General features: G+C 72.3%; 81 protein-coding genes. 39 read left to right on the top strand and 42 right to left on the bottom strand.

Translation table 11 applies throughout. The annotated features are described in order from the left end of the window. Positions 1-250: 250 nt before the first annotated feature. Positions 251-2,776, top strand: a complete 2,526-nt coding sequence (locus N542_RS23290) for a beta-glucosidase family protein (RefSeq protein WP_081795006.1) — start codon at positions 251-253, stop codon at positions 2,774-2,776. A gap of 3 nt (positions 2,777-2,779) precedes the next feature. On the opposite strand, the gene N542_RS23285 is transcribed toward N542_RS23290, so the two are convergent. The 8 genes from N542_RS23285 to N542_RS0103900 all read right to left on the bottom strand — a co-directional run bounded on the left by N542_RS23285 (position 2,780) and on the right by N542_RS0103900 (position 9,400). Further along, entirely contained in the window at positions 2,780-3,664 is an 885-nt protein-coding gene (locus N542_RS23285) for a fumarylacetoacetate hydrolase family protein (protein ID WP_036506305.1), read from the bottom strand. A 10-nt stretch (positions 3,665-3,674) separates the two neighbouring features. Further along, positions 3,675-4,406, bottom strand: a complete 732-nt coding sequence (locus N542_RS0103930) for an SDR family NAD(P)-dependent oxidoreductase (RefSeq protein WP_028642818.1) — start codon at positions 4,404-4,406, stop codon at positions 3,675-3,677. Positions 4,407-4,564: 158 nt separating this feature from the next. Continuing rightward, positions 4,565-5,512, bottom strand: coding sequence for a VOC family protein (locus N542_RS0103925; RefSeq protein WP_028642817.1), 948 nt, complete (start codon positions 5,510-5,512; stop codon positions 4,565-4,567). Positions 5,513-5,539: 27 nt separating this feature from the next. Continuing rightward, entirely contained in the window at positions 5,540-6,313 is a 774-nt protein-coding gene (locus tag N542_RS0103920; RefSeq protein ID WP_028642816.1) for an SDR family NAD(P)-dependent oxidoreductase, read from the bottom strand. Then, positions 6,310-6,744, bottom strand: coding sequence for a VOC family protein (locus N542_RS0103915; RefSeq protein WP_036506302.1), 435 nt, complete (start codon positions 6,742-6,744; stop codon positions 6,310-6,312). The genes N542_RS0103920 and N542_RS0103915 overlap by 4 nt, the downstream gene beginning before the upstream one ends. Continuing rightward, positions 6,744-8,120, bottom strand: coding sequence for an NAD-dependent succinate-semialdehyde dehydrogenase (locus N542_RS0103910; RefSeq protein WP_028642814.1), 1,377 nt, complete (start codon positions 8,118-8,120; stop codon positions 6,744-6,746). Before N542_RS0103910 ends, N542_RS0103915 begins: the two co-directional genes overlap by 1 nt. Further along, complete coding sequence (locus N542_RS0103905; protein WP_028642813.1) at positions 8,117-9,103, bottom strand: fumarylacetoacetate hydrolase family protein; 987 nt, start codon at positions 9,101-9,103, stop codon at positions 8,117-8,119. Before N542_RS0103905 ends, N542_RS0103910 begins: the two co-directional genes overlap by 4 nt. 3 nt (positions 9,104-9,106) lie before the next feature. Continuing rightward, a complete protein-coding gene (locus N542_RS0103900) occupies positions 9,107-9,400 on the bottom strand; it encodes a putative quinol monooxygenase (RefSeq protein WP_028642812.1) in 294 nt (97 codons plus the stop codon). A gap of 190 nt (positions 9,401-9,590) precedes the next feature. On the opposite strand from N542_RS0103900, the gene N542_RS0103895 reads away from it, so the two are divergent. The 5 genes from N542_RS0103895 to N542_RS0103875 all read left to right on the top strand — a co-directional run bounded on the left by N542_RS0103895 (position 9,591) and on the right by N542_RS0103875 (position 15,428). Continuing rightward, positions 9,591-10,583 carry a sugar ABC transporter substrate-binding protein gene (locus N542_RS0103895; protein WP_028642811.1) on the top strand — a complete coding sequence of 331 codons (993 nt, stop codon included), beginning with the start codon at positions 9,591-9,593 and terminating at the stop codon, positions 10,581-10,583. Between the two features lie 5 nt (positions 10,584-10,588). Next, positions 10,589-11,683 (top strand): ABC transporter permease, encoded by a 1,095-nt coding sequence (locus N542_RS0103890; protein ID WP_028642810.1) that lies wholly within the window; start codon positions 10,589-10,591, stop codon positions 11,681-11,683. Between the two features lies 1 nt (position 11,684). Beyond that, positions 11,685-12,473, top strand: a complete 789-nt coding sequence (locus tag N542_RS23280) for an ATP-binding cassette domain-containing protein (RefSeq protein WP_036506295.1) — start codon at positions 11,685-11,687, stop codon at positions 12,471-12,473. A gap of 11 nt (positions 12,474-12,484) precedes the next feature. Next, complete coding sequence (locus N542_RS0103880; protein ID WP_028642809.1) at positions 12,485-13,633, top strand: FAD-dependent monooxygenase; 1,149 nt, start codon at positions 12,485-12,487, stop codon at positions 13,631-13,633. Between the two features lie 445 nt (positions 13,634-14,078). Further along, complete coding sequence (locus N542_RS0103875; RefSeq protein ID WP_028642808.1) at positions 14,079-15,428, top strand: FAD-binding oxidoreductase; 1,350 nt, start codon at positions 14,079-14,081, stop codon at positions 15,426-15,428. 4 nt (positions 15,429-15,432) lie between these two features. Here N542_RS0103875 and N542_RS0103870 read toward each other — a convergent pair whose 3' ends face one another. Together N542_RS0103870 and N542_RS0103865 are read right to left on the bottom strand one after the other, a co-directional pair. Beyond that, positions 15,433-16,269: an FHA domain-containing protein gene (locus tag N542_RS0103870; RefSeq protein WP_051551375.1), complete on the bottom strand. Its 837-nt coding sequence runs from the start codon at positions 16,267-16,269 to the stop codon at positions 15,433-15,435. A gap of 7 nt (positions 16,270-16,276) precedes the next feature. Beyond that, on the bottom strand, positions 16,277-16,531 hold the full coding sequence (locus N542_RS0103865; protein ID WP_028642806.1) for a hypothetical protein: 255 nt from the start codon (positions 16,529-16,531) through the stop codon (positions 16,277-16,279). A 63-nt stretch (positions 16,532-16,594) separates the two neighbouring features. Here N542_RS0103865 and N542_RS0103860 point away from each other — a divergent pair, with 63 nt between their 5' ends. Both N542_RS0103860 and heR read left to right on the top strand, forming a co-directional pair. Next, a complete protein-coding gene (locus tag N542_RS0103860) occupies positions 16,595-17,494 on the top strand; it encodes a DICT sensory domain-containing protein (RefSeq protein ID WP_197025845.1) in 900 nt (299 codons plus the stop codon). Continuing rightward, positions 17,491-18,258, top strand: a complete 768-nt coding sequence (gene heR / locus N542_RS0103855) for a heliorhodopsin HeR (RefSeq protein WP_028642804.1) — start codon at positions 17,491-17,493, stop codon at positions 18,256-18,258. The genes N542_RS0103860 and heR overlap by 4 nt, the downstream gene beginning before the upstream one ends. Before the next feature lie 4 nt (positions 18,259-18,262). On the opposite strand, the gene N542_RS0103850 is transcribed toward heR, so the two are convergent. From N542_RS0103850 to N542_RS0103840, 3 genes are all read right to left on the bottom strand, one after another. Beyond that, the gene (locus N542_RS0103850; protein WP_028642803.1) at positions 18,263-18,988 is read right to left on the bottom strand and encodes a VOC family protein; all 726 of its coding nucleotides are present in this window, start codon (positions 18,986-18,988) and stop codon (positions 18,263-18,265) included. 130 nt (positions 18,989-19,118) lie between these two features. Next, positions 19,119-19,415 (bottom strand): HU family DNA-binding protein, encoded by a 297-nt coding sequence (locus N542_RS0103845; protein ID WP_197025852.1) that lies wholly within the window; start codon positions 19,413-19,415, stop codon positions 19,119-19,121. 61 nt (positions 19,416-19,476) lie between these two features. Then, on the bottom strand, positions 19,477-20,562 hold the full coding sequence (locus N542_RS0103840; protein ID WP_036506292.1) for a WD40/YVTN/BNR-like repeat-containing protein: 1,086 nt from the start codon (positions 20,560-20,562) through the stop codon (positions 19,477-19,479). An 82-nt stretch (positions 20,563-20,644) separates the two neighbouring features. Here N542_RS0103840 and N542_RS0103835 point away from each other — a divergent pair, with 82 nt between their 5' ends. After that, positions 20,645-21,532 carry an NAD-dependent epimerase/dehydratase family protein gene (locus tag N542_RS0103835; RefSeq protein WP_028642800.1) on the top strand — a complete coding sequence of 296 codons (888 nt, stop codon included), beginning with the start codon at positions 20,645-20,647 and terminating at the stop codon, positions 21,530-21,532. Positions 21,533-21,620: 88 nt separating this feature from the next. On the opposite strand, the gene N542_RS0103830 is transcribed toward N542_RS0103835, so the two are convergent. Beyond that, positions 21,621-22,445, bottom strand: coding sequence for an alpha/beta fold hydrolase (locus N542_RS0103830; protein ID WP_028642799.1), 825 nt, complete (start codon positions 22,443-22,445; stop codon positions 21,621-21,623). Positions 22,446-22,565: 120 nt separating this feature from the next. Between N542_RS0103830 and N542_RS0103825 the strand changes: the two genes are divergently transcribed. After that, a complete protein-coding gene (locus N542_RS0103825) occupies positions 22,566-23,270 on the top strand; it encodes a hemerythrin domain-containing protein (protein WP_028642798.1) in 705 nt (234 codons plus the stop codon). Between the two features lie 97 nt (positions 23,271-23,367). Here N542_RS0103825 and N542_RS27375 read toward each other — a convergent pair whose 3' ends face one another. From N542_RS27375 to N542_RS0103810, 3 genes are all read right to left on the bottom strand, one after another. Continuing rightward, positions 23,368-23,535 carry a hypothetical protein gene (locus tag N542_RS27375; protein WP_155992846.1) on the bottom strand — a complete coding sequence of 56 codons (168 nt, stop codon included), beginning with the start codon at positions 23,533-23,535 and terminating at the stop codon, positions 23,368-23,370. 146 nt (positions 23,536-23,681) lie between these two features. Further along, positions 23,682-24,272, bottom strand: coding sequence for a DUF2231 domain-containing protein (locus N542_RS0103815; protein ID WP_028642797.1), 591 nt, complete (start codon positions 24,270-24,272; stop codon positions 23,682-23,684). Next, positions 24,269-24,454, bottom strand: coding sequence for a hypothetical protein (locus tag N542_RS0103810; RefSeq protein WP_028642796.1), 186 nt, complete (start codon positions 24,452-24,454; stop codon positions 24,269-24,271). Before N542_RS0103810 ends, N542_RS0103815 begins: the two co-directional genes overlap by 4 nt. Before the next feature lie 144 nt (positions 24,455-24,598). On the opposite strand from N542_RS0103810, the gene N542_RS0103805 reads away from it, so the two are divergent. From N542_RS0103805 to N542_RS0103795, 3 genes are read left to right on the top strand one after another with little or no spacing between them, the layout of a single operon-like run. Then, entirely contained in the window at positions 24,599-25,747 is a 1,149-nt protein-coding gene (locus N542_RS0103805; protein WP_028642795.1) for a zinc-dependent alcohol dehydrogenase, read from the top strand. A gap of 15 nt (positions 25,748-25,762) precedes the next feature. Further along, positions 25,763-26,350, top strand: coding sequence for a hypothetical protein (locus tag N542_RS0103800; RefSeq protein ID WP_036506289.1), 588 nt, complete (start codon positions 25,763-25,765; stop codon positions 26,348-26,350). Next, positions 26,347-26,631, top strand: coding sequence for a hypothetical protein (locus tag N542_RS0103795; protein ID WP_028642793.1), 285 nt, complete (start codon positions 26,347-26,349; stop codon positions 26,629-26,631). The genes N542_RS0103800 and N542_RS0103795 overlap by 4 nt, the downstream gene beginning before the upstream one ends. An 18-nt stretch (positions 26,632-26,649) precedes the next feature. Here the strand turns inward: N542_RS0103795 and N542_RS0103790 are convergent, their stop codons facing one another. Next, the gene (locus N542_RS0103790; protein WP_051551374.1) at positions 26,650-27,066 is read right to left on the bottom strand and encodes a BLUF domain-containing protein; all 417 of its coding nucleotides are present in this window, start codon (positions 27,064-27,066) and stop codon (positions 26,650-26,652) included. A gap of 106 nt (positions 27,067-27,172) precedes the next feature. On the opposite strand from N542_RS0103790, the gene arr reads away from it, so the two are divergent. Further along, on the top strand, positions 27,173-27,610 hold the full coding sequence (arr, locus tag N542_RS0103785) for an NAD(+)--rifampin ADP-ribosyltransferase (protein WP_028642791.1): 438 nt from the start codon (positions 27,173-27,175) through the stop codon (positions 27,608-27,610). Here the strand turns inward: arr and N542_RS23275 are convergent. Further along, on the bottom strand, positions 27,607-28,551 hold the full coding sequence (locus tag N542_RS23275) for a LysR family transcriptional regulator (protein ID WP_051551373.1): 945 nt from the start codon (positions 28,549-28,551) through the stop codon (positions 27,607-27,609). The genes arr and N542_RS23275 overlap by 4 nt on opposite strands. Before the next feature lie 142 nt (positions 28,552-28,693). Between N542_RS23275 and N542_RS23270 the strand changes: the two genes are divergently transcribed. The 3 genes from N542_RS23270 (at position 28,694) to N542_RS23265 (ending at position 32,107) form a co-directional block, all read left to right on the top strand. After that, positions 28,694-29,641 (top strand): LysR family transcriptional regulator, encoded by a 948-nt coding sequence (locus N542_RS23270; RefSeq protein ID WP_051551372.1) that lies wholly within the window; start codon positions 28,694-28,696, stop codon positions 29,639-29,641. A 174-nt stretch (positions 29,642-29,815) separates the two neighbouring features. Further along, the gene (locus N542_RS0103770) at positions 29,816-30,745 is read left to right on the top strand and encodes an MBL fold metallo-hydrolase (protein ID WP_028642790.1); all 930 of its coding nucleotides are present in this window, start codon (positions 29,816-29,818) and stop codon (positions 30,743-30,745) included. Between the two features lie 81 nt (positions 30,746-30,826). Continuing rightward, positions 30,827-32,107 carry a lactate racemase domain-containing protein gene (locus N542_RS23265; RefSeq protein ID WP_051551371.1) on the top strand — a complete coding sequence of 427 codons (1,281 nt, stop codon included), beginning with the start codon at positions 30,827-30,829 and terminating at the stop codon, positions 32,105-32,107. On the opposite strand, the gene N542_RS23260 is transcribed toward N542_RS23265, so the two are convergent. Both N542_RS23260 and uidA read right to left on the bottom strand, forming a co-directional pair. After that, entirely contained in the window at positions 32,020-33,018 is a 999-nt protein-coding gene (locus tag N542_RS23260) for a LacI family DNA-binding transcriptional regulator (RefSeq protein ID WP_036506287.1), read from the bottom strand. The genes N542_RS23265 and N542_RS23260 overlap by 88 nt on opposite strands. Before the next feature lie 65 nt (positions 33,019-33,083). Then, entirely contained in the window at positions 33,084-34,859 is a 1,776-nt protein-coding gene (uidA, locus tag N542_RS0103755; protein WP_028642789.1) for a beta-glucuronidase, read from the bottom strand. A gap of 128 nt (positions 34,860-34,987) precedes the next feature. Between uidA and uxaC the strand changes: the two genes are divergently transcribed. The 4 genes from uxaC to N542_RS0103735 all read left to right on the top strand — a co-directional run bounded on the left by uxaC (position 34,988) and on the right by N542_RS0103735 (position 39,318). Beyond that, positions 34,988-36,394 carry a glucuronate isomerase gene (gene uxaC / locus N542_RS0103750; protein WP_028642788.1) on the top strand — a complete coding sequence of 469 codons (1,407 nt, stop codon included), beginning with the start codon at positions 34,988-34,990 and terminating at the stop codon, positions 36,392-36,394. A gap of 5 nt (positions 36,395-36,399) precedes the next feature. After that, positions 36,400-37,569 (top strand): mannitol dehydrogenase family protein, encoded by a 1,170-nt coding sequence (locus tag N542_RS23255; RefSeq protein ID WP_036506285.1) that lies wholly within the window; start codon positions 36,400-36,402, stop codon positions 37,567-37,569. Positions 37,570-37,625: 56 nt separating this feature from the next. Then, positions 37,626-38,159, top strand: a complete 534-nt coding sequence (locus N542_RS23250; protein ID WP_051551368.1) for a cupin domain-containing protein — start codon at positions 37,626-37,628, stop codon at positions 38,157-38,159. 94 nt (positions 38,160-38,253) lie between these two features. Further along, on the top strand, positions 38,254-39,318 hold the full coding sequence (locus tag N542_RS0103735) for a M36 family metallopeptidase (RefSeq protein ID WP_028642787.1): 1,065 nt from the start codon (positions 38,254-38,256) through the stop codon (positions 39,316-39,318). 11 nt (positions 39,319-39,329) lie between these two features. Here N542_RS0103735 and N542_RS0103730 read toward each other — a convergent pair whose 3' ends face one another. The 3 genes from N542_RS0103730 to N542_RS0103720 form a co-directional block, all read right to left on the bottom strand. Beyond that, positions 39,330-41,903, bottom strand: a complete 2,574-nt coding sequence (locus N542_RS0103730; protein WP_028642786.1) for a family 78 glycoside hydrolase catalytic domain — start codon at positions 41,901-41,903, stop codon at positions 39,330-39,332. Between the two features lie 70 nt (positions 41,904-41,973). After that, a complete protein-coding gene (locus tag N542_RS0103725; RefSeq protein WP_028642785.1) occupies positions 41,974-42,405 on the bottom strand; it encodes a nucleoside deaminase in 432 nt (143 codons plus the stop codon). A gap of 23 nt (positions 42,406-42,428) precedes the next feature. Then, complete coding sequence (locus N542_RS0103720) at positions 42,429-42,914, bottom strand: tRNA adenosine deaminase-associated protein (RefSeq protein ID WP_028642784.1); 486 nt, start codon at positions 42,912-42,914, stop codon at positions 42,429-42,431. A gap of 102 nt (positions 42,915-43,016) precedes the next feature. On the opposite strand from N542_RS0103720, the gene upp reads away from it, so the two are divergent. Further along, a complete protein-coding gene (gene upp / locus N542_RS0103715; protein ID WP_028642783.1) occupies positions 43,017-43,658 on the top strand; it encodes a uracil phosphoribosyltransferase in 642 nt (213 codons plus the stop codon). A 122-nt stretch (positions 43,659-43,780) separates the two neighbouring features. On the opposite strand, the gene N542_RS27370 is transcribed toward upp, so the two are convergent. Then, entirely contained in the window at positions 43,781-43,957 is a 177-nt protein-coding gene (locus N542_RS27370; protein WP_155992845.1) for a hypothetical protein, read from the bottom strand. A gap of 147 nt (positions 43,958-44,104) precedes the next feature. Between N542_RS27370 and N542_RS23245 the strand changes: the two genes are divergently transcribed. Both N542_RS23245 and N542_RS23240 read left to right on the top strand, forming a co-directional pair. Then, positions 44,105-46,567 (top strand): DUF7507 domain-containing protein, encoded by a 2,463-nt coding sequence (locus N542_RS23245; protein ID WP_051551367.1) that lies wholly within the window; start codon positions 44,105-44,107, stop codon positions 46,565-46,567. Between the two features lie 29 nt (positions 46,568-46,596). Then, the gene (locus N542_RS23240; protein WP_231482441.1) at positions 46,597-47,352 is read left to right on the top strand and encodes a GTP pyrophosphokinase; all 756 of its coding nucleotides are present in this window, start codon (positions 46,597-46,599) and stop codon (positions 47,350-47,352) included. Here the strand turns inward: N542_RS23240 and thpR are convergent. From thpR to N542_RS23235, 3 genes are read right to left on the bottom strand one after another with little or no spacing between them, the layout of a single operon-like run. Further along, positions 47,319-47,882, bottom strand: a complete 564-nt coding sequence (thpR, locus tag N542_RS0103695; RefSeq protein WP_028642782.1) for an RNA 2',3'-cyclic phosphodiesterase — start codon at positions 47,880-47,882, stop codon at positions 47,319-47,321. The genes N542_RS23240 and thpR overlap by 34 nt on opposite strands. Next, positions 47,882-48,625: a VIT1/CCC1 transporter family protein gene (locus tag N542_RS0103690; RefSeq protein ID WP_051551365.1), complete on the bottom strand. Its 744-nt coding sequence runs from the start codon at positions 48,623-48,625 to the stop codon at positions 47,882-47,884. The genes thpR and N542_RS0103690 overlap by 1 nt, the downstream gene beginning before the upstream one ends. A gap of 16 nt (positions 48,626-48,641) precedes the next feature. Next, positions 48,642-49,919, bottom strand: a complete 1,278-nt coding sequence (locus N542_RS23235; RefSeq protein WP_231482434.1) for an MFS transporter — start codon at positions 49,917-49,919, stop codon at positions 48,642-48,644. A gap of 93 nt (positions 49,920-50,012) precedes the next feature. On the opposite strand from N542_RS23235, the gene N542_RS0103680 reads away from it, so the two are divergent. Then, complete coding sequence (locus tag N542_RS0103680) at positions 50,013-50,321, top strand: ArsR/SmtB family transcription factor (protein ID WP_028642780.1); 309 nt, start codon at positions 50,013-50,015, stop codon at positions 50,319-50,321. Here N542_RS0103680 and N542_RS0103675 read toward each other — a convergent pair. Continuing rightward, positions 50,287-51,744 (bottom strand): MDR family MFS transporter, encoded by a 1,458-nt coding sequence (locus N542_RS0103675; protein WP_028642779.1) that lies wholly within the window; start codon positions 51,742-51,744, stop codon positions 50,287-50,289. The two genes, N542_RS0103680 and N542_RS0103675, sit on opposite strands and share 35 nt — an antisense overlap. A 143-nt stretch (positions 51,745-51,887) precedes the next feature. On the opposite strand from N542_RS0103675, the gene glgX reads away from it, so the two are divergent. The 4 genes from glgX to N542_RS26355 all read left to right on the top strand — a co-directional run bounded on the left by glgX (position 51,888) and on the right by N542_RS26355 (position 59,858). Further along, positions 51,888-54,056: a glycogen debranching protein GlgX gene (glgX, locus tag N542_RS0103670; protein WP_028642778.1), complete on the top strand. Its 2,169-nt coding sequence runs from the start codon at positions 51,888-51,890 to the stop codon at positions 54,054-54,056. A 5-nt stretch (positions 54,057-54,061) separates the two neighbouring features. Further along, positions 54,062-56,323, top strand: a complete 2,262-nt coding sequence (treY, locus tag N542_RS0103665) for a malto-oligosyltrehalose synthase (protein WP_028642777.1) — start codon at positions 54,062-54,064, stop codon at positions 56,321-56,323. After that, the gene (gene treZ / locus N542_RS0103660) at positions 56,320-58,068 is read left to right on the top strand and encodes a malto-oligosyltrehalose trehalohydrolase (RefSeq protein WP_028642776.1); all 1,749 of its coding nucleotides are present in this window, start codon (positions 56,320-56,322) and stop codon (positions 58,066-58,068) included. The genes treY and treZ overlap by 4 nt, the downstream gene beginning before the upstream one ends. A gap of 542 nt (positions 58,069-58,610) precedes the next feature. Continuing rightward, on the top strand, positions 58,611-59,858 hold the full coding sequence (locus tag N542_RS26355) for an HNH endonuclease signature motif containing protein (RefSeq protein ID WP_028642775.1): 1,248 nt from the start codon (positions 58,611-58,613) through the stop codon (positions 59,856-59,858). Positions 59,859-59,947: 89 nt separating this feature from the next. Here N542_RS26355 and N542_RS0103650 read toward each other — a convergent pair whose 3' ends face one another. From N542_RS0103650 to N542_RS0103635, 4 genes are read right to left on the bottom strand one after another with little or no spacing between them, the layout of a single operon-like run. After that, a complete protein-coding gene (locus tag N542_RS0103650; RefSeq protein ID WP_028642774.1) occupies positions 59,948-60,256 on the bottom strand; it encodes an antibiotic biosynthesis monooxygenase family protein in 309 nt (102 codons plus the stop codon). A 40-nt stretch (positions 60,257-60,296) separates the two neighbouring features. Then, positions 60,297-61,001 carry a hypothetical protein gene (locus N542_RS0103645; RefSeq protein ID WP_155992844.1) on the bottom strand — a complete coding sequence of 235 codons (705 nt, stop codon included), beginning with the start codon at positions 60,999-61,001 and terminating at the stop codon, positions 60,297-60,299. Between the two features lie 33 nt (positions 61,002-61,034). After that, positions 61,035-61,682, bottom strand: a complete 648-nt coding sequence (locus N542_RS0103640; protein WP_051551363.1) for a class I SAM-dependent methyltransferase — start codon at positions 61,680-61,682, stop codon at positions 61,035-61,037. Continuing rightward, the gene (locus N542_RS0103635) at positions 61,679-62,809 is read right to left on the bottom strand and encodes a GTPase family protein (RefSeq protein WP_028642771.1); all 1,131 of its coding nucleotides are present in this window, start codon (positions 62,807-62,809) and stop codon (positions 61,679-61,681) included. The genes N542_RS0103640 and N542_RS0103635 overlap by 4 nt, the downstream gene beginning before the upstream one ends. Positions 62,810-62,881: 72 nt before the next feature. On the opposite strand from N542_RS0103635, the gene N542_RS0103630 reads away from it, so the two are divergent. Continuing rightward, positions 62,882-63,565, top strand: a complete 684-nt coding sequence (locus N542_RS0103630) for a dihydrofolate reductase family protein (RefSeq protein WP_197025844.1) — start codon at positions 62,882-62,884, stop codon at positions 63,563-63,565. Positions 63,566-63,655: 90 nt separating this feature from the next. Here N542_RS0103630 and N542_RS23225 read toward each other — a convergent pair whose 3' ends face one another. Both N542_RS23225 and N542_RS0103620 read right to left on the bottom strand, forming a co-directional pair. Then, the gene (locus N542_RS23225; protein WP_051551362.1) at positions 63,656-64,732 is read right to left on the bottom strand and encodes a PP2C family protein-serine/threonine phosphatase; all 1,077 of its coding nucleotides are present in this window, start codon (positions 64,730-64,732) and stop codon (positions 63,656-63,658) included. Between the two features lie 213 nt (positions 64,733-64,945). Beyond that, positions 64,946-65,650 (bottom strand): TetR/AcrR family transcriptional regulator, encoded by a 705-nt coding sequence (locus N542_RS0103620; protein WP_028642769.1) that lies wholly within the window; start codon positions 65,648-65,650, stop codon positions 64,946-64,948. Between the two features lie 118 nt (positions 65,651-65,768). Here N542_RS0103620 and N542_RS23220 point away from each other — a divergent pair, with 118 nt between their 5' ends. The 5 genes from N542_RS23220 (at position 65,769) to N542_RS28235 (ending at position 76,789) form a co-directional block, all read left to right on the top strand. Further along, positions 65,769-67,904, top strand: coding sequence for an MMPL family transporter (locus N542_RS23220; RefSeq protein ID WP_051551361.1), 2,136 nt, complete (start codon positions 65,769-65,771; stop codon positions 67,902-67,904). Between the two features lie 90 nt (positions 67,905-67,994). Then, positions 67,995-69,425 carry a DHA2 family efflux MFS transporter permease subunit gene (locus tag N542_RS0103610; RefSeq protein WP_028642768.1) on the top strand — a complete coding sequence of 477 codons (1,431 nt, stop codon included), beginning with the start codon at positions 67,995-67,997 and terminating at the stop codon, positions 69,423-69,425. Positions 69,426-69,495: 70 nt separating this feature from the next. Continuing rightward, on the top strand, positions 69,496-69,867 hold the full coding sequence (locus N542_RS0103605; RefSeq protein ID WP_051551360.1) for a hypothetical protein: 372 nt from the start codon (positions 69,496-69,498) through the stop codon (positions 69,865-69,867). Between the two features lie 444 nt (positions 69,868-70,311). Then, on the top strand, positions 70,312-72,405 hold the full coding sequence (locus tag N542_RS0103600) for an Ig-like domain repeat protein (RefSeq protein ID WP_155992843.1): 2,094 nt from the start codon (positions 70,312-70,314) through the stop codon (positions 72,403-72,405). A 199-nt stretch (positions 72,406-72,604) separates the two neighbouring features. Next, positions 72,605-76,789: a S8 family serine peptidase gene (locus tag N542_RS28235; protein ID WP_051551359.1), complete on the top strand. Its 4,185-nt coding sequence runs from the start codon at positions 72,605-72,607 to the stop codon at positions 76,787-76,789. 177 nt (positions 76,790-76,966) lie between these two features. Here the strand turns inward: N542_RS28235 and N542_RS0103590 are convergent, their stop codons facing one another. Continuing rightward, positions 76,967-77,884, bottom strand: coding sequence for a 1,4-dihydroxy-2-naphthoyl-CoA synthase (locus tag N542_RS0103590; RefSeq protein WP_028642765.1), 918 nt, complete (start codon positions 77,882-77,884; stop codon positions 76,967-76,969). 69 nt (positions 77,885-77,953) lie between these two features. Here N542_RS0103590 and N542_RS0103585 point away from each other — a divergent pair, with 69 nt between their 5' ends. Next, a complete protein-coding gene (locus N542_RS0103585; RefSeq protein WP_028642764.1) occupies positions 77,954-78,397 on the top strand; it encodes a nitroreductase family deazaflavin-dependent oxidoreductase in 444 nt (147 codons plus the stop codon). A 19-nt stretch (positions 78,398-78,416) separates the two neighbouring features. Next, positions 78,417-79,736 (top strand): MFS transporter, encoded by a 1,320-nt coding sequence (locus N542_RS0103580; protein ID WP_231482432.1) that lies wholly within the window; start codon positions 78,417-78,419, stop codon positions 79,734-79,736. A gap of 7 nt (positions 79,737-79,743) precedes the next feature. On the opposite strand, the gene N542_RS0103575 is transcribed toward N542_RS0103580, so the two are convergent. From N542_RS0103575 to recC, 4 genes are all read right to left on the bottom strand, one after another. Then, a complete protein-coding gene (locus tag N542_RS0103575; RefSeq protein ID WP_028642762.1) occupies positions 79,744-80,364 on the bottom strand; it encodes an ACT domain-containing protein in 621 nt (206 codons plus the stop codon). Between the two features lie 66 nt (positions 80,365-80,430). After that, complete coding sequence (gene recD / locus N542_RS0103570; protein WP_036506280.1) at positions 80,431-82,209, bottom strand: exodeoxyribonuclease V subunit alpha; 1,779 nt, start codon at positions 82,207-82,209, stop codon at positions 80,431-80,433. Next, positions 82,206-85,511, bottom strand: a complete 3,306-nt coding sequence (locus N542_RS0103565; protein WP_028642760.1) for a UvrD-helicase domain-containing protein — start codon at positions 85,509-85,511, stop codon at positions 82,206-82,208. Before N542_RS0103565 ends, recD begins: the two co-directional genes overlap by 4 nt. After that, a complete protein-coding gene (gene recC / locus N542_RS0103560) occupies positions 85,511-88,810 on the bottom strand; it encodes an exodeoxyribonuclease V subunit gamma (protein ID WP_028642759.1) in 3,300 nt (1,099 codons plus the stop codon). Before recC ends, N542_RS0103565 begins: the two co-directional genes overlap by 1 nt. A 115-nt stretch (positions 88,811-88,925) precedes the next feature. Here recC and N542_RS0103555 point away from each other — a divergent pair, with 115 nt between their 5' ends. Beyond that, positions 88,926-89,414: a cupin domain-containing protein gene (locus N542_RS0103555; RefSeq protein WP_028642758.1), complete on the top strand. Its 489-nt coding sequence runs from the start codon at positions 88,926-88,928 to the stop codon at positions 89,412-89,414. A gap of 41 nt (positions 89,415-89,455) precedes the next feature. After that, entirely contained in the window at positions 89,456-90,391 is a 936-nt protein-coding gene (locus N542_RS23210) for a Dyp-type peroxidase (protein ID WP_051551358.1), read from the top strand. Between the two features lie 101 nt (positions 90,392-90,492). Here the strand turns inward: N542_RS23210 and N542_RS23205 are convergent, their stop codons facing one another. Together N542_RS23205 and N542_RS27365 are read right to left on the bottom strand one after the other, a co-directional pair. Next, a complete protein-coding gene (locus N542_RS23205) occupies positions 90,493-91,827 on the bottom strand; it encodes a bifunctional PIG-L family deacetylase/class I SAM-dependent methyltransferase (protein WP_051551357.1) in 1,335 nt (444 codons plus the stop codon). Then, complete coding sequence (locus N542_RS27365; protein ID WP_155992842.1) at positions 91,821-91,964, bottom strand: hypothetical protein; 144 nt, start codon at positions 91,962-91,964, stop codon at positions 91,821-91,823. Before N542_RS27365 ends, N542_RS23205 begins: the two co-directional genes overlap by 7 nt. Positions 91,965-92,365: the final 401 nt, after the last annotated feature.

The following is a 92,365-nucleotide window of genomic DNA, read 5'->3' as shown; positions in this document are numbered from 1 at the left end:
GGTCGAGGAAGGACGAAGTCCTGTCTCGAGACCCCCGCAGCCTCCACAGCGCGCTCACGCCCGGGGGTCTCGACGACGCTCGGCCCTGGCGGGCCTCCCTGCTCGACCACCGACACCCCCGCAGCCTCCACGGCGCGCTCACCCCAGAGGGTCTGTCCGACGCTCGGCCCCGGCGGGCCTCGCTGCTCGACCACCGATTCGCCCCACTTGGTGACGAGTTTCGGCGCCTCGGGCTGGCAAGGTGAGTCACATGGACGACGCAACCCTCGACCAGCGGCTGGCCCGACTGCCGCTCGACCGCAAGGTCCGACTGCTGACCGGCGCCACGATGTTCACCCTCCGCGGGGAGGACGAGATCGGGCTCGCACCGATGGCCTTCAGCGACGGGCCGACCGGGGTGCGCGGGCTGGACTTCACCGGGGGACCGCTGACCTCGCTCTTCCCGAACGCGACGCTGCTCGCGTCGTCGTGGCGCACCGAGACGGCCGAGGAGGTCGGCCGGCTGCTCGCCGAGGAGGCCGAGCGCCAGCACATCCACGTGGTGCTCGGGCCAACCGTCAACCTGCACCGCAGCCCGCTGGGCGGCCGACTCTTCGAGGCCTACTCCGAGGACCCGCTGCTGACCGGCCGCCTGGCGGCGGCGTACGTCTCCGGGCTGCAGTCGCAGGGCATCGGCGCGTGCGTGAAGCACCTGGTCGCCAACGAGGCGGAGACCGAGCGGCACGGCGTCGACAGCGTCGTGGACGAGCGGACCCTGCGGGAGCTCTACCTACTGCCGTTCGAGATCGCGATCGACGATGCCGACCCCTGGTCGGTGATGGCGGCCTACAACGACGTCAACGGCATCCCGGCCACCGAGCAGGGACCGGTCAACAACGGGATCCTCAAGGGCGAGTGGGGCTGGCGCGGGCTCCTGATGTCGGACTGGTTCGCGACCCGGTCGGCCGCTCCGGCAGCCAACGGCGGCCTCGACCTGGTGATGCCCGGTCCGACCGGTCCCTGGGGGCCGGCGCTGGTCGCCGCCGTCGAGGCGGGCGACGTCGAGGAGTCGGTGATCGACGACCACCTGCGCCGCCTGCTGCTGCTGGCGGCGCGCGTCGGCGCAATCGACGAGACCCGCACCTGGCGCACGGACCTGCCCGAGCCCGGCGGCGCCGTACGCCGTGAGCAGCTGACCCGCCTGGCCGCCGAGGGCATGACGGTGCTGGCCAACGACGGCGTGCTCCCGCTGACCCGGGGCGCGTCGGTCGCCCTGATCGGTCGCCCGGCACTGGAGACCACGTGCATGGGCGGCGGCTCGGCCGCGGTCCGGGCGCCGCACGAGGTGAGCATCGCCGACGGCCTGGTCGGCGCCACCGACGACGTCACGGTCGTCGACGGGGTCGCCGTGCGCGCGCGGGCCCGGGCGGGCGACTTCAGCATGCGGGTCCGGCTGTACGGCGACTCGGGTGCGCTGCTGTCCGACGCCATCTCGGCCGAGGCCAAGACGGTCGGGTTCATGCCCGACCAGGAGCTGCCGGAGCCGGTGACCCGCGTGGTGCTGTCCGCGCTCGTGCCCGCAGGCGCCATGCGCGTCGGCGTGCTCGGCGTGGGGACCGCGACCGTGACCATCGACGGGGCGACCCACGAGGTCACGCTCGACTCCGAGTCCAGCGACATCGGCGGCGACTTCCTGCGCCCGCCGGGCTGGCAGACCGACGTGGTGCTGTCGGAGCCGCGCGAGCTGGTCGCCGACCTCACCCTGGGCGGGTGGGCCCGGCTCGGCCTGGTCGCCGAGCCGACCCCGCCCACCGACGACGAGGCGATCGCGAACGCCGTGGCCGCCGCCTCCGCCGCCGACGTCGCCGTGGTGGTCGTCGGCCTCACCGAGGAGCAGGAGACCGAGGCCTTCGACAAGTCGACGCTCGCGCTGCCCGGCCGCCAGGACGAGCTCGTGTCGGCGGTGGCGGCCGCGGCGCGCCGTACGGTCGTCGTGGTCAACGCCGCCACCCCGGTGCTGATGCCGTGGGCCGACGAGGTGGACGCGATCCTCTGGGCCGGGCTGCCCGGGCAGGAGGGCGGGCACGCGGTGGCCGCCGCGCTGCTGGGCGACATCGAGCCGGCGGGCCGGCTGGTCACCTCCTTCCCCGCCGCCGACGGCGCGTCCCCGGCGTGGGACGTCGTGCCGACCGACGGCCGGCTGGCCTACGAGGAGGGCGTCTACGTCGGCTACCGCGGGTACGCCGCGCGGCGAGCCCCGGCGCCGGCGTACTGGTTCGGGCAGGGCCTGGGCTACGGCGACTGGGAGTACGGCGAGGCCACGCTGTCCGGCTCGACGCTGAGCGTGGACCTGACGAACGTCTCGGCCCGCGACTCCCGTGAGGTCGTCCAGGTCTACCTGGACCCGGCCGAGGACGACCAGCCGATCCGGCTGGTCGGCTGGACCACCGTCGACCTCGCCGCCGGCGAGACCCGCCAGATCGAGGTCACCCTCGACCCGCGCGCCGGCCGCACGTGGGACGGCGGAGCCTGGCGGGCGCTGACGACGGGACGGCTGCTGGTCGCCCGCGGGCTCGGCGACCTCCGCGGCGAGGTGCCGCTGCCGCCCGACGAGCTCGAGGAGATCCTGGCCGACCTGGCCGGGCGTCCGCTCGACGAGGCCACCGAGGTGGTGTCGGGCGCCGGCTGGGAGGTGCGCGCCTACTCCCCCGGCTCGCCGTTGACGATGGACTACCGCGACGACCGGATGAACCTCGAGCACCAGGACGGGGTCGTGCTGCGGGCCTGGGTCGGCTGACGCCTACTCGGCGACCGACCCCGTCAGCACCCCGATCCCCTCGACCTCCATGCGTACGACGTCGCCGGGTTCGAGCGGCGGGGGCGTCCGCTCCCCGCGCCGACCCCACAGCTCGGCCAGGCAGCCACCGCCTCCGGTGGTGCCGGAGGCCAGCAGGTCGCCGGGCAGCACGACGGAGTCGCGCGACGCGTAGGCGATCATCTCGGCGAAGGTCCAGTGCATGTGGGAGAGCCGGTCGCCACCGACGTGCACGTCGTTGACCGAGACCCGGCAGTCCAGGTCGAGCGAGGTCAGCTCGTCGGCGGTCACGATCCACGGGCCGACGGACGTCGCGAAGTCCTTGCCCTTGGCCGGGCCCAGGCCGACCTGCATCTCGCGGGACTGCAGGTCGCGCGCGGACCAGTCGTTGACGATCGTATAGCCGAAGACCGCGTCGGCCGCCGCGGCCTCGCTCAGCGACGAGCCGCCACGTCCGAGCACCACCCCGACCTCCAGCTCGAAGTCGAGCGCGCGGGAGGTGGCCGGCCGCGGGATCGCGGCCCCGGGCCCGTACAGCGCATGGGGGTTGGTGAAGTAGAAGGTGGGCGCGTCGTACCAAGCCTCCGGTACGCCGCTGGCGTTGTCGACGCTGCGGCGCACTCCCTCGACGTGGCTCTCGAAGGTCACGAAGTCGCGCACGCTCGCCGGTCGGTACGGCAGCTCCAGAGCGGCCGGGTCGAGCGGCACCCCGGACCCGCCGCGTGCGGTGGCGCCGATCTCGAGCGCGCGCTCGAGGCCGAGCTGGACGAGGTCGCCGACGGAGCGGCCGTCGGGCAGGAGGTACGCCGTGTCGTCCTCGACCACGGCGCCGACGGTGCGGCCGCCGTGGCGCAGGCTCGCGAGTCTCATGACAGGGCCCTCACGCCGGCGGCCTGGTCGCGTCGGCGATGCCCTTGTGGGACCCGTGGGCGACGAGACCACCGTCGATGACGAGCTCGGCGCCGTTGTAGTACGCCGAGTCGTCGGACATCAGGAAGACGACCGTGGGGGCGATGTCGGCCACCTCGCCGACCCGGCCCAGCGGGATCTCGGCGAGCGCCGCGTCGGTGAACGCCGGCGAGGCCGAGGCCATCAGCGGGGTGTCGACCAGTCCCGGCATCACGGCGTTGACCCGGATCCCGCGCGTCGACCCGAGCTCGAGCGAGGCCGAGCGGGTGAGGCCGCGCAGTGCCCACTTCGACGCGGTGTACGCCGCCGCCGCGTGGCCCGACACCGCTGCGACGGAGCAGATGTTGACGATGCTCGCGCCCGGGCGCATCAGCGGGACCAGCGCCTGGATCCCGAGCATCGGACCGGTCACGTTGATGGCGAAGGTCCGGTCCCAGGTCTCGAGGGTCACGTCGGGCAGCCGCTCGCGCGCGGCGACTCCGGCGTTGTTGACCAGGCCGTGGACCTCGCCGTGCTCGGTCTCGATCCAGTCCGCCAGCGACGCCCACGCGCCCGGGTCGGTGACGTCGAGCTGCCTTCCCGCCAGCGGGAGCACGTCGGTCGCGACCACCGTCGCGCCGGCCTCGGTCAGGGCGGCGACCTCGGCCGCGCCCTGACCGCGGGCCGCGCCGGTGACGACGACGACCTTGCCTTCGAGCTTCATGGGTTCCTGTCTGCGTCGGGGTGGTTTCGAGGCTCAGGCCTGGCGGCCTTCGCACCTCAACCACCGGGGTTGGGCACGGCGGTCGGGGTTGGGCACGGCGGTCGGGGTTGGGCACGGTGGTCGGGGTTGGGCACGGCGGTCGGGCCGCCGTGGCCGGGTCAGACCGGCGGGGCGACGAAGACGCCCTTGTCGGGGGCGTTGAAGGAGTCGCGCGCGATGATCTCCGACATCGGGTCCGCCGTGCCCCACTGGTCCTGGGTCATCGGGTCGGCGATGTCGTACACGCTCGGGTGCCACGGGTCGGTCTCGATCTTCTCGAGCTCGGTCGTGTACTCCATCGTGTTGCCGCTCGGGTCGAGGAAGTAGGAGAACGTGTTGTTGCCGGCGTTGTGCCGGCCCGGTCCCCAGATCTTCTTGATGCCGGCGCGCATGACCCGACCGGTGCCGCGCATGTACTCGTCCAGGCCGCGCATCTCAAAGGACACGTGGTGCACCGAGGTGTGCGGGCCGCGGGCGATCGCCAGGCTGTGGTGCCAGTCGTTGCACCGCATGAAGTGCATCATCTCGCCCATGTGCTCGCCCCAGAGCGTGTCCGAGAGCTTGAAGCCCAGGACGTCGGAGTAGAAGTCGCGGGTGGCGTTGGGGTTGTTGGAGTTCATCACCGCGTGCGAGATGCGCACGGGGATCGCCTCGCCCTCCTCGATCGCGCGGTGCTCGCGGGTCTCGACGTCGGCGGAGACCTCGATGGTGCGCCCGTCGATGTCGAAGAACCGGAAGCCGTAGCCGCCACCGGCGGTCTGCAGCGCTCCCGGCTCGGTGACGATCTGGATGCCCTGGGTGCCGAGCTTCTGCGCCAGCGCGTCGACGGCGGCGGTGTCGGTGGCGCCGAAGGAGATCAGGTCGAGGCGCTTGTCGGAGGACTCGCGCAACCGGATGATGTACTGCTCCGGCGAGCCCTCGGCCGCGAAGTACGACAGGTTGCCGTCCTTGCCGATCTCGCTCAGGCCCCAGGTGTCCTTGTAGAAGGTCCGCTGGGTCTCGAAGTCGGTGACCGCCAGGTCGACGTGGCGCAGGTGGGTGATGCCGTGCTCGTTGAGGTGACTCATCTGCTGTTCTCTCCTAGTCGTGCTGGGTTAGCCGAGGACGGACGCGCCGCCGTCGATGACGATGTTGGTGCCGCTGATCCACGAGGACTCGTCGGAGGCGAGGAAGACCGCCGCGTTGACGACGTCGTCCGGCTGGCCGTGCCGCCCGAGCGGGATCCGGTCGAGGACGACGCGCCGCATCCGCTCCGGCGGGTCGGCCAGCAGCGGTGCGGTGTTCGGCGTCTCGGTCATGCCGGGGCTGATCACGTTGGCGCGGATGCCGTGCGGCCCGCCCTCGACGACCAGCTGCAGGGTCAGCGCGATCACGCCGCCCTTGGCGGTCGAGTGCGCGTTCTGCGCCATGAACTCCACGCCGCGCAGCGCCGCGATCGAGCCGACGTTGATGATCGAGCCGCCGCCGTGCGCCTTGAGGTGCGGCCACGCCGCGCGCACCGTGTAGTAGACGAGGTCGAGCTCGTTGCGCATGGTGAAGTCCCAGTCCTCGACGCTGAGCTCGTCGACGGCGCCGAAGCGCTGGGTCGAGGCGTTGTTGTAGAGGACGTCGATGCCGTCGTACGTCGCGACCGCGGCGTCGACCCACTCGCGGGCGGCGGTCGCGTCCCCGAGGTCGACGTCGTCCATCACGGTGATCTCGCCACCCTGCGAGCGCACCAGCTCCTCGGTGCGCGCGGCCCCGTCCTTGTCCAGGTCGCAGCCCACGACGCGCGCGCCCTCGGCCGCGAACCGCCGGGCCGCGGCGACGCCCATGCCGCCCCCGACACCGGTGATCAGCGCGATCTTGCCCTCCAGGCGCCGCGTCATCGGGCGACCCCGCGGGTGACAGGTCCGGCCGACGTCCGGTCGAGCAGCTCGAGCAGGTTGCCCTCGGGGTCGGCGACGTACGCCATCCGCACACCCGGCTCGGGCGAGGGGCGCGGCGACATCCGGTCGCCGGCGTCGGCGGCGAGGAGGGCGTCGTACGCCGCGTCGACATCGGGGACGTCGAGGGCGACGTGGCCGTAGCCGCGGGTGAGCGCCGCCTCGACCGGGTCGGCGGCCCGGAGGCCGGGCTCGTTGCCGGAGCGGCTCAGGAGCTCGAGGCGCCAGCCGACGGGCGAGCGCAGCATGGCGCCCCGGAGGTCGACGTGGTCGAGGGTGAACTCGAACTCGATCGCGAGGTCGAGGTGCTGGCAGTACCAGGCGCTCATCGCGTCGAGGTCGGCGACGGTGAGCCCGACGTGGTCCAGGCGCATCACGCCACGACCATCGTCCGCACGTTGGTGAACTCGCGAACCCCCTCGGCCGACAGCTCGCGGCCGTAGCCGCTGCGACCGGTGCCGCCGAAGGGCAGCCGCGGGTCGGAGGCCACCATGGCGTTGACGAAGAGCGCACCCGAGCGGACCCGGCGACCGACGGCGACGGCGTGCTCCGGCGTGCCCCACACCGACGCGCCGAGCCCGAAGGTCGTCGCGTTGGCGAGCTCGACGGCGTGGTCGTCGTCGCGGGCGCGGGTGATCGTCGCGACCGGGCCGAAGGTCTCCTCGACGAAGGCGGTCATCGCCGGCTCGACCCCCACGAGGACGGTCGGCTCCATGTAGCAGCCGGGTCCGTCGATGGCGCTGCCGCCGACGACCAGCCGGGCACCCTCGGCGAGGCTCGCCTCGACCTGGCGCACGACGCCGTCGCGCAGGTCGGCGCGCGCCATCGGGCCGATCGTGGTGGCCGGCTCGGTCGGGTCGCCGACCTGCAGCATGGCGACGCCGTCGACGAACCGCTCGACGAACTCGTCGGCGACGTCCTCGTGCACGATGAACCGCTTGGCGCACACGCAGCTCTGGCCGGTATTGGTGAAGCGGGCCCGCACGGCCGTGGCGGCGGCCAGCGGGACGTCCGCGTCGGCGAGCACCACGAAGGGGTCGGAGCCACCGAGCTCGAGGACCGACTTCTTGATCGCCGCGCCCGCGACCGATGCGATCGACGAGCCGGCGCGCTCGCTGCCGGTGAGGGTGACGGCGGCGATCCGCGGATCCTCGACGACCCGGCGCGAGACCGAGGGCACGTCCTCGGCGGCGACGACCAGGGAGCGGAAGAGCCCCTCCGGTGCGCCGGCGTCGGCGAAGAGGTCCTCGATCGCCAGGGCGCACCCGGTGACGTCCGGGCTGTGCTTGAGTAACGCGGCGTTGCCGGCCGCGAGGGCGGCCGAGGCGAAGCGCAGCACCTGCCAGAAGGGGAAGTTCCAGGGCATCACGGCGAAGACGACGCCGACCGGCTCGTACGACAGCCACGACCGCGACGCCGCCGACTCGATCTCGTGGTCGCCCAGCCAGCCGGGCGCGAGGTCGGCGACGACCTCGCAGTTCCAGGCGCACTTGTCGACCTCGCCGAGTGCCTCGGCCAGGGGCTTCCCCATCTCGGCGGTGATCAGCGCGGCGTACTCCTCGCGGCGCTCGCTGAGGAGCTTGCCGACGCCGCGCAGCAGCGCGAGGCGCTCCGGCAGCGCGGTCGAGCCCCACACCTGCGACGCCGCGTGCACGGCGACGAGCGCCGCCTCGACCCCGGCCTCGTCGTGCGCGGCGTAGCGGCGCAGCTCCTCGCCGGTGGCCGGGTTGCGGGTGACCACGGTGCTCATGCCGACGCCTCCAACCGGGGCCGACGACGGGCGGGCGCGACGGCCTCGACCGACTCCTCCGGCTCCGCGACGGCGTTGCGGATCGTGCCGAGTCGGTCGATGGTCATCTCGACGACGTCGCCGACCTGCAGCGGCGGTGGGGTCAGCGAACCGGTGCGCCCCCACGACTCCGCGAGCGAGCCGGCCGAGCAGGTGCCGGACGCAAGGACCTCGCCGGCCTTGACCCACGACGCCCGCGACGCGTGGGAGACCAGCTGCTCGAAGGACCACCCCATGTGGCCCGAGCGGTCCTCGCCGATCCGGACCCCGTTGACGGACACCGACATCGGGAGGTCGAGGAACCCGTCGGCGTCGCGACAGTCGTCGAGCTCGTCGGCGGTGACGACCCAGGGGCCGATGGTGGTCGCGAAGTCCTTGCCCTTGGAGGGCCCGAGCTTGAGGCTCATCTCCTTGCCCTGGATGTCGCGCGCGGACCAGTCGTTCATCACGCAGTAGCCGCCGATGGCGGACCGGGCCTCCTCGGGCGTCGCGTTGCGCACGTCGCGGCACACGATCGCCGCGACCTCCAGCTCGAAGTCCAGCCGCTCGGTGTCGGGCGGCATCGCGACGTCGTCGTACGGCCCGGTCACCGCGTGCGGGGCCATGAAGAGGAAGACGGGCGCGTCGTACCAGGCGGCCGGCGGGCCGGGGTTGCCGTGGCCGCGCTCCATGCCGTCGACGTGCGCCTCGAAGGTGAGGAAGTCGCGCATCGCGACCGGGTAGACCGGCGGCAGCAGCACGATCTCGTCGAGGGAGAGGCCGTCCCCGGCGGCCGCGACATCGGCCTGCGAGTCTCGCCACTCGGCCGACTCGCCCAGCAGCTCGACCAGGTCGAAGCCGGCGTCGAAGGGGTGCACGCGGACGTGGTCACCCTGCCCGAGCACCAGCCCGACCTGCCGCAGGTGCGGCTCGTCGTCGTGCCGACGGAAGGTGGCGAGACGCACGGATCAGCCGCCGATCGTCTCGTAGAAGGCCCGCTCGCGGTTGGCGAGCACCGGGATCGCCTGCTCGAGCGCGTACTGCTTGAAGTGGTCCGACGCACCGTGCGCGGCGTACGCGGCCTCGTCGTCGTAGATCTCGAAGAGACGGAAGACCAGGGGGTCCGACGCGTCCCGGTAGGCCTGGTAGAAGACGTTGCCCGGCTCCTCGCGCGACGGCGGGGTGAGCTTCTCGATCGCGTCGAGCACGACGCCCTCCTGCCCGGCTTCGGCGGTCCAGGTGGCGCTGACGACGTACGGCATTGGTGCTCCTCGAACGGGTGGTGATGTGACTGACGTCATCACGCTAGGCGCGCCCGGGACGGGTCGGGAAAGCGCAGACGTCGATGCCTGGCATCACTGCGATCGGGGTTCCGGGTGATCGGCGTCACCTGTTCTCCTGTGACCGAACCCACAGGCGGAGTCCACCCGCCCCGGAAACCAGGAGTTGACGATGCAGCACCCCATCTCCAAGCGCAGCAGGGCGGCGCTCGCCGCCCTCGCTGTCGGCAGTCTGATGACGCTCGCCGCCTGCGGCAGCGACGGCACCCAGCCGGCAGCCGGCGCGGACACGGGCTCGGGCTCGGACTCCAGCAAGACCCTGGTCTTCTCGCCGCTGGCGCTGAAGATCCCCGCGATGCAGCAGCTGTCCGAGGGCATCAAGGGATACGGCAAGTCCCAGGGCTACGACGTCGTCGTCCAGGACCCCAACCTCGACCCGCAGAAGCAGGTGACCGATCTGCAGACCGCGATCTCGACCGGCAAGGCCGACGCCGTCTGGGCGATCATGGTCGCCCCCGAGGCCGCCGCGTCGCTGATCCCGCTCGCCCAGGACAAGGGCATCCCGATGGTCGTCAACGGCACGCCGGAGGCGTACGGCCTCGACGGCATGCAGCCGGGCGTCTCCTTCGCCACCATCGACTACTCCGCCGAGGGCGAGGCCGCCGGCACCGAGCTCGGCAACTGCATCAACGAGCAGCTGGACGGCAAGGCCAAGGTGCTGTTCGAGGAGTCCGCCGCCGGCACCGCCGGCAAGGCGGAGTACGAGGGCGCGGTGAAGAAGTTCCTCGCCCAGACCGCTCCCGACGCCACGATCGTCGCGACCACGCAGGTGAGCGACCGCCAGACCGCCCAGACCGACGTCGGCAGCGCGCTCCAGGGCAACCCGGACGTCACCGCGGTCTTCGGGCAGAACGACGAGGGCGCCCTCGGTGCCATCGGCGCCTTCAAGGCGGCCGGCAAGGAGCTGCCCTGCCTGGTGGAGACGGGCGGCAACGAGGAGTCGCTCGCCGCGGTCAAGAGCGGCGACATCTACGCCGTGATCGCGCTCCAGTTCGCCGACGACATGACCCAGAACGTCGACACCCTCACCAAGATGCTGAAGGACCCCACCGCCGAGGGTGAGCAGCTCGTCACCCCCCAGAAGGTCATCAAGGCAGGAAGTTGAGCACCGTGACGAACTCAGAGGCGATCGTGGCCGGGGCGTCCAGCCCCGGCGAGGCGCCGGCGCCCACCACCGGCTCCTCCGGTCAGGACATGCCGCGCTCGGTGTCGGTCCTCGTCTTCTTCCGGGACCGAGGGATCTTCGTGCTGTGGGGACTGCTGATCGTGGTCTTCGCGATCTGGTGCTCGCCGTACTTCTTCCAGGTCGACAACGCGCTGCTGATCGCCAACGCCGCCGCGCTGACCGCGCTCTTCGCGGCCGGGGTCGGGATCGGGATCATGACGGGGGTCCTCGACCTGTCGCTGCCCGGCACCGCCGCGGTGTCCAGCTGCATCTGCGGCTGGCTGCTCACCCACGGTCACGCGACGTGGCTCGGCCTCGCGGCCGGGATCGCGGCCGGCGTCGTGGTCGGCGTCTTCAACGGGCTGATCACCATCCGCGGCTTCAACCCGATCATCGTCACGATCGGCACGCTGTCCGTGCTGTCCGGTCTCGCGGCCGTCATCGCCGGCGGCTACACGTTCCCCGGGCTCAGCCAGCTCGAGTTCATGGGCACGCACCGCTACCTCAAGGTCGGCGACTCCTTCTCGGGCATCCCGGCGCCGGTCTTCATCGTGGCGGTCGTCTTCCTGATCGGGACGGTGTTCCTGACCCGCACCCGCGACGGGATCCGGCTGATGGCGGTCGGCGGCAACGCCGAGGCCGTACGCCGGGCGGGCATCCGCGCCAACCACTACACCGTCCTGGGCTTCGTGATCTCCGGCGTCCTGGCCGCGCTCGGCGGCCTGGTCAGCACCGCGGTCGTCACCGAGGCGAACCCGTCGGCCAGCCCGGCGATCATCTTCAGCGCGCTGACCGCGGTCGCGCTCGCCGGCGTCTCCCTCGCCGGGGGACGAGGGAGCCTGCCCCGCGTCCTGGTCGGTGCGCTCATCCTGGCCACGATCAGCAACGGCCTGACGATCCGCGGCATCCAGCCCTACTGGGCGACGGTCTGCACCGGCGCTCTGCTGCTCGGCTCGCTGGCCCTCGAGCGGGTCATCCAGTCGAGCGTCTCCGAGCGGCTGATGGCCGCCAACCTCTCCGTCCACCAGAAGAAGGTCTGACATGCCGACCCCTGCCCTGGAGCTCTCCGGCATCGAGATGCACTACGGGTTCGTCCGTGCCCTCGACGACATCGACTTCCACGTCGACCCCGGCGAGGTCGTGGCCCTGCTCGGCGACAACGGCGCCGGCAAGTCGACGCTGCTCAAGGTCATGTCGGGAGCCCACAAGCCCTCGCACGGCGTCATCCGCGTGCGCGGCGAGGAGCACTCGTTCCACGCCCCGAGCGACGCCGCGGGCGCGGGCATCCAGATGGTCTACCAGGACCTGTCCCTGGTGGAGCCGCAGGACATCGCGATCAACCTCAACCTCGGCCAGGAGACCCTGCGCAAGGGCCCGCTCGGCTGGCTCGGCTTCGTCGACCGCAAGGAGATGCGGCGCAGCTCGGAGCGCGAGCTGGACCGCCTCGGCGTACGCACCGCTCCGATGACCCGCCCGGTCGAGATGCTCTCCGGCGGTCAGCGTCAGGTCGTCGCGCTCGCCCGCAGCGCCATCCGCGTCAACGGCGAGTCGCAGGGGATCCTGCTGCTCGACGAGCCGACCGCGGCCCTGGGCTACGAGCAGACCAAGAACGTCGAGGGCCTGATCCGCCGGATGGCCGACCAGGGCATCGCGATCGTCGTCGTCACCCACGACCTCCCGCTCTGCTACGAGGTCGCCGACCGCCTGGTCATCCTCAACCGGGGCAAGAAGGTCGCCGACCTGCCGGCCGCCACCGCCGACCGCGACCACGTCGTCGGCTGGATCACCGGCTCGCGCGAGTCGATGTTCCCCACCACCGTCACCTCGTAGGAGCCTCTTCCATGTCTGAGTCCAGCACTGTCGACCACCCCACCCGGCGCGTCCTGATCGTCGGCGGCGGCATCACCGGCGGCGTGCTCTCGCTCGCCCTGGCCCAGCAGGGCGTCTCTGTCGTGCTCGTGGACCTGCGTGAGTCCCTCGGTGGCGTCGGGCACGGGATCACCCTGCAGGGCAACGCGCTCAAGGCGTTCAGGTCCGTGGGCATCTACGACAAGCTCGCCGAGCGCAGCTTCCCCTTCAGCCACCTGCGGCTCAAGACCGCCGACGGTCACGTGATCGCCGAGATCCCCACGCCACCGATGGGCGGGGCCGAGCTGCCCGGCACCATGGGAGCGGTGCGCGGCGACCTGGCCGACATCCTGGCCGAGGAGGTCGTCGCGGCCGGGGTCGACGTACGCCTCGGGGTGACGCTCACCGACATCGACGACCACGGCGACTCGGTCACCGTCACGCTGTCGGACGGCACGTCGGAGACCGTCGACCTGCTCGTCGGCGCCGACGGGATCCGCTCCAAGGTGCGCGGCATGATCGGCATCGAGGACCAGCCGAGGCCCGTGGGCATGGGCATCTGGCGCACCGTCGCCAAGCGGCCGGTCGAGATGGACTGCTCCGAGATGTACTACGGCGGCCCGAAGTACAAGGCCGGCTACACCCCCATCTCCGAGGACCTCTGCTACGCGTTCCTGCTCGAGGAGAACCTCGACCGGTCCTTCATCGGCGAGGGCGCGCGCGGGTCCGAGCTGAAGGAGCGCGGCCAGGGGTACGGCGGGATCTGGGGCGAGGTGCGCGACAGCCTGGCCGACGACGCGGTCGTCAACTACCAGTGGATCGAGTCGATCTGCGTCGAGTCGCCGTGGTACCGCGGCCGCTCGATCATCATCGGCGACGCCGCCCACGCCTGCCCGCCGCTGATCGCGCAGGGCGCGGCGATGTGCGCCGAGGACGCGGTGATCCTGGCCGAGATGCTGACCGGCGGCGACCCGATCGACGACGTGCTCCCGGCGTTCATGGCCCGCCGCTTCCCGCGCGTGAAGATGGTGCTCGACAACAGCCTCACCCTGGCCGAGTGGGAGATCCACCCCGAGACCGAGGGTGCCGACCCCGGCCGGATCATGGGCCAGACCCTGCACGCCCTGGTCGAGCCCGCCTGATGACGACCGGGTGCGGCGGTGGGCAGTCCACGCTTTCTCCGGCGCAGACGGTGGATCTCCGACCGCCGCCCTGCGCCGCCACCGGCTGGCGGTGGGCAGTCCACGCTCTCGCGCGCGCAGACGGTGGAACTCCCACCGCTGCCCGGGCCGCCGCCGACCGGCGGTGGACAGTCCACGCTCTCGCACCCGCAAACAGTGGATCTCCCACCGCTGCCCGGGCCGCCGCCGACCGGCGGTGGACAATCCACGCTCTCGCACCCGCAGACCGTGGAACTCCCACCGCCCCCCACACCGCCCCCGACCGGCGGTGGACAATCCACGCTCTCCCACCCGCAAACCGTGGAACTCCCACCGCCCCCCACGCCGCCACCGACCAGCGGTGGGCACTCCACGCTCTCGCACGCCCAAACCGTGGATCTCCCACCGCTCCCCGGGCGGAGGCGGCGTGACGAGCGGGCCGGTCGTCGAGCGCGGGGAGCCGGGCTTCGAGCAGGCGCGGGTCGACCGGATCTTCAACCGCCGGCTGACGTCGCGCCAGCCCGCGGCCGTCGTACGCCCGACGACCGAGGCGGAGGTGGTCGAGGCGGTACGACTGGCGCGCTCACGGGGGTGGCAGGTCGCCGTACGCTCCGGCGGGCACAGCTGGGCCCAGTGGTCCGTGCGGTCCGACGCGCTCGTCATCGACCTGGGCGGCCTGCACGAGATGGCGTACGACGACGCCACCGGCATCGTGACCGCCTCCCCCTCGACCCGGGGCGGTGCCGAGTTGGCGCCCTACCTGGCCGAGCGCGACCGGTTCTTCCCCGGCGGCCACTGTCCCACCGTCGGGATCGGCGGCTTCCTGCTCCAGGGCGGCCAGGGCTGGAACGCCCGCGGCTGGGGCTGGGCGGCGGAGTACGTCGTGGCCGTCGACGTCGTCACGGCGAGCGGTGACCTGGTGCGCGCCTCGGCCGACGAGAACGTCGACCTCTACTGGGCAGCCCGCGGCTCCGGACCCGGCTTCCCCGGCGTCGTCACGCGCTTCCACCTGCGGACCCGGCCGCTCCCGCGCCACGTCGCGCACACCGTGCAGGCCTTCCGGCTCGCGGACTTCGACGAGGTGATGAGCTGGCTGCACGCCACCCACCACTCCGTCGCCGACACCGTCGAGATCGTCGCGCTCACCAAGACCGACCGGGCCCTCGGGCCCGACCCCGTGCTGCTGGTGACGGCCCTCGCGATGGTCGACGACGCGGCCGAGGCCGACGCCGCGCTCGCGCCGTTCCGCAGCAACCCGGCCCTCGACCGAGCGCTGCTCGTGATCGACAGCGAGCCCACCACCCCCGAGGCCGAGCGCGCCCGCCAGCTCGAGGACAACCCCGAGGGCCACCGCTGGGCCGTCGACAACGCCTGGCTCACCGGGCCGGCGACGACCGTCGTGCCGGCGATGCGTCGCGCCTTCACGACGCTGCCCAACGCGAAGGCGTTCACCATCTGGTTCTCGATGGCGCCGCTGCGCGAGCTCCCCGACATGGCGTTCTCGCTGCAGTCGGAGGTCTACCTCGCGTCGTACGTCCTCTGGGAGGACGAGGCCGACGACGAGCGCTGCCTCGGGTGGCTCGAGGGAGCCATGGCCGACCTCGAGCCGGTCACCGTCGGGCAGTACCTCGGCGACAGCGACCACACCCGCCGCCAGGCGAAGGTCCTCTCCGAGGACGCCTGGGCGCGACTGCAGCAGGTGTGCGCCGACCGCGACCCCGACCGGCTGTTCGTCGGCTACCTCGGCGACCCGACCAACCGCAACGGCTGGGACTAGCGGCTCACATCGCGTCGCGCGGCGGCTGCGGTCGCTGGTGCCCGGCCTCGCCGCCGATCCGGCCACCGTGCGGGCGGCCGTGGTCGGCGTACTCCTCCCGGAAGTAGACCAGGCAGTGCGCGCCGATGTCGATGCGCGTGCCGGTGCGCAGGATCTGCTCGCCGACGAAGGCGCCGTGCACCCGCACGGGCCCGTCGACCGCGGTGACGACGTACTCGTCGCGCTCGTCGTGCTCGATCACCGCGTGCCGCTGCTCGAGGCCGGGGAGGCGGATGTCGGAGTCGGGACCGCAGCCGATCGTGATCCGCTCCCGGAGCCGGTAGACCGGCAGCTCCTCGCCCGCCCACAGGTCCTCCTTGGCCAGCACCAGGCGCGGCGCACCGCCGTGCGCCGGGTCGTGCGTCGTCGTGACCGGCCGCCGGACCGGTCGACGCAGGGTCGGCGTCAGCGGCCACAGCGTGCCGGGAGGGACGAGCGCCACGTCGGGGAGCACGGACTGGGTACGACGCGCCCGCGAGCGCGCCGAGGTGAACGCACCGCGCACGCTGCCGAGCCGGATCCGTCGGGACCCGGTCACGCGGCGCTGCCACCACGGCGCGGACACGGCGCCCAACGAGACCAGGTCACGACCCCCGCTGACGACCCGGACCACCACGCCCTGGGCCGCGAGACCCTCGGCCAGGGCGCGGACGGCGGGGGCGTCGCGCTGACCCGCGAAGGCACCGGCGTCGTCGACCTCGAGCAGCAGCCGGTTGGACCCGCCGTGCAACCGGGCGTGCACCGCCGACCCGTCCGCGGTCTCGAGGTCGAGGGTCAGGTCGGCCGACAGCACCAGTGCCATGGTGGGCTCAGCCCGCGTTGCTGTCGGTGGTCGTCACCGTCAGGGTGCCGTTGAGCTTCCAGGTCGCTCGCGGCGCCTCGGACCCGGTGTCACGCGGGACCTCGACCGCCATCTCCTCGAAGGTGTAGTGGATGGCTGCCTGACGTCCGGTCAGGAAGCTCCACATCCGCTGGCCGAGGTCGGTCCAGTCCACGACCTCCTCGGTCTTCTCGCTCGTGCTGCCGTTCGTGCTGCCGTCCAGGGACTGACTGCTGATCGTCATCGCTACCTCCACCGGTTGACACGGGGCTTCCTAAACAGGTTGTTGAGGAATATGCTGAACAACATGAACACAGAGTTGACAAATGCGCAAGGGCCGGGATGGGACCAGCTCCTGACGATCGGTGCCCTGGCCGAGCGCACCGGGCTCAGCCCGGCGACCCTGCGGATGTGGGAGCAGCGGCACGGCTTCCCCCGCCCGCAGCGCCTCGAGAGCGGGCACCGTCGCTACCTCGACGCGGACGTCGAGGCCGTCGCGCACGTCGTACGCCGTCGCGACGCCGGCGTCCGCCTCGACGTGGCGATCGCGGACGCGCTGGCGCAGGCGGAGCCCGGGACCCCCTCGGTCTACGCCGAGCTGCGCCGCAAGCACCCGCACGTCCCCGTGCAGCGGCTGCAGAAGCGCACGCTGCTCGCCCTGTCGTGGGCGATCGAGGACGAGTTCTGCGCCAAGGCGGAGCGGGCCATCATCTTCGGTGGGTTCCAGCAGGAGCGCTACTACGCCGCGGCTCGGCCGCGGTGGCACGAGCTGGCGCTGGTCGCGCGCTCGGCGTTCGCGTTCGCCGAGTTCCCCGACCTCGACCGTCCCCAGGTCGTCGGCACCGGGTCGCGACCCGGCCCGGTCCTGGTGCCGCTGCCGCCCGAGGAGCCGCTGGCCCGGGAGTGGACCGTCGTCTGCGACTCGGTGGACCTGCCCGCCGCGCTGACGGCGTGGGAGCTGCCCGGCCAGCAGGACGTGCCCGATCGCGAGCGGGTCTTCGAGTCGATCATCACCGTCGAGCCGGCCGCCGTCCGCGACGCCGCCCGGGTCTGCGCCGGGGTGGCGATGCGGGCCGGGGCCGCGGAGGCGACGCCCGCCCTCTACGACCTGGCCGACCGCCCGGGTCCGGCCGTCGCCGACCTCGGCGCGGTCAGCGCCATGCTCGGCCGGGTCCTGTCGTACGTCGACCGGTTCGGTGCGGCGTGAGCACCGCGACGGGAGTCGACGACGCTCGCCTGCGCGGCCTGCGCCGCTGGAACCTCGCGCTCGGCGTGCTCCACGCCGCGCAGGCGGTCGCCATCCTGGTGCTGGCCGGCGACTTCGCCATCACGGTGAGCTCGCAGTTCCCGGAGGGTCCGCCCGGCAGCCCCTCGACCGACCCGGCGGCACTCTTCGACGTCCGCATCGGCGTCGCGATCGCCGTCTTCCTCGGCCTGGCCGCGGTCGACCACCTGCTCACGGCGACCCTGGGCCGGGCCGCGTACGAGCGCGACCTCAGGTCCGGCATCAACCGGTTCCGCTGGGTCGAGTACTCGTTCAGCGCCACCATCATGGTCGTGCTCATCGGCTTCTACTGCGGCATCACCGGGATCTCCGCGGTCGTGGCGATCGCCGGGGCCAACGTCGCGATGATCCTCTTCGGCTGGCTCCAGGAGAGGAGCAACCCGCCCGGCCGGACGACCACCACGATGCTGCCGTTCTGGTTCGGAACGATCGCCGGCGCCGCTCCCTGGGTGGCGATCGTGATCAACCTGGTCGGCGCCGGCTCCTCGGTCCCGGGCTTCGTCTACGGGATCTTCATCTCGCTCTTCGTGCTCTTCATGAGCTTCGCGCTCAACCAGTGGCTGCAGTACCGCGAGGTCGGGCGCTGGCGGAGCTACGCCTTCGGCGAGAAGACCTACCTCGTCCTCAGCCTGGTCGCCAAGAGCGCCCTGGCCTGGCAGATCTTCTCCGGATCGCTGGCCGGCTGACGCGCTAGCCGGCCGAGCGCACGCACAGCTCGTGCCCGTCCGGGTCGGCGAGCACAACCCAGTCGACGTCCCCCTGCCCGATGTCGACGCGGGTCGCCCCGAGCGAGAGCAGCCGCTCGACCTCGGCCTCGAGTTCGCCCTCGGCAGCGAGGTCGAGGTGCACCCGCTCCTTGCCGAGCCTCGGCCGGTACGGCGGCCCGCCCCACGTGACCTTCGGCCCGCCGTGCGGCGAGCGGATCGCGGTCTCCTCGTCCTGGTCCCACACCAGCGGCCAGCCGAGCGCGTTGCTCCAGAAGTAGCCGCACGCCTGCGACCCGTCGCCCGACAGCGCGCCGATGAACGGGCAGTCCGCCAGGAAGCTGTTGCCCGGCTCGATCACGCAGAACTCGTTGCCCTCGGGATCGGCCATCACCACGTGGTCGACGTCGCCCTGACCGATGTCGAGGTGCGAGCCGCCGAGCGCCAGCACGCGAGCCACGGTCTCCTGCTGCTGCTCGAGGGACTGGCTGGTGAGGTCGAAGTGGTACTGGTTCGGCCCGGCCTTCGGCGCGTCGCTCGACACGAACCGCAGCCGGAAGCCGGTGTCGTCGTTCGGGACCAGCGCCACGCCGTACGTCGGGTCGTCGACCCGCTCCCACCCCAGCACGCCCGACCAGAAGCCCGCGAGCGCGACCGGGTCGTGCGCGTCGAAGCAGAGTGCGACCAGCCGAGCCTTCTCACCGTGCGCCATCCCTGCACGCTAGGCGGGCCGGACCGACGCGATCAACGCATTTGCTGCCGGCCCGACGCGGTGCGCGGGCCGCCGTACGACGCAGGGAGCGCCGGACCCGCGAGACGGGTCCGGCGCTCCCTGCGGGTGACTACTTGCCGGCGACGGCGTTCTTGAACGCCGTGGCGGGCTTGAAGCCCGGGACGGTGGTGGCGGCGATCTGGATGGTCTCGCCACTCTGCGGGTTGCGTCCCTCGCGGGCGGCCCGGTCGCGGGGCTCGAAGGTGCCGAGGCCCGGGATGACGATCTTGTCGCCACCGGCGACGGTCGCGGTGATGGCGTCGACGGTTGCCTTGAGAGCGTTGTCGGCGTCCGCCTTGGAGAGGCCGGATGCCTCGGCAACGGCTTGGACGAGCGCGTCCTTGTTCACAGTGCTCCTAGGGTGCAGTTCGGGTGTTGGACCACGACAGTCTAGGTAGCGACGGCCGCAATCGTGGATCGGGCCGCGCTCAGCGGGTCAGGCGGGCCACCCGACCGGCGCCGCCGGCGGCCCAGCAGGAGCCGTCGGACGTGCAGTCGAGGGCGTGGTAGCCCTGGTCGCCGACCCGGGTCCAGGTGCGTCCGCCGTCCGCGCTGGTGCTCGTCCCCCGCACGTCGCCGGACTCGCCCGTGACGATCAGCCGTCGACCGCGGCCGGGCAGGTAGGCGACGTCCTCGCCCAGGTGGGACAGGTCGCCCGCACTGCGCCAGGTCCGGCCGTTGCGGGTGACCGCGACCGCGTCCACGCCGTCGGCCGGGTCCGCGAAGTCGCCGCCGACGGCGATGCCCTCGTGCGGCGTGCGGAACGCCAGGCCGAACACTCCCGCGGCCTCGCCCGGCGGGATCGTCGAGTCGGTCGCGGTCCACGTCCGGCCGTAGTCGTCGGAGCGGAAGATCCGCGAGGCGCCGCCGCCGGAGCCGAAGTACGCCGTACGCCCGGTCGTCACCAGGCAGTCGCCGCTGGCGGCGAAGCCGAACTCGGTCGAGGTGTCCGGCATGCCGTCGTCCGGCAGCACCGACCAGGTCCGGCCGGAGTCGCGGGTCGACAGGATGCGGAACCTGCCGTCGACCGGGTCGCTCAACGCCAGGCCGCGCCTGCCTCCGGGGTAGAAGGCCAGGCAGTCGTAGAACGCCGCCGGGTCGTCGTTGACGAAGGCCGCGACCCAGCTCGCACCGCCGTTGGTGGTGCGGTAGATCCGCGACGCGTCGCCCTCGCCGATGGCGAGGACGACGGCCTCCTTCGCGCTGCGGGCCTCGACGTCGCGGAAGAGCAGCCCCTCGGTGCCCGGAGGGCTGACGTCGTCCCAGCTCCGGCCGCCGTCGGTCGTGCGGAAGACCCGGCCCGGGCCCCCGTCGGTGGCGCTGCCGCCGGCCACCCACGCCGTACGACCGTCGACGGCGTCGAGCCCCCGGAAGCTCTGGTCGGCGTCCACGACGGACTCGTCCCAGGAGGGCGGAGGGTGATGGCCGGAGCCACCGCCTCCGGCGTACGCCGGGCCCCCGATGAGGGAGCCGATGAGCAGGGTGGACAGGGCGAGCGGCCCGAGAAGACGCATTCCAGCACCCTGCTGCAGGGCGGCGGGTCCTGTCCAGGGCCGGGCGCGGGTGAGTCACGACGTTGGCGGGTACTCCACCACCATGCGCATCTTCTTCACCGGGGGCAGCGGCAAGGCCGGCAGGCACGTCGCGCCGTACCTCGCCGCCCAGGGCCACCACGTCACCAACGCCGACCTCGTCCCGCTCAGGCACCCCGACGTCGCCGACCTCCGGGTCGACCTCACGGACGCCGGTGAGACCTACTCGGCGCTCGCCGGGCTGGCGAGGTTCGAGGAGCTCGACCTGCCGGAGAAGCCGTCGTACGACGCGGTCGTGCACTTCGCGGCCGTCCCGGCGATCCTGCTGCGGTCGGACGCCGCGACGTACGCGACCAACGTGCTCAGCACCTACAACGTGCTCGAGGCGGCGACCCGGCTCGGCGTCCGCAAGATCGTCTTCGCCTCCTCGGAGACGACGTACGGGATCTGCTTCGCCCAGGGTGAGCGCCGCCCGCTCTACGTGCCGGTCGACGAGGAGCACCCGACCGTCCCCGAGGACTCCTACGCCATGTCGAAGGTCGCCAACGAGGTGACCGCGCGGTCCTTCCACGCGCGCACCGGCGCGGACGTCTACGGCCTGCGGATCAACAACGTCATCGAGCCGGACGAGTACGCCGACCTCTTCCCGCCGTTCCTCGACGACCCGTCCCTGCGGCGTCGCAACGTCTTCGCCTACATCGACACCCGCGACCTCGGCCAGATGGTCCAGCGCTGCCTGCAGACCGACGGCCTGGGCTACGAGGTCTTCAACGTCGCCAACGCCGACATGTCGGTCGCCGCGACCTCCGAGGAGGTCCGGCAGCGCTTCTACGCCGGCGTGGAGGTGCGCAAGGAGATGGGCCGCGACGAGACCTTCTACTCGATCGACAAGGCCCGCGACCTCCTCGGCTTCGAGCCCGAGCACTCCTGGCGCAACGTGCTCTCGGAGTGACGCCCGGGCTCGGGTACGACGCAGCCCACGGCCTGCTGCGACGGTCCCGGCGAGCACGACGGACGCCGTGCTCGCCGGACCGGGTGGCTCAGGACCGGAAGAACTCCAGGAGGTCGGCGTTGATCGTGTCAGCCTCGGTCGTGGGCATCCCGTGGGGGAACCCGGGATAGATCTTCAGCGTGCCGTTCTGGACCAGCTCGACCGACAACACGCCCGCGTCCTCGTAGGGCACGATCTGGTCGTCGTCGCCGTGCATGACCAGGACGGGGACCGTGATCTTCTTGAGGTCCTCGGTGAAGTCGGTCTCGGAGAAGGCGGCGATGCCGTCGTAGTGGGCCTTGGCGCCGCCCATCATCCCCTGGCGCCACCAGTTCTGGATGACGGCCTCCGACGGGGTCGCCCCGTCGCGGTTGAAGCCGTAGAACGGTCCTGCGGGCAGGGCGCGGTAGAACTCCGAGCGATTGGCGGCCAGCTGCGCCCGCAGACCGTCGAAGACGCTGAGGGGGAGCCCTCCGGGGTTGGCGTCGGTCTGCACCATCAGCGGCGGCACGGCGGAGATGAGGACCGCCTTGGCGACCCGGCTCTCCCCGTGACGGGCGATGTAGTGCGCGACCTCGCCGCCACCGGTGGAGTGACCCACGTGGAGGGCGTCGCGCAGGTCCAGGTGCTCGACCACGGCGGCGAGGTCGTCGGCGTAGTGGTCCATGTCGTGACCATCCCCGGTCTGGGTCGAGCGGCCGTGCCCGCGCCGGTCGGCGGCGACGACGCGATATCCCTGGTCGAGGAAGTAGAGCATCTGGGTGTCCCAGTCGTCGGCCGACAGCGGCCAGCCGTGGCTGAACACGATCGGCTGGCCGGTGCCCCAGTCCTTGTAGAAGATCTCGGTGCCGTCGGTGGTGGTGATCGTGGGCATGCGCGCCTCCGGGGTGGGGGGAATGAAACGTTTTAACGATCCGAGCCTAGACCTGCGACGCGCCCGTCGACAGGACCGCGAGCCCATGATTGCGCGCTGGTGCGACGGGTACCCCCGGGGATGACGTCGCTCGCTGACCAGTCCACCGCCCAGCTCGGCGGCCCGTGGAGCATCCTCGCCCGCCAGAAGCGCGACCACGTGCGGCTCGACGAGCTCCTCCACGAGCTGGCGTCGAGCACCCCTGGCGCCGAGGAGCGGCGGGTCCTGCGCAGCATCGCGCGCCTGGTCTTCCCCCATGCCTTCGCCGAGGAGTCCGTCCTGTGGCCGCAGGCGCGGCGGCTGGTGGCCGACGGGGAGGCCCTGACGCTGCAGGTCGAGAGCGAGCACCAGGAGGTCAACGAGCTGTGGACCTCGCTGGAGACCCTCCCGCCGACCGGCTCGGAGCGGCGTGAGGTCCTCCGGCGCCTCGCCGAGGTGCTGCGCGAGGACGTCCGCGACGAGGAGGACCACCTGCTGCCGCAGCTGCAGGAGGGCCTCGGGGCAGCGCAGCTGCGCGTGCTCGGCCTCGCGTGGGAGGTCGTCCGGCGCACCGCGCCGACCCGCCCGCACCCCGTCGTCTCACGGAGGCCGCCGGGCAACGCGCTGGCTGCGCTCCCGCTCACCGTGCTCGACCGCAGCCGCGACGTCCTGGACGCCGTCGCCGACCGCTCGCCCCGGCTGTGGGGCCGGGCGTCGCGGGCCAGCGCCGGACTGGCCGGGGCGGCCGGCCGGGTGGAGCAGTGGGGTCCGATGCGTCGCGGCGAGCGCCCGCAGACCAGTCGCTGAGCCTCGGAGCGAGGACGGTCCAGAGGGCCTGGGCCGCGATCAGCCCGCCGGCGGTCGACGGAGGCGGGCAGCACCCCCGCCGACGTCGCGGACGGCGTCAGTCGGGCGGCTCCCCGGAGCCGGGGATCTCCGGGACCCAGTCACCGTGGAGGTCCTCCCTCGCGCCCTGCAGGTCCGGTCCCTCGGCGCCGATCGCGGCCTCCAGCCGGTCCAGCGCCGCACGAGCCTGGGAGGGGCAGGTGAACGGAGGTCCGTCAGTGCTCATCGCGTGGTCACCCGCTGATCCATGTCGACACCTGGGGGAAGGGCTGGCAGCGGTGCCCGGTCCTGAGCTCGTGCCGTGGCCCTGCGGTAGCCACCGGCCCCGGGACGGTCACCCACCCGTGTGGGTGGTTCTTCCGGCGTACGCCGTCAGTGGTGCTCGGCGATCGCCGGGTGGTGACTGCCGACCTTGCGACCCTGGGTCAGGTGGCCGCCCAGGAAGCCGCCGGCGCCGACCGCGGAAAGGCCTGCCGCCGCGAGCACTGCGCCGCGCCGGTGGGCACCGCGTCGGCGGGCGCGCCACGACTTCACGTACAGCACCAGACCCACCGAGTTCACCAGGGCGTGGGCGGTGGCCGTGCGCCGATCGCGGGTGTTGGTGCCGGTCCACTCGGCGAGCCCGCTCAGCACCGAGGGGACACCCAGGAGCACGCCGAGTCCCGTCAACGTCTGGCAGGTCTGGCGCGACGACGCCCCGCCGAAGACGTCGAGCGCGGTCACGCCGGTCCAGATGCCGAGCGGTGCAGCGACGAGGAGCGGGTGGGTCGCGTGGCCGAGCCACACGCCCTGCAGCAGGTCGCGGCGGCGCGACGTGCCGACGACGGCGTCGGCCACGGGCGCCAGGACCCTGGCCAGCGCGTCGAGCTGCCGCGTGTTCTCCACGGCGAACGCCGCCCGCACCAGCGGAGTGGGCCGGGTGGCCGTGCCGGCCGACGCCTCACCGGGGTAGGTGGCGCTCATCGCGCGCCCCCGGTCCCCGACTCGTCGTCGACGCCGGTGGCCTCCTCGGCCGCCCCGTCCGCCCGGGAGTCCTCCCCACCGGGGGTCGAGGACGGCGAGGCCGGGCCGGCGTGCTCCTCGGGCGTGTCCGGGACGCCGGTGGCCTCCTCGGCCGCCCCGCGCTCGTCGTGCTGTCCGCTCATGGTCCTGCCTTCCGTCGGTCGTGGGTCCGGCCGGTACCCCGCGCGGCCGATCGAAACCGCCGAGGCTGCGTCGTCCGACGACGCGCGTGCGCGCGGCCGATCGGGATACCGCGACTCACGGACCGACGAGGAGCGGAGGCTGCAATGCGAGCGATGGTGTACCGCGGGCCCTACCGGGTGCGGGTGGAGGAGAAGGACCGCCCCCGGATCGAGCATCCCAACGATGCGATCGTCCGGGTCACCCTGGCCGCCATCTGCGGCTCCGACCTGCACCTCTACCACGGCCTGATGCCGGACACCCGCGTCGGGATGACCTTCGGCCACGAGTTCATCGGCGTCGTCGACGAGGTCGGGCCCTCGGTGCAGAACCTGTCCGTGGGCGACCGGGTGATGGTGCCGTTCAACGTCTACTGCGGCACCTGCTGGTTCTGCGCCCGCGGCCTCTACTCCAACTGTCACAACGTGAACCCCAACGCCACGGCCGTCGGCGGCATCTACGGCTACTCGAACACCTGCGGGGGATACGACGGCGGCCAGGCGGAGTTCGTGCGGGTCCCCTTCGCGGACGTCGGGCCCAGCCGGATCCCGGACTGGATGGGAGACGAGGACGCCGTGCTGCTGACCGATGCGCTGGCGACCGGCTACTTCGGCGCTCAGCTCGGCGACATCAGCGAGGGCGACGTCGTCGTGGTCTTCGGCGCCGGCCCGGTCGGTCTGTACGCCGCCCGCTCGGCCTGGCTGATGGGGGCCGGCCGCGTGATCGTCATCGACCACCTCGAGGACCGGCTCGAGAAGGCGCGCACCTTCGCCCACGCCGAGACGATGAACTTCACCCAGCACGCCGACATCGTCGTCCAGATGAAGCGGACCACCGACTTCCTGGGCGCGGACGTGGCGATCGACGCCGTCGGGGCCGAGGCCGACGGCAACCTGCTGCAGCACGTGAGCTCCGCCAAGCTCAAGCTGCAGGGCGGCTCCCCGATCGCGCTGAACTGGGCCATCGACTCAGTGCGCAAGGGCGGGACGGTGTCGGTGATGGGCGCCTACGGCCCCCTCTTCAGCGCCGTCAAGTTCGGCGACGCCATGAACAAGGGACTGACGATCCGGACCAACCAGTGCCCGGTGAAGCGTCAGTGGCCGCGGCTGTTCGAGCACGTCCGCAACGGCTACCTGAAGCCCAGCGACATCGTCACCCACCGGATCCCCCTCGAGCACATCGCGGAGGGCTACCACATCTTCTCGGCCAAGCTCGATGGCTGCATCAAGCCGCTCATCACCGTCGACGCCGCGTGACGGCAGGAGGAAGCCATGACCCCCCACGCGTACACCCCCACGAGCCCCCCGCTGCCGGAGACGGCCGACGAGCTCCGCGCCCGCATCCCGGGCTGGGGCGCCGACCTGGACCCGGCGGACCGACCGGCGGTGCCGAGGCTGCAGCTCGACCCGGGTCGCTCCGGCGCCCACTGGGAGGTGCCCGACCAGCAGCCGGAGCGGTGGCCCCGCGAGCGCTCCATCGAGCACGCGATGCTCACGCCGGTCTTCGGCACGAGCTGTCCCCCCAAGGGGGTGTCGGGACTGATCCGCCGACAGGCCTACGCCAGGTTCAGCGAGGCGCGCGCCGCCCACTGGCTGCTGCTCGTCGCCGCCGACCGGGTCGACACCGTCGGCAGCACGCTCGGGTCGTGGGTGACGCGCCGTCCCGAGAACCCGCTCGTGGGGACGGGCATCCGCACCGAGCTCAGCCACCACGGGTGGTCGTCGCGGGTCGGGCGCGACCGGGCCGACGTCGGGCACCACCTCCTGGACCCCGTCGTGGTCGCCGGCCCGTGGCTGGTCGGCGGCACCGCGGTCGTCGCCCTGGCCCGGGCGGCGAGGAGGCGACGTCGGTCGTCATGAGGGCGGGCGTCGCCGCGACCGGCTCCTGGATCGACCCGGACGGCTTCCGGACCCCGGCGGGCGAGGTGCACGCGTGGCTTCCCGGCACCAACCAGACCGTGTGCGGCCTGCCGGTGAAGAGGTCCGGCCTCGCGCGCTTCTCCCACGTGGACTGGGCGGACGTGCAGCCGGCGACCGGCCGGGACGCCGACCGGGTGACGTCGGTGTGCCGACGGTGCCTGGCCGGCACCGGTCACCGTCGCGACGAGAGGCGATGGACCCGTCACGACCCACGGCCCTGAGCCGACGGACCGGAGAGCTCAGCGCATGTTGTCGCGGAAGAGCTCGAGCAGCCGGTAGGCCGAGCTGGCGTGCGACCCGAGGCCGTCGGCGAAGGAGCGGCGGGTGAAGTCGGTGTAGCCCGTGATGTCGTGGACCTCGAGGTCGCCGACGTTGCGGAAGCCCATCGACCACTCGGGGAAGGCCCGCGTGTCCACCTGCTCACGCAGGAGCACCAGGATGCCCGTGTGGCGCGGGTCCTGCTCGATCGCGGAGAAGACGGAGTCGACCGACTCCTCGGGGCCCTCCAGCGTCTGGATGACGTTGCCGCCGCTGTAGAGGAGCATCCCGGTCAGCCCGCGCTCGTCGTTCTTGGGCCGGATCGAGGTGAGCAGCTCGACGAGCTCCGGCACCTCGAGGATCTCCTTGGTGGAGCTGACGTAGGTGAGGGAGAGCAACAGGCCACCTCCGAGTTCAGGGCGCTGGAACGGCGACAGTACGTCACGCCTGCCGTCCGGCGCGGACCGGCTCGTCGTGGGCGCAGCCGTAGGGAAGGATCGAGCCATGGCGGTGACCTACGAGAGCTGCGCCGACGTCGCGGGACCGTTCTTCCACGGGACGAAGGCGGTGCTCGGCGTCGGCGACGAGCTGGTCGCGGGCCACGGCTCCAACTACCAGTCAGGCCGGGTCTCCAACAACATCTACTTCACCGGCGTGCTCGAGACGGCGGTGTGGGGGGCGGAGCTCGCGACCGCACTCGCCGGCATCTCCGAGCGCGGACACATCTACGTCGTCACGCCGCTGGGGCCCTTCGAGGACGACCCGAACGTGACGGACAAGAAGTTCCCCGGCAACCCCACGGAGTCCTACCGCACCCGTTCCCCGCTCCGCGTCGTCGGCGAGGTCGAGGACTGGGAGGGCCACGCACCGGAGGTGCTGCAGGGGATGCTGGACAGCCTGGCGCAGCTCCGCGCGAAGGGCCTGGACGTGATCGAGGACTAGGTGCCGACCGGCGTCCGCTCCGCGGCGGTGGTGGCGAGCTGGTCGCGCACGGCATCGAGGCGCGAGAAGAGCCACCGGTGCGCGGGATCCGAGAGTCGGTCCTGCGCGAACCAGTAGCCCTCCGGCAGGAGCACCTCACCGAACGCCGGCTCGACGAGGACCACCGCTCCCCCGGGTCGCAGGTGCATGCGCGCGAGCATCTCGGGGACGACGGCGACCATGTCGGTGCCCTCGATGACGAAGGGCAGCGGCAGGAAGCCGAAGACCTGGAGTGCGACGTGCCGCTCGTTGTCGTGCTCGCCGAAGACGCGGTCGACGGGGGTGAGGACGCCGGGACCGAAGGAGCCGACCGCGTGCGGGAGCACGGCCAGGTCGGCCATCGTGAGACGGCCGTCGACCAGGCGCGGGTTGTCGCGGTCGGCCATCACCACCATCCGGTCGCGCCACAGCGGACGCGAGATGCCGGGGAAGCCGAAGCCGAGCGGAGCGATGAGCGCGTCGTTGTCGAGGAGCACCCGGTCGGAGGAGCGTGACTCGGGCCCGAGGTGGCCGATGCGGAGGCGGACGCCGGGAGCCTCCGCCTCGACCAGGCGCACGAGCGGCTCGTGGACGACGGCGATCGCGTAGTCGCTCATCGTGAGACGGAAGGTGCGCTGGGAGGTCGAGGGCTCGAACTCGTCCTCGAGCTGGAGCGCTGCTCCCATCAGGCGTACGGCGTGCTGCACCTCGGGCAGCAGGTCGCGGGCGAACGGGGTGAGCTCGTAGTCCCGGCCGGCGCGGACCAGGAGCTCGTCGTCGAAGCGCCTGCGGAGACGCGCCAGGGCCGCGCTCATCGCCGGCTGGCTGAGCTCGAGGCGCTGGCCGGCGCGGGTGACGTTGCCCTCCTCGAGCAGGACCTTCAACGGGAGGAGGAGGTTGAGGTCGGTGCCGCCCAGTGCCATGCGCATCTCCTCTCGCCGGATGGTGGTGCCGAGCGCTGCCGCGCTCGCCCCTGCGACCACCGTGCTCGTCGTACCTGTGGGTCTCGTGTGAAGGCCCGAGGCCTCATGTGGTGGGCGTCACTCTGCCACTACTGTCGGACTCGTGAGGGAGCAGCTGCGAGGGGTCGACGCCAACCTGCTGCTCGCCCTGCACGCCCTGATCGAGGAGCGCAACCTGACGCACGCGGGCGAGCGGATGACGATGAGCCAGCCGGCGATGAGCGGGGCGCTGGCCCGGCTGCGCAAGCAGTTCGACGACGAGCTGCTGGTGCGAGCGGGTCGGGGCTTCGAGCTGACCCCCCTGGCCGAGGACCTGCGACCGGTCGTGGCCGAGGCGGTCGAGGCGGCGGAGGCGCTGCTGGGCAACCAGCGCGACTTCGACGCGGCGACCAGCACCAAGAGGTTCACGGTCAGCATCTCGGAGTACGCCATGACCGTGCTCGCCGAGCCGCTCACCCGCGTCTTCGCCGAGCAGGCGCCGGGGTGCACGCTGGCCCTGGACCCCCTCGACGTACGGCGCGACCAGGTCGAGACGCAGCTGATGCGGCGTGACCTCCTCGTGGCACCGCTCGGCTTCGAGTTCCCGGGCCGCACGCAGCCGGTCTTCACCGACGAGCTGGTCTGCCTGGTGGCCGCGGACCACCCGCGCCTCGAGGACGGGGCGCTCACCCTCGACGACCTGATGACGATGCCGCACGCGGTCGCCGAGTTCGCCGCGGCCGGCGACCGGCGACGCCCCCTCGAGGTCGAGGTCGAGGAGAAGGGGCTCGGTGGACGCAACGTGCTGGTGCAGGTCACCAGCCTGCTGACGCTGCCCTTCGCCGTCGCCGGCACCGACATGTGCGCCTTCGTGCCGTCCCGGCTGGCCCGCCGCTGCCTCGAGATGCTCGACCTCGTGATCGCGGAGACGCCGATGGACCCGGTCAGGATCACCGAGGCGGCCCACTGGCACCCTCGGCGGGAGAAGGATCCGGCAGGGGTGTGGCTGCGCGGTCTGCTGCACGACGTGGCGATCGACCTGGAGGACCAGCTCGACCGACTCGCCACGTAGCGACGCAGGCCAAGGGTGGGCCGGCGCACGGCCCGGTCGGGCCCGGTTGCCGGCACGGTCGACGCCTCCGAGCGGCGGCCGGGCTCGAGAACCGCCGATCACGGATGCCAGTGATCGGCGGACGTGATGGCCGCCACTCTTGTCCGGTCGCGGGCCGTCGGGCTGACTGGAGCCATGACCTGGGATGACGGCGACTCGTACCTCGAAGAGATGGCTCCGGGCGTGTTCGCCTTCGTGCAGCCCGATGGCGGCTGGATGGTGAACAACTGCGGCGTCATCACCGACGCGTCGGGCGACGCCGTCATCGTCGACACCACCTCGACGGAGAGGCGCAACCGTGCCTTCCTGGCCGAGGTCGCGGGCGTCTCCGAGCGTGACCCGAAGATCGCGGTCAACACGCACTCGCACCCCGACCACACCTACGGCAACGGCTTCCTGCCGCCGACGACCACGATCATCGGCCACCACCTCTGCCGTGCGGGGGTGCTGCGCGCCGGCCTGGCCGCCACCCAGGAGCTGCCGGCCGACTACGGCGACCTCGTCGTCCGCGCGCCCGACCTGACCATCGACAGCGACATCTCGCTGCACCTCGACGAGTTCGCGGTCGAGCTGAAGATCATGGGTCCGGCGCACTCCACCAACGACGTGGGCGTCTGGCTGCCGGAGCAGAAGGTGATGTTCGCCGGCGACCTCGCCTTCTCCGGTGGCCACCCGATCTTCATGGAGGGCTCGATGCTGGGCTTCCGGAGGGCCACCCAGCGGATGCGGGCGCTCGAGCCCGAGGTGCTGCTGCCCGGCCACGGGCCGGTCTGCCGCGGCGAGGACGTCGGCCGCGTGCTCGACGAGCTGGAGGCGTACGTCGGGTGGATCAGCGACATCGCGACGACGTCGTACGCCGCCGGGCTGACGCCGCTCGAGGCGGCGCAGAAGGCCCTGCAGGACAGCCCGTACGCCGACCTGCCCGAGAGCGAGCGCGTCGTGTGCAACCTGCACCGGGCGTACGTCGAGCTCACCGACCACGAGCCGACGGTCACGCTGAACATCCCCAGCCTGTGGCCGGAGATGGTCGCGCTGAACGGCGGGCCGATCGTCAGCCACGCCTGACCCCGGCCGTGCCGCCGGGACCCGACCCGGACGCGGGCCTCGTCCTCCGGTGATCTCCAGGCAGGTGGCAGAGTGCGGAGCATGACCCTGATCGGCGGACCGGACGTCGAGCTCGACGACGCACAGGTCGCCGCGTTCGTCCGGGCGTCGCTCGACGGCCTCGACCTGGACGGCAGGAGCGTCTGCCTCGTCATCCCGGACGCCACGCGCAGCTGCCCGCTGCCCCGGCTGGTGCGGGAGATCCACGCCGCGCTGGTGGACCGGGTCAGCTCCATGACCGCGCTGGTCGCGCTCGGCACGCACGCGGCCCTGAGCGAGGAGCAGCTGGACGTCCACGTCGGTGGGCCGCACCCCGGCCTGGTGGTGGCGAACCATGCGTGGTGGGAGCCCGAGACGTTCGTGTCGCTCGGCAGCATCGGGGCCGACCGGGTGCGACAGCTCTCCGACGGGCGGCTCGACCAGGCCGTCGAGGTGCGGATCAACCGGCACGTCGTCGAGAGCGACGTGGTGGTCGTCGTCGGTCCGGTCTTCCCGCACGAGGTCGTCGGCTTCTCGGGCGGCAACAAGTACTTCTTCCCGGGCGTCGCCGGCCCCGAGGTCATCGACCTCTCGCACTGGCTCGGGGCGCTCATCTCCAGCGTCGAGATCATCGGCACGCCGGGCACCACCCCGGTCCGCGCCCTGATCGACGAGGCCGCGGCGATGATCCCGACCGAGCGGCACGCGCTCTGCCTCGTGGTGACGTCGGGGAGCGGCACGCTGCGGGCGATGTCCTTCGGCGCGCCCGAGGACGCCTGGGCCGCGTGCGCCGCCGTCTCCGCCCGGACCCACATCCGCCACCTGGACCGACCGGTGCGCCGCGTGGTGTCGCTGGTCCCCGAGAAGTACGACGACATGTGGACCGCCGCCAAGGGCTTCTACAAGGTCGAGCCGGTCGTGGCCGACGGCGGCGAGGTGATCATCTACGCCCCGCACATCACCCAGATCTCCGCGATGCACCCGGAGATCAACGACATCGGCTACCACTGCCGTGACTACTTCACCGCGCAGTGGGAGCGCTTCTCCCACCTGCACTGGGGGGTGCTGGCGCACTCGACGCACCTGCGCGGCGCCGGGACGTACGACGCCGAGCACGGTGAGCGGCTGCGGGTGACCGTCACGCTGGCGACCGGCATCCCCGAGGCCGTCGTACGCGCGGCCAACCTCAACCACCTCGACCCGGCCGAGGTCGACCTCGCGGCGTACGGCGCCGACCCGGAGACCCTGGTCGTGCCTCAGGCCGGCGAGGTGCTCTTCCGTCTGGGTGGAGCCGTCGAGCCCCGCACGACCAGCCGGGTCGGGAGCACCATCGCCCGCTCGTAGGTGCGTCCCTCGCGCGACACGAGCGTCTCGACCGCCCGCGCCCCCATCTCCCGCGCCGGCGCGGCCACCGTGGTGAGACCGGGCAGGACCAGGTCGGCGGCGAAGATGTTGTCGAAGCCGACGACGCTGACGTCGTCGGGCACCCGACCGCCGCGCTGCTGGATGCCCCGGACCAGGCCGATCGCGACCTGGTCGTTGTAGGCGACCACCGCGCCGGTGGCCGCGGGCAGCTCCTGCGCCGCCCGGGACCCGCCGGCGACCGTCGGCGGGTAGGGACCCAGCCGGGTGACCTTGACCCCGAGCTGCTGGCCCGTCTCGAGCACGGACCGCCAGCGCATGCCGTCGGCCCACGAGGCCTCGGGGCCGGCGAGGTAGGCGACCCGGCGGTGTCCGAGCCCCGCGAGGTGCTCCAGCGCGCTCCGGGCACCGAGGGCGTGGTCGGGCGCGATGCTGGGCAGGTCGGTCACGACCCGGTTGAGGACCACCACCGGACGCTGCCGGGCCGCCGCACGGATGGCGGTGTCGGACATCCGGGAGCCTGCGAGCACGAGACCGTCGACCAGCGGGAGCGTCCGCTCGAGCACCTGCTGCTCGTGACGGGCGGACTCCCGGGAGTCGGAGAGCAGCATCGTGCACCCGGCGGCGGAGGCCGCGGCCTCGGCGCCGCGGATGATCTCGAGGTAGTAGGGGTTGCCGATGTCGGAGACGGTCAGCGCCACGACTCCGGTGCGCGCCGTGGTCAGGGCCTGCGCGATCCGGTTCGTGCGGTAGCCCAGCTCCGCGGCCACCTCCCGGACGCGGGCCGCGGTCTCGGCGTTGACGCGTCCCGGCCGGGAGAAGGTGCGGGAGACCGTCGAGGGCGCGACCCCGGCCAGCGCCGCGACGTCGTAGATCGTCGCCTGCTTCGCCACCCCGTCAACGTAGTCGCGAACGGCAACCGGTTGCCAGCGGCTCAGGCGGTGGGTCAGGCGGTGCGTCAGGCGGTGGGCCGCCAGCGCCGGCGCAGCGCGTGCGCCACGGCCTTGGGCCGGCGCTCGCGGGTGAACACCCCCTTGCGGTTGCCGTCCACCCGCGAGACCCCGGAGGAGGTCGCGAAGTCGGCGAAGTTCCACACGTGCTCGCCGACCACCCCGTCGACCCGGTCGAGCACCCGGTGGGTCATGTCGAGCAGCGCGACCTGGTACTCCTCGGTCCACGGCACGTCCGCGATCGCGTGCAGACCGGGCAGCGCGTCACCGCCGTACTCCGTGAGCACCACCGGCCGACCCTGCGCCGCCCACGCCCGGAGCTCCGCCTCGAGCCGCACCTCGGCGGCGGCCAGGTCGCCGGCGTCGACGTACCAGCCGTAGTAGCGGTTGATCATCGTGATGTCGCACAGGTCGCTGACCCGGCAGCGGCCGGCGGGCGCGAGGAACATGTTGACGACGCCGACGGGACGGGTCGGGTCGAGCTCGCGGGTCAGGTCGAGCAGCGGCGCGAAGTAGGCCCGCGACTCCTCCGACGTCGTCTCGGGCTCGTTGGCGATGCACCAGACGACGACGCTGGGGTGGTTGCGGTCGCGGGCGACGAGCTCGCGGATCGCCTGCGCGTGCACCTCCCGGGTGGTGTCGTCGATGGTCTCGGACGAGTACGTCGCCCTGGTGTCGGCACCGATCTGGCCGCCGGACAGGGGCAGGTTGAGACCGACGGCGGCGGTCTCGTCGATGACCACGATGCCGTGACGGTCGGCGTAGTCGAGCACCTCCTCGGCGTACGGGTAGTGCGAGGTGCGGAACGAGTTGGCGCCGATCCAGGCCATGAGCTCGAAGTCGTGCACCATCAGCGCGTCGTCGTGGCCCTTGCCGCGCACCGCCGCGTCCTCGTGCTTCCCGAACCCCCTGAAGTAGAAGGGCTCCCCGTTGATGAGGAAGCTGCTGCCACGCACCTCGACGGTGCGGACGCCGACCGGCTGGGTGCAGGTGTCGATGACGACACCGTCGACGTGCAACGTGACGACCAGGTCGTGGAGGTAGCCCTCGCCGGGCCGCCACGGGTGCACGTCCGGCACGACGAGCGTGCCGCTCGCGCCCGACCCGGTGGCGACCTCCCGACCCTCGGCGTCGACCAGCGCGACGCTCACCTCGGCGACGCCGCCGCCGACCTCGACGTCGTACCCCACGGTGCCGGTGCCGTCGTCGAGCCCTGTGGTCACGACGAGGTCGGCGACGTGGACCCTGGGCGTGCTGCAGAGGCGGACCGTCCGGTGCAGCCCGGCGTAGTTGAAGAAGTCGTGGTGGTAGCGCTGCCGTCGGCGGCCGCCGTCGTCGAGCACCTCACCGGGCGGGATGGACCGGAACGTGAGCTCGTTGTTGACGACGACCGTCACCCGGGCGGCGCTGCCCGGAGTCACCAGGGCGGTGACGTCGGCCTCGAACGGCGTGTAGCCGCCCTCGTGCGAGACCACCTCGACGTCGTCGACGTACACCGTGGCCCGGTGCGTGGCCGCGTCGAAGCGCAGCACGATCCGCTGTCCGACCCATCCGGCCGGGACCTGGACCCGACGTTGGTACCACGCGTCACCCACGTGGTCGCGGAAGTCGGCGCTGGGGACGATGTCGTTGTAGCTGGCGGGCACCGGCATGCTGCGCGAGCCCACCAGCGGCGCCCGCCACCACTGGTCGCGGCGGCCGTCGCCGGCGGCGTCGAGCACGAAGTCCCACAGCCCGTCGAGCGACTTCGTCTCACGGGTCGGGGTGTCCTGGGGGCGCATCATCCGGTCATTGAGGCACGGCCCCGCAGCGCGCGACAAGAGGTTGCCAGGTGTTGCGCCGAGCGCCGGGGGGCCGCGACAACAGGTGGCAACCGATGGCCAGCGGGACCGGCCGGCGCGACAGTGGAGGGGTGCCCGCCCTCGAGCCCCACCCCGACCGGCTGCTGCCGCCGGACCCGACCACCCGCGCCGTGGCGCGCGAGCTGTACGAGTCCGTGGCCGCGCTGCCGATCCTGTCGCCGCACGGGCACGTGGAGGCGTCGCTGCTGCTCGCCGACGAGCCGTTCCGCGACCCCGCCAGCCTGCTGATCACCCCGGACCACTACGTGAAGCGGCTGCTGCACGCCCACGGCATCGGCCTGGAGCGGCTGGGTGTCGGCGTGGACGACCCGACCGAGGCGGAGTCGCGCGAGATCTGGCGCGTCCTGTGCAGCCACTGGCCGCTCTTCCGCGGGACGCCGGTGGCCTACTGGTTCGAGTCCGAGCTGGCCGACATCTTCGGCGTCACGCAGCGCCCGAGCGAGCAGTCGGCCGACGCCCTCTACGACCAGGTCGCGGGCTGTCTCGAGCGGCCCGAGTTCCGGCCGCGCGCGCTCTTCGAGCGGTTCGCCATCGAGGTGCTGGCCACGACCGACGACCCGGTCGACGACCTCGCGCCGCACGCCGCCCTCGCCGCGGACCCCGGCTTCACCGGCCGGGTGCTGCCGACCTTCCGCCCCGACCGCTACCTCGAGCCCGGGCAGCCGGGCTGGCGCGCAGCCGTCGACGCGCTCGGGTCGGCCGCCGGCGTGGATGCCGGCACCCGCTCCGGCCTCGTCGACGCCCTGGAGCGACGCCGGGCGTGGTTCGTCGCCCACGGCGGCACATCGGCGGACCACAGCCACGTCGACCTGGGGTCCGAGCCGCTGAGCGAGGTCGAGGCGGACCGGATCCACCGCGCGGCGTACGCCGGCCGGGCCAGCGCCGACGAGACCACGGCGTACCGCCGGCACCTGCTCTTCGAGATGGCGCGGATGTCGACCCAGGACGGCCTGGTGATGACGCTGCACCCGGGCATCCGGCGCAACCACCACCGTCCGACGCTGGAGCGCTTCGGGCCCGACCAGGGCCACGACCTGCCGCTCGCGATGGAGTACACCGATGCGCTGCGGCCGATCCTCGAGCGCTTCGGGGTGCACCCCGACCTGCACCTGGTGCTCTTCACGGTCGACGAGACCGTCTTCTCCCGCGAGATCGCACCGCTGGCCGGCTTCTACCCGAGCGTGTACGTCGGTGCGCCGTGGTGGTTCCTCGACGCACCCGACGCGATCCGGCGCTGGCGCTCGGCGGTGACGGAGACGGTCGGCTTCGGCAAGCTGTCGGGGTTCGTGGACGACACGCGGGCCTTCTGCTCGATCCCGGCCCGGCACGACATGGCCCGACGCCTGGACGCGGGCCACCTCGCCCAGCTGGTCGTCGAGCACCGGCTGGCCGACGACGAGGCCCACGAGACGATCCGCGAGCTCGTGGAGAGCCCGCGACGGGTGTTCAAGCTGTGAGGCCGGTGCGGCTGGTCCACCTGGGCCTCGGCAGCTTCTTCCGCGCCCACCAGGCCTGGTACACCGACCTCGCTCCGGACGCCGAGGACTGGGGCATCGCCGCCTTCACCGGGCGCAGTCCCGCCCTGGCGGAGGCGCTGCGCGCGCAGGGGGGCCGCTACACGCTGGTGACCCAGGGCCCGGCGGGCCCGACCTTCCGCCGCATCGCCGCGCTCTCGGACGTCCGGGCGGCCTCCGAGCACGAGGCGTGGCTGGCGCACCTCGCCGACCCGGCGGTCTGCGTCGTCACGATCACCGTGACCGAGGCGGGCTACGGCCCGGGCCCCGGCGCCGCCCCGGCCCGGCTGGTCGCGGGCCTCGCCGCGCGGCGCGCTGCCGGGGCGGGCGCGATCTCGCTGGTGCCGTGCGACAACCTCCCCGCCAACGGCCCGATGCTGCGGTCCGTGGTGCGCGAGCTGGCCGAGCCCGGGCTGCGGGCCTGGATCGACGACCACGTCGACTTCGTGACGACGATGGTGGACCGGATCACCCCGGCGACCACGGACGCCGACCGGGCCCTGGTGCTCGCGGAGACCGGCGTCGAGGACCGGGCGCCGGTGGTGACGGAGGCCTACTCCGAGTGGGTCCTCAGCGGGGCGTTCCCGGCCGGTCGGCCGGACTGGGACGCGACGTTCGTGGATGACGTCGCGCCGTACGAGCGGCGCAAGCTCTGGCTGCTCAACGGCGCCCACTCGCTGCTGGCGTACGCCGGGCTCGCCCGCGGTCACGAGACGGTGCAGCAGGCGGTCACCGACCCGACGCTGCGCGGCTGGGTCGAGGAGTGGTGGGACGAGGCGGCCCGGCGGCTGCCGCAGTCCCCGGCGGAGACGGCGGCCTACCGCGTCGCGCTGCTGGCCCGCTTCGCCAACCCGGGCATCCGGCACCTGCTCGCCCAGGTCGCCCTGGACGGCGACCAGAAGATCCCCGCGCGGATCCTGCCCAGCCTGCGGGCGGAGCGCGCCGCGGGACGGCTGCCGACCGGCTCGGCACGCGTGGTCGCGGCCTGGGTCCGCTGGGTCGTCGCACCCGGACCGGTCGACGAGGCGGCGGTCGAGCGGGTGCTGGGCCCGGTCGCGCCCGACCTGGCGGCCGACCACGAGCTCGTGCGGGCGCTCGCGTCGATGCCTGGCATGTGAGGCCGCGATCGGCCGGAGCCTTGCTGCGCCCGTGTGGCTGCCGTTGACTCGGCGCCATGACGAGCATCCCCCGCCGCGTGGTCACCGGCCACACGCCCTCCGGAGTGTCCGTGGTGCTGTCGGACGGTCCGGTGCCGGTGAGCCGGTCGCTGCCGGACGACGGCGTGGACTTCCACGAGGTCTGGAACACGTCCGGGGCGCCCGCGCGGGTGACGGCCGTCGAGCCCGACGAGCCGACGCAGCGCACCCTCGCCGTACCGCCACCGCCGCTGGGCACGAAGATCCGGATCAACGAGTTCGCTCCCGGCCACCTCGACGAGCGTGGCCTGCAGTCCCCGGTGCACCGCACGGCGTCGATCGACTACGGCATCGTGCTCTCGGGCGAGATCACCCTGGTCCTCGACGACTCCGAGGTCACGCTGCGCGCCGGCGACATCGTCGTGCAGCGCGGCACCGACCACGCCTGGGCCAACCGGGGCACCGAGGTCGCGCGGGTGGTCTTCGTGCTGGTCGACGGCGAGCTCGACCCCCAGCTGGTGGAGAGCATCGGCGGGCTCGACGGCCTGATGCACGGCGGCCCGCGGGACTGATCCGTCCCGGTGGATGTAACGGCACTCCCCTCTCACGACATGTCCTGCTGTCGAGACATCGGTCCCGGCGGGGAACCTGCTCGGGAGGAATCGGATGATCCACACACCTCGGACCGCGGCGGCGATGCTCGCCGCCACCTGCCTGCTCGGCGCGGGCGTCCTCGCCGCCCCGGCCGACGCGACCAAGCCGGGCAGCGACAGCACGACAGGCACCGGCAGCGTCTTCGAGGTCAACCCGGTCCAGTCCTCGGGCGACCAGTCCCTCACCGACCAGAAGGACGCCGCCTCGGCGGTCCCCGCGACAGCGTACGCCTCCGTCGCGCTGCGGAACCTCGACGGCTCCGGCTACCTCGACGGCAGGTGGGCCAACGTGCGCAGCAGCACCGGGCCCGCGGCGTACAGCACGGTCAACAGCTTCGTCTACACCCGCGACGACGACCGCTTCGAGCAGGTGATGGCGTACTTCTGGGTCAACCAGGCCCAGGAGTACCTGCAGTCCCTGGGCTTCGGCACCCGACTGCCGGCCGTCAACGCGGAGAGCCAGGACGTGCGGGTCGACCAGTACGGCATCGACAACAGCTACTCCACCGACAAGCAGGACTTCATCCGGCTCGGCAAGGGCGGCGTCGACGACGGCGAGGACGGTGAGGTCATCGTCCACGAGTACGGGCACGCCGTGCACGACTCGCAGGTGCCCGGCTTCGGCTCGAGCCTGGACGCGGGCTCCATCGGCGAGGCGTTCGGCGACTACCTCGCGGTGACCGTCGGCCTCGACGCGGCCGGGCAGTACGGCTGGCCGGTCAGGACCCCCGCACCGTGCGTGGCCGACTGGGACTCCGTCTCCTACACCTCGACCAGGCCGCACTGCCTGCGTCGGCTCGACTCCGGCCTGGTGCTCGAGGACCGACAGGGCGAGGTGCACGCCGACGGCACGATCTGGAGCGGAGCCCTGTGGGACATCCGGCAGCGGTACGCCGCGCTCGGGATCGGCTCGCGGGCGTGGGACACCACGCTGATCGACAGCCAGTTCGACTACACGCCCGACACCTCCTTCCAGGCCGCGGCGAAGGCGACGTACGACGCCGCACTGGCGCGTGACGGCCGTCGGGCCGCGGACGCCGTCCGCGCGGGCTTCGCGGCTCGGCACATCTACCTCTGAGAGCGCCGACCTCAGCCGAATGAGTGCTCCCCCGGGCCCACCTCCTCCGTCGCACCCGACGGCAGCACGACGGTGGCGGTGCAGCCCGGCGGGACGGTGACGTCCAGGGAGAGGCCCCCCTCGCTCAGCTCCCACGCGACCGAGATCCGGCCGTGCGGGGAGTCGTGGTGGGTGCGGGTCCAGGTGAGCCCTGCGCCGGGACGCGGGGCGACCTCGAAGGTGCGCCACGTGGGCGACGTACGCCGCAGTCCGGCGCTGTAGCGGTGCAGGAAGGAGATCACCGCACCCTTGGAGTAGTGGCTGAGCGACTCGTGCGGCACGCCATCGGCGTCGATGCCGTCCCACAGCTCCCACACGGTGGTGGCGCCGCGGTCGACCATCGCCAGCCACGACGGCGAGCTGTCCTGCATCAGCAGCTCGTAGGCCAGGTCGAGGTGGCCGTGGTCGGCGAGCACCGGCAGCAGGTCGGGGGTGGCGAGGAAGCCGGTGCCGACGTGGACGCCGACGTCCCGCACCAGCATGGCGAGGTCGTCGGCCGCGCGCCGGCGCAGCGACTCCGGCAGCAGGTCGAAGGCCAGCGCGCGCACCAGGTTGGCCTGGGTGTGGGGCACCACGCGCCCCTCCACCACGAACTCCGCGACCCACGCGTCGACGACGGCGCGCGACAGCTCGTCGTACCGGTCGGCGGCCACCTTGTCGTCGAGCACCCTCGCGATCTCCGCGGCGTGCCGGGTCGACCAGGCGTAGAAGGCGGTGGCGACGACGGACTTGTCCTCCTTGATGAAGGCCTCGAAGTCGGCCGGGTTGCCGTCGGGCTCGAGCCACTCGCCCCAGTGGAAGCCGGTGTCCCACAGGTAGCGGTCGTGGGGACGCGGCTCGGGGTGCCGGGCGATCCGGTCGGGGTGCCGGTCGTGGCCGGCCATCCGCTCGGTCCGGTCCAGCCACGCCACCACCGCCGGCCACAGCTCGGCGAGCACCGCGACGTCGCCGTACTCGCGGTAGAGCTCGAGTGGCACCAGCACGACGGCATCGCCCCACCCTGCCGAGCCGTTGACCTGCTCGAGGAAGCCGGTGCGCTCGGCCACCGGGATCGGCGCCATGTTGTTGAGGGTGCCGTCGTCCCACTGCATCGCGGCGAGGTCGCGCAACCACTTGAGGGAGAAGCCGGCGACGTCGTAGAGGTACGACGCGGTCGGCACGTAGAGCTGCCAGTCGCCCGTCCACCCGGCCCGCTCGCGCGTCGGGCAGTCGGTCGGCACGTCGCACGCGTTGCCGCGGAAGCTCCAGACCGCGGCGTCGTGGAGCCGGTTGAGCCGCTCGTCGGAGCAGGTGAACCCACCGCGCCGCGGCAGGTCGGTGTGCACCACCACGCCGGTGACGTCGGCCGCCGAGATCGGCGGCAGGTCGCCCTCGACGCGCACGTAGCGGAAGCCGTGGGTGGTGAAGCGCGGCTCGAAGACGTCGCCCTCGACCCCCGCGGAGACGACGTGGTCGACCTGGCCGGCGGTGAGGTCGGGCAGGAACGGCAGGTTCGGCACCAGGTGGTCCATCGTCACGTCGCCGTCGGCGCCGAGGGCCTCGCCGTGGGTGAGCGTGACCTCGGTCCCCGTCGGGCCGAGGGCGCTCAGGCGCACGTGCCCGTTGATGTTCTGGCCGAGGTCGACCACCTGGACGCCGTCGCGGACCGCGGTCACCGACACCGGACGCAGCTCCTCGACGGCCCGCACGGGCGGGGCGGGCGAGGAGGTCAGCGCGTCGTAGCCGACCTCCGCGACGACGACGGGCCGCCAGCCGCTGGGCTCGACGAGGCGTCGGTCCTCGCGCTGGCCGTCGATGAGGTCGGCAGCCACCACGTGCGAGGTGGTCCACTGCCAGTCCGGCCCGGTGCCGTGCACGGTGGTCGTGCCGTCCTCGTGCTCGACGACGAGCTGGGCGAGGTACGCCGTACGGTCGCCCCACTGGTCGCTGGCCCGCGGTGCGCCCACCTTGCCGCGGAACCACCCGTCGGCCAGCAGCGCGTCGAGCACGTGCCGGCCCGGGGTGAGCCGCTCGGTGACGTCGTGGACGCGCACGTGCGTGTGCACGGCGTACTCGGTGTAGCCGGGCGCGAGCTCGTCGTCGCCCACCCGGACACCGTCGAGCGAGGTCTCGTGCAGGCCGTGGGCGGTGACGTGCAGCCGGGCGCTGCGCACGGGGGCGTTGACGAAGACCTCGCCGCGCAGGCGGTACGCCGGCCGCTCGCCGGCGGGCGGCACCTCGGCCTCGTCCGCGCCGACCCAGGCGGCCGTCCAGTCGGCGGCGTCCAGCAGCCCGGTCTCGAGCCCCGTGGGCTCCGACCAGCCGAGGTCGCGACCGTCGGCCCACACGTGCACCCGGACGCGGCGCCGCTCTCCGGACCCGAGCTCGTCGGCCGGCCAGGGGACGAGCACCGTCTCGGCCGAGTCCGTCCGCCCGTACGACGTCCCGTCGACCTCCAGCTCGTAGGCGTCCTGGGCGACGGCGTCGGCGGGCAGCTGCCAGGAGAGGCGCGGCCGCCGCTCGGAGATGCCGACGGGGTGGTCCAGGTGCTCGACTCGAACTCGCATGTGACCACCCTCACGGCCCGGCCGCGGCCCCGCCAATCACCAGGACGGACGGTTGGTATCAGCACCGCGGTCAGCGATGGCCGGCGAAGAACTCCTCGAGCAGCGCCGCCGACTCGTCGGCCAGCACCCCGGCGACGACCTCGGGCCGGTGGTTGAGGCGACGGTCCCGTACGACGTCCCACAGGCTGCCGACGGCACCGGCCTTGGGGTCCCACGCGCCGAAGACCACGCGGCCCACCCGGGCGAGCACGGCGGCGCCGGCGCACATGGTGCACGGCTCCAGGGTGACGACCAGGGTGTGCCCGTCGAGCCGCCACTCACCGCGCGCCCGGGCCGCCTCGCGGAGCGCGACCACCTCGGCGTGCCCGGTCGGGTCGTGGTCGGCCTCGCGGACGTTGCGGCCGCGCCCGACCGGCGTACCGCTCGGGTCCAGGACGACCGCGCCGATGGGGACGTCGTCGGTCGCCAGCGCGGCGCGCGCCTCCTCGAGGGCGGCGAGCATCGCGCCGTCCCAGCGTCCGATGCTCACGCCGAGGTGAGACCGATCGCGTCGTCGAAGAGCTCGCCGAACCCGAGCCTGCGGGCCACGTCGGAGAGCATCTCGTCGGGGTAGAGGTCGACGTCGTCGAGCAGCACGCCCATGTCCATCGCGTGCATGCCCAGGTCTCCGAGCAGGTCCAGGTCACCCGCCGGGACCTGGTCGTCCTCGTCCTCCGGCGGCGGCAGGCCGAGGAAGCTGACGGCCGAGCTGGCCAGCTCCCACTCGTCGGCGGCGGTGATGTCGGAGAGCAGCACGCGGGTGGTCGGGCCAGCGACCCGGACGATCACGAAGAAGTCCTCGTCCATCGCGACCAGGCCGACCGCACCACCGTCGCCGGGGAGGCGGCGCAGCGCGTGTGAGAGCCGGTCGACGTCCTCGATCACGTCGTGGGCGAGCTCGGCGACGGTCCAGACGCCCTCCTCGCGGAACGCGGCCAGAGCGAAGTCGACGGCCTCGATGTCGTCGGTCATGGCGTGCCTCCGTTTCCGAGTGCCGCGTTGGGTCTTCCAGAGTGTCAGACCAGGTTGGTGCGGCCAAGCCCCTTTCCCTGGTGGAGCACTAGTGTTCCGGCTATGCGCACCCACGTCGTCGACCACCCGCTCGTCGCCCACAAGCTCACCGTGCTGCGCGACGTCGGCACCGACTCCCCGACGTTCCGCAGCCTGGCCGACGAGCTGGTCACGCTGCTCGCCTACGAGGCCACCCGCGACGTCCGGGTGGAGCCCTTCGACATCGTCACGCCGGTCGCCCCCGCCACCGGCATCAAGCTGGCGAGGCCCCGGCCGCTGGTGGTCCCGATCCTGCGCGCCGGCCTGGGCATGCTCGACGGCATGATGCGCCTGCTGCCCACGGCCGAGGTCGGCTTCCTCGGCATGATCCGCAACGAGGAGACGCTCGAGGCCGCGACGTACGCCGAGCGCCTGCCCGACGACCTGTCCGGACGCCAGTGCTACGTCCTCGACCCGATGCTCGCGACCGGCGGCACCCTCGCCGCGGCGATCAAGTTCCTCACCGACCGCGGCGCCGACCACATCACCGCGGTCTGCCTGCTGGCCGCCCCGGAGGGCTGCGCCCGCCTGGAGAAGGAGCTCGAGGGCCTCGACGTCCCCGTCACCGTGGTGACCGCCGCGATGGACGAGAGGCTCAACGAGAAGGGCTACATCGTCCCCGGCCTCGGCGACGCCGGTGACCGGCTGTACGGCGTGGTGGGCTGAGCGGGCTGGTCCCGCCTGCCCCAGGAATCACCGGTGCACCGGGGATCGCGGCACTTCTCGGCTGTTGCAACGCCTGAGAAGTGAGGCGATCACCGGTGAACCGGTGATTCCGACGGCCCCGGCTACCCGCCCGGGAAGATCTGCACCTTGCCGGTCGCGACCAGGACCATCAGGACCAGGACGAGCACGCCGAGGACGACGTACACCCACTCCTTGCTGGCCCGGCTCTCGTCGGTCTCGGGCGCGTCGTACCGGTGGCCGTCGTCCCGGCCGCGGCGCTGGTCGTCGTCGTCCGTCATGCCCCCCCAACGAGGCACCGGCGCCGAGGTCATGACCGTACGGCGCGATCCCGATCACAGCTCGGGGCGTGACCCGGGCCACCTCCTGACCTAGGCTCGACCCGGCACGCGGCTCGGGTACCGCGGGCAACGGACCGAGGGGTAGGCGTGCCGCGCTGGTCGAGTCGGGTCCTCCTGGCGGTCGTCGCCGCCGGCACGCAGCTCGCGCTGGCGATGGCCCTGGCCCCGTCGCCGAGCGACGCCGCGGTGTTCGCGCCGCTCACCCGCATCCACGACGAGCAGGTCAACGGCGACTTCACCATCTCCGGCAACGCGGTCCTGGTCTGCCCGGTCGCCGCGGGGACAGCGCGCACGGAGTGCCTGGCCGCGAGCAGGCGTGGGAACTCCTTCAACAACAACCGCTTCGCGATGACGTACGCCGACGTCGACCCGGACCCGACGACGTACAACTCCTCGACGGCGAGCGTGACGATCCCGGCGGGCGCGCACGCGACGTACGCCCGGCTCCAGTGGGGCGGCAACCGCGACGGGCAGCAGTGCGGGGTGGGCGCCGCCGGCACCTATCCGCCCGGCTCGGCGGCGACGCAGCAGGTGCGCCTCACCGTCGGTGACGCCGCCACCCGCGACGTGAGCCCGGCCGGCTACACGACCGACACGGCCTCGGTCGGCTACTACAGCGCCGACGCCGATGTCAGTGACGCGTTCGCCGACCTCCCTGACGGCCGTCCCGTGACGGTCACCGTCGGCAACGTCTTCGCCCCGACGGGCCTGGGCTGCTGGGGTGGCTGGTCGGTGACGGTCGTCTACGACACCCCGGACGCCGGGTGCGCCGTGCAGCGGCGGGAGGTCTTCGTGTACGACGGCCACGTCCGCCAGGGCGTCTCGGACCCGCCGCTCGACGCGACCGTCGCCGGGCTGCGCGTCGCCGGGACTCCCGCCCACCTCGGCGTCACGGCCTTCGAGGGTGACAGCGGCCAGACCGGCGACCAGCTGCTCCTGAACGGGACGAACCTCCCCGAGCCCAACACCGGCGCGCTCGCCAACTTCTTCAACTCCACGGCCGACCACCAGGGCTCCCCCGACTACCCCAACAACTTCTCGATCGACGCGACCTCGCTGACGGTGCCGTCGGGGGTCATCGCCCCGGGCGACACGTCGGCCGCGCTGCAGGTCAGGACCAGTGGCGACGCGTTCCTGCTCACCGGCCTCGCGCTCTCGGTGCCGGTCCCGTCGCTGTGCATCGAGAAGTCGGTCAGCCCGGCGGCCGCCCACCCCGGTGACCCGCTGACCTGGACGATCCGGGTGTCCAACCCGAGCACGGCCGACGCCACCGGCGTCGCCGTTGCCGACGTCGAGGTGCCGGGCTGCGCCCGCGCCGTCGGCGCCCTGGCCGCCGGGCAGGAGAGCACCTACACGTGCACGTCGACCGCGCCCGCCGACGACCTGACCAACACCGCGACGGTGACCGGCACGGATGCTGGTGGAGGCGCCCTCTCCGACACGGCGAGGGCCACCGTCGACGTGCTCCACCCGGCGATCGCCGTGTCCAAGACCGCGTCGGCGGCCGTCGTCCGTGCGGGGCACCCCGTCACCTGGACCATCCGCGTCGACAACACCGGTGACACCCCGCTGGACCCGGTCGCCGTCGACGACGACGTGGTCGACGCCTGCGACCGTCGCGACCTCGGCCCGCTCGCAGCCGGCGCGGACACGACGTACGACTGCACCGGCACCGTCACCGCCGACCTCACCAACACCGCCACCGCGACCGGGACCGACGGGCTGGGCCTGGGCGTGAGCGACACCGCGTCGGCGTCCGTCACGACCGAGGCGCCGGCGATCACGATCACGAAGGCCGCGGACGTCGAGCGCGCGGCCCCCGGCGACCTGGTCACCTGGTCGCTGCAGGTCCGCAACACCGGCTCGGTGCCGCTCGCCGACGTGTCCGTGACCGACCCGCAGACCCCCGGGTGCGACCGCACCTCCGCCGCCCTCGCGGTCGGCGCCACCGAGCAGTGGACGTGCACGTCGACCGCCGGCACCGACGACCTGCGCAACACCGCCACGGTGACCGCGACGTCGCCGGCCGGCTTCGACGTCACCGACCGGGCGACCGCGACGGTCGACGTGACCGAGCCCGCGGCGCGCGTCGACATCACCACGACTCCCGAGGTGCCCGAGGAGGGGACGCCGTTCACCGTCTCGATCGACGTCGTCAACACCGGCGACGTGGCGCTCGAGGACGGCGTGCTAGAGCTGACCGGCGCACCGGGCTGCGACGACGACGACTTCTCCGTGCCCGCGGGCGGGAGCACCCGGGTCACCTGCGAGACCACCGTCGACGAGACGACGGAGCTGGCTGCCGAGGTGGAGCTGCAGCCCGTCCTCGACGGCAGGCAGGTGGGCGATGCGCTGGTGGTGCGCGCGTCGCTCGTGGTCAGGCCCGCCACGGCGGACACCCCGACGGTCGCGGACCCCCATGGCGGAGCGACACCGGGTGCCGCCGTCCTGCCGGCCACCGGCGCGTCCGGGGCGCTGCTGCCCCTCGGCGTCCTCGGGCTGCTGCTGGTCGGAGCGGGCGCCTGGACCGTACGGCGGGCTCTCACCTGACGGACAGGTCCACTCCGTACGGTGGTGGGGTGACTGCAGCACCGCCGCCCCTGCCTGACGAGCACTTCCGCCGGTTCATGCTCGAGCACCGGTTCGGCATGGACGAGGTGGTCACCAAGCTCAACATCCTGCGCGACGAGTTCACGCACCTCCACGACTACAACCCGATCGAGAACGTCTCGTCGCGGCTGAAGTCACCCGAGAGCCTGGTCGAGAAGATCGCGCGCAAGGGCGTCGACCTCGCCGACCTCGCGTCCTTCGACGAGGTCCGGGACCGGGTCACCGACATTGCCGGTGTCCGGGTCGTGTGCAGCTTCGCGTCGGACGTCTACCGCGTGTTCGACCTGCTCGCCCAGCAGCAGGACGTGACGATCGTCGAGGTCCGCGACTACATCAAGCAGCCCAAGCCCAACGGCTACCGCAGCCTGCACGCCCTCGTCGAGGTCCCGGTCTTCCTCTCGGGCGGTGAGGTGCCGGTGGTCGTCGAGGTGCAGTTCCGCACGATCGCCATGGACTTCTGGGCCAGCCTCGAGCACAAGATCTACTACAAGTACCGCCGCGACATCCCGACCGAGCTCCTCGACGGTCTGCACGACGCCGCCGAGACGGCGTACGCGCTGGACACCACCATGGAGCGTCTGCACGAGGAGGTGCGCGGCCTCGACGACCTCCCGGCCGAGCTGGTGGACGCGCTGCAGGGCGGCGACGGCCCGGATGCGGCGCTGCTGTCCGCGTTGCGACGGATCGGGGATCAGCCGAGCGCGAGCTCCTCGACCGTCTCGTAGCGGGGTCGCCCCCGCGGGCCCTCGCCGAGGTACGACGCCACCAGCGCGATCCGGTCGACCCGCCACGGCGGCCCGGCGTACCCGTCGAGCAGCCGGATCCAGCTCGACACCTCGGTCGGACGACCGAGCCGGGCCAGCGTGACGTGCGGGCGGAACCGCTGTCCGTCGACCGCGATGCCCGCCCGGTTCGCGGCCGCACGGCAGCCGGTGGCGAGGCGATCGAGCTCGAGGCCGCCCGACTCGTCGAGGTCGAGGCCGGCCCACAGGACCCGCGCTCGCGCGGCGTCCGGGAACGCCCCTCCCCCGGTGATCCGCGTCGCGCAGGCGGTACGGCGCGCCGCCGCCCGCTCGAGCCGCTCGACGAGCTCGTCCAGCCGGCGCTCCTCGACCTCGGCCAGGAAGGCGAGCGTCACGTGGAGCTGGTCGCTCGCGGCCCAGCGGAAGGGTGCGGCGGACCGCCGTACCTCCAGGAAGGCGTCGAGGTGCTCCACCGCCTCCTGTGGCGGGACCACGGCGACGAAGGCCCGCATCAGCCGATCTGAGTGCCGAGGGCGGAGCCGATCCCGTAGGTGACCACCATCGCGAAGAGCCCGCCGGCGACGTTGCGCAGCACGGCGCGGCGCGCGCTGCCGTAGCCGAAGCGGGCGCTCGCCCACCCGGTGATCGCCAGGGCGACGACGACCGCGGCAACCGTGAGCCAGAGGCGTACGGCCGGCGTGGCCAGCGTCATCGTCAGCAGCGGCAGCAGGGCGCCGATCGTGAAGGAGATCGTCGACGCCATCGCGGCGTTCCAGGGGCTGGTGATGTCGTCGGGGTCGATCCCGAGCTCGGCCTCGGCGTGCGCGCCGAGGGCGTCCTTCTTCGTCAGCGCGACCGCGACCTCGAGGGCGAGCTCCTCGTCGAGGCCCTTGTCGACGTAGATCCCGGCGAGCTCGGCTAGCTCCTCGTCGGGCTCGTCGCGCAGCTCGCGCCGCTCCTTGTCGAGCAGCGCCAGCTCGGAGTCGCGCTGGGTGCTGACCGAGACGTACTCCCCAGCGCCCATGCTCATCGCCCCTGCGGCGAGGCCGGCCACGCCGGCGATCACGATCGCGGACCGGTCGCTGGTCGCGCCGACCGCACCGATCACGATGCCGGCGGTCGAGACGATGCCGTCGTTGGCGCCGAGCACGGCCGCGCGCAGCCAGTTCAGCCGGTTGTTGAGCCCGGTCTGGTGCGGCTCGTCCGGGTGCGGTCCGATCGGGGCGTCGGCATCGCTGAGGTCACGGGCGGTCATGCGCAGATCCAAGCCGTCAGGACGGGCTGCCCGCAACCAAGGGAAGGCTGCGCTCGCGACCCGTCAGCCCGAGCGTGCCGGCGGTGATGCAGGCCAGCGCGACGGCGAGGGAGAACCACGGGAAGATCGCGGCCAGCCCCCAGACCGTCGCGGCCCAGCCGGCGAGGATGGTCGGCACGATCATGGCGCTGTAGCCGAGCACGTAGTACGCCGACATCACCTGTCCGCGCTGGCCAGCGGGCACGACGCTGCCCAGGTGGCGCAGCGAGCCGCCGAAGGCGAGCCCGAACGACAGCCCCATGAAGACCGCCGCGGCACCGACCAGGCCGGCGTGCCCGCTGTCGAGGGCGAGGACGCTGACGCCGAGCGCGGCCGCCGTGCCGAAGTCGCCGATGATCGCGGCCCGCTTGGCGAGCAGCCGGCCACCGAGCGCCTGGCTGAGCGCGGCCGACCCGGCCATCGCGGCGACGACCGCACCACCGAAGACGAGGCTGTGCACGCCGGTGGACTGGCCGGCGAAGGTCGGGAAGAGCGAGAGGTAGACGCCGAGCACGGACCAGGCCGCCATCACGCCGAGCACGGCGAAGCGGAAGTCCGCCGCGATCGAGGCCGGCACGTGCGGACGGGTCAGCCGCAGTCGGCCCGAGGTCCGACCGGTCCGGGCGGCGTGCGGCTCGACCATCGCCACCAGCCCGAGCAGCATCGCCAGGATGACGACCGCGACGGCGGCGTACGGCGCGACGTAGGGGTGCGGCGCGAACTGCGCCAGCAGCGAGGCGCCCAGGATGGTGACCGCGATGCCCGCGTTGATCATGATCCCGGTCAGGTGCCCGGTGCGCGCTCCGCGGGCCGGACGCAGGTCCAGCAGTGCGGCGCTGCCGACGACGACCGCCGTGCCGACCGAGGCCCCGTGCAGGACCCGCGCGACGAAGAGCGCCGCCAGGCCGTCGGCGGTCATGAAGACGACCAGACCGGCGATCATCCCGACCGCGGCCGCGAGCAGCAGCGGCTTGCGGCCGTACTTGTCCGACGCCTGGCCGGCCATCAGCACGGCGAGCAGCGCCGCGACGGCGTACGCCGCGAAGACCAGCGTGGTCGTGAGGGGCGCGAGGTGCCAGCGCTGCTCGTAGAGGCCGTAGAGCGGCGCCGGCGCACCGGAGACGCCCATCGAGGCGGCGAGGAGGACGATCAGGAGCGGGTACGCCCAGCGCTGACCGGTGGTGTGGTCGGCGGGCGGACCCGTCATCGGGCCGGTCGGCCGGCCCGTCGTCTGCTGCGTCACGATCGCGCTCATCTCGTCCTCCTGCGTGCTAAGTTCGATGTAGATCGAACGGGATGACTGTAGGACTCGGTTCGATGATTATCAAACCGAGGTGAGGAGAGCCACATGACGGACACCGACGAGGTCACCCAGGTCGGCACCCTCCAGGAGGTGCTCGCAGCCGTCTCCGACCCGGTGCGGCTGGAGATGGTGCGGCGGATGTACGCCGAGGGCGGGCCGGCGCCGTGCGCGCAGCTCTACGACGGCGTCAGCAAGTCCACCGCGAGCCACCACTTCAAGATCCTGCGCGAGGCCGGCGTCACCGATCGCAGCGTCATCGGCGGCCAGACCCACCAGCGGCTGCGCCTGGACGACGTCGAGGCGGAGTACCCCGGTGTGCTCAGCTCGATCCTGGCGGCGCGTCCGGCTCGCTGACCGTCCGCGGCATCAGCAGACCGACGCCGAGCAGCGCCACCGCGATCACCGCGGAGACCAGGAAGACCTGGTGGATGGCCGGGTCGAGGACCTCCGGGGTCAGGCTCGAGACGTCCGGCACGCCCCGACCGAGGCGCGCGGCGACCTCGTGGTTGACGAGCGCCCCGAAGATCGCGACGCCCAGCGCGCTGCCGACGGAGCGGGCGAACATCGTCGAGCCGGTCGCGACGCCCCGGTCCTGCCAGGTCACCGACGTCTGGGCGGCGATGATCGACGGGCTGGCGACCAGGCCGAAGCCGAGACCCATCACGAAGCACGGCAGCGCCAGCACCAGGATCGAGCTGTCGGGGCCGACCAGCAGGAGCAGCGACGTGCCCACCGCCGCGATCGCGCCGCCGATCAGCATCGTCGAGCGGAAGCCGAGGGTCAGGTAGAGCCGCCCGGAGCTCGACGCCGCGATCGGCCAGCCCAGCGTCATCGCGGCCAGGGCGAAGCCGGACACGACGGCGCCGTACCCCAGCACGCTCTGCGCGTAGAGCGGGACGTACGTCGAGAGGCCCATCATCAGCACGCCGACGACCAGCGAGGTCGCCATCGCCGCGACGACGACGCGGTGCCGCAGCAGCCACAGCGGCAGGACCGGCTCGGCGGCCCGCCGCTCGGCCAGCACGAAGCCCGCGAGCAGGACGGCCGAGCTCACGAACAGCGCGATGCTCACCCCCGAGCCCCAGCCCCAGCGGACACCGCCCTCGAGCAGCGCGAGCAGGAGGAGCACCCCTCCCCCGGAGAGGAGGAGCGAGCCGGCGTAGTCGATCCGGTGCGCCCGGCGCTCCACCTGCTCGTGGAAGTTGCGCCAGATCATCACCGCGGCGAGCAGCCCGAGCGGGAGGTTGATCAGGAAGATCCAGCGCCAGGACGCGTAGTCGGAGAAGAGTCCGCCGAGCGTGGGGCCGATCACCGCGGACACCGCCCAGACGCTGGCGACGTACCCCTGGACCTTGGCCCGCTCCTCGAGCGTGTAGATGTCGCCGACGATCGTCATGCTCATCGGCTGCACCGCACCGGCGCCGAGCCCCTGCACGGCCCGGAAGGCGATCAGGGCCCCCATGCTCCAGGCCAGGCCGCACAGCAGCGAGCCGAGCAGGAAGAGCCCGATGCCGACGAGCATCACCGGCTTGCGGCCGTACTGGTCGGCGAGCTTGGCGTAGATCGGGACGGTCACCGCCTGCGCCAGCAGGTAGACCGAGAACAGCCAGGGGAACTGCGTGAAACCGCCGAGGTCGCCCACGACCGCCGGCACCGCTGTCGCGAGGATGGTCGAGTCGATGGCGACCAGCCCGAGGCTGAGCATGACGGCGAGCAGGATCGGGCCGCGCTCGCTGCGCAGGCCGACGCTCGCGCGGGAGATCTCCGGAGCGGTCACGTACGGCGCCAACCCGGTGTGATGCTCGACCATTCCCGCAGGCGCTTGGTGAGGCCCCGGACCGGGTACTGGATGCTCGACCGGCCGGGACCAGTGAGGGGTGTGCTTTGATCGTTCCAATCGACGAGCAGGTGGAGGGTGTCATGGAGGTGTGGCCCGGACGCGCCTACCCGCTCGGTGCGACGTTCGACGGGAGCGGCACCAACTTCGCACTCTTCAGCGAGGTGGCCGAGGAGGTCGAGCTGTGCCTGTTCGACGCCGACGGCGCCGAGACGAGGCTGGAGCTGACCGAGGTCGACGCCTACGTGTGGCATGGCTACCTGCCGTCGGTGCAGCCGGGCCAGCGCTACGGCTACCGGGTGCACGGCCCGTGGGACCTGACCCAGGGCCAGCGCTGCAACCCCAACAAGCTGCTGCTCGACCCGTACGCCAAGGCGACGAGCGGCGACATCGACTGGGACCAGTCGCTCTTCGGCTACGACTTCGGCGACCCGGAGTCGCGCAACGACGAGGACTCCGCGGCCCACATGATGAAGAGCGTCGTGATCACGCCGTTCTTCGACTGGGAGGGTGACCGCCGCCTCGACATCCCCTACAACGAGTCGATCATCTACGAGGCCCACGTCAAGGGCCTGACCCAGCTGCACCCGGACGTGCCCGAGGAGCTGCGCGGCACGTACGCCGGCCTCGCGCACCCGGCCGTCACGGCCCACCTGACCAAGCTCGGCATCACCGCGATCGAGCTGATGCCGGTGCACCAGTTCGTCCAGGACAGCACCCTGCTCGAGAAGGGCCTGCGCAACTACTGGGGCTACAACACGATCGGCTTCTTCGCCCCCGAGGCGTCGTACGCCGCCAGCGGCGAGGGTCAGCAGGTCCAGGAGTTCAAGTCGATGGTCAAGGCCATGCACGCGGCCGGCATCGAGGTCATCCTGGACGTGGTCTACAACCACACCGCCGAGGGCAACCACCTCGGCCCCACGCTGAGCTTCCGCGGCATCGACAACGAGGCGTACTACCGCCTGGTCGAGGACGACCAGCAGTTCTACATGGACTACACCGGCACCGGGAACTCGCTCAACGTCCGGCACCCGCACTCGCTGCAGCTGATCATGGACTCGCTGCGCTACTGGGTGACCGAGATGCACGTCGACGGCTTCCGCTTCGACCTCGCCTCCACGCTGGCCCGCGAGTTCTACGAGGTCGACCGGCTCGCGACGTTCTTCGAGCTCGTGCAGCAGGACCCGGTCGTGAGCCAGGTCAAGCTGATCGCCGAGCCGTGGGACATCGGCCCCGGCGGCTACCAGGTCGGTGGCTTCCCGCCGCAGTGGACCGAGTGGAACGGCGCCTACCGCGACTCCGTGCGTGACTTCTGGCGCGGCGAGCCGGCCCTCGGCGAGTTCGCCTCCCGGCTGGCCGGGTCGGCCGACTACTACGAGCACTCGGGCCGCCGTCCGGTCGCGAGCATCAACTTCGTCACCGCCCACGACGGCTTCACGCTGCGCGACCTGGTGTCGTACAACGAGAAGCACAACGACGCCAACGGCGAGGACAACAACGACGGCGAGAGCCACAACCGGTCGTGGAACCACGGCGTCGAGGGTCCGACCGACGACCCGGAGATCCAGGCCTTCCGCGCGCGCGAGCAGCGCAACCTCATCGCGACGCTGCTGCTGAGCCAGGGCGTGCCGATGCTCCTGCACGGCGACGAGATGGGCCGGACCCAGGACGGCAACAACAACACCTACGCCCAGGACTCCGAGATCAGCTGGGTGCACTGGGACGACGCCGACCGGCCGCTGGTCGAGTTCACCGCCGCGGTGGCCCGGCTGCGCCACGACCACCCGACCTTCCGCCGCAAGCGGTTCTTCCGGGGGACGACGGTGCGCACCGGCGGCGACGGTGAGACCGGTGACCGTCTCAACGACATCGTCTGGCTGCACCTCGACGGCCGGCCGATGGAGGACGAGGACTGGAACGGCGGCGCGCAGGCGCTCGGCATGTACCTCAACGGCCAGGGCATCGCGGGCCAGGACGATCGCGGGGGCGCCATCGTCGACGACCACTTCCTGCTCTACTTCAACGCCGACGGCGACACCGAGGCGACGCTGCCACCCGCGGAGTTCGCGGCCGGCTGGGACGTGGTGATCGACACCGGCGGCAACGCCGACGACTCCCCGCCGAAGGCTGCCGGGACCACCCTGGCGCTGGGCCACCGCAGCCTGGTGGTGCTGCGCGAGCAGCGCGAGCCCGAGGTGGAGATCGACCACTCGGTCGCGGCCTCCGTGGCGGCGCAGACCGGCCGGGGCTGATCGCGGTGCGGGTCCCGGTCAGCACCTACCGGCTCCAGATCACCGAGAGCTTCAACCTCGTCGAGGCCGCGGGCCGGCTGTCGTACCTCCACGACCTGGGGGTCGACTGGGTCTACCTGTCCCCGCTGCTCGCGGCGGAGCCCGGCAGCACCCACGGGTACGACGTGGCGACGTTCGACCACGTCGACCCGGCCCGTGGCGGCGCCGAGGGGCTGGCCACGCTCGTCGCCGAGGCTCGCCGGCTCGGCATGGGCGTGCTCGTCGACATCGTGCCCAACCACGTCGGCGTCGCGACGCCCGACGAGGACGCCTGGTGGTGGGACGTGCTCCAGCACGGTCGCGAGTCCGAGCACGCCCACGCCTTCGACATCGACTGGGCCGCCGGCGACGGCAAGCTGCTGCTGCCGGTCGTCGGGGACGGGGACGAGGACGCGATCGAGGTCGTCGGCGACGAGCTGCGCTACCACGACCTGCGCTTCCCGCTCGCTCCCGACACCTCGACGCACGAGGAGCAGCACTACCGCCTCGTCAACTGGCACGAGGCCGACGACAACCTCAACTACCGACGGTTCTTCGCCGTCAACAGCCTGGCAGCGGTCCGTGTCGAGGACCCCGAGGTCTTCGCGGAGACGCACATCGAGATCCGCCGCTGGTTCGACGAGGGGCTCGTCGACGGGCTCCGCGTCGACCACCCCGACGGGCTGCGCGACCCTGAGCGCTACCTGGAGGACCTCGCGGCGCTGACCGGTGGCGCCTACGTGCTGGTCGAGAAGATCCTCGAGCCCGGGGAGACCCTCTCCGCGGACTGGGCGACCCAGGGCACCACCGGGTACGACGCCCTCGGCCACATCGACCGGGTGCTCACCGACCCCACGGGTCAGGAGCCGCTGGACGCGCTCGAGACCCGGCTCCGCGGTGGCCCGGTGGACTGGGCCGAGATGATCCACGGCACCAAGCGCGAGGTGGCCGACGGCATCCTGCACTCCGAGGTCCGGCGGATCACCCGCGAGGTGCGCCGGATGACCACCGCCGCGCCGTTCACGAGCGTCGAGGACGCGATCGCCGAGCTGCTCGCGTGCTTCCCGGTCTACCGCTCCTACCTCCCGGAGGGTCTCGAGCACCTCGAGCACGCCTTCGACCTGGCCCGCGAGCACCGGCCCGACCTCGCTGCGACGTACGACGTCCTGCACCCCATCCTCACCGACGGCTGGTCCCCACCGGCGCGACGCTTCCAGCAGACCAGCGGGATGGTGATGGCCAAGGGCGTCGAGGACTGCGCGTTCTACCGCTACTCACGACTCACCTCCCTCAACGAGGTCGGCGGCGACCCGAGCGTCTTCGCGGTCTCGGTGGACGACTTCCACGCGGCGATGGCGGAGCGGCAGCGCGACTGGCCGCTGGCGATGACGACGCTCTCGACGCACGACACCAAGCGGGGCGAGGACGTGCGCGCCCGGATCACCGCGCTGGCCGAGCTGCCGGACGCGTGGGCCGCCGCGCTCGACGAGCTGCTGGCCCTCGCACCGCTGCCCGACGCGGGCTTCGGATCCCTGCTGTGGCAGGCGATCCTCGGTGCCTGGCCGGTGTCGCCCGACCCCGACCTGCGGGACCGTCTGCACGGGTACGCCGAGAAGGCGATGCGCGAGGCCGGTGACCGGACCACGTGGACCGAGCCGGACGAGGCCTACGAGTCGGCGGTCCACGCCGCCGTCGACACCGCCTTCGACGACGCCGACGTACGCCGCGTGCTCGACGGGCTGATCGCCCGCGTCGACGACGCCGGCCGCTCCAACGCGCTCGCCGCCAAGCTCGTGGCGATCACGATGCCGGGCGTGCCGGACGTCTACCAGGGCAGCGAGCTCTGGGAGCAGTCGCTCGTCGACCCCGACAACCGTCGCTTCGTCGACTTCGACCACCGCGCCGCCGTGCTGGCGGGGACCGCGGAGGACGACGCCGCGACCAAGCTGCAGGTGACCCGCGAGGCACTGACCCTGCGACGTGACCGGCCTGAGCTCTTCACGACGTACGCCCCGGTCGGCGCGAGCGGTCCGGCCGCCGGGCACGTGCTCGCCTTCGACCGCGGCGGGGCGATCACGGTCGCCACGCGGCTGCCCGTTGGGCTCGCCACCACCGGCTGGGCCGACACGACCCTCGACCTGCCCGCCGGCACCTGGCGCGACGTGCTGACCGGGTCGGTGGCGTCCCCGGTGCTGGCCGATCTCCTCGACACCCACCCCGTCGCGCTACTGATCCGGGAGGACGCATGACCTACGGCCCCTTCGACGTCTGGGCTCCGCGCCCGAGCCGGGTGCGGCTGGTGGCCGCCGGGGAGACCATCGACATGGTCAAGGACGAGGACGACTGGTGGACACCGGTCGGCCCGGTCCCCGACCCCGAGGGCGACGAGGTCGACTACGGCTACCTCATCGACGACGACGAGACCCCGCGCCCCGACCCGTGGTCGCGACGCCAGCCCGACGGCGTGCACGGGCTCTCGCGCACCCACGACGCCACCGTCTTCGCGTGGACCGATGCCGGCTGGACCGGCCGTCAGCTCGCGGGCGCCGTCATCTACGAGCTGCACATCGGGACGTTCACGCCCGATGGCACCTTCGACGCCGCCCTCGGCCGGCTCGGCCACCTGCGCGACCTCGGCGTCGACTTCGTCGAGGTGATGCCGGTCAACGCGTTCAACGGCACCCACAACTGGGGCTACGACGGCGTCCTGTGGCACGCCGTGCACGAGGGGTACGGCGGGCCCGCCGGCTACCAGCGCTTCGTCGACGGGTGCCACGCCGCGGGACTCGGCGTCATCCAGGACGTGGTCTACAACCACCTCGGCCCCTCCGGCAACTACCTCCCGCTCTTCGGTCCCTACCTGAAGTCCGGCGCCAACACCTGGGGCGACCTGGTCAACCTCGACGAGGAGGGCTCGGACGCCGTACGCCGCTACATCCTCGACAACGCTCAGATGTGGCTCTCGGACTACCATGTGGACGGCCTGCGGCTCGACGCCGTGCACGCGCTCGAGGACTCCTCCGACGTGCACCTGCTGGAGGAGCTGGCGGTCGAGGTGGCCGCGCTGTCGGCACACGTCGGTCGCCCGCTGACGCTGATCGCGGAGTCCGACCTCAACGACGCCCACCTGGTGACCCCGCGGGAGGCGGGCGGCTACGGACTGGACGCCCAGTGGAGCGACGACTTCCACCACGCCGTGCACGTGGCGCTGACGCGGGAGACCGACGGCTACTACGCCGACTTCGAGCCACTGGACGCCCTGGCGAAGGTGATCGAGCGCGGGTTCTTCCACGACGGCACCTACTCCTCGTTCCGCGGCCGCAACCACGGCAGCGAGATCGACACCGACAAGATGCCCAGCTGGCGCTTGGTGGTGGCGAGCCAGAACCACGACCAGATCGGCAACCGCGCCGTCGGCGACCGGCTCACCGAGAGCCTGGACGACGACCAGCTGGCGTGCGCGGCGTTGCTCACCATGACGGGCCCCTTCACGCCGATGCTCTTCCAGGGCGAGGAGTGGGCCGCGTCGACGCCGTTCCAGTTCTTCACCTCGCACCCCGAGCCCGAGCTCGGCAAGGCGACGGCGGAGGGCCGGATCGCGGAGTTCGAGCGGATGGGCTGGGACCCCGACGTGGTCCCCGACCCCCAGGACCCCGAGACCTTCCGGCGCTCCCAGCTCGACTGGGCCGAGCTCACGACCGGACGCCACGCCCGCCTGCTCGACGTCTACCGCCGCCTCGCCACCCTGCGCCGGCAACGCGCCGAGCTCACCGACCCGTCGTTCGCCCACAACGCCTGCCTCGTCGACGAGGACAGCCGGCTCTTCGAGATGTGGCGCGGTGACGTGCACGTCGTCGTCAACTTCGGTGACTCCGAGGCCGTCATCGAGCTCGACGAGCCGAGCGAGCTGCTCTTCGAGACGGGCTCCGGCGTGGTGCTCACCGGCGACACGCTCACGGTCCCGGCGCACGCCGGCGCCGTCATCGCTCCCTGAGCCAGGCGTCGAACGACCGGACGAAGAGGTCGTGGCTGGCGACCATGCCGGCTCACCGGTGGTTGAGGTGCGAGGCGCGCTAGCGCCGAGCCTCGAAACCCCCGCAACGAAAGCGGCAGTGAGCACGAGCGGGGGTTGCAGCCCGCCGCGGCCTTCCGGTGGTTGAGGTGTGAGGCGCGCTAGCGCCGAGCCTCGAAACCCCCGCAGCGAAAGCGGCAGTGGGCGCGAGCGGGGGTTGCAGCCCGCCGCGGCCTTCCGGTGGTTGAGGTGTGAGGCGCGCTAGCGCCGAGCCTCGAAACCCCCGCAGCGAAAGCGGGGTCGGCGCGAGCGGGGGTTGCAGCCCGCCGCGGCCTTCGGGTGGTTGAGGTGCGAGGCGCGCTAGCGCCGAGCCTCGAAACCACCCCGTGCGGAGAGGACCAGCGGCGGTGTCGGGGACCTCTGTGGTGGGCCACTTTTCGTTCACAGCTCCGCCTTCGACACCGCCCTCCACAGTCCTGCGGAGCATGGATGCAGATGTCGGCTGTTCGAGGTTGGCTGGATCCATGACGGCGATGACCACATCCCACCACCAGGTGGCCGAAGCGACGGCGCGGATGCGCGGGATCGCCGACGTCCTGGTGGAGGCGTCGGTGTGGTCGATGAGCGCTCCGGAAGCAGCCTCCACGCTGGTGGAACTGGGCCGCCTGAAGGCTCAGGTGGTCGAGCTCGAAGCCCGGGTCGCTGCGCATGCCGATGAGGTCGAGGTCGGCACGGACGTGGGAGCCACGAGCACGTCGAACTGGTACGCCCACCAGACCCGAGAGACCAGGTCGGCGGCCTACCGGACCGTGCGCCGCGGCTACGACCTCGCGATCTACGACCGGGTCCGGACCGCGCTCGCGCACGGCGACCTGCGCCTGGAGCAGGCCGATGTCATCCTTCGGGCGGTCAAGGCACTGCCCGATGGCCTGGACCCGGAGCTGCTGATCAGGGCCGAGGAGCACCTCGTCACCGCCGCGGGAGAGCACGACGCGAAGCGCCTCACCATCCTCGGACGCAGACTCCTCGAGGTCATCGCCCCGGACCTCGCCGACCAGCACGAGTCCGACCTCCTCGAACGTGAAGAGGCCAAAGCGGCCCAGGCATGTCGGCTCACGATGAGCGACGACGGCCACGGCAAGGTCCACGGACGGTTCACGTTGCCCGCGCTGCAGGCAGCAGAGCTGAAGAAGATGCTGCTCGCGTTGGCCGCACCCAAGCACCTCGCCGCCACCCACGGAGCGGGAGTGGAGAGGCGCCCTGGACCGGAGCGGATGGGCAGGGCGTTCGCCGAGCTCATCGAAAGGATCGGCGCCAAGGACCTTCCTCAGGTCGGAGGCAGGGACGCGACCATCGTGGTCACCATCGACCACGACACCCTCCTCGCCAAGCTCGAGAAGGCCGGGATCCTCGACACCGGCGAGCGCATCAGCCCAGCCGCAGCCCGCCGATTGGCGTGCACCGCCAAGATCATTCCCGTCGTCCTCGGCGCCGACTCAGAGGTCCTCGACGTCGGCCGAGCACGACGGTTCTTCACCAAGGCCCAGCTCACCGCCATCACTCTCCGCGACAGAGGCTGCGTCACCGAAGGCTGCGACTGGCCACCCTGGATGTGCCACGCACACCACTGGACCAGGTGGACCGACGGAGGACCATCCAACCTCCACAACGCCGGCCTCCTCTGCCCAAGACACCACGCCCGCGCCCACGACCCGACGTACACAATGCAGAAGCAGCCCGACGGCAAGGTCACCTTCACCCGACGCCAATAGGCCGACAGCGTGCGCGCACGTTGCCCCACCTGCGCTGCGGAGGTTTCGAGACGGCGCTGGCGCGCCTCCTCAACCACCGGGGCGCGGGGTCAGCTCGCAGGGAGCACCGAGAGGACCGGGTCGAAGTGCTCGACGACCGGGAACGGGTCGTAGAAGTCGTGGAGCAGGCGCCGCCACTCCTGGTACTCGGCCGACCCACGGAAGCCGACCGTGTGGTCCTCGAGGGTCTCCCACTCGACGAGCAGCAGGAAGGCGCTGGGCCGCTCCTGACACCGCGACAGCGTGAGCGAGACGAAGCCCGGCATCGAGGAGATGATCAGCTTCGCCTCGTCGAAGGCGGTGACGAAGTCCTCCTCGCGGCTCGGCTTCACGGGCAGGAGGGCGTGCTCGAGGATCACGTGCCCACGCTAGCGTCGGCCGACGTTGTCGGTCAGCCGGTCAGCCGGCGAGGTTGGAGAGGTCGACGATGTCGTCCTCGGCCGGCGCCTCGACGTCGAACTTCTCGTCGAACTCCGAGAACGTCACGCTGCCGGCGTCGTCACCGTCGGTCTTCTCGATCTTGACGAGGTAGTGCGGCTCGTCGACCCGCACGTAGCCGGTCGACGTCCCGTCCGAGTCCTTGTGCTCGACCGGGACGGCGTCGTCGCCGTCGACCTTCTTGACGTCGCGCTTCTTGTACGTCGAGTCGTCGTCCTTGTCGCTCTTCAGCATCTCGTCGAGCAGCTTGTCGATGTCGCAGAACTCGTCGAAGCCGTCGCCACCGGAGGGGACGACCACCCACTTGTCGCCGACGAGCGTGATGATCTGGTCGGCGGACGCGCCGCCGCTGGACTTCCAGAACGCCTCGTCGGGCTTGAACCAGATCTTGCCGCCGACGCCGAGGAGCTCGGCCTTGCCGCCGCCGACGCCGACCGAGCCGGTGCAGTCACCCTTGTCGTTGGTCTGGATGTCGAGGGAGACCTCGTTGCCCGAGGTCTTGACGGTGCCGGTGACCTTGACGGCGTCGAGCTTCTTCATCGCACTCTTCGAGGCGTCGGCGATCTTCTCGCCGGACTGGGAGGTGAAGTCGTCGTCACCGCCTCCGCAGGCGGTGAGCGCGGCGGCCATTCCGATGCTGGCCAGGGCGAGTCCGATGCGAGTCATGCCGCCAAGCCTCCCATCCGCTCCAGGGCCTGACTACGGGAGGTCTGATCCACGGAGGCCGCTGGCGGCCGGCTCCGCGTAGAGCGTGATCGCGTAGCCGTCGGTCGCGTCGAAGGCGGCCCCGTCCCAACTGCTGTAGCGGGCCGTGGCGTCCAGCCCCAGCGCCCCGAAGGCCGCGTCGAGGTCGCTCAGCGCCGTCGGCGGGCAGCCGGCGGGCAGGTGCGCGGCGTCGAGGCCGAAGCCGCAGACCACGACGCCCCCGGGCGCGAGGTGCCGCCCCAGCCGCTCGCACGCGTCGAGCAGGGTGCCGGGCTCGAGCAGGGGGATGGTGTTGCCCGCGACGAGCACGACGTCGAAGCGCTCGCCCAGGTCGAAGGCGGACAGGTCGGCGAGCCGCCAGTCCAGCTCCGGCGCGCCGGCCCGCGCCACGTCGAGCATCGACGCGTCCACGTCGACCCCGACGACGTCGTACCCCAGCTCTGCCAGGCGTACGGCGACCCGTCCGGTGCCGCAGCCGGCGTCGAGGACCCGCGCCGGGGGTGCCAGCAGCCGGGCCACGAACGTCGCCTCACCGTGGATGTCCGCGCCCCGGGCCGCCATCGCGCGGAACCGCTGGTCGTACACGCGGGCGTAGTCGGCACCCACCGTCTCGCGCGCGATCCGCTCCCACCGGGTGCTCACGACGGCTTGCGCCTCGACGCGCGGGTCTTGAACTCCTCGAGGAAGATCCGGTGCACGCTCTCGCTCTCGAGCGCTCCCCCGACGGCAGCGAGCTCGCCGCGCGCGAGACGCTCGCAGACCCGCATCCAGGCGTGCCCCATCGCGTAGGTGAACGTGCCCGCGACGGTCGCGCTGATCGGTGCCGCCACCGCCGTGCCGGCACCGGGCACGAACTTGATCATGTTGGTCACCACCGAGCGCCCCGCGGTCGTCGCGGCCGCGGTCGCGGCGATCGAGGCGGCGGTGGAGCGCTCGATGGAGATCCCGTAGGTGACCGCGATCGAGGCCATCATTCCGATCTGGATCGGGACGAGGAGCGCCGCGTCGGAGAAGGGGATGGGGGAGGCTCCGGCGGTGGTGGCTGCGCCCGTCGCCGCCTTGACGGCCACCTCCGCCCGCTCGCGCTTCCGCTCGAAGTCGATCCGCTGGGCGGAGGTGATGGCATGGGCGACGCCGTCAGGCGCGCCTCGAAAGGTGGCATCGAGGACTTCCTGCAGGCCGTACGCCGACTGTCCCGTGAAGTCGTCGGCCAGCGCCATCGTGTAGTGGATCAGCCCGTCCTGGATCGGCAGCTCGAGGGCTGCGATGCTCGCCGCCAGCGCCTCGGCGTCGGGGTGCACCCGGTCACCGGAGCGGGGCACCTGGGTCAGCACCAGGATCACCGGCAGCCCGAGCTCGTGCAGCGCCCGGATGAAGTCGGCCTCGGTCGCCTCGAAGCGCCGGTCCCCGGCGCGGACGCAGTACCAGGCGACGTGGAGCTGCTCGGCCAACGGCTTGCGCCGCATCCCGTGCAGGTAGTCCTTGAGCTCGCCGATCAGGGCCGCGTTGTCGCGCCCGACCTCGAGCCCCCGGGTGTCGAGCACCCCCAGGGCGCCGCTCTGGTGCAGGTAGAGGTGCTCGGCGCGGGTGACCGGCTCACCGATCCCGGTCCGGGCGATCTCGCTGCCGAAGATCGCGTTGACCAGGGTGCTCTTGCCGACCCCGGTCTTGCCGAAGATCGCCAGGTTGAAGCGACCGATCTCGTCGGCCTTGTCCTTCCAGGCCTTCCCGAAGGCCTGGCCGAACCACTCGTCCGTGGGCTTCGCCATGGGCCAAGGGTCTCAGGGGTGCGCAAGAGTAGGCGCCGGGGGCGATGAGATCGCCGGACCAGCGCGGTCGACATGACCACGGACAACCAGCCGAAGGAGCAGGACGACGTGACGCAGATGGTGCGAGTGCACAACTTCGTGGTCTCGAGCGATGGGTACGCCGCGGGCGAGGGACAGAGCCTGGCGACACCCTTCGGGCACGCCGACCCCGCCGAGCTGATGGGCTGGGCGGGCGCGACCGCGAGCTGGCCGAACCGCTCCGACCCGGGTGGCAGCCGAGGCCTCGACGACTACCTGGTGCGCGACTTCCACCGCAACATCGGCGCGGAGATCATGGGCCGCAACAAGTTCGGCCCCTACCGCGGGCCGTGGGCCGACCACGAGTGGCAGGGCTGGTGGGGCGAGGAGCCTCCGTTCCACACCCCCGTCTTCGTGATGACCCATCACCAGCGTCCGCCGCTGACGCTGTCCGACACCACGTTCCACTTCGTCGACGGCTCGCCCGCCGAGGTGCTGGAGCTCGCGCTCGGCGCGGCCGACGGCAAGGACGTCCGGCTGGGAGGGGGCGCCAACACGGTCCGGCAGTTCATCGACGCCGGCCTCGTCGACACGCTGCACATCGCCGTCTCGCCCGTCGAGCTGGGCGCCGGCTCGCGCCTCTGGACCGCACCGGACCAGCTGCTCGACCGCTACCACCGCGACGTCGTACCCAGCCCCGACAGCGGCGTCGTCCACCACCTGTTCTGGCGCGACTGAGGCAGCTGCGGCTCAGTAGTACCAGGGGAAACGCGGCACGCTGAGCGACTGTCGTGGGTTTCAGATGGCGGGCGTCGGAGGAGGGTCGCACTATCCTGCTGGATCGCCGGGGGCCTCGGACAGGTTCTCGATGAGCACGACCGCCAGATCGTCCTCGAGCCGCCGCTGTGGAACGTAGGAGGCCACCGCAGCCACCACCGCATCGATCGCCTGATCCACGGGGTCCGATCGCAGTGATGACACGAGGGAGGGAATGGGGAAGAACTCCCCGCGGGCGTCGCGAGCCTCGCTCAGCCCGTCGGTGTACATCAGCAGCCGATCACCGAGGTTCCACCCCACGATCGCCTCGACGTAGGCACCAGAAGGCTGGCCGAGACCCATGCCCAGGGGCAGGCCTTGGGAGAGGTCGAGCAGGGTCGCCTCAGCCGACCCGACCAGTAGCGGACCCGGATGGCCGGCACCCACGATCTTCAGCTCGTCGGACCGAGTCACGTCAACGAGCAGGGCGGTCACGAACTCCTCCTCACCGAAGAAGCCAGCAAGGTAGTCGTCCATCTCGCGCGCGACCTCGGCGAGAGTAGGTCGCAGCGCTGCGGCCTGCCGGAAGGCCCGGATCACGCGTGCCGCCTGCTCCACGCCCGCGATCCCCTTCCCCCGGACATCACCGACGAGCAACCGGATCCGGTCCTCGGAGTGGTAGCAGTCGTAGAGATCGCCACCCACCAGCGCACCCCGGGCAGCGGACTGGTAGCGCGCAGCGATGGCGACGCGTCCGGCCCGCGCCGGAAGCGCCGGAAGGATGGCCCGCTGGGCCACCTGCGCGATCTGCGACAGCTGGGCGAACCGACGCTCACGATGGACCCGGACAGCCGCGATCGTGACAGCGGCCACGCCCACCAGAAAGACGTTGAGAAGGCGCACGTTGTGCTGAGCGGTCCCCAAGGTGTCGTTCCAGACCCCGGAGGCAACGGCCAAGGCGAACGCCAGCCCGGCGATGGCCGCCGTGCCCCTCGCCGGCACCACCGCGCAGGCGATCAGCGGCGCCATTCCGAAAAGCGCCGTCAGGATGGCGAAATCGGGCGGGATCGCCAGGTCGAGAACCACCAGCAGGGCGAGCACGAACACGGCGAGCCCAGCCCCGACGAGTTGGACCCGTTCCTGCTTCATCGCCGTTCTACCGCCCCCTCGTCACTCCCGACCGAAACGCAATCGTAAATGGGATTCGGGCGGCGAAGTGAGGTTTCACCGACCTGCCCACCCACCGTCACCTCGCCGCAAAGAGCGTGGGTGGGAGGGGTGCCCGGCGGTGGGCGTCGGAAGTGGTTGGGCGTGCATGCCGGGCCGTGACCAGCGCCGTGAGTTCAGAAGGACGACGCGCCGCTAGCTGCCCGTGGCTATGCCGACGACAGCGTCCAGCTCTGCATGGATCAGCAGACCCGCGTCCAGGCCCATGTCTCCCACGACACCGGCCAGCTCAAGCGTGAGGATTCCGTGCAGCCGAGTCCAGGTGAGGACGCCGAGCAACAGGACCGCCGATGACAGCTCGTGGTCAGTCTCTGCTTCCGCCGGAGCAGTTGCCCACGCATCGAGTTGCGCCTCCAACTGACCCCCGGGTCGCGGCAGGGCTGTTCCACTGGCATGGACGAGACCTCCGAGGATCGCGAGCAGCACCTCCATCGCGGGCTGGATCGCCGCGATCGCCTCGTGGGGGTCCGCGTATCCGGCTGGGCGGACGCTGAACAGCATCTCGTAGCGGTAGGGGTTCGCCAGTGCCCACTGTCGGTAGGCCTCGATCACGCCTCGCAGGCGGACCTCCGGTGACTTGCGACGCCCGGCGTCAGCAGCGCTCTGGACGGCGTCGGCGAGTTCGCCGTAGCCCTGTGTCACGAGCGCGGCCAGCAGCTCGTCCCGTGAGGCGTAGTAGCGGTAGATCGCCGGGCCCGACATCCCCATCGACTTGGCGATCGCGTTCAACGACAGGGCGGCGACGCCGCCCTGGGTCACCTGCGCGACAGCGTGGTGCGAGATCTCGTCGAGTGTCTGGCGGCGGAGGCGCTCGCGTCGGTCCGGGGCGGCATCTGTCATGTCACCAATGTAACACCATCAATCGTTGTAGACAGGGCGTAATTGTTGCTATACCTTCTAACTCACGAGAGAGGGCGGAACGCAAGCGCCTGATCGAACCCAGTAGAGGAGCCCCCTCATGATTCGACTACTCACCCGGGTTGCGGACGCGGCCTTCGTCCACCACCGCCGCACGGTGCTCGGCTGGCTCGCCGCCCTCGTGGTCGCGATCGGTCTGGTCACCGCGTTCGGCGGCAGCTACGTCGCCGACTACAACACCCCAGGCTCGGACTCCGAGGCCGCCTCGAAGCTGCTCGACGAGCGCTTCGGCGGCCGGTCGGGCGACCAGGTCGACGTGGTCTGGACGGCGTCCGAGGGCGCCACGTCGCCGGAGGCGACCCGACGCGTCGACCAGCTGATCGAGGACGCCGGAGAGATCTCCGGCGTCGTTGCCGGCGCCCAGGCGGCCGACGCCCAGGTCTCACCCGATGGCCGCACCGCCGTCGTACGGCTCGCGCTCGACCGCCCAGCGAGCGCCATGGCCGCCACCGACGGCGCCCAGCTCGCCGAGCTCGCCGAGCAGGCCTCCAGCGACGGGGTCACCGTCGCCATCGGCGGTAACGTGCCCGGTCTCAAGGCCGCGCCGGCCATGACCGCCGAGCTCGTCGGCATCGCGGTCGCAGCGATCGTGCTGCTGTTGACCTTCGGGACCGTCGTCGCCGCCGGCCTCCCGCTGCTCGTCGCACTCTTCGGAGTCACCGTGGCGGTCCTGCTGGGCGGAGTCCTCGCTGCGCTCCTGGACACCCCGGACTGGTCTCTGGAGGTGGCGCTGATGATCGGCATCGGGGTCGGGATCGACTACGCCCTGCTGATCCTCACCCGCTACCGCAGCGAGCTGCACAGCGGCAAGGACCCGCGGGCCGCCAACCTCGTGGCGATGCGCACCGCCGGTCACTCGGTCGCGACCGCCGGAGCAACCGTCGTCATCTCGCTCGCCGGCCTGTTCCTGATGCGGCTGCCCTACCTGTACGGCGTCGCCCTCGCCTCCAGCCTCGCCGTGCTGGTCGTCATGGCTGCGGCCGTGACGCTCCTGCCCGCCATCCTCGGCATGCTCGGACACCGCATCGACCGTCTCCAGGTGGGCCGCTTCGGCAAGCCCGTCGTCGTCCCCGAGAAGGCCCCCGCTGCCCGGTGGGCACGCCTGGTCACCAAGCGCCCGCTGCCGGCCGCGCTTGCCGCACTCGGCGTCCTCGTCCTGCTCACCGTGCCGCTCGCCGGCATCCGCTTCGGGTTCCCCGACGCGGGCAACGACGCCACCGACTCAACGACCCGCGAGGCCTACACCCTGATCGCCGACGGCTTCGGCCCCGGCGCCAACGGTCCCCTGATCGCCGTGGCCGACAGCAGCGACCACGCCGCCGTCGAAGAGCTCGCCACCGAGATCGCCCAGGACCGCGACGTGCTCGCGGTCGCACCGCCCCAGTTCAACCAGGCCGACGACACCGCCCTGCTGGTCATCACCCCCCGGCGTACGCCGGAGTCACCTGCGACCAAGGCACTCGTCGACCGACTGCGCGACGACGTACTGGCCAGCTCCGGCATCGACGTCGCTCTCGGCGGCCAGACCGCGGCCAGCGTCGACCAGTCCGATGTCACGGCCCGACGCCTGCCGCTCTTCATCGGCGCGGTCGTGCTGCTGTCCTTCCTGCTGCTCCTCGGCGCCTTCCGGGCACCGGTGATCGCGCTGAAGGCCAGCGTCATGACGGTCTTCTCGATCATCGCCGCCTACGGCGTCGTCGCCCTTGTCGCCGAAGGCGGCTGGGCCGGCCAGCTCGTGGGCATCGACACCGACGTGCCCGTGCCGCCGTTCATCCCGGTCATGATGTTCGCCGTCCTCTTCGGACTCTCGATGGACTACGAGGTCTTCCTGGTCTCGCGCATCAAGGAGGAGCGCGACCGCCTGGGCGACTCCCGCGCCGCCGTCACGGTCGGAGTCGCGAAGACCGCTCGGGTGATCATGGCCGCCGCGGCCATCATGGTGTCGGTCTTCGGCGCCTTCGCGCTCAGCACCGACATCATGCTCAAGCTGATCGGCATCGGCCTGGCCGCCGCCATCCTCATCGACGCCACACTCGTCCGGATGGTCCTCGTGCCAGCCCTGATGCACCTCCTCGGCGACCGCGCCTGGTGGACCCCCCGCAGGTTCCGCACGTCCGCTACTCCGGTGGAGGAGCCGTCCGACAGGTCCGGGGTGGCCGCCTTCGACGGCGCCTGATCGACCGCACGCCATGCGTCGCCGCCGTCGACCCGCGTCGGCGGCGGCGACCCCCCACCTCGCACCTCAGAGTCCACCAGGAGGACCACCATGACCACCACCGCGCTTGCCCCCACGCCATCCCTCACGACGCGCGCGCCACGGCGCTGGCTCGCCCTCACCGTGCTCGCCTTCGCCCAGTTCCTCGTCGTCCTCGACGCATCCATCGTCAACATTGCCCTGCCGTCCATCGGCAGCCAGCTCGGACTCGACACCGTCGCCCTGAGCTGGGTCATCACCGCCTACGTGCTGCCGTTCGGCGGACTGCTGCTCCTCGGCGGACGCCTCGCCGACCGGTACGGACACCGCCGCCTCTTCATGACCGGCACAGCCGGCTTCGTCGCTGCCTCAGCGGCCGCCGGACTGGCCTCCAGCGGTGCCATGCTGCTCGCCGCTCGCGCCTTCCAGGGCGGCTCTGCCGCGTTGCTCGCCCCCGCCTCGCTGGCTCTCGTCACCCAGATCTTCGTGACCTCGAGCGACCGCGCGAAGGCCCTCGGGATCTGGGGCGCCGTCGCCGGAGCCGGCAGCGCCGCCGGCGTCCTCCTCGGAGGCATCCTCACCTCCGCCCTCGGCTGGGAGTCCGTCTTCTTCGTCAACGTGCCCATCGGCATGCTCGTGCTGGCCACGATCCCCGGCCTCATCACCCGGGACACCGCAGGTGAGCGCACCCGCCTCGACCTCCCCGGCGCCCTGACGGTCACCGCCGGACTCACCGCGATCGTCGGCGCCCTGTCTCAGACCGAGCGCCTCGGCTTCACCCACCCGGTCGTGATCGGCCTCGGCGTCGTGGGCGCCGTGCTCCTCGCGGTGTTCGTCGCCATCGAGGCCCGCACCGCGTCCCCGCTCGTGCGGCTGCACATCTTCCGCAATCGCAGCGTCAGCGGTGGGAACCTCGCCATGCTCTTCGTCGGCGGCGCCACGACGGGCGTGTTCTTCGCACTGTCGATCTACATGCAGGCCGTCCTCGGCTACGACGCCCTCAAGTCCGGGCTCACCCAGCTGCCCCTGGCCGGCACGCTGGTGCTCACCGCAGGTGCCGTGCCCGCTGCCATCGAACGGCTCGGGCTGCGTAGGACCGTCGCCGTGTCACTGACGATCCTCGCCGGCGGCCTCGCCTGGCTCGCCACCGCGCCGTACGACGCGACGTTCCTGCAGCACATCCTCGGCCCCTCGGTGGTCATCGGCATCGGCCTGGCCGGGGCCTTCGTCGCCGGCACGCAGCTGGCCGTCGACGGCGTCGCGACCGACGAGGCCGGACTGGCCAGCGGCCTGGTCAACACCAGCCAGCAGATCGGTGGCGCACTCGGCCTCGCCGTCCTCACCACCCTGGCCACCAACCACACCACACACCTGCTCGCCACCTCCACCCCCGCGACCCAGGCACTCACCGCCGGCCTGAGCTGGGCCTTCCTCGGCGCCGGCGCCTTCGCCCTCGTCGGCGCTATCGCGGTGACTCTCGTCGGCCAACGCCACAAGCCGTGACCCCTGCCGCACCTGAACCAACCGCACCGCCGAACCGCCCGACCACCCGGGCCAACCCAAGGAGAGCACCATGTCCACAGTCACCAGCCCCACCGCCCACACGCTGAACGACGACCAGGCTCACCGCGCCTCGAGACGCCTCGTCATCGCGGCGGTCTCCATCCCCGTCATGGTCATCGGGCAGTTCGCCATGCTCGCCGTCATCCCCGTCACCATCGTCGTCAGGACCACCTGGCGCCACCCGCACCTCCGGCCGCTGCGGGCCTGGGCTGTCGGACTCGCAGCCGTGTACGCGACGCCCCTAGCACTCTGGGCCATCGGACCCGACCGAGCACCGAGCCTGTCACAGGACATGGCCGCACCCCTGGCGACACTCATCGTCGCGGGATCGAGCGCCTTCGTCGCCCGCCACCTGGCGTCCGGGAGGGCCTCCAGGTCGTGACCCGGCCGCAATGGTGGGATCGCTCCCCATGGCATTTGTAACGTTTCATCGCGTCTTCTGTTACGGACGGAGTCCGACCGACGAGTCGTTCTAACGTCCCTCCTCGTGCGCACACCCCGCCGCACTCCCGGTCACCGTCGGGCCCGTCTTCATCCGGACGATCTCCCGCTGTGCCATCGAACACAAGGAGATTTTGTGTCCAGACGATTGTTGTCGAGGCCTATTCGCGGAGTCGCCCTCTCCCTCGGTACGGCGCTCGTGCTGACCGCGGTCCCGGTGGTCGACGCGGTCGCCGCACCGTCCTCGGCCGTCCTCGCGGCGCACCAGAGCGCGGCCGACGGCCACCTGGAAGCGCGCCGACCCGCGTCGCCATCGGTCGGAGTGTCGAGCCACCCGCACTCGACCACGGCAGTGACCACTCCCGCCTACACTGCGGACCCGTCCGTGATCGCGCAGACCGAGCTGTACGGCGCTCCGGTCCGGCTCGCCGCCGAGGGACTGACCCCCGGCGCCAGCGTCGCGAACACGATCACCACGCCGAGCGGCGAGGTCGTGCCGCTCACCGAGGTCAACCCGACGCCCGTGGACCAGGACGGCCGGTGGGTGAACTATGTCGGGTTCTCGACGACATCGGCCCCGGTCGGCGTCTACACCGTCGACCTCACCTCGGGCGACATCAAGCTGACCACGTCGTTCACGGTCGTCGCAGGCGACACCGTGACCTCGCCCGTGCAGTCGACCGTGACCCCGTCCGAGCCGGACTGGGGCACGTTCACCAGCACCGGCGTCGAGCTCGCGTCCACCGGCTTCCAGCCGGGCGAGCACGTGACCGGCGCCATCACCCTGCCCGAGGGCACCGTCGAGGACGTCATCGACACGTCCGCCGACGCCAACGGGGACGTGGACTTCACCTACGTGGGCGACACGGCCCTGCCGATCGGGACCTACACCTTCGGACTCCACGGCCCGGCCTCCCGGGAGAGCCAGATCAGCTTCGAGGTCGTCGCCGGCAACTCACCCCCGACCGCCAGTGACCTCAAGCTCACGGTCGACCCAGCGGAGACCAACCTGCTCATCTGGGGCCAGGAGGGCGTGTTCGTCACTGCCGAGGGCCTCAAGCTCGGCGAGCAGCCGACGGCGACGCTGCTCTACCCCGACGGCACCACCGAGGACCTCGGGTTCCCGCAGGCAGACTCGCACGGCAAGGCGGTGTACGGGATCGGCGGCGGTCGCGACAAGCCGATCGGGACCTACACCGTGACGGTGACGTCGACCACTGGCGGCACCGAGACCGCCACGTTCCACGCCGGGCCGGTGCCCGTCCAGCCCCCCGGCAACCCCACGATCGCGCTCACGCCGTCGACGATGCGCGTCGACGCGTTCGAGTACGACGGCATCTCGGTGCACAGCCGGGACTGGGCGATGTACGAGCAGGTGCACGCCGACGTGATCCGCCCGGACGGCACCGTCGATCCGGTCTACGACTGGCTCGCGGACAAGCAGGGCAGTCTCGACAACTTCTTCGATGGCAAGTACGACGTCCGCGACTCGGTGCCCGGCGACTACACGCTCCGGCTCACCGGTGAGTTCTCCGGCGTCAAGACGGCGCCGTTCACGCTCACCGCGATCCCCGAGGAGGACCAGGTCACGATCACCACGTCGGTCGCGCACCTGACCCCGCAGGAGTGGCTGGACAACGGCCTCACCGTGACGGTGCGCAACTTCGACGAGGACGACACGGCGTACGTCAACCTCAGGGCGCCCGGCAGCGACGAGTGGGAAGAGGTCGCTGAGGTCCCGACCGACGAGGACGGTGGGGCCACCGCCACCATCACCCTGACCTCCGAGGAGGCCGCTGCGCTCAGCCTCGGGACCTGGAGCATCAAGGCGTTCGACTCCACCCTCGACCACAACAAGACGACCACGTTCGACGTGGTCGCCGGCGGACCGACCACCCCGGCCACGGAGGCAGCCACGATCAAGGCGACAGCGGCCTCGGTCGTCGTCGGGCGCCCGGGCCAGGTCCGCATCAGGGTGACCACTCGCTCGGGGGCCACTCCTGCGGGCACCGTCCTGGTGGCCGAGGGCGCCAACACCATCGGCCAGGCCACGCTGGACCACGGCATCGCGGCCGTGAAGGTGGGCGCGCACGAACTCGGGGTCGGCCGGCACATCCTCACGGTCCGCTACGGGGGCAGCGACACGGTCGCCGCGGCCACCACGCACGTGGTGCTGACGGTGGCCAAGGCGGCCTCGAAGGTGCGGGCGAAGGCCAAGTCGGTCGTCGTCGGGCACCGGGGCGTCGTCACCATCGCGGTGGTGACCGGCGCGGGCCTGACCGCGACGGGCCGGGCCGTCGTCACCGAACACGGCCGGACGATCGGCAAGGTGACCCTCCACCACGGCAGGGCCACGCTGCGCATCGGAGCCAGGAAGCTCTCAGCCGGGGTCCACAAGCTGAAGGTGCGCTACCGCGGCAGCACCACCGTGGCCGCCTCCGGCACCACGGTCCGGCTGCGGGTCCTCCGCAAGCGCTGACCCGCCGGCACCCGGCCAGCACCCACATCGACCGTCGTCGCCCCCTCGCGGGGGCGGCGCCGGTCGGGTGGTGCGGCGTCCGACGCGCGACCTCCGTCGCTGCACGACCGCTGCCTCTGAACATCCGTAGGGACCGTGACGGTTCCCCTGAACGAGGGACACGACCTTGTCCGCACCACGCAACCTCCGCCACCGGCACGTGGCACTCACGGCAGCCGCCGTGGTCCTGACGGGCGCCGCGATCACCACGGGCTCCGCCGCCGCCGCGCCCTCGGCGAGCCCCGACTCGCTGAACGTCGGGCCGCACTCGCTCCGCCACACCGGGAAGGCCGAGCCCAGCAGGTCTGGCGAGCTGCCCTCCGGGGTGCCGGCCACGGGGCGCTACTCCTTCCTCCTCGAGCTCGACACGCCGTCGACCGGACGCGCCTTCGCCAGCAAGCGCTCGACCAGCATCACCGCGGCACGCACCGCGGCCCGTCAGCAGCTCGGACGGGTCACCACGGCACAGGACGCGGTGATCGCCGACCTGCCGGTCAGCAGCCCGGTGCTCTACCGCACGCACGCGCTGCTCTCGGGCGTGGCAGTCACGACGGACGTGGCCAACTTCGCAGACCTCGCCGGGATCAGCGGGGTGTCGCACGTGTATCCGATCGCCCCGAAGTCGTTCGAGAACAGCACGGCGGTCCCGCTCCAGGGTGCGCCGCAGGCCTGGACCGGCTCGGGCTCGTTGGGACAGGACACCCGGGTCGCGATCATCGACACCGGGATCGACTACACCCACGCCAACTTCGGCGGCCCGGGCACGGTCGCGGCGTACCAGGCCGCCAACGCGGCCGAGGCCTCGGCCGCGGACTCGGCTCTCTTCCCGAACGCCAAGGTCGTGGGCGGCTACGACCTGGTCGGCGACAACTACCAGGCCGACCCGGGGTCGGCGGGCTACCAGCCCGTGCCGCACGCGGACCCGAACCCGCTCGACTGCAACGGCCACGGCTCCCACGTCGGCGGCACGGTCGGCGGCTACGGCGAGGACGCCGACGGCGGCACCTACACGGGCTCCTACGACGAGTCGACCCCCTTCGACACGATGAAGATCGGGCCCGGCATGGCCCCGAGCGCCCAGCTCCTGGCCATCCGGGTGTTCGGCTGCACGGGCAGCACCGACATGGTCACCGAGGGCATCGACCGAGCGGCCGACCCGAACCAGGACGGTGACACGTCCGACGCGGTCGACGTGATCAACATGTCGCTCGGCTCGGACTTCGGCTCGCCCCGCGACGCCGACTCCCTGGCCGCGAACAAGGCTGTCGAGGCCGGCATCACCGTGGCGATCTCGTCGGGCAACTCCTACGACCTCTACGACGTCGGCGGCTCCCCGGGAGCAGCGTCCAAGGCGATCACGGTCGCGGCGTCCGCGGACTCCACCAGCATCCTGGACGGCGTCGACATCGACCTCGACGGGTCCGGCGAGCTGTACGGCGTCTCCCGCTCGATCGCGTACAGCTGGTCGACCAAGCCCGACCTGAGTGGTGACGTCGTCCTCGCTCCTGCCGACAACGCCACCGCCTGCACGGCGTTCTCACCGGGTGACGCGGCGAAGATCGCGGGAAAGATCGTGCTGGTCACCTGGACGCAGGAGGCGCTCGAATGTGGCTCCGCCGCCCGCGGTGGGTTCCTCAAGGCGGCCGGCGCCGCCGGCTTCATCTTCGCCAACAGCGCCCAGGTGATGAGCGCCGGGATCACCGGCGTTGCCACCATCCCGGGCGTCCTGGTCGTGAAGAGCGGCGGCGACGCGATCCGCGCGGCCCTCGCCGCGGGCAAGCCCGTGACGGCGACCGGCACTAAGACCAACTCAGTCACGCAGTTCTTCCCGGAGGACACCGACAAGGTCGCCGACTTCTCGTCGCGTGGCATGCGGGGCAACGGGAACATCAAGCCCGACGTCGCCGCGGTGGGCGCGAGCGTCTTCTCGACCGCCGTCGGCACGGGTGACGACGGGGTCTCCGAGAGCGGCACGTCGATGGCGTCACCGATGGTGGCCGGTCTTGCTGCCCTCGTGGTCTCGGCGCACCCCGCCTGGAGCCCCGAGCAGGTGAAGGCCGACATCATGAACACGGCCGGCCAGAACCTCTACGTCGACGGATCCAGCGAGCCCAGCAGCGCGCGCTACGCCCCCAACCGGGTCGGCGCGGGCCGGATCCAGGCAGCGGCGGCCCTGACCAACGAGGTCCTCGCCTACGTGGCCGACGACCCCGGCGCGGTCAGCGTCTCCTTCGGCCCCGTCGAGGTCACGGCCCCGATGACGGCGACCAAGACGGTCACGGTCCAGAACACCGGGGACACGGCGGCGACGTACGCCGCCAGCTACGACGCGATCACGTCGGTCCCGGGGGTCAGCTATGCCGTCGCTCCCGCGTCGGTGAGTGTCGCGCCGGGCGCGAAGGCATCGGTCACCGTGACGTTCACCGTCACCGACCCCACGCTGATGACGCACACGACCGACCCGACGCACGGCCGCGAGGACCTCGACGGCGACGCGCTGGACACGCTCGCCGACGCCAGTGGCAACCTGCTGCTGACGCCCACGACCGGTAGCGCCCCGCAGCTGCGGGTCCCGGTCTACTCGGCACCTCGGCCCACCTCGACCATGACGCAGGCCGACACCACCACCCTGCCGACCGGGGCCAGCACGGGATCGATCACGCTGTCCGGGACCGGGGTCGACAACGGCACCGGGGCCGAGCGGGTCCGCTCGATCGCGGCCGGCCTCGAGCTGCAGGCCATCAGCCCGGCGCTGCCGGACTGCATCGGCACGCAGGTCAATCTCTGTGCGGGGCTGCCGGACGACCGTTCGGCGGACCTCAAGTACGTCGGCTACGCCTCGGACTACCCGATCCACCAGAACGTCGCCGCGTCGACGGCGTACATCGCGATCAACACCCGGGCTGCGTACAGCACCCCGGGCAGCAAGGTGGAGTTCGACGCCTACATCGACGTCGACGGGGACACGAACCCCGAGCTGATGGCCTACACCAGCCGGATCCCGGACGAGGACCTGTTCGTCGCGAACCTGGTCGAGCTGTCCACCGGTGACGTGGTGGACGTCCAGCCGCTCAACGGCGCGCTCGGCCTGGACCTGGCGAAGTTCGACAGCGACACCCTGATGATCCCGCTGTCGATGGGTGTCCTGGCCAAGTACGGCGTGAACGAGAGCAACCCTCGGATCGGCTACGGCGTCGTGAGCTTCGCCTCGACGAGCCTGGGTGTCGTCGACGCCCAGAGCATCAGCGTGCAGACCGCTGAGCTGGTGCGGCCCATGATCGCGGATCTCTACACCCCGGGGATCTCGGTCACCGACGCGGAGGGCGACGGTCCGCTGGTCCTCGACCAGGACTCCGCGCAGTTGAGCGTCACCCGGAACGCGGCCAGCTACAAGGCCGGGCGGGGACTGGGTCTGATGATGGTCCACTTCCACAACGCGGTCGGCAGCAAGGCCCAGGTCGTCGCGATCAAGTCGACTCCGACGGTGGCGGTGGCCGCCGATCCGGCGTCAGTCCTGCGCGGCACCAGCACCCAGGTGACCGTGGCCGTGTCCGACCCGAGCGGCTTCTCCGCCCCGACCGGCACCGTGCAGGTCGTGGACACCACGACCGGCACCGTGGCCGGGAGTGCGACGGTGCAGGGCGGCAGCGCCACCGTCACCTACCGACCCACCACCGCGGGGGCCCAGACCCTCGAGGCGCGCTACCTGGGCGACACCGCCTACGTGACCGCGTCCTCGAGCCCGACGACCATCACCGTGTCCAAGTCGGCGTCGGGAGTCGCCCTGCAGGTCCGGGCGGCAACCGTCGTCCGCGGCACTCCGGCGCGGCTGAAGGTCATCGTGGCGGATCCCACGAAGATCGCGACGCCGTCGGGCAAGGTGAAGGTCGTGGACACGGCGACCGGCAGGACGGTCGCCTCCGGCTCCCTCTCGGGTGGTCAGGCGACGCTCACGTACTCGTCGAAGAAGCCGGGCGCCGTCGCCCTGCGGGCCGTCTACCTCGGCAACGCATCGCTGGACTCCACCCAGTCGAGCATCACCAGGGTGACCATGACCAAGGCCCGGGCGAAGGTCGGGCTCCGCCTCTCCGCGACGAGGGGCAAGCACGGCCGGGTCGTCAAGGCAACGGTGAAGGTCCCGACGGTCGCGGGGGTCCGGGCAACCGGCAAGGTCGTGCTCAAGGCAGGCGGGCACCGGATCGGCACCGCCAGGCTGAAGGGCGGCCGGGCGACCATCACCTGGCGGCCCGGCAAGGCCGGCGCCTACCGGCTGTCCGCCAGCTACCGGGGCGACGCGACGTACACGTCCGACTCGTCGAAGAAGGTGGTCTACCGAGTCTTCTGATCCCCTCTCCCACGGACGCGCCCGGCGGTGCACCGCCGGGCGCGTCCGTGGGCGTCGTACTGCTCCGAGCGCGAAGGGCCGAGGCGGCCATGTCGATACCGACCAGCGCCGACGTCGCAAGAGCCGTCTGACACGCAACGGGGCCAACAGCCCTCTGACCTGGAGAAACCCGCCCGATCAGTAGTACCAGGGGTACGGCGACCAGTCGGGGTCGCGCTTCTCGAGGAACTGGTCGCGACCCTCCTGGGCCTCGTCGGTCATGTACGCCAGTCGGGTGGCCTCGCCCGCGAAGAGCTGCTGACCGACCAGGCCGTCGTCGAGGAGGTTGAAGGAGTACTTCAGCATCCGCTGGGCGGTCGGCGACTTGCCGTTGATCTTGCGACCCCAGTCGAGGGCGACCTTCTCGAGCTCGGCGTGCGGCACCGCGCGGTTGACGGTGCCCATCCGGACGCCGTCCTCGGCGGAGTACTCGTCACCGAGGAAGAAGATCTCGCGGGCGTACTTCTGGCCGACCTGACGGGCGAGGTACGCCGAGCCGAAGCCCCCGTCGAAGGAGCCCACGTCGGCGTCGGTCTGCTTGAAGCGCGCCTCCTCGAGGCTCGCCAGGGTGAGGTCGCAGACGACGTGCAGGCTGTGACCGCCGCCGGCGGTCCAGCCGGGGACGACGCAGATGACGACCTTGGGCATGAAGCGGATCAGCCGCTGCACCTCGAGGATGTGCAGACGGGCCAGCTTGGCCTTGTCGACGGTCTCCTCCGTCTCGCCGTCGGCGTACTGGTAGCCCGCGCGACCCCGGATCCGCTGGTCGCCGCCGGTGCAGAACGCCCACTTGCCGTGCTTGTCGCTCGGCCCGTTGCCGGTCAGCAGCACGCAGCCGACGTCGCTGGACCGTCGCGCGTGCTCGAGCACCCGGAGCAGCTCGTCGACGGTGTGCGGGCGGAAGGCGTTGAGGATGTCCGGGCGGTCGAAGGCGACCCGGACGGTCCCGTGGGCCTTGGCCCGATGGTAGGTCAGGTCGGTCAGGTCCTCGAAGCCGGGCACGTCGTCCCAGTCGTCGGCGTCGAAGATCTCGGACACCCCAGTGATGGCACTCATGGCCCCGACGCTATCGCCGCCGCGCTCCCTGCCTGGAATAGGGAGCCGGCGCATGGTCTTCTGGAGGGCATGACACTTGAAGGCGAGTACGAGCCCAGCCCCGAGCAGTGGGTCCGCGACCAGGTCGAGGAGTTCGAGTCCTCCAACGGCCAGCGCGGCAACATCCTGCGCGGCAACCCGGAGTGGCCGATCGTGGTGATCACCTCGAAGGGCGCCAAGTCGGGCAAGCTCCGCAAGAACCCGGTGATGCGGGTGGAGAAGGACGGCAAGTACGTCGCGATCGCCTCGCTCGGCGGAGCCCCGAAGAACCCCACCTGGTACTACAACTTCGTCGCCAACCCGGAGGTCGACCTCCAGGACGGCGCGGAGAAGCACACGTACGTCGCGCGCCGCCTCGAGGGCGACGAGCGCGCCGAGTGGTGGGACTACTCGGTCGCGACCTGGGCGACGTACGGCGAGTACCAGAAGAAGACCGACCGCGAGATCCCGGTGTTCCTGCTCGAACGCGCCTGATCGGCCCCACAATGCCGGAGTGACCACCGACACACCCCCGTCTCGACCGGCCCTGCGTCGATCCGCCCTGGCGGAGCCGACCGAGAACCCGCCCGCACGTTGGGTCGGCTTCCTGACCCTGGCGAGCGTCGGGCTCTGGGCCGGCTTCTTCGGGCCGATCTCGGTGCTGCTCGCCCAGCAGGCCGAGGCGATCGACGCCGACAGCAAGAAGCAGATCCTCTCGCTGGTGCTGGGCCTGGGCGCGGCGACGTCGGTCATCTGCAACCCGGTCTTCGGAGCGTTCTCCGACCGGACGACCCTGCGCGCCGGTCGACGACTGCCGTGGGTGGTCGCCGGCGCGGTCGGCGGCGCCCTGTCGCTGCTGGTGCTCGCCGCGGCCGACTCCGTCGTGCTGATGGCGCTCGGCTGGTGCGGCGTCCAGGCATCGCTGAACGCGATGCTCGCGGCAGTCACCGCGACCGTCCCCGACCAGGTGCCGGTCGCCACCCGGGGCAAGATCGGTGGCATCCTGGCGATCGCCCAGACCGTCGGCGTCGTCGGCGGGACCGGCATCGCCGCCGCGACGGGCAGCATCGCGGCCGGGTACGTCGTCACCGCGCTCGTGCTGCTCGTGCTGACCATCCCCTACTGCCTGGACTCGCGCGACCTCCCGCTCACGCCTCAGGAGCGACCCGCGGCGTTCGACTGGGGAGCGTTCCTGTGCTCCTTCTGGATCTCACCGCGCGAGCACCCCGACTTCGCCTGGGCCTGGCTGACGCGCTTCCTGGTCAACCTCGGCAACGCGCTGGGTCTGCTCTACCTCCTGTACTACATGCAGGACGTGATCGGCTTCGACAAGAAGGAGGCCGACGGACGGGTCCTGATCCTGACCGCGACGTACGCCGCCGTGCTGATGGCGACGGCGGTGACCTTCGGCATCTGGAGCGACCGCACCGGCAAGCGGAAGGTGTTCGTGATCTGGTCGGGCGTGATCGGCGCGTGCGCGGCGCTGCTGCTCGCCGTCGGGCAGACCTGGCCGACGGCGGTCGTCGCCGCCGTCCTGATGGGCTTCGGGTACGGCATCTACACCTCGGTGGACTTCGCCCTGATCACCCAGGTGCTCCCCGGGGCCGACGACCGTGGCAAGGACCTCGGCGTCATCAACATCGCGAACGCGCTCCCCCAGGTGTTCGCGCCGGGCATCGCGGCGGCGATCCTGATCGTGGTGGAGTCGTTCGGGGGCGTCACCGAGACCCACGGCGACCGGTTCTCGGTGGGCTACTGCGTGCTCTACGGCAGCGCGTTCGTCGTCGCCATCCTGGGGTCGGTCTTCGTCACCCGGATCAAGTCGGTGCCGTGAGGCAGCCTCAGTGAGCGTGCGCCTTGGCCGCGCGTGAGATCGACATCGCCAGCCCGACCAGGTGGCCGAGCCGGGCGATCTCGGAGTCGAGGAACTCGGGCCCGCCGCGGCGGCCGATCACCACGATCTCGGACTTGTTGAGGCGAGCGGCGCAGGCGATGGTGTTGTCGTCGTGGCTCTCGATCGGCTCGGCCCGGTCGATGTGCGTCCACCGGAGGTCGGACGGTGCGGCCTCGGTCGTGTAGACGATCCCGTCGGCCTTGCTCACCCGGGCGGCCCAGTCGGCGCGGAAGGTGACCGGCAGCAGGTCGATCAGCCGGTCCAGCGCGCCCTCCGGATCGGCCGTCAGCTCCTCGACCGCCTCGAGGTCGAGGAAGAGGTTGCCGCCCGCGGCGTACCGGCTGATCCAGATGACCTCGACGCCGTCGAGGCCGTTGACCGCCGACACGACAGAGTCGGGCATGGTGCCCGGCGCGATCTCGAGGAGCACGTCGTCGACGGCCGTGCCGTCGAGCTTCTCGACGATCTCGATCGCCTCGATGTCACCGCCGGCCTCACCGATGGCACCCGCGAGGCGTCCCAGGGATCCGGGGACGTCGGGCAGCTCGACGCGCAGCAGGAAGGGCATCTCGGACTCCAATCTGCCTCGACCCTAGCGGGACCAGATTGCGGCGTGGTTTCGGCGTATCAGCCCTCAGTCGGCGGCCAGCCGCAACCGGAGACCGGTGGCGCGCACCGCCCGGCGACCGATCGCGGCCCGCACGTCGTCCTCGGAGCCCACGATCACGAGCCGCTCGCGGGCCCGGGTGAGCGCGGTGTAGAAGAGCTCGCGGGTCAGCAGCCGCGACTCCGGCGGCGGCAGCACGACGACCACCCGCTCGGCCTGGCCGCCCTGGCTCTTGTGGATCGTCATCGCGTGCATCGTCTCGAGCTGGCCGAGCCGACCGGTGGCCAGGTCGTGGCGCCGGGTGCTGCCGGCGATCGCCGCACGCAGTCCACGCTCCCCGCGGCGCACGACGACGCCGGTGTCGCCGTTGTAGATGCCGAGGCCGTAGTCGTTGGCGGTGACCAGGAGCGGACGTCCGGGGTACCACGACGTCCAGATGGGCTCGCCGGTCTCCTCGCCGAGCCAGCGCTCGACCTGGCGGTTCCAGTGCTGGACGCCGTACGGCCCCTCGCGGTGGGCGCACAGCAGCCGCTGGCGGTCGAGCGCGGCGAGGGCGCCGTCGACGTCGCCGGCCTCGCCCGCGCGCACCATGTCGAGCGCCGGACCGAGCAGCAGCTCGCGCATGCGGGGGACCGGGTCGGGCTCGTCGACGAGCTCGACGTGCTCGTCGCCGGCCCGCAGCAGCTCGACGGCGCGGTCGGCGTCGCCGGTGCGCACCGCCTCGGCGAGCGAGCGGATCGCCTCCCCGAACCGGTGGGAGGTGCGCAGCGCGGCCACGCGTACGTCGCTGCGCGCCCCCAGGCCCTCCACCAGGTCGGACAGCACCGCGCCCGCCTCGACCGAGGCCAGCTGGTCGGGGTCGCCGACGAGGAGCAGCCGGGTGTCGGGCCGGACCGCCTCCAGCAGTCGGGCCATCATCGTCAGCGAGACCATCGAGGTCTCATCGACCACGACGACGTCGTGCGGCAGCCGGTTGTCGCGGTGGTGACGGAAGCGTGCGGAGGTGTCGGGGCGGGCGCCCAGGAGCCGGTGCAAGGTGACCGCGTGCAGGCCGGTGAGCCGTGCCCGGTCGGACGCGGGCAGCCCGGCGACCTCCTCCTCGACCGCCTGCTGCAACCGGGCCGCGGCCTTGCCGGTCGGGGCGGCGAGCGCGATGCGGAGGGAGGGCCGGCCGGGGGCCTCGGCCTGGGCGACCAGCAGGGCGAGGAGCGCCGCGACCGTGGTGGTCTTGCCGGTGCCGGGCCCGCCGGTCAGGACGGTGGTGCTCTGCGACAGCGCGATCCGGGCGGCGGCACGCTGCTCGTCGTACCCCTCGCTCGGGAAGACGCGGTCGAGCCCCGCCTCGAGCGCGGCGGCGGCTTCGGCGGTGAGGGCGACCGGCGCCGGCCGGGCCAGCAGGTCCGCGCAGACCTGCTCCTCCTCGCGCCAGTAGCGGTCGAGGTAGAGGAGTCGGTCGTCGAGCAGCCGCAGCACGGTCGCGCCACCCTCGGAGACCTGCGTGAGCGAGGTCGCGGCCAGCGCCGCCCGCCACTCCTCGAGGCTCGGCCACGGCAGGTCGGGCAGCAGCGACTCGTCGGCGACGGTGGTCAGGTCGACGCACACGGACCCACTGCGCACGGCGCGCACGGCGAGCGCGACCGCGAGCCCGACCAGCGGTTCCTCCTCGCCGGCGAGCGCGCACACGCGCTGGGCGACGTGGACGTCGGCCGCGTCGAGCACCTCGGCGTCGTTGAAGGTGCGGAGCAGACCGCGCGCCGACGGCACCAGCCGGTGGTCGTGCGGGTCCTCGACCGCGGGGATCGTCATCGCGTCCTCCCGTCCAGGAGGTCGGAGAGCGCGACCACCAGCGAGGCGGGCGGCGTCCAGCTGAAGACGCCGGCCGGGTGGCCGTCGACCAGCGGCGTCTCGGGCCCGCACATGCCGCGGACGTAGAGGTAGAGCACGCCGCCGAGGTGGGTCGCCGGGTCGTAGCCCGGCTGGCGCCAGCGCAGGTAGCGGTGGACGACCACGACGTACAGCAGCGCCTGGAGCGGGTAGTCGGAGTGCAGCATCGCCTCGGTGACCCGGTCGCGGGTGTAGTCGGCGGCCGTCAACGGCAGGTCGGGGTCGCCGAGCCGGTTGGTCTTGTAGTCGACGACCAGGTAGCGCGGGCCCGCGTCGCCCGGCACCCGGAGCACCACGTCGATGGAGCCGGAGAGGTAGCCGCGCAGCGACTGCTCGGCCAGGCCGTGGCCCGAGAGCCGGTCGGCGTACGGCGCGAGCGCGTCCCCCGCCGCGAGGTGGCGGCGCAGCAGCACGCCCACGTCGGCCAGGGTCACCTCCGCCGCGGCACCGACGAGGTCGCCGCCGGCCAGCGGGATCTCGAAGTCGAGCTCGCAGAGGCGGTCGGCCTGCGCGACGTCGCCCAGTGTCAGCCCGGGCGCCAGCGGTCCGAGCGGCGTGTGGTGCAGCGGGACCAGCGCGGCGGCGAGGTCGTCGACACCGGCGTCGACCGGCCACCAGGTCAGCTGCTCGCGCACCTGGGCGGTGAGCTCGGCGAGCAGGTCGGGCGCCTGCGGGTCCGCGGTCTCGAGCACGCCGTGGACGAGGGAGCCGAAGGTGGCGCCGGCGGGCAGGTCGGCCATCGGGGACGGCAGGTCGGCCCCGACCGCGGCGGGCTCGGCCACGAGCGCGGCGCCGACGGCCAGGCCGTCGACCTCGTCGTCGAGCGAGCCGACCTCCGGCTCCGTCGAGACCCCTCGGCTCTCCTCGGCGGCGCGGATCAGCCCGGAGTACGACGTACGCCGCCACCCGGTGTCGATGCCACGGGTGAAGCGGCGCATGCCCAGGTCGGTGCGGCCGGTGCCGGCGGCGACCGGGGCGGGCGTACGACGCACCGACTCCTCGATGCTCGGCCCGCCACGGGCCTCCCACGCGCGGAAGCCCGCGAGCACGGTGGCGTCGTCGACCCCGGTCGCGCAGCTGTCGGGGACGACCGCCTCCCCCTGCGAGCGTCCGCGGAGCAGCCGGGAGAGGCCGCCGTTGGGCTCGTCCCACGACGGGGCCCACCACGCGACGACCTGGGACTGGGCGCGGGTGAGGGCGACGTAGGTGAGCCGGATGTCGTCGCCGGCCATCTCCTGGCGTCCGCGGGCCTCGACCTGCCTGAACCCCCGCTGGCCCTTGCCGCCGATGTCGAGGCAGCGCTCCTCGCCGCGGTGGTAGAGGACGACCTCGCGCGAGGGGATGTGGCGGTTGAAGGCGAAGGGCAGGTAGACGAGGGGGTACTGCAGCCCCTTGCTCACCCAGACGGTCATGATCTGCACGGCCGCGGCGTCGCTGTCGAGGCGACGGTTGCGCTCGGCGGCGCCGGTGGTGCGCTGGCTGCGGAGCCAGTCGAGCAGCGCCGGCAGACCGAAGTGCTCGCGGTGGGCGGTCTCGTGGAGCACCTGGCCGACGTGCGCCAGGTCGGTCATGTGCCGCTCGCCGCCGCGCCAGGCCAGCACCCGGCCGGCCATGCCGGCGACCATCGCGGCCTCGTAGACCGCCGCGATCCCACGCTCGCGGGCATGGTCGGCCCACCTGCGCAGGGTGTCGGCCACGTCGTCGGTGAGGCGGTCGCCGCCCGCGGCGAGGCTGGCCGCGCTCTCGCCGAAGAACATCGTGGTGGCCGCGGCCCGGACCAGGCCGGTGCGGTGCGGCTGCTCGAAGGCCTCCAGCAGGCACAGCCAGTCGGCCGCCGCCTGGGAGGCGAAGACGTCGGTGTCGCCGGTGTAGACGGCGGGTACGCCGATGGCGGCCAGCGCGTCGCGGCAGACCCGCGCGTCCTTGTGCGCCTCGACGATGACGGCGACGTCGCCGGCGGCGACCGGGCGACCGTCGTACGTCGCACCGGAGGCCAGCAGCAGCTGGATGTCCGCGGCGAGGTCGGCCGCGACGTGCTCACGCACCTCGTCCATCGGCACGGTCCGGGTGCCGGTGACGCCGAACTTCTCCCGGGTCACCACCCGGAGCCGGAACGGGTCGTTGGCGGGCGCGCCGGCGAGCCGGTGGCCCTGCAGGTGGGCCTCGACGTCGCGGACGACGATCTCGGGGTGGCCGAGCGCGGCCCCGCCCAGCAGCGTGGCCAGTCGGCGCACCAGGGGCTGGTCGCTGCGGTAGTTGGTGCCGAGCGTCCAGCGGTGGTCCGCGGCGGTCGCGGCCTTGAGGTAGGTGACGATGTCGCCGCCGCGGAAGGCGTAGATGGCCTGCTTGGGGTCGCCGATCAGCACCACGGTCGAGTGGCCGGCGAAGGCGCGCTCGATGACCTCCCACTGCACCGGGTCGGTGTCCTGGAACTCGTCGACCATCACGATCCGCCACCGGCCGTGCATCCGCGCCCGCGCCGGGGCGTCCTCGTCCTCGAGCGCGACGGCCAGCCGGCTGAGGAGGTCGTCGTACCCCAGGATGCCGAGCCGGCGCTTGCGGCGCTCCAGCTCGGTGAGCACGTCGCAGGCGAACGCCCGGCGGATGCCCTCGACCGACTCCGCCGGCGGGTCCTCGGGGGTGAGCGTGGTGCGGGGGTTGGCGACGACGTCACGGGCGAGACCGAGGGCCTGGGCGCGGGTCAGCTCGGGCTTGTCGCGCTGCTGGCCGAAGCGCTGCAGGTAGAGGTCGTCGACGATCTCGGCCACCACGTCGTCGAGGCTCTCGACGAGGGTGACCCCGGCGTCGGTGTCGCCCGCGACCCCGAGCGAGCGCAGCACCAGCTGGCAGAACTGGTGGGTGGTCGCGATGGTCGCGGCGTCGAAGCCGGCCAGGGCGTCGCGGAGCCGGTCACGGCGCTCGGCGAGCTCGGTGGGGGTGCCGGTCAGGAGGTGGGTCAGCAGCTGGTCGTCGCCGACGAGACGGGGGTCGTCGAGCGCGTCGGCGGCGGCGACCAGCTGACCGCGCACCCGCTCCCGGAGCTCCTGGCTGGCCGCGCGGCCGAAGGTGATCAGCAGCATCTCGTCGAGCGTCGCCTCGCCCTCGGCGACGTAGCGGGTCACCAGGCCGGCCAGCGTGAAGGTCTTGCCGGTGCCGGCGCTGGCCTCCAGGACGGTCGTCGTCGGGCCGGCGGGCAGTCGGCCGAGCAGGTCGAAGGAGTCCATCAGGAGAACGCCCTCTCCGAGCGGAGCAGCGGCAGCCACAGGCGTACGGCGTACGCCCCGAGCCGGGTGTCCTCGCCCTCGGTCTCCTCGCCCGGGGCGGGCGGCCCGAGCAGCCGGCCGAGCGGGGCGTGGTCGCCCCACACCCGGGACTGGGCGGGATCGGCGTCCTCGGCGGGGTACATCCCGCTCTTCCACCGCCGGCCCGCCTGCTCGCGCGGGTCGTCGCCGTTGAGCCGGGCGCTGGCCCAGGCGAACGAGGTCTTCAGCGGCAGGGGCAGCGGCTCGCGGCGACCGGCGTCGTACAGGCGGACCAGGTCGGTCAGCAGGCTCAGCGGCTCCTCGATCGCGGGACCGAGCAGCCGCTGGGCGGGGCGCGAGCCGCGCGCCGCGCGCCCGATCGTCAGCGCGGTCCAGTTGTGGTCGGGGTCGTGGGCGGCCAGCGCGAGCAGCCGGACCCAGGACTCGATCAGCTGCCTGGCGTCCAGGCGGGAGTAGCCGACCGCGACCAGCCGGTCGCCGTACACGGGGCCGACGGTGCCGGTGATGCGCCGTCCGTCGTCGAGGCGGACGTCGACGTCGTACGCCTTCGGGGCGACCTGCCGGTGCGTGAGGGCCGCGACCGCGAGCTGCATGGCGGCGTCGCGGATCTCGCCGGCCTTGCGCCAGCCGAGCTGGCCGGGCGGCAGCGCACCGCGTCGCCACTCGGCGCCGAGCGCCTGGTCGGGGTGGATCCCGCGGAGCATGTCGGCGAGCATCCGGTCACCCACGCCCCAGGTCTCGAGCGCGTCGATCTCCACCGGCATCGCGTCGGCGACGCCGTCGACGTCCCACGGCAGGGTCAGGTCGAGGGCCCGGAAGAAGCCCTTGACGGGGTCCTTGAGGAAGCCGACCAGGTCGGCCAGCGCGATGTCGTCCGCCGGCGCCGGCGCCAGCGGCGCGGGCAGGAAGGGCGGTGCGGCCGGGCGGTCCCCGACGGCGGTGCGGGCGGCGACCAGCAGCGTCGGGTCGAACGTGAACGGCGTCGGCGTGCCGAGGCTGCCCGGCGTCACGTTGCGCGGGTCGAAGGGCTGCAGCGGGTGCTCGACGACGAGGCGGTCGCGCACCGGCTCGGGCGTCGTGCGGTCGAGGGCGTCGAGCAGCTCGCCGAGAGGTACGGCGGGCGGCCGCGGCTGTCCGCTGTGCTCGTTGGCGCCGGTGTAGGTGACCACCAGGGTCTCGGTCGCGGCGCCGACTGCGTCGAGCAGCAGCTGCCGGTCCTCCGAGCGCACGTCGCGCTCGCCGGTGAGCGGCGTGCGGGCCAGGACGTCGTCGCCGTCGACCAGCCCGAGCCGCGGGAAGATCCCGTCGTCGAGGCCGAGCAGGCAGACGACCCGGTGCGGCACCGAGCGCATCGGGACGAGGGTCGCCACGGTGAGTCCGCCGGTGCGGAAGTTGGCGCGGGTCGGCCGGCCGGCGAGGTGGGCGCCGAGCAGCGCGCGGACGTCGCTGAGGCGCAGCGGGGTCTGCTGGCGCGCGGACGCGTCGGCGAGCACCTGCGCGAGCTCGCGCTGCACCTGACCGGTCTGCCACTGGTCGTTGCGGTCGACCTTGGTCAGCGCCGCCACCCCGTCGGCCAGGGCGCTCAGCCACTCGCCCAACGGCCGGGTGCCGGTCAGCGCGTCGACCGTCGCCGACAGCCGCCCGAGCAGCTCCGCGAACCGGCCGGCCAGCTCGACCCGGTTGCTGCCCACGTCGTCGAGGGGCAGGGTCGTGCCGAGCCAACCCTGCGAGTCGTCGGACAGCGCGACGCCGACGAGCACCCGGTCGAGGCCGAACTGCCAGGTGTTCTGGATGAAGTCGACGCCGTACGGCGCCCGGTGCTCCTTGTCGAGACCCCAGCGGATGCCGGACTCCCGGACCCAGGCGGTGATCGCGTCCAGGTCGTCGTCGCTGAGGCCGAAGCGACGGCGCACCGGTGGGGCCTGGACCAGGTCGAGCACCCGGCTCGCGGTGGTGCGCCCGCCCGCGAGGTCGAGCAGCTGGGCGGCCACGCCGAGCAGCGGGTTGGTCTGGGTCAGCGCGCGGTCGGCCAGCCGGACGCGCAGCCGGTGAGCCGGGTGGCCGCCCTCGACCAGGTCACCGAGGCCGAAGCCGGCGCTGATCAGCGGCGCGTAGGTCTCGATGTCGGGACACATCACGAGGATGTCGCGCGGCTCGAGCGTCGGGTCGTCGTCGAGGAGACCGAGCAGCACCTCGCGGAGCACGTCGACCTGGCGGGCGGCCCCGTGGCAGCTGTGCACCTGCACGGAGCGGTCGGCGGCGTCGAGCGCCCGACCGTCCGGTCGGACGGCGTTGGCGCGCAGGTCGTCCTGGAGCCAGCCGAGCATCGTGGCCGGTGCCGGCGGGTCGCCGTGGTGGGTGTCCGTCGCGTCGACCGCGGCGAGGCTCCGCTCGAGCTCGCGGACGTCGCGGCCCAGCGTGGCGAGCAGCGGGTGCCCGACCCGGCGGTGGCTGCGGTCGTCGGCCCTGCTGACCACGCCCCGCGCGTCGCGCAGCGCCTGCCACAGGTCGTCGCTGGGGTGCGGCAGCCACAGGTGCAGGTCGTGGTGCGTCGCGAGGGCGGCCAGCAGCGCGATCTCGGTGCTCGCCATCCGGGTGTGACCGAAGAGCGAGATCCGGGGCGGCAGATCGCTCGGCCCCGCCTCCAGCCGGGCGACGGTCTCGGCGTGGCGGACGTGCGGCGGTGGCTGCCCGACGGCCGCGACCAGCGCGCGCCACAGCGGTGGCTGCCACGACAGGTCGGCGGCCAGCTCGCCGCCCGCACCGTCGGTGGGCCGACCCTCGAGCCAGTCGACGAGCAGCTGCGGTCGCTGGACGGCGTACGACGAGAAGAGCCCGGCCAGCCGGCGCGCCACGGAGTAGCGCCGGCCCCGCCGGAACTCCGCCTCGTCACCGCTGTCGAGGTGGCCGAGGTGGCGCGCGAGCGTCTGCGCCCAGGGTGCGTCGAGGCTGTCGTCGAGCACCGCCAGCAAGGGCCAGGTCAGCGCGTCGGGCGCCCACGGGTCGTCGTACGTCGTGCCCATCAGCTCGGCGACCAGCGACCGCGGGGAGCGGAACTCCACGCCCGCGCACACCCCGTCCTGTGCCTCGCCGCGACCCAGGACGTGGGAGAGCCGCTGGCTGAGCCAGCGCTCGACGCCCTTGGCCGGCACCAGCACCAGCTCGGTCGCGAACGGGTCGGCCAACGGCACCGCCAGCAGCTCGCCGAGGGCGTCGGCGAGCTGGTCGGTGCGCGGTGCGCGGTGCAGGTGGAGCGCCACGCGCGCACCCTACGGGCTGCCGGGGACAGCCGCGCCCAGCGCCCGGGGACCAGTCCGGCGCGCGTTTGCCGCGATCACCTGCGGCCCTCGCCGCGCCTCCCTACGCTGCTGAGACATGAAGCGCCTCCTGCTCCCCGTCGCCGGTCTCGGTCTGCTCGCCTCGGGGTTCGGAGCCGGCATCGCGGTCTCCGCGACCGCCGCCGACGAGCCCGCGCCGGTGGTCGTCAACCGGCAGCCGCTCGCGGAGGTCAAGGCCCCTGCCGGCGCGCCCCACCGCACGCTCGGGCTGAGCAAGGTCGTCGTGATGCCGGGCGCCGAACTCGCCTCGCACCACCACCCGGGCGCCCAGCTCGGCTACATCGCCGAGGGGGCGCTGACCTACACCGTCGAGACCGGCACCGCCACCGTCCTCAAGGGGCCCGGCGACAAGCCGAAGGTCGTCAAGCGCCTCAGGGCCGGCGACACCTACCGCGTGCGCGCCGGCCTGTGGCTGCGCGAGACGCAGGGCGAGGTCCACCACGCCCGCAACGCCGGCACGGTCCCGATCGTCATCTACCTCGCCACGCTCTTCAAGACCGGTCAGCCGGCGGCCATCAGCGACTGACCCGGTCAGGAGACACCGCCCGTTGCGGAAGGATGGCGCCCATGATCCTCCCCGAGCCACAGGCCGTCACCTCCCCGCTGACCCGGGCGGCGGTCTTCCTGGTGCTGACGATCGAGCCCGGCGGCGAGGGCGTCGTGCGCGAGCTCCTGGCCGACGTGCAGGACATGGCGCGTGCGATCGGCTTCCGCAACGTCGAGGCGTCCCTGTCCTGCGTGGTCGGCATCGGCAGCGATGCCTACGACCGGGTGTACGGCGGCCCGCGGCCGGCCGGGCTCCACCCCTTCGCCGAGATCCGGGGCGAGCGCCACGTCGCGCCGGCCACGCCGGGCGACGTCTTCCTCCACATCAAGGCCGAGCAGCTGGACCTCTGCTTCGAGCTCGCCGCCCGGCTGACCCAGCGGCTGCGGGGGGCGGCGGTCGTCGTGGACGAGGTGCACGGCTTCCGGTACTTCGACCGACGCGACCTGCTCGGCTTCGTCGACGGCACCGAGAACCCCGTCGGTCCTGCTGTGGGCAACGCCCTGCTCGTGGGCGACGACGACCCGGACTTCGCCGGTGGGAGCTACGTCGTCATCCAGAAGTACCTGCACGACCTCACCACGTGGAACGCCATGACGGTCGAGCAGCAGGAGGCCGCGGTCGGCCGGGAGAAGCTCTCGGACATCGAGCTCCCGGACGCCGAGAAGTCCCCGGGCGCGCACACCGCGCTGACCAGCATCGAGGACGAGGACGGCACCGAGCTCGAGATCCTGCGCGACAACATGCCGTTCGGCAGCGTCGCCGGCGGCCCGGACGGCGGTGGTGAGTACGGCACCTACTTCGTCGGCTACACCCGGGACCCGGCGGTGATCGAGCGGATGCTGCGCAACATGTTCGTCGGCGACCCGCCCGGCGTCACCGACCACCTGCTCGAGGTCTCCACCGCGGTCACCGGATCGCTGTACTTCGTCCCGACGGTCGACCAGCTCGAGGGCTGAGCCCGATGCCGCCGCCCGGGCTGGGCATCGTGGGGTCGCTGATCGTCGGCACCGCCGAGAGCCTCACCAGCAAGCGCGCGCGGCGGGCCTGACCTCGGCGGTCATGCCGTCGGCACGGGCAGGACGTCGGAGGCGCCCAGCAGCACGATCTCGACGTCCCGGTCGCGGTACGTCGCCTGACCCGACAGGCCCCGGCCGTCGGTGAAGGCGCGCAGCACCTGCCCGGCGTTCGGCACCCAGCCGTCGATCCGGTGGCGCCAGTGGCACAGCACCACGACGCCGTACGGCGCGAGCGACGCCCGGACCCGCTCCACCAGGCCGCGCAGCTCGCGCGGGCTCAGGAAGTGGGCCATCTCGGAGACCACGACGAGGTCGAGCTCGCCGTCCGGCCACTCGGAGGGCGGGTGCATCAGCTCGACCCGGACGCCGGTGTCCGCGAGCCGGAGCCGGGCGGCCGCCACGGCGACGGGGCTGCTGTCGACCGCCAGGAGGTCGTCGCAGCGCTCGGCCAGCCGGGCGGAGAGCGCCCCCGTCGAGCAGCCGATCTCGAGCCCCCGGCCGAACGTCCGGCGCGGCAGCACGCTCAGCGTCAGGTCGCGCTTGCGCTGCTCGTACCAGCGGTCGTCGATCCCCCACGGATCGGTCGCGGCGCGGCGCAGGTCGTCGAGGGCGGCGTCCTCCCCGTCCTCCACGACGTAGACCTCCACCGGTCCGTGGAAGTGGGCGAGGAAGGCGGGCTGCAGCAGCGCCTCGTCGCCGACGTGCTCGGACAGCGGGAGCACCTGGGAGGTGTGCGCGGCGATGGCCCGGTCCTTGCGGGATCGGGCGGCGTCGGTCAGGTCGAGGCGGCGGATGCCGTCCCACGGCGCCTCCGACGGGGTGGCCCAGTGCCACCACCAGACGGGGTACTCCACCAGGGTGGCGTCGGTACGCCGAGCGGCGACGGACGCAGCCCGTCCGGCCGCCTCGTGGTCGGGGTGTCCGTCGTGGCGCCACGGTGCAGCGACGAGTGTGTCGGCGCCGTCGCCGATCAGGTCCACGAGCTTGGCGGCGACCGCGTGCTCGGACTCCGCGACGCTGCCGTCGCCCAGCGCGAGCCGGGTGAGCGCGGCCGTCGGCGCGACGGCCGCCAGGGCGCGCTTCGCCTCGCCGACGCGGCGCAGCGCGAGCCGCTCGCGCGAGTGCGTCGGCGACATCGGGTGGCTGAGCTCGCCCGCGGTGAGCAGCACCAGCTCGACGTCGATCCCGCGCTCGTGCGCGGTGGCGAGGAGCCCGCCGGCCCCGAGGGACTCGTCGTCCGGATGGGCGGCCACGACGACGAGACGCCGTACGCCGTCGAGCGAGAGCGGTGCCCGGTCCGCCCACCGCGGGTCACTCGACCAGACCTCGGCCGACGTGCCCGTGCCGTCGTGGGTGAAGGCCGGGCGGGTCAGCACGACGACCCCGCGCAGACCTGTCCGCCGAGGGAGGGTCGTACGTCGCCGCGCGCGACCTCCGCCGCCGGCGCGACCGGCGCCGCATCGGGGAGCCGGCCGAGCCGCAGGGCGGCGGCGACAGGCTGCGGTGGTGACATGTCCGGGTAGTACCCAGTTCCCGCGACCCTAAGACGAGCGTGCTGCGGACCCGGTGGTTGAGGGTCCGAGGGCGCCAGCGCCGAGCCTCGAAACCCCGCAGCGCAGGCAGGGCAGCGAGCCCGGCCTGCGGGTCCGCTCGGCTGGCCGCCGACAGGCTGGCTACGCGGGTACGGAACACACGGGGCTACGGCCGAGTGCCGGCCGACCGGTGGTTGAGGTGCGAGGCGCGCCAGCGCCGAGCCTCGAAACCCCCGCAGCGAAGGAGCGGCGATGAGGGCGGCCTGCGGGTGGGTTCGGGTCGTTCGCCGACGGGCAGTTGCGCGGGTACCGCCCCCAGGTCCTCTCTGGCTGGGCGGTTTCGAGGCTCGGGCCTAGCGGCCCTCACACCTCAACCACCGAG

The organism is Nocardioides sp. URHA0020 (genome assembly GCF_000620705.1).
In the GTDB taxonomy this organism is placed as follows: Bacteria; Actinomycetota; Actinomycetes; order Propionibacteriales; family Nocardioidaceae; genus Nocardioides.
Note: the sequence above shows the minus strand (reverse complement) of the source record. Positions and strands in the feature narration are given on the sequence as shown.

What these genes read in the sequence shown, in the direction of transcription:
- N542_RS27370 (WP_155992845.1), bottom strand. Translation starts at nt 43,957, where the DNA reads ATGACGGACGACGACGACCAGCGCCGCGGCCGGGACGACGGCCACCGG.
- N542_RS0103630 (WP_197025844.1), top strand. Translation starts at nt 62,882, where the DNA reads ATGACCACGGACAACCAGCCGAAGGAGCAGGACGACGTGACGCAGATG.
- N542_RS23285 (WP_036506305.1), bottom strand. Translation starts at nt 3,664, where the DNA reads ATGAGACTCGCGAGCCTGCGCCACGGCGGCCGCACCGTCGGCGCCGTG.
- N542_RS0103825 (WP_028642798.1), top strand. Translation starts at nt 22,566, where the DNA reads ATGACGTCGCTCGCTGACCAGTCCACCGCCCAGCTCGGCGGCCCGTGG.
- N542_RS0103645 (WP_155992844.1), bottom strand. Translation starts at nt 61,001, where the DNA reads ATGACTCGCATCGGACTCGCCCTGGCCAGCATCGGAATGGCCGCCGCG.
- N542_RS0103735 (WP_028642787.1), top strand. Translation starts at nt 38,254, where the DNA reads ATGATCCACACACCTCGGACCGCGGCGGCGATGCTCGCCGCCACCTGC.
- N542_RS0103680 (WP_028642780.1), top strand. Translation starts at nt 50,013, where the DNA reads ATGACGGACACCGACGAGGTCACCCAGGTCGGCACCCTCCAGGAGGTG.
- N542_RS23210 (WP_051551358.1), top strand. Translation starts at nt 89,456, where the DNA reads ATGATCCTCCCCGAGCCACAGGCCGTCACCTCCCCGCTGACCCGGGCG.
- N542_RS0103895 (WP_028642811.1), top strand. Translation starts at nt 9,591, where the DNA reads ATGCAGCACCCCATCTCCAAGCGCAGCAGGGCGGCGCTCGCCGCCCTC.
- N542_RS0103830 (WP_028642799.1), bottom strand. Translation starts at nt 22,445, where the DNA reads ATGCCCACGATCACCACCACCGACGGCACCGAGATCTTCTACAAGGAC.
- N542_RS23235 (WP_231482434.1), bottom strand. Translation starts at nt 49,919, where the DNA reads ATGAGCGCGATCGTGACGCAGCAGACGACGGGCCGGCCGACCGGCCCG.
- N542_RS0103910 (WP_028642814.1), bottom strand. Translation starts at nt 8,120, where the DNA reads ATGAGCACCGTGGTCACCCGCAACCCGGCCACCGGCGAGGAGCTGCGC.
- N542_RS0103800 (WP_036506289.1), top strand. Translation starts at nt 25,763, where the DNA reads ATGACCCCCCACGCGTACACCCCCACGAGCCCCCCGCTGCCGGAGACG.
- N542_RS0103620 (WP_028642769.1), bottom strand. Translation starts at nt 65,650, where the DNA reads ATGACAGATGCCGCCCCGGACCGACGCGAGCGCCTCCGCCGCCAGACA.
- N542_RS0103610 (WP_028642768.1), top strand. Translation starts at nt 67,995, where the DNA reads ATGACCACCACCGCGCTTGCCCCCACGCCATCCCTCACGACGCGCGCG.
- N542_RS0103815 (WP_028642797.1), bottom strand. Translation starts at nt 24,272, where the DNA reads ATGAGCGCCACCTACCCCGGTGAGGCGTCGGCCGGCACGGCCACCCGG.
- N542_RS0103795 (WP_028642793.1), top strand. Translation starts at nt 26,347, where the DNA reads ATGAGGGCGGGCGTCGCCGCGACCGGCTCCTGGATCGACCCGGACGGC.
- N542_RS0103805 (WP_028642795.1), top strand. Translation starts at nt 24,599, where the DNA reads ATGCGAGCGATGGTGTACCGCGGGCCCTACCGGGTGCGGGTGGAGGAG.
- N542_RS0103860 (WP_197025845.1), top strand. Translation starts at nt 16,595, where the DNA reads ATGAACACAGAGTTGACAAATGCGCAAGGGCCGGGATGGGACCAGCTC.
- N542_RS0103605 (WP_051551360.1), top strand. Translation starts at nt 69,496, where the DNA reads ATGTCCACAGTCACCAGCCCCACCGCCCACACGCTGAACGACGACCAG.
- N542_RS0103690 (WP_051551365.1), bottom strand. Translation starts at nt 48,625, where the DNA reads ATGACCGCCCGTGACCTCAGCGATGCCGACGCCCCGATCGGACCGCAC.
- N542_RS0103870 (WP_051551375.1), bottom strand. Translation starts at nt 16,269, where the DNA reads ATGGCACTGGTGCTGTCGGCCGACCTGACCCTCGACCTCGAGACCGCG.
- N542_RS23220 (WP_051551361.1), top strand. Translation starts at nt 65,769, where the DNA reads ATGATTCGACTACTCACCCGGGTTGCGGACGCGGCCTTCGTCCACCAC.
- N542_RS27365 (WP_155992842.1), bottom strand. Translation starts at nt 91,964, where the DNA reads ATGTCACCACCGCAGCCTGTCGCCGCCGCCCTGCGGCTCGGCCGGCTC.
- recD (WP_036506280.1), bottom strand. Translation starts at nt 82,209, where the DNA reads ATGACGATCCCCGCGGTCGAGGACCCGCACGACCACCGGCTGGTGCCG.
- N542_RS0103920 (WP_028642816.1), bottom strand. Translation starts at nt 6,313, where the DNA reads ATGACGCGGCGCCTGGAGGGCAAGATCGCGCTGATCACCGGTGTCGGG.
- N542_RS0103565 (WP_028642760.1), bottom strand. Translation starts at nt 85,511, where the DNA reads ATGGACTCCTTCGACCTGCTCGGCCGACTGCCCGCCGGCCCGACGACG.
- N542_RS0103850 (WP_028642803.1), bottom strand. Translation starts at nt 18,988, where the DNA reads ATGGCGCACGGTGAGAAGGCTCGGCTGGTCGCACTCTGCTTCGACGCG.
- N542_RS0103810 (WP_028642796.1), bottom strand. Translation starts at nt 24,454, where the DNA reads ATGAGCGGACAGCACGACGAGCGCGGGGCGGCCGAGGAGGCCACCGGC.
- N542_RS23225 (WP_051551362.1), bottom strand. Translation starts at nt 64,732, where the DNA reads ATGAAGCAGGAACGGGTCCAACTCGTCGGGGCTGGGCTCGCCGTGTTC.
- N542_RS0103925 (WP_028642817.1), bottom strand. Translation starts at nt 5,512, where the DNA reads ATGAGTCACCTCAACGAGCACGGCATCACCCACCTGCGCCACGTCGAC.
- N542_RS26355 (WP_028642775.1), top strand. Translation starts at nt 58,611, where the DNA reads ATGACGGCGATGACCACATCCCACCACCAGGTGGCCGAAGCGACGGCG.
- N542_RS0103635 (WP_028642771.1), bottom strand. Translation starts at nt 62,809, where the DNA reads ATGGCGAAGCCCACGGACGAGTGGTTCGGCCAGGCCTTCGGGAAGGCC.
- N542_RS0103930 (WP_028642818.1), bottom strand. Translation starts at nt 4,406, where the DNA reads ATGAAGCTCGAAGGCAAGGTCGTCGTCGTCACCGGCGCGGCCCGCGGT.
- glgX (WP_028642778.1), top strand. Translation starts at nt 51,888, where the DNA reads ATGGAGGTGTGGCCCGGACGCGCCTACCCGCTCGGTGCGACGTTCGAC.
- arr (WP_028642791.1), top strand. Translation starts at nt 27,173, where the DNA reads ATGGCGGTGACCTACGAGAGCTGCGCCGACGTCGCGGGACCGTTCTTC.
- N542_RS0103835 (WP_028642800.1), top strand. Translation starts at nt 20,645, where the DNA reads ATGCGCATCTTCTTCACCGGGGGCAGCGGCAAGGCCGGCAGGCACGTC.
- N542_RS23290 (WP_081795006.1), top strand. Translation starts at nt 251, where the DNA reads ATGGACGACGCAACCCTCGACCAGCGGCTGGCCCGACTGCCGCTCGAC.
- N542_RS0103720 (WP_028642784.1), bottom strand. Translation starts at nt 42,914, where the DNA reads ATGACCGACGACATCGAGGCCGTCGACTTCGCTCTGGCCGCGTTCCGC.
- N542_RS0103900 (WP_028642812.1), bottom strand. Translation starts at nt 9,400, where the DNA reads ATGCCGTACGTCGTCAGCGCCACCTGGACCGCCGAAGCCGGGCAGGAG.
- N542_RS0103880 (WP_028642809.1), top strand. Translation starts at nt 12,485, where the DNA reads ATGTCTGAGTCCAGCACTGTCGACCACCCCACCCGGCGCGTCCTGATC.
- N542_RS23265 (WP_051551371.1), top strand. Translation starts at nt 30,827, where the DNA reads ATGACCCTGATCGGCGGACCGGACGTCGAGCTCGACGACGCACAGGTC.
- upp (WP_028642783.1), top strand. Translation starts at nt 43,017, where the DNA reads ATGCGCACCCACGTCGTCGACCACCCGCTCGTCGCCCACAAGCTCACC.
- uidA (WP_028642789.1), bottom strand. Translation starts at nt 34,859, where the DNA reads ATGATGCGCCCCCAGGACACCCCGACCCGTGAGACGAAGTCGCTCGAC.
- N542_RS0103915 (WP_036506302.1), bottom strand. Translation starts at nt 6,744, where the DNA reads ATGCGCCTGGACCACGTCGGGCTCACCGTCGCCGACCTCGACGCGATG.
- N542_RS0103865 (WP_028642806.1), bottom strand. Translation starts at nt 16,531, where the DNA reads ATGACGATCAGCAGTCAGTCCCTGGACGGCAGCACGAACGGCAGCACG.
- N542_RS0103725 (WP_028642785.1), bottom strand. Translation starts at nt 42,405, where the DNA reads ATGCTCGCCGCCCTCGAGGAGGCGCGCGCCGCGCTGGCGACCGACGAC.
- N542_RS0103730 (WP_028642786.1), bottom strand. Translation starts at nt 41,903, where the DNA reads ATGCGAGTTCGAGTCGAGCACCTGGACCACCCCGTCGGCATCTCCGAG.
- treZ (WP_028642776.1), top strand. Translation starts at nt 56,320, where the DNA reads ATGACCTACGGCCCCTTCGACGTCTGGGCTCCGCGCCCGAGCCGGGTG.
- N542_RS27375 (WP_155992846.1), bottom strand. Translation starts at nt 23,535, where the DNA reads ATGAGCACTGACGGACCTCCGTTCACCTGCCCCTCCCAGGCTCGTGCG.
- N542_RS0103590 (WP_028642765.1), bottom strand. Translation starts at nt 77,884, where the DNA reads ATGAGTGCCATCACTGGGGTGTCCGAGATCTTCGACGCCGACGACTGG.
- thpR (WP_028642782.1), bottom strand. Translation starts at nt 47,882, where the DNA reads ATGCGGGCCTTCGTCGCCGTGGTCCCGCCACAGGAGGCGGTGGAGCAC.
- N542_RS0103575 (WP_028642762.1), bottom strand. Translation starts at nt 80,364, where the DNA reads ATGCCCTTCCTGCTGCGCGTCGAGCTGCCCGACGTCCCCGGATCCCTG.
- N542_RS0103585 (WP_028642764.1), top strand. Translation starts at nt 77,954, where the DNA reads ATGACACTTGAAGGCGAGTACGAGCCCAGCCCCGAGCAGTGGGTCCGC.
- N542_RS0103840 (WP_036506292.1), bottom strand. Translation starts at nt 20,562, where the DNA reads ATGCGTCTTCTCGGGCCGCTCGCCCTGTCCACCCTGCTCATCGGCTCC.
- N542_RS23275 (WP_051551373.1), bottom strand. Translation starts at nt 28,551, where the DNA reads ATGGCACTGGGCGGCACCGACCTCAACCTCCTCCTCCCGTTGAAGGTC.
- N542_RS23280 (WP_036506295.1), top strand. Translation starts at nt 11,685, where the DNA reads ATGCCGACCCCTGCCCTGGAGCTCTCCGGCATCGAGATGCACTACGGG.
- N542_RS23250 (WP_051551368.1), top strand. Translation starts at nt 37,626, where the DNA reads ATGACGAGCATCCCCCGCCGCGTGGTCACCGGCCACACGCCCTCCGGA.
- N542_RS0103555 (WP_028642758.1), top strand. Translation starts at nt 88,926, where the DNA reads ATGAAGCGCCTCCTGCTCCCCGTCGCCGGTCTCGGTCTGCTCGCCTCG.
- N542_RS0103770 (WP_028642790.1), top strand. Translation starts at nt 29,816, where the DNA reads ATGACCTGGGATGACGGCGACTCGTACCTCGAAGAGATGGCTCCGGGC.